We start from the raw sequence: 115,343 nt of genomic DNA on the forward strand, positions 1-115,343 counted from the left end.
ACGGGGCGTTTTTTATGGGGTTCAATCAAGCGTAGCTTTCGGTTTCGCTGCTTGCCTGAACCAGTTCCAGCGCGACGTTGTTCTGCGTGTTGATCTTGCGATACAGCGCAGCGTCGGTTTCCAGGACTTTTTCACGGGCCGGGAATATTTCTGCCAGTTTGGCAGCCCATTCGCCTTTGGCTTTGCCCGGGAAGCATTTTTCGATCAGCTCGAGCATGATCGAAACGGTCACCGAGGCACCCGGCGAAGCGCCGAGCAGGGCGGCCAGGGAGCCGTCCTTGGCTGCGACCAGTTCGGTACCGAACTGCAGAACGCCGCCTTTTTTCGGGTCTTTCTTGATGATCTGCACCCGTTGGCCGGCCACTTCCAGGCGCCAGTCTTCGGCTTTTGCTTCAGGGTAGAAGCGACGCAGGGAATCCAGACGCTGTTCCATCGATTGCATCACTTCGCTGACCAGGTATTTGGTCAGGTCCATGTTGTTCTTCGCCACGGCGAGCATCGGGCCGATGTTGCCGGCGCGAACCGACATCGGCAGGTCCATGAAGGAACCGTGCTTGAGGAACTTGGTGGTGAAGCCGGCATAAGGTCCGAACAGCAGGGACTTCTTGCCATCGACGACACGGGTGTCCAGGTGCGGCACGGACATCGGTGGCGAACCCACGGCAGCCTGGCTATAGACCTTGGCCTGGTGATGCTTGACCACTTCCGGGTTGTCGCAACGCAGCCATTGGCCACTGATCGGGAAGCCGCCGAAGCCTTTGCTTTCTTCGATGCCCGAAGCTTGCAGCAGTGGCAACGCCGCGCCGCCGGCACCGAGGAACACGAACCTGGCATCGACATCACGGGAATTGCCGCTGTTGACGTCCTTGATGCTGACGGTCCAGCCGCCGTTATTGCGCTTCAGGCCGGTCACACGCTTGCAGTACTTGACCTGGGCATCGGGTGCGCTGGTCAGGTGCTTGAGCAACTGGTTGGTCAAGGCGCCGAAGTTGACGTCGGTACCATTGATCACGCGGGTGGCGGCAAGGGTTTCGCCGGGGTCGCGCCCAGGCATCATCAATGGCATCCACTCTGCCATTGTCGCCTTGTCTTCGGTGTACTCCATGTCGGCGAAGGCGTGGTGCTTGCTCAGCACCTTGAAGCGCTCCTTGAGGAAGGAAACGCCACTTTCGCCCTGCACGAAACTCAGGTGCGGAACCGGGCTGATGAACGATTTGCACGAGCCGAACGTGCCTTTTTTGGTCAGGTACGACCAGAATTGCTTCGACACCTCGAACTGGGTGTTGATGTGCACGGCCTTCTTGATGTCGACGGTGCCATCGGCAGCCTGAGGCGTGTAGTTCAACTCGCACAGGCCAGCGTGACCGGTACCGGCGTTGTTCCACGGGTTGGAACTCTCCGCGGCTCCGGAATCCATCAGCTCGACGACTTCCAGCTTGATCGCGGGGTCGAGCTCTTTGAGCAGCACCGCAAGGGTGGCACTCATGATGCCGGCCCCAACCAGTACTACGTCGACTGCTTCGTAATGCGCCATTTAACGCGTCTCCAAAATCTGCAGCACCAAATTGACGGCATGGCTGCCAGGAGTGACGGGGCATGTCTATGTGGCCCCAGGTACCCATGGCAGGATCGCCATGTCCGAATCTTCGCAATTTTTCGCAACTTCGACGGACGCTACCTGCCGGGTCTAGTCAGAGTCCCATGAACTCATTTCAACGTGCGGCTGGCAATTCGACTTATGGTCGATACATCCGTTTGTGCAACCAAATCCGTAGCGGACAGGCTTCAGGCTCCGGTGTTCGAGGAATACTCGGTCCTGTGTCGTTGGGCTGTTGTAGACGCTAATGGTGCATGTTCAGACGCAAAACTATTCATTTGCTCGCCACACTCTTGTGAAGTTGTGAAAACCCGTTTTTTTCACGCTCTTTTGAAGACGTGAACCTCAAAAAGGGCTGTCCCAGCCTGGCACCGTGCCCGGATGATGTGCCGCCAGGGAATACACGGCAGGCAAAACGGGCAAACAGCTCAGTAACCGAGCGTAATGACAGCTCTGCAGATTCGCGAAAAGAGGGGGGCTGCCAAAGGAACAGCAAGCGCGCCAGCTTCACTCGATCTGTGTGGGCGGCTCTCTGTGGGCGGTGCGGGGTGTCAATACCAGGGTATTGACGATGCTGCGAGGCCCGATCAGGAGACGTCCTTATAATCGGGGGGAGATTGTAGCGAAGAAACGCAGGGAATTGGTCGTGTTTAATGACTTTTATTAGGCGTCTGGTCAGGTGGTTAGCAGTTGTTGCACCCGTGAACGGGATTGAGGCTGGTCGATGCGGGCACCAGCGGGCAGCGGTTGGTGCAGCCAGCAAAGGCGGATTTCTTCGATTTCGACCCAGCCATCGCCCATGGGCTGGAGGCTGCATTGCTTGAATGCCTGGCAATGGCCCTGGCTGTCGAGCAGGGCGAAGCTGCGGTGGCGCGGGCGTGGTGCGAACAGTGATACGAGAACGCGCATGGTCAATTACCTTATGGACGGCTACCGATCAAGGTGACAGCCCGTCGTGACGCGCAGGTGAATGGCGGGTGACGGATGCGTGACAGGAACCGCGCTCTGAAGGGTTTGTCAGAGATTTCAGTAATCGTTGCCTGACCCTAGTTAGCCGCAGTGGCGCACCGCTATACTGCCGGCCTGTTTGTGCCTGATTCTGGAGAGAAGAGCATGTTGCAACGCCTGTTGTTCGGTTTGATTACTGTGACCAGCCTCACGCTGGTCGGCTGCGCCCACAGTCCGCAACAACTGAGTCCGGAACCCAAGCTCACGGCGCAACTGGCGCCGGTAGGCCATGGTCAGCCGGTGGTGGTGCGTGTGGTGGACGGCCGTCCGTCGCCGACCCTGGGCACCCGTGGTGGCCTGTACCCGGAAACCAGCGCGATTACCGTGCAGGGCCAGCAGATCCTGCCGAAGTTGCAGGCTCAGGCTGAAGCCGCCGTGCGCCTGCTGGGCTTCACCCCGACAGCCAATGCGATGAATGCGCCACAACTGACCGTGACCCTGACCGAACTGAAGTATCAGTCGCCCAAAGAAGGCATGTATGTGACCGAGGCGACCATTGGCGCGACGTTCCGCTCCGATGTGCAGAATGCCAACCGTCGTTACAGCGGCCGTTATGGTTCATCCCTGGACCAGCGTTTCGGCATGGCGCCGAACCAGGAAACCAACACCAAGCTGGTCAGCGACGTATTGAGCGATGCCTTGACCCGACTGTTCAAGGACCCGACCGTCGGGCAGATTCTCGGCGAGTAATGCGAGCCCTGTAGGAGCGAGCCTGTCGAATCGTCGCACCGTCGCGATGGTCGTCAACGATTACGCGGGAAATCTGATGCCCCGCGGCGTCCTCAAGCCCATCGCGAGCAGGCTCGCTCCTACAAAGGAAACAGTTCTCAGGCCGCTTGCGAGTAAAACTCCAGCACACTCACACCCGTCAGCAAATCCGCTTCGGGCAAGTCCGCGTGTTGATGGCCGCCGAGCGCGCAGTACACCAGCCAATGGCGGTCCTGAACGTTGAAGGCGAGGCTGCCGACGAGGGTTTGTTGTTCGTCGCTGTGATTGATGAGGTAGAGGCGATCCTGGTTTTCGGCGTGCAACATGACGCAGTCCCTGTCGGTTTTGAGGGGCGACAGACTGACGTATTCAGATGACGGCCCCATGACGCAGGACAACCATTGGTCGAATGCTTGTTATTTGTCGGAAAGACAGGGCAGGCGCAGAGGCTTTCGGTAGAATCCGCGCCGCAGTCGCCGGTTCGGCGTCCGTCACACCGGTTTTGCCAGAGGTTTGTCATGTCGTTGCATTTGATGACGCTGTTTACCACCCATCCCGCCAAATTGATCAATCTGCTGGCCTTGCTCTTTGCGTGCCCTGGCGGATGGCTGCTGCACGCAGCCCGTCGCCGTGAGCTGCGCGCGATCGCCAGCCTGCAAGCGCAGAGCCAGAGCCGTCGCGTCGATGAGCCCATGCTATTGCTCGATGGTGCGACGCTGCGCATGAACCGGTTTTTCTACGCCTTCGGTTTTGCCTGCCTGGGGTTGGCGTTGCTGGTGTCGTGGATCAGCACTCGAGTCTGAACCTGATGTAACCCGGTAGTAATCAGAAAACAAAAACGGCGCCCCAAAGGCGCCGTTGTCGTCTCTGCGAATGGCCTTACAGCGGCAACCCGGCCTTCACGCGGTACTGATTGCGTACCGGCGTCGCATATTGCAGCACCAGGAACGGGCGATGCTCTTCGGGGCAAGCGTCCAGGCGCTGTTGCCATTGCTCCTGGGCCTTGGCCAGTTCGGCGGCCGGGAATATCTCGGCGGCGCTCGGCACATGCAATTGCGGGTCGGCGTCCTTCCATTGCGCATAGGCCAGGTAGTGCACCGGGAACAGGCGGTAGCCGCCGAGGATTTGCTTGTCCATTTCGACAGCCAGTTGCTTGGTGTCCTCGAACAGTTCAGTGATCGGCGCGGCAAAGTTCACATGGACCCGGCCTTTGTAACCGGTAATGCCTTTGGCGATGCTGACGTCGTCCTCGCCCGGCGCCTTGGTGTAGCTGCCGGTGGTAGCGCGAATATAAAGCTCGCGGGCCTTGGCCAGGTCGCACGGGTCGTATTCGTAGCTGATCGACACCGGCGTGAGGTTCAGCGAGCGGATGACTTCGCCGAACGGCTCGTCCTTGCGGCTCATGTGGAACATCTTGAGGATCGCCGACTCGGTACGGTCGTCGCCGTCCTTGGCCCGGCCCTCGGCCTGGGCGATCCAGATCGAGGCGCAATCGTTGCGGATAGAATGATTGATGTACGCCGAGAGCAACTGGTAGGCCGCCATCTTCTCGCGGCGGCCGGTGATCGAACGGTGCACGATGAAGCTCTTGTTCAGACGCATCAGGTCGCTGACGAAGGGCTTTTGCAGCAGGTTGTCGCCAATGGCGATGCGTGGAGTCGGCAGGCCGGCGTGGTACACGGCGTAGTTGACGAAGGCCGGGTCCATCACGATGTCGCGGTGGTTGGCGATGAACACATAGGCGCTGCCGGACTTGAACTGCTCGACGCCGGTGTACGTCACGCCGTCCGTGGCCCGCTCGATGGTGTGGTCGACATACACCTCGACTTTGTCCTGCAAGGAGGCGACCGAATTGACACCGGCGAACTCACGACGCAGCCGATGAGCTATAAGAGGTTTGAGCGCCCAGCCTAAAGCGCCAGCAAAACGCGGGAAGCGGAAGTGGGTGAGGATATCTAGAAACGCCTTGTCGCCGAGCAGCCGTGCCAGTACTGCCGGGACTTCGCTGTCGTCGTAAGGTCGGATGGCATCGAATTCGCCCATCATGCTCTCTTGTTAGAAACGGCTAGGGTAAGTAAAGGTTTTGATCGAAAACCGGCGGGACACGGTCTGAAAAAGTAGTCAGACAAAAATGGCCCTGCAAATAGACCGGCGATTATACGCACAAGTCACTTGGGAGACCGCGATGCTGGAAACCGAGCATTATCAATGTCCGTATTGTGGTGAAGATTGCGAGGCGGTTCTGGACTTGTCTGGCGGCGATCAGCAGTACATCGAGGACTGTCCGGTGTGTTGTCGGCCGATTGTGTTCACACTGCAAACCGATGGTCAGGAATGGATGCTCGACGTGCATGCCGAAGACGAGTGAGAGCCCTTTATGCAGCGCATCTATGAACCGGAAAACCTGATGGAAGGCGAGTTGCTGCAAAGCATGCTGGCCAGCGAAGGCATCGAAGCGCATCTGGTCGGTCGCGATCTGGTGGGTGGCAGCGGCGAGCTGCCAATCTTCGGCCTGCTGGGGTTGGCGGTGGAGAACGATCAGGCGCAATACGCCCGGGAGCTGATCACCGCGTACAATGCCGCGCTGCCGCTGTCCGGCGATGAACCGGAAAGCTTTCCCGGCACGCTGGTCTGTTAGGCTGGCGTTCGTTTGATCAAGAGTCGTGCTGCCCCATGTGTGGACGTTATGCCCTGTTTCGCTGGAATCCCGCCTTCGCGGCCCTGCCCGGTTTTCCCGCCGATCAGCAGGCGCAGTGGAACATTTCCCCCAATGATTCAGTGTTGATGCTGCGTGCGGGCGCGGATGGCCAGCGTGAACTGGCCCGTGCCCGTTGGGGGCTGACGCCGCCCTGGCTGACCGATCTGTCGCGCACCCCGGCCCATGCCCGCGCCGAAACCGTTGCTGAACAGCCGATGTTTCGCCAGGCCCTGCGCGAACGCCGCTGCCTGTTGCCGGCCAACGGTTTCTATGAATGGCGCGGCACCACGCGCAAGCGTCCGTACTGGTTGACGCCGGGGGAGGGCTCGTCGTTGTTTTTCGCGGCCATCTGGGAAGCGTATCCGGTGCAGGAACAGGTGTGGTTGAGTACGGCCGTGATTACCCAGCCTGCCGCCAGTCAGCGCCGACCGCTGATTCTCGATGCGGCGGGGCAGGACCTCTGGCTCGATCCGGAAACGCCGTTACATGCCTTGCAGGCGTTGCTGGCCAGCGAACCCGCGGCATTGCGCGAACGGGTGCTGGCGAACATGGTCAATGATCCGAAGCTCAATGGGCCGGAGTGTTTGACGCCGGGTTGAGTTCTTTGGCGACTGGTCCGGCCCCATCGCTGGCAAGCCACACAGTGGATTTGTGAACACCACAGGTCTGTGTGGGAGCTGGCTTGCCAGCGATGAAGGTCCTCGAATCAAACCCTGAACTGATTGATCAACCGCCGCTGTTGTTCGGCCAGTTTGGTCAGGTCCGCACTGGCCGCGCTCGATTCATCCGCGCCGCCGGCCACTTCATTGGCCACCTGGCCGATGTTGATCACGTTACGGTTGATATCGTCGGCCACCGCGCTTTGCTCCTCGGCGGCGCTGGCGATCTGGGTGTTCATGTCGTTGATCACCGACACCGCTTTTGTAATGGTTTCCAAGGCCTCTGCCGCTTTCGCCGCGTGTTGCACGCTTTCGTCGGTGCGGTTCTGGCTGTCTTCCATGACCCGCACCACGTCCCGAGTGCCTTGTTGCAGCTGTTGAATCATGGCCTGGATTTCTTCCGTGGCTTTCTGGGTCTTCTGCGCCAGATTGCGCACTTCGTCAGCCACCACCGCAAATCCTCGGCCCTGTTCACCGGCCCGTGCCGCTTCAATGGCGGCGTTCAAGGCCAGCAGGTTGGTTTGTTCGGCAATTCCGCGAATGGCCGTGAGGATCGCGTTGATGTTTTCACTGTCCTTGGCCAGGGTCTGCACGACGCCGACCGCGCGGCCGATTTCCAGTGCAAGCGCGCCAATGGAGGTCGAGGTGTCGCGGACGATTTGCATACCCTGACTGGCAGCCTGATCCGCATGACTGGCGGCCTGTGCAGCCTGGGTCGCGTTGCGTGCCACATCCTGGGCGGTGGCGGTCATCTCGTGCACCGCGGTGGCGACCTGGTCGATCTCGGCCATCTGCTTGTGCACCCCGGTGTTGGTGCGAATGGCGATGTCGGCGGTGTGTTCCGACGAATCGCTGACGCTCTGCACCGAGGCCACCACCTGAGTGATCATCGCCTGCAACTTGGCCAGGAAGGTGTTGAAGCCTTTGGCGATCGAGCCCAGTTCGTCAGCGCGGTCGCTGGTCAAGCGGCGGGTTAGGTCGCCTTCGCCCTGGGCAATATCGTCGAGCATGGCGACCATTTGCTTCAGTGGGCGGGCAATGCCGTGGCCCACCAGCCAGATCACCAGCAAGCCGATACCGGCAATCAGCAGGCCGACCATGGCCATGCCGAAGGTGTCGGATTTGCGTTGGGTGTTGAGGTCAGCCTGCAGTTTTTGCAGGTCGGCCATCACCGCGTCCAACGGCAATTGCAGCATCAGGGTCCAGCGGGCATCGGTCTGGCCAATGCCGAAGGGCAGGTACAACTCGATCCGGCCCTGGGCCTTGTCGACGGTATAGGTCACTTCGCCGCGCTTGAGATTGGCCATGTTGGCAATCTGCTTGCTGTCGAGGATGTCGCTGACCTTTTCGCCGAACTTGCTCGGGTCCTTGGTGTAGGCAACGATTCGGCCGTTGCCGCCAATCAGGGTCATTTCACCGGCACCGCTGTAGAGCTTCTGGTTGGCGCCCAGGAGCATTTCCTGGATGAAGTTCACCGAGAGGTCAGCGCCGACGATGCCCTGGAAGGCGCCGTTGAGCATGATCGGTTCGATAAAGGAAGCGAGCATGACGATTTTGTCGCCGACCTTGTAGGGCGCCGGATCGATCACACAGGATTTTTTGGTTTCTTTCGAGCACAGGTAGTACTCGCTGGCGCGCACACCGGTGGACAGGGTTTTCTGATCGTCGACGTCCACCAGTTTGTCCAGGCCGAGGCTACCGTCCTCATTGCGGAACCACCAGGGCAGGAAGCGCCCGTTGGCAGCGTCGATGCCGACCACTTTGGTGCCGACGTAGGCCGCATCATTATGGTCTAGGGCGTTGGGTTCCCAGCCAATGTAGGTGCCGAGAATCTTCGGGTTTTTGCTGACGTTTTCCTTGATCAGGCTGATCAACTGCTCGCGGCTGAGGCTCAGTGCCGGCTGTCCATCGGCTCCGGGCGTGCCGATCAAGGCGTTGACTCGCACCAGTCCGCCGGCAATCAGCAGCGGCGCTTCGAGTTCGCGTTGAATCTGGCTGACCTGGGTCTGCGCCAGGGACGTCAGGCGTTGTTCGATCACTTGCTCGAATTGCGCCTGAGTCCGCTGCTGGACCATGTCTTGCGTCCGTGCCCCGGAGAACAGTGCGTAAACGACCAGCGCTGCCACGACACTTAGAACAATGGCACCGGCAAGGGCTGCCACGGAAAACTGGATTGACTTGAATTTCATGGGGGCTCCGCACGCGAGAAGACGACTGCGGTGGTGTATCGGCAGGAGGTCGAGCGGGCATTAGAAGCCGTTGCTGAAATGACTGTTTTGGCGTGGTCGAGGTCGTAAATGAATCAGGGCGAACCCTGAAAGGCCGTGGCATGTGTCGGTTTGTGAATTTTTTCCTGCAAGGGGGAGCGCTTTGCACGAAATCGGCGTCTTACATCTGTTGTATCTGGCGTCGATACATTTGCGCGCATAGGATACGGGCATGTTTTCACGGAGTTTTTTGATGAACAAGACATTGGTGTTGTGTGGGCTGAGCGCGAGTCTGCTGCTTGCCGGGTGTCAGTCGGTCAACACGACCAACGGCGGTGCTGTAGGCGTTGAGCGCAAGCAATACATGTTCAGCATGTTGTCCACCGATGAGGTCAATCAGATGTACGCCCAGTCTTATCAAAAGACGGTAGGCGAGGCGAGCAGCAAGGGCGTGCTGGACAAGAGCAGTAACGATGCCAAGCGCATTCAAACGATCTCTGATCGGCTGATTGCCCAGGCTCCGGTGTTTCGTCCGGATTCGGCCCAGTGGAAGTGGGAAGTCAATCTGATCAAAAGCGATGAGCTCAACGCCAACTGCGGGCCAGGTGGCAAGATCATTTTCTACACGGGTCTGATGGACAGCCTGAAGCTGACCGACGACGAAATCGCCGCCATCCTCGGCCATGAAATCGCCCATGCCCTGCGCGAGCACGGTCGCGAAGCGATGTCCAAGGCCTATGGCATCGAAATGGCCAAGCAGGGCGCCGGTGCCTTGCTCGGATTGAGTCAGGACAGCCTGGCGCTGGCCGATACTGTGGCCAACTACGGCATGACCTTGCCCAACAGCCGCGCCAATGAAAACGAGGCGGACTTGATTGGCCTCGAACTGGCCGCGCGGGCCGGTTACAACCCGAATGCCGCGATCACCCTGTGGAACAAGATGAGCAAGGCTTCGGAAGGTGCTCCACCGGAGTTCATGAGCACCCACCCGGCGTCGTCGAGTCGTATTGCGTCCTTGCAGGCGGCCATCCCGAAGGTCATGCCGCTTTACGAGCAGGCCAAGAAGCCCTGATTGGATTCAGCAAAAGCTGCACGTTTTCAGCTTTTGTGGCGAGGGAGCAAGCTCCCTCGCCACAGTCCCTTCTAACGCGTCAAACCCAGCCGCTGCTCTGCATCGCCTTGTACACCGCCACGATGGCGAGGATGAAAAAGGCCGAGGCGGCGAGTCGACGGATCAGCGTCAGCGGCAATTTGTCCGCGGCAAAGTTACCCGCCAGCACCACCGGCACGTTGGCAATCAACATGCCCAGCGTGGTGCCGATGATCACCAGCCACAGCTCCGGATATTGCGCGGCGAGCATCACCGTTGCGATCTGAGTCTTGTCGCCGATTTCCGCCAGGAAGAAAGCAATCAGTGTGGTCAGGAACGGCCCGAACTTGCGGGCGGTGCTGGCTTCGTCGTCATCCATCTTGTCCGGCACCAGGGTCCACAGTGCGGTGGCGGTGAAGCTCGCCGCGAGGATCCAGTGCAGCAGCGTATCCGAGAAGAAACTCCCCACCCAGGCGCCAACCGCGCCGGCTGCTGCGTGGTTGGCCAGGGTCGCGGCGATGATCCCGGCGATGATTGGCCAGGGTTTGCGGAAGCGAGCGGCGAGAATGAGCGCGAGCAGTTGCGTCTTGTCGCCGATTTCGGCCAAGGCAACGATTGCGGTAGGTACGAGTAGTGAATCCAGCATCAGGGGTTTTCCTAAGGGGCGGGTCGACACGGCTATGACACGTACAGCCTTCCCGCCCCGGGTAAGGTGTTCGTGTCATAGGTCTTGTCAAACCCCGGCGATCCATCTGATGTGGACGCTTGGGTCGCATACGCCATGGTCTGAGGACCAAGTATGTTGACGCATGCCGGACGAGCGTGGCGCTCGTGGGAGACTACTCCCCTAGGACGGAGCGGATTCTGCCTAGGCAAAATCCATTCGGCAAGCAGAAATTTCTTATCCGCGTTTGGCCCGGTAGATTCGGAAACCCTGTCCTTCGGCCTTGATCGCACATACGCCCAGATGCTCTTCGATCAGTGGTTGATATTTCAGGAAGCTGTTCGCCACCAGGCGCAGTTCGCCACCGTTTTTCAGATGTTTGGCTGCTTTTCGCAGCAGGTTTTCGGTGGCGAAGTAATCGGTATGAACGCCGACATGGAACGGTGGATTGCTCAGAATCGCACTCAGACCCATGGGGGCGGCGTCGATGCCGTCACCGGTAATGACGTCTGCTTCCAGACCATTGGCAGCCAGGGTCAAGCGACTGCTGGCGGCGGCGAACGCGTCCACGTCCAGCAAAGTGACCTGGTTGTGCGGATAACGACGCTTTACCGCAGCCCCCAGCACGCCCGCGCCGCAACCGAAATCCAGCAAATGGCCGCTTGGCAGTTTATCCAGGTGCTCGAGCAACAGCGCGCTGCCGCGATCCAGGCGACCATGGCTGAACACGCCCGGCAGACTGATGACCTTGAGCGGGCCTTCCGCCAGCGGCAATTCGTATGCCTGGGCCAGGCTTTCCAGCGGCTTGGCCGCCGGTGCATTGGCCACGGTGACTTGCCAGAGCTGACAATGCCGCGCGCTGTCGAGTTTGCGCGGCTTGCCGAACGGATTCAGTTGCTTGGCCGCCCCCTCGATACCGCTTTTTTTCTCGCCGACCAGAAACACCTCACGACCTTCCAGGCGCGAAGCCACGGCGTTGAGGATGTAATCGGTCAGGTCCTTGGACTTGGGCAGAAAAACCACCGCGCTGTGAAACTCGCGCTGCGGGACATTCACGCCAAAATGGCTGCGCTCGGCGAAACGCGCATCCAGGGCCGCCTGGTCGCCGGCGTGCCAGCACCAGCCGTGGGCGGCCGGCAGGCGACCGAGCAAGTCGTCGGCGGGCAAACCGGCCAGCAACACCGAACCCTGGAATAACTCAGCCTGACGAAGCAGTACTTCACTGCGCGGATCCATAACTGCTCCTGTGAAAAAAAGTGCCGCAGTTTATCAACTGACGACCCGCAGCGCCTTACCGCTGAAGTACGCCAGAGCGTTTTCCGTGACTTGACCCACGATTCGCTGCCGCGCTTCGCGACTGCCCCAGGCGTTGTGCGGGGTAACGATCAGCCGCGGGATGTCGTGGGCCAGCAGTGGATTGCCATGGGTTGGCGGCTCGACGCTCAGTACGTCGGTGGCTGCGCCACCCAGGTGGCCGTTACGCAGCGCATCGGCCAGCGCTTGCTCGTCGATCAGACCGCCACGGGCGGTGTTGACCACGAATGCGCCGGGTTTCATCGAGGCCAGTTCGCGGGCGCCGATGAAATGGCGGGTGTGTTCGTTGAGCGGACAGTGCAAGGTCAGGGCGTCGATCTGCGGCAGCAGTTCTTCCAGCGGCAAGCGATCCGGACGGGCAGGGCGCCCAGGAATCTGCCCCAACAGCACGCGCATGCCAAAGGCCTCGGCCAGTCGCGCTACCGCGCCGCCGAGTTCGCCGTGACCGAGCAAACCGAGGGTTTTGCCCTCCAGTTCGACGATCGGGTAGTCCAGCAGGCAGAACTGTTTGGCCTGTTGCCAGCGACCTTCGCCGACAGCTTTCTGATAGTCCGCCAGGCGCGTGGCCAGGTTGAGCAGCAACATGAGGGTGTGTTGGGCGACCGAGGGCGTGCCGTAGCCCTGGCAATTGCACACGGTAATCCCGCGGGCGCGGGCCGCAGCGAGGTCGACATTGTTGGTGCCGGTGGCGGTGATGAGGATCAGCTTCAGCTCGGGGCTGGCGGCCATGGCGGCGGCGTCGATCATGATTTTGTTGGTGATGGCCACTGTGGCGCCCTTTAGGTGGTCGATTACCTGATCAGGGAGGGTCTGGGCGTACAGTTGCAAGTCACTGAAACAATCGCGTAACGGATTGAGATCGAGATCGCCCAGATCCAGGGACGGGTGATCGAGGAAAACGGCGCGGCGAATGTTCGTCATCAACTGTACCTTTTGTGCATTGAACTGAAGGCGTAATCTGCCGAGCCTACCAGATGAAACAATCAGTTACGCTTGTCCAAAAGGAGCCCCCATGTACTGGACAGAGTTCTTGACCGTCGCCCTTATTCACCTGCTGGCCGTGGCCAGTCCCGGCCCGGACTTTGCCGTGGTGGTGCGTGAGAGTGTGACCCACGGTCGTCGCGCAGGCACCTGGACGGCGCTTGGCGTCGGCACCGCGATTTTCCTTCACGTCGGCTATTCGCTGCTGGGCATCGGTCTGATCGTGTCCCAGTCGATCATGCTGTTCAATGCCCTGAAATGGGCCGCCGCCGCTTATCTGCTGTACATCGGCTTCAAGGCTTTGCGGGCGCAGCCAGCCAAACCGGTGGCGGATGATCTGCACAAGGAAGCCGGCGAGCGCACGGCCCGTGGCGCCTTTACTTCAGGTTTCGTGACCAATGGTCTCAACCCGAAAGCCACGCTGTTTTTCCTGTCGCTGTTCACCGTGGTAATCAATCCTCACACGCCGCTGATGGTGCAAGCCGGCTACGGGATTTACCTGGCCGCCGCGACGGCGACCTGGTTCTGCCTGGTGGCGATGCTGTTCAGCCAGCAGCGTGTGCGCGCCGGTTTCGCCCGCATGGGTCACTGGTTCGACCGCACCATGGGCGCGGTACTGATCGCAATCGGCGTGAAGCTCGCATTTACCGAGATGCACTGATCCTGCGTGGCGCCGAGTTCGCTCAGCTTGTTCAGGGTGTTCAGGTATTGCCGGGGATTTTCTCCCAGCAAACGACGGAACATCGCGCTGAACGCGCGGGCGCTGCCGTAACCCAGGTCCTGCGCCACGCTCTGCACGCTTTCCCCGGCGAGCAGGCGGGGCAGGGCTTCCATCAAGCGCAGTTGCTGGCGCCAGTCATTGAAAGTCATCTTGAGCTGTTGCTGAAACAGTCGTGCCAGAGTGCGTGAACTGGCGCCGACCTGCTGCGCCCAGTCCTCCAGCGTGTTGAGGTGATCAGGTTTTTGCAGCAGTGCCAGACAAATGCTCTGCAAGCGCCGATCCTCGGGCATGGGTATGTGCAGCGCAAGGTTTTCCAGGCTGGCCAGCTCTTGCAGCATCAGTTGCTGAATCAGAGGATTTTCAGCGTGCTGCGGGCCTTGCACTGCCCGCACGATCAGCTCGCGCAGCAGCGGCGTGACCGCCAGGACACAGCACTGCTGCAGGTTCGCCGGCGACAGTTCGGCGTCGATGAAGAGCGAGCGCATGCGCACCTCCCCGGACATGAAAATCTCATGTTCCACCCTTGGCGGAATCCACACGGCGCGGGTCGGTGGAATGATCCACGCACCCTGCGCCGTCACCACTCGCATCATCCCGCACACGGCATACAGTAACTGCGCTTCGCGATGTTGATGAAGTTCCTGGTGTGCGCCATCCACGTAATCTCGCGGATAGGCACTGACTGGCCCGTGCTGGAAATGGCTGATTAACATGTCAGATCCGATGACTTTGTTGTCAGGAATGCGCTTTTTCGCCAACTTAGCATAGGTCGCTCACTCCAACGTAAAGCGTGCCGCGATGAACCAGTCCAGAAACGTAATCCGCTACATCAATGCCGCCCATGTGATCGACCACATGTTCATGCTCATATTTCCCGCCGCGGTGCTCGGCATGACGCAGGCGTTTGCCCTCGATTTCGCGGCGCTGATCGGCTTGTCCCTGGGCGGATTCATCGCCTTTGGCGCTTGTTCCTTGCCGGCCGGCTGGCTGGGGGATCACTGGAGCCGACGGCGAATGATGCTGGTTTTTTTCTTCGGCATTGGCGCTTCAGCGATTTTTACCGGCTTGAGTCACAGCGCGCCGATGTTGGTGCTGGGTCTGACGCTGATCGGTATTTTTGCAGCGATCTACCATCCGGTGGGCACCGCGATGCTGGTGGCCTACGCACAAAACCGTGGCCGGGAGATCGGCATGAATGGCATGTGGGGCAACCTGGGCGTGGCGTTTTCAGCGCTGATCACCGGGCTGCTGGTGGCGCATTTCGGCTGGCGTGCGGCGTTCATTCTGCCGGGTGTGGTGGCGATGGTACTGGGTGTCGGGTTCGCCTTGCAGGTGCGTGAGGAGCCCGTCCCCAAGCGTCCCCACACGCCGCTCAAAGGTGCGGGCGGCCAGCGAATCTCCATGGCGTTGGTGTTCGGCGTGCTGGCATTGGCCACGGCGACCGGCGGCGTGGTGTTCAACGCGACGACGATGACTTATCCGAAACTGTTCCAGGAGCGGTTGCACGAGTTGTTCGCTTCGCCGCAAACCTTGGGTGTCGTGGTCAGCCTGGCTTACGCCTTTGGCGCCGTGGCTCAGTTGAGCATTGGCCGGGTATTGCATCGCGTCAGTCTCAAGTGGCCGTTCGTGGTGCTGACGATGTGCCAGGCGCCGCTGCTCTTCGCACTCGCCTATGGCGAAGGCTGGGGCGTGATTGCGTTGGGGGCAGCGTTCATGTTCGTGGTGTTCGGCCAAGTCACGGTCAACGATGCGATGGTTGCCAATTTCGTTGCGCCTCAATGGCAATCACGGGTCTTTGCGTTGCGTTACTGCCTGTCTTTCGGTGCCAGCGCCACCGCCATCCCTCTGATCTCTTACGTCGAACCGCTCCAGGGATTGGTCGGGCTCTATTTGATTTTGGCGGCGATTGCGGCATTGACCTTCGTCGCGGCCCTGGTCTTCCCGCGCACGCCCTCGGAGGCTTTGGCAGGACAAACGGCCTGAGCGCTGTGCATACCGACAAATGCTGGCGCAACGCTAGCATTTGTGCGGCTCTGCAAATCATTCCTTTGGCTGATTTGACTGGCGATCAAGGGCACTAAAGTGCTTACTTTCAGCCACGACCGTGCAGTCAGAAAAGGGATTCTTATGTTGCAGACTCGCGTTATCCCCCCAGCCGAAGGCGCTTACCAGTATCCGCTGCTGATCAAACGGTTGCTGATGTCCGGTGCGCGTTATGAGAAAACCCGCGAGATCGTTTACCGCGACCAGTTGCGCTACAGCTATCCGACCCTGATCGAGCGGGTCGCGCGGTTGGCCAATGTGCTGACAGAGGCCGGGGTCAAGCCCGGGGACACCGTGGCGGTGATGGATTGGGACAGCCATCGTTATCTGGAATGCATGTTTGCCATTCCAATGATCGGCGCGGTGATCCACACCATTAACGTGCGCCTGTCGCCGGAACAGATCCTCTACACCATGAACCACGCCGTGGACCGCTTCGTGCTGGTCAACAGCGAGTTCGTGGGGCTGTACAACGCGATTGCCGGGCACCTGACCACGGTCGAGAAAACCCTGTTGCTGACCGACTTGCCGGAAAAGACCGCTGACCTGCCGAACCTGGTCGGCGAGTACGAGCAGCTCCTGGCGGCCGCGAGCCCGCGGTACGACTTCCAGGATTTCGACGAAAACTCGGTCGCCACCACCTTCTACACCACCGGCACCACCGGCAATCCCAAAGGCGTGTATTTCACCCATCGACAACTGGTGCTGCACACCATGGGCGTGTCGACCATCATGGGCGCGATCGACAGCGTACGCCTGTTGGGCACCAATGACGTGTACATGCCGATCACGCCGATGTTCCATGTGCACGCCTGGGGTCTGCCCTATGTGGCGACGATGCTGGGGCTCAAACAGGTTTATCCCGGTCGCTATGACCCGGAGTACCTGGTGGAGCTGTGGCGCAAGGAAAAGGTCTCGTTCTCGCACTGCGTGCCGACCATTCTGCAGATGGTCCTCAATGCCAAGGGGGCGCAAAACACCGATTTCGGTGGCTGGAAAATCGTCATCGGCGGCAGTGCACTCAATCGTTCCCTGTACGAAGCGGCGAAGGCCAAAGGCATTCAGTTGACCGCCGCCTACGGCATGTCGGAAACCGGGCCGCTGGTCTCGTGCGCACACCTCAACGACGAATTGATGGCCGGCACCGAAGACGAGCGCACGACTTATCGGATCAAGGCTGGCGTGCCTGGGCCGCTGGTGGAGGCGGCGATCGTCGACGCTGAGGGCAATTTCTTGCCCGCCGATGGCGAGACCCAGGGCGAATTGGTGTTGCGTGCGCCCTGGCTGACCGAGGGCTATTTCAACGAGCCGCAGAAGGGCGCCGAGCTCTGGGCCGGCGGCTGGTTGCACACCGGTGACGTGGCGACCCTGGACAGCATGGGTGTGATCGACATTCGTGACCGGATCAAGGACGTGATCAAGACCGGCGGCGAGTGGGTGTCCTCCCTCGACCTCGAAGACCTGATCAGTCGCCATGCGGCGGTACGCGAAGTAGCAGTGGTCGGCATCGCCGATCCACAGTGGGGCGAGCGCCCGTTTGCCTTGCTGGTGGTCCGCGAAGGCCATGTGATCGATGCCCGGGAACTCAAGGAGCACCTCAAGCCGTTCGTGGAATTGGGGCACCTGAGCAAGTGGGCGATCCCGAGTCAGATCGCCCTTGTTACTGAAATTCCCAAGACCAGCGTCGGCAAGCTCGACAAGAAGCGAATTCGCGTCGATATCACCGAATGGCAAGCTAACAACAGTACCTTCCTTTCCACGCTTTAAGCGTCTTCTGGCGTGCCCAAAAGGGCACGCCAGCCCCACCAAGCAAGCGCTTGGCTTGTCAAATCAGATATTTCAGCCATCCTTGCCGTGCCGACGGGCGTCGGCCTGGCAAAAGGACTGTTCCAGAGTGGCTGGCAGCTGCAAATCACACTTTAGAGGGATCAAGCTGTACTACCTGCTGGCTATAGTCCGCTCAAGGATTTTTAAGAACGGAGCAAACGCACAAACCGGGGCGATGCAATTTTGGAATGACTTTGGGATGCCTTGGCTCCCCGTCATCCTCAACGTTTTTAGAAGTGCTCACTGCCATAACAATAAAATGCACATGGAGTAGCGTCGATGACATCAGTAAACCAGTTCTGGCGCCGGGCGAAACTGCCTCTGGCCGTCAGTCTTGCCTCTATGCTCGCCGGGCCAGCATTCGGCGTCAGTTTCAACGTTGGTGAAATCGAAGGTCAGTTCGACTCGTCCCTGTCCATTGGTGCCAGTTGGTCTACCGAGCAGCCGAACAAGAATCTCATCGGCGTCAACAACGGTGGCCGTGGCCTGTCCCAGACTTCCGATGACGGTCACCTGAACTTCAAGAGCGGGGAAACCTTCTCGAAGATCTTCAAAGGCATCCATGACCTGGAACTGAAATACGGCGATACCGGTGTCTTCGTCCGTGGCAAATACTGGTACGACTTTGAATTGAAGGACGAGAGTCGTCCATTCAAGGACATCAGCGACGATGGCCGCAAGGAAGGCGCCAAATCCGCTGGCGGAGAGATCCTCGACGCCTTCGTTTATCACAACTATTCCATTGCCGATGAGCCAGGTTCCGTGCGCTTGGGCAAGCAGGTGGTGAGCTGGGGTGAAAGTACTTTCATCGGCGGCGGCATCAACTCCATCAACCCGATCGACGTGTCCGCATTCCGTCGTCCGGGTGCCGAGATCAAGGAAGGCCTGATCCCGGTCAACATGTTCTACGTGTCCCAGAGCATCACCGAGAATCTGTCGACCGAAGCGTTCTATCAGCTGGAGTGGGATCAGACCGTTGTCGACAACTGCGGGACCTTCTTCTCGCAACCGGACGTGATCGCCAATGGCTGCGACAACAACCTGGCGGTTCTGCGTACTCAACAAGGCCTGAACGGAGCACTGGCGGCGGCGGGCCTTCCGGCTTCGTTGCGTAATGCCAGTATCAACACCCTGGCGGCAAACGGCGTGACCTGGGGCAACCCGGATGAAGGCGTGATCGTTCGTCGTGGTGCGGATCGTGATGCTCGTGACAGCGGTCAGTTCGGTGTGTCTTTCAAGTACATGTTCGACCCGCTGGACACCGAATTCGGCGCCTATTTCATGAACTACCACAGCCGTAACCCGATTTTCAGCGGGCAGGGTGCACCGGCCAGCGCCTACAGTGCGGCAGGCCTGGTGGGCAAGTTGGTGGGATCGGGCGTTCCACTCTCCGTGGCGCGTAACCTGGCTCCGACCTTGCTGCCGCTGCAGGTTGCGGGTAACTCCAGCTACTACGTCGAATATCCTGAAGACATTCGCCTGTATGGCTTGAGCTTTTCCACCACGTTACCTACAGGCACTGCCTGGAGTGGCGAATTCAGCTACCGGCCGAATGCTCCGGTTCAGCTCAACACCACCGACATCCTCTATTCCGGCCTGACACCGCTCAACCCTAGCGTGTCCTTACTCCAAGGGACACCTGGGCAGGATCAACAAGGCTATCGCCGCAAAGAAGTTAGCCAGATTCAGACGACGTTCACTCACTTCTTCGACCAAGTGATGGGCGCTGAGCGACTGACCCTGGTTGGCGAAATCGGTCTCACCCACGTTGGTGGTCTGGAGAGCACTTCCAAAGCACGTTACGGCCGTGATCCGAGCTATGGCCCTGGCCCGCTGCCGAATGGCCAATGCGTGGCGTTGAACACGTCTACCCTGGCAGGCGGCCCACAAAACAACGTCAGCCGTTACTGCGAAAACGATGGCTTCACCACCGCGAACTCGTGGGGCTACCGCGGCCGTGCCATCTGGGAATACAACGACGTATTCGCCGGGGTGAACCTCAAGCCGAACATCGCCTGGTCCCATGACGTGAGCGGTTACTCCCCGGGCCCTGGCGGCAACTTCGAGGAAGGCCGCAAGGCGGTCAGCCTGGGTGTCGATGCCGAGTACCAGAACACCTACACCGCGAGCCTGGCCTACACCAACTTCTTCGACGGCAAGTACACCACCGTGGATGACCGCGACTTCGTTGCGCTCAGCCTCGGCGTGAACTTCTAAGCACTGTATTTTCAGGACGAACGCACATATGAAAATAACAAAGAGTCTGTTCCGCGCCGGTGTTTTGGGGCTTTCGCTGCTGGCGACCAGTGTCATGGCAGCCGTCCCGGCAGCCGAGGCGGACAAGCTGGGCAAGAGCCTGACCCCGATGGGTGCTGAAATGGCGGGTAACGCCGACGGCTCGATCCCGGCCTGGAAACCCCTGCCGAAGAACGCCGGTACCGTCGACAGCAAAGGCTTCCTGTCCAATCCGTACGCCAGCGAAAAACCGCTGTTCACCATCACGGCGCAGAACGTCGAGCAGTACAAGGACAAGCTCTCCCCGGGCCAGTACGCAATGTTCAAGCGCTACCCGGAAACCTTCAAGATGCCGGTTTACCCGTCCCATCGTGGTGCTACCGTGCCGGATGACGTGTTCGCCGCCATCAAGCGCAACGCCACCAACACCAACCTGGTGTCCGGAGGCAACGGCCTGGAAAACTTCGAAACCGCAGTGCCTTTCCCGATTCCGAAAAGCGGCGTTGAAGTCATCTGGAACCACATCACTCGCTATCGCGGTGGCAGCGTAACCCGTCTGGTCACCCAGGCTACGCCACAGCCGAACGGCTCGTTCAGCCTGGTGTACTTTGAAGACCAGTTCGTGTTCCGCGACAAGATGAAGGACTACGATCCGAAAAACCCGGGCAACATCCTGTTCTACTTCAAGCAAAAAGTGACCGCTCCGGCACGTCTGGCCGGTGGTGTGCTGCTGGTGCACGAAACCCTCGACCAGGTTAAGGAGCCACGTTCGGCGTGGGTCTACAACGCCGGTCAGCGCCGTGTGCGTCGTGCACCGCAAGTGTCCTATGACGGGCCGGGTACTGCAGCCGACGGCCTGCGTACTTCCGACAACCTGGACATGTACAACGGTGCGCCGGATCGTTACGACTGGAAGCTCGAAGGCAAGAAAGAGATGTACATCGCCTCCGACGCCTACAAACTCGACGATCCGAACCTGAAGTACGCCGACATCATCAAGGCCGGTCACATCAATCAGGACCTGGCGCGTTACGAGCTGCGTCGCGTCTGGCATGTGGTTGCCACCTTGAAGGAAGGTCAGCGCCATATTTACGCCAAGCGTGACTTCTACATCGACGAAGACACCTGGCAAGCAGCGGTCATCGACCACTACGACGGTCGTAACCAACTGTGGCGCGTTGCCGAAGCCCATGCCGAGAACTACTACGACAAGCAAGTGCCGTGGTATGCGCTGGAAGCCTTGTACGACCTGCAATCGGGCCGTTACCTGGCGCTGGGCATGAAGAACGAAGAGAAGTCGGCCTATAACTTCGGCTTCCAGGCCACCACCAGCGACTTCACCCCGGCGGCATTGCGTCAGGATGGTGTTCGCTAACGCACAAAAAACAGAGGCCGCATCCTTTGGAAACGCCCCGACTGGTTCGGGGCGTTTTTTTGTTCGTAGACTTTTTGTAGCCATTTGTAGCAATTACCTTCATTACCTCATCGTTTACCGCTAGTCTGCGGACATCTGCAACGCCGCCATCCGTAATTCAAACAAGAGCCGGCCATGACTGATCTGTCCCCACCACCAGGTCCTGCAAGCGTTGCCGTCGCCACGCTGGCCGGGCGTTTTTTCCGTCCGCCATTGCCCGACGGCCATGTGCTGCGGCCTCGTCTTTGCGAGCGTCTGAGTGCAGGGCTAAATGGCAGGCTGTTACTGGTCAGTGCACCGGCGGGGTTCGGTAAAAGTTCGTTGGCGGTGGAGTTCTGTCAGTCGCTGCCGGCCCATTGGCAAAACCTTTGGCTCGGATTGAGTCCGCGCGACAGTGACCCGGGTCGATTCCTCGAGCGCTTGCTCGAAGGCCTTCAAGACTATTTTCCGCAGCTGGGCAGGCAGTCCCTCGGGCTGCTGAAGATGCGTCAGCGACATCAGCCGTTTGCATTCGAAGAATGGCTGGATGGCTTGCTCGATGAGCTGGCCGTACACCTTTCGACAGCGACGCCGCTGTTACTCGTGCTCGATGACTATCATCTGGCCCAGGGGCCGGTGCTTGATCGCTGCTTGCAGTTTTTCCTCAACCATTTGCCCGATGGCTTGCTGGTGATGGTCACCAGTCGCCAGCGCCCTGACTGGCATCTGGCGCGGCTGCGCTTGTCGCGGCAACTGCTCGAATTGCATGAACAAGACTTGCGCCTGACCCACGATGAAGCCTTGACCCTGCTTGACCGTCACAGCAGTACTTTGCGCGGTGAGGCGCTGGAAAGCCTGATCCAGCGCAGCGAAGGTTGGGTTGCCGGCTTGCGCTTCTGGTTGCTGGCGGCCTCGGAGGCAGGCAGTCATGGCGCATTGCCCCAGGCGTTGCATGGCGGGGAGGGGCTGATTCGCGATTACCTATTGGAAGAAGTCATCGATTGCCTGCCCGCCGAGGTTCAGTCATTCCTGTACGACACGGCGCCTCAGGAACGTTTTTGCAGTGAGCTGTGCGACGCCATTCGCGACGCTCATGACAGCGCCGAGATCCTGCGTTTTCTGGCTGCACACCAGGTTTTCCTGGTGCCGCTGGACGAACACGGCCATTGGTATCGTTATCACCATTTGTTTTCCGATCTGCTGCGCACGCGGCCTACCGCACAGGCAGTGGTGCCGGCCGCGAGCCTGCACCTGCGTGCCTGTCGCTGGTTCAATGCCCAGGGCTTGCTCGACGAAGCGGTGGAGCAGGCCTTGCGCGCCGGACATCTGGACGTGGCGGCGAACCTGGTACAAAACCTTTCCGAAGAGCAATTGCTGGCCGAGCAGAACGTCGGCATGTTGCTGCGCTGGAAAATGGACTTGCCCGACAGCCTGCTGATCAGCACGCCGCGCCTGATCGTGCTCTACAGCTGGGCGTTGGGGCTGGCCTGTCAACTGGACGCGGCCGAGGAACTGTCGAGCCATTTGAGCCGCTTCCTGCCAGCCCCGTCGGCCACTGCACAGAAATCCATGCTGGCGCAGTGGTTGGCGTTGAGCGGGATCATCGCGCGCGGGCGCGGCAACCGCGAGCTCACGCTGCTCTATTGCAGCGAGGCGCTGGAAAGCCTTCCGTGCAAACGCTACGGACAGCGTTTGATGTGCCTCTCGACCCTGTCCAACCTGGCCATCGCCGATGGCGACTTGTGGCGCGCGCGCGAGCTGAATCGGGATTCCCTTGAATTGGCGCAGCGGGTTGGCAACCCGTTGTTCGAAGCGCTGGCTCACTACGACCGCGCCCGAGTGCTGCAGGCGCGCGGAGAAATCCTTCGTTCGCTGGAGGAAGTCCGGCAAGGCCTGCAGCGTCTGCAAGGGCTATCCGTGCAACGCCTTTATGCGGTTCGCGCCCGACTGACCTTGTACGAAGGGTTTCTGCTGGCGCTGCGCCTGCAACCACAGGCGGCGAGAGGGCGATTGCAGGTCGGTTTGAACGAGGCGCGTGCCTGCCGCGACATCAGCGTGTTGATCGGCCACTGCGTGATCGCGCGGCTGGAAGGCAGCAGTGGCGAATTCGCCAAAGCCTTTGCCGAGCTCGCCGAGGCCGAACGTCTGATGCACATCTGGGACGTGCCGCCCATTTACTATCTGGCGATGATCACGCTGGTCAAATGTGAACTCTGGCTGGCCCAGGGCCGCACAGATCTGGCCGAAGCCTGGCTGGCGCGATTGAGTCAGACCTATAACGGCGAACACCCTGCCGCGCCCCCGGAGTTCCATCCGCAACTGCCGCTGCATATCGAGCTGCAACAAGCGTTGCTGGACGTCATCCAGGCCCAGCCGATGCTGGCTGAGGGGCGTTTGAATGTGCTGCTCGAACAGGGGCAGCAAAGCGGTCGGCAAATGCTCAGTGCAATGGCGCTGGCGCAAAAAACCTCGCTGCTGCTGAGCACCGGGCGCGAGCCCGAGGCACGCAAGGCCTTGGGTCAGGCGCTGGAGGCCGCCGCCGGTGGCGTACTGCAACCGTTCGACAGGTTGTTGGCCGAGCATCCGGACTGGCTGCGCGGGCAGCTTCAACTCAGCGCACCTACCACTGTTTCCCAAGACCTGGCCGAGAAACTTCCGACGCCGGTGATCCGCCCGGCGCTGGAATCCACTGCTGCGGCAGAGCAACTCAGTACGCGGGAACTGGCAGTCCTGCGGCTGATCGCCCAAGGCTGTTCGAATCAGGAAATCAGCGATCAGCTGTTTATTTCCCTGCACACGGTCAAAACCCACGCCAGCCACATCAACAGCAAGCTCGGGGTGGAACGGCGTACGCAGGCAGTGGCGAGGGCGAAGGAGTTGGGGGTGTTGGGCTAAGGGTGAAACTAAAGTTACGCAGGGCGGTAAATTGCCGGGCGCCGATTTGTGCGACCATTACCCATCCCTGTTGATTGAGCCTCCCCGATGTCCCAGCCAACCACCCTCATCCGCGAAACCTTCCCCGTCGGCCCTTTGCAGTGCAACTGCACGATCATCGGCGATCCGGTAACGAAAAAGGCCATTGTCGTCGATCCGGGTGGCAACCATGAGCTGATCCTGGCTCGGCTCGATGCACTGGGCCTGAAAGTGGTCAGCATCATCCACACCCACGCTCATCTCGATCACTTCCTGGCTTCCGGCCAGTTGAAGGAGAAAACGGGCGCCATCTTGCACCTGCACAAAGAGGATCAGTTCCTCTGGGACAACCTGGAGATGCAGTGCCAGATGTTCGGTGTGCCCTACACGCCGGTGCCGTCGCCGGACCGCTGGCTGGCCGACGATGAAGAGTTGGCCTGCGGTTGCGGCGTGGCGTTGCACACGCCCGGTCATACGCCGGGTTCCATGAGCTTCTGGTTTTCCGAGGCGAAGCTGCTGATCGCCGGCGACACCCTGTTTCGTCGCGGAGTAGGGCGCACGGATTTGTGGGGCGGCGATCAGGCAACCATCGTGCGCTCGATCAAGCAGCGTCTGTACACCCTCGACGAGGAAGCCACCGTAGTCGCCGGCCACGGTCCCGACACCCGACTCGGCGATGAAATGCGCGAGAATCCTTTTGTTCGGGCTTGAATTGTAACGGGCGGAATTTTTGTCCGGCGAGACGATCCAACGCCCGCAATGGTTCGATGCTTAAGTTCGTTGCACCACAGAATGTAAAAAAGTAGGAGCTCTACATGTTCACCACGCGTCCTTTGATTATTGTTGCTACTGCCGTGGCGCTGTTGTCTGGTTGTGCATCGCCCAACCCGTACAACGACCAGGGCCAGGCGGATAGCGGCTCCACGGGCATGAGCAAAACCGCTAAATACGGTGGTCTCGGCGCTCTGGCCGGTGCTGTGGCGGGTGCTGCCATCAACCACGATAACCGTGGCAAAGGGGCATTGATTGGCGCAGCTCTGGGCGGTGCTTCCGCTGCGGGTTATGGCTATTACGCGGACCAGCAGGAGAAAAAACTGCGGGCCAGCATGGCCAACACAGGTGTTGAAGTGCAGCGTCAAGGCGATCAGATCAAGCTGATCATGCCGGGCAACATCACGTTCGCCACTGATTCGGCGAACATCGCTCCGAGCTTCTACCAGCCGCTGAACAACCTGGCCGGCTCGCTGAAAGAGTTCAACCAGAACCAGATCGAAATTGTCGGCTACACCGACAGCACCGGCAGCCGCCAGCACAATATGGACCTGTCCCAGCGTCGCGCGCAGAGTGTGGCGACCTACCTGACTTCGCAAGGCGTCAGCGGTGCCAACCTGAGCGCCCGTGGCGCTGGTCCGGATAACCCGATCGCCAACAACGGTGACGTCAACGGCCGTGCACAGAACCGTCGTGTAGAGGTCAACCTCAAGGCGATTCCGGGTCAGCAGTATGGAAGCCAGCAGCAACCGGGCACGGTTCAGCAATACCCTTGATCGTCTGATTGAACCCCAGGCGTGAAAGAGCCGCCCGATCCTAAACAGATCGGGCGGTTTTTTTTGTCATTGATTCCGGCCCCATCGCGAGCAGGCTCGCAGACACAAATACGGCCCTTTTGTGAGAGCGAGCCTGCTCGCGATGGGGGCAGACCGGGCAAAGACGAGTTCAAAAACAAAAAAAAGCCCCCGGACAATCGCTCGTCCGAGGGTTTTGTCACGTCTGAGACCTGATTACTTCTTCAGGCCGTAATGCTCGTCGAGCATGCCCGGTGCGTTCGGGGCTTTAGGCGCGTAGTCGCGTGGAGGTTCCTGATTGCGCGGCGGCGTCAGGCGTTCCCGTGGAGCCTGCACCGCGTCGGCGTGCAGGGAGGCCAGCAAGCGTTGGCGGGTTTGCTCGTCCAGGGCCAGGCGATTGGCACCCTCGGCGAGATGATCCTGCACTTCCTGATAGCTCTGAGTCAGTTTCTTGACCAGTGTTGCAGTGCTGTTGAAGTGGGTCACCACCTCATTCTGATAATTGTCGAAACGTTCCTGAATATCGTCCAGCTGACGTTGCGTGCTGCTGGGCGCGGCATTCGGCGCCAGGCGAGCGATCAGGAATCCAATGGCGACACCCACAACCAGGGCAAGAGTCGGCAACAACCAAACTAAGAGCGAGTGTTCCACGAGTCCTTCCTCTATAAACGGCTTTGCTTTACGTTAACGGCTCGAACCTGCGCTGTATACCGCGATTCGCTCGCAATAGACAGTTGCAGACAATTTGCTAGACGAGTCGACCCGATTCGAGGTCACGGAGTTCCTTCCTTGCTGATGCGTGAAACCCCTGTAGTGATTGATGGCCCGGTCGGTCAACTGGAAGCACTTTACCTGGACAACGAGCAGCCGCGCGGCCTGGCGCTGATCTGCCATCCGAACCCGGTGCAGGGCGGCACCATGCTCAACAAAGTGGTCTCGACCCTGCAGCGCACCGCGCGCGATGCCGGTTTGATTACCCTGCGTTTCAACTACCGTGGCGTCGGTGCCAGCGAAGGCTCGCACGACATGGGCACCGGTGAGGTCGATGATGCACAGGCCGTGGCCAAGTGGTTTCGGGCCAAACACCCGGATTTGCCGCTGAACCTGTTCGGATTCTCCTTCGGCGGTTTTGTTGCGGCAAGTCTGGGCGGACGCCTGGAAGCGCAGGGTGAGCGACTCAAACACGTGTTCATGGTTGCGCCGGCGGTCATGCGCCTGGGCGATCAGCACTCGTTGCCGCAACAGGGCGAACTGACCCTTATTCAGCCGGAAACCGACGAAGTCATCGATCCGCAGCTCGTTTACCAATGGTCCGACAAGCTCGAACGTCCCCATGAGCTGCTGAAAGTGGCAGAATGCGGACACTTTTTTCATGGCAAGCTGACCGATCTCAAGGATCTGATCCTGCCGCGTCTTTCGAATTGATTGCAGTCTGACAAGCGATTACCCATGACGACTCGTACCCGTATCCTCACCGGCATCACCACCACCGGCACGCCGCACCTGGGCAACTACGCCGGCGCCATTCGCCCGGCGATCCTTGCCAGCCGTGACAGCAATGCCGATTCGTTCTACTTCCTGGCGGACTATCACGCCCTGATCAAATGCGATGACCCGCTGCGCATCCAGCGCTCGCGTCTGGAAATCGCCGCGACCTGGCTGGCCGGTGGCCTGGATGTGGACCGCGTGACCTTCTATCGCCAGTCCGACATCCCGGAAATCCCTGAGCTGACCTGGCTGCTGACCTGCGTCGCCGCCAAGGGCCTGCTCAACCGTGCCCACGCCTACAAGGCCTCGGTGGACAAGAACATCGAGACCGGCGAAGACCCGGACGCCGGTATCACCATGGGCCTGTACAGCTACCCGGTGCTGATGGCGGCGGACATCCTGATGTTCAACGCGCATAAGGTGCCGGTCGGTCGCGACCAGATCCAACACGTGGAAATGGCCCGGGATATTGGTCAGCGCTTCAACCACCTGTTCGGCCAGGGCAAAGAGTTCTTCACCATGCCCGAGGCATTGATCGAGGAAAGCGTTGCCACGCTGCCAGGCCTCGACGGTCGCAAGATGTCGAAAAGCTACGACAACACCATTCCGTTGTTCAGCAGCGCCAAAGAGATGAAGGACGCGATTTCGCGGATCGTCACCGACTCCCGCGCGCCGGGCGAAGCGAAAGATCCGGACAATTCGCACTTGTTCACCCTGTTCCAGGCGTTTGCCACGCCGGCGCAATCCGACGAGTTCCGCAGCGAACTGCTGCAGGGCCTGGGTTGGGGCGAGGCGAAGAATCGCCTGTTCCAGTTGCTGGACAATGAGTTGGGCGAGTCACGCGAGCGCTATCACCAGTTGATCGAGCGCCCGGCAGACCTGGAAGACATCCTGCAACACGGCGCGAAAAAGGCCCGTACGGTGGCGACACCTTTCCTCAATGAGCTGCGTGAAGCGGTTGGCCTGCGCTCTTTCGTTGCCCAGACCCAGGTTGCAGCGAGCACCAAGAAAAAAGCGGCGAAAGCCGCGCGCTTTGTCAGCTTTCGCGAAGACGACGGCAGTTTCCGCTTCCGTTTGCTGGCGGCCGATGGCGAGCAGTTGCTGCTCTCGCGCAACTTCGCTGACGGTAAAACCGCTGGCCACGTGACCAAGCAGCTGCAATCGGGCCAGCCACTGGATGTGCGCAATGAAGACCTGAGCTTCGGCGTCTGGCTGGAAGGCGAGTGTGTCGCCCAGAGCCCAGCCTTCGCTGACAGCGCTGCGCGCGATGCTGCAATCGAAGCATTTCGGATCGCTCTGACGCCTGTTCAGGAATAATCAGCGGCACGGCCCGACCAAGGGCTGATTGCCATTCCCACGGGCCATCGCTACAGTGACGGCCCGTTTTTGTTGCCTTGCTAACGAATTATGACGCCCCTAGAACGATATCAAGCTGATCTGAAACGCCCGGAATTCTTCCATGACGCTGCGCAGGAAACGGCTGTGCGTCATTTGCAGCGCCTGTACGACGATCTGGTCGCGGCCGAGCAGAACAAACCGGGCCTGCTGGGCAAACTGTTTGGCAAGAAGGATCAGTCCCCGGTCAAGGGCCTGTACTTCTGGGGCGGCGTGGGTCGCGGCAAGACTTACCTGGTCGACACCTTTTTCGAGGCGCTGCCGTTCAAGGAAAAGTCCCGCACTCACTTCCACCGCTTCATGAAGCGCGTGCACGAAGAGATGAAAACCCTGGGCGGCGAGAAAAACCCGCTGACCATCATCGCCAAGCGTTTTTCCAACGAAGCCCGAGTGATCTGCTTCGATGAGTTCTTCGTTTCCGACATCACCGACGCCATGATCCTTGGCACCTTGATGGAAGAGCTGTTCAAGAACGGCGTGACCCTGGTCGCGACCTCGAACATCGTGCCGGACGGTCTGTACAAGGACGGCCTGCAGCGCGCGCGTTTCCTGCCGGCCATTGCGCTGATCAAGCAGAACACCGAGATCGTCAACGTCGACAGCGGTGTCGATTACCGTCTGCGTCACCTCGAACAAGCGGAGCTGTTCCACTTTCCGCTCGACGAAGCGTCCCACGAAAGCCTGCGCAAAAGCTTCCGTGCGCTGACGCCAGAGTGCACGGCAGCGATCGAGAACGACGTGCTGATGATCGAAAACCGCGAGATCCGTGCCCTGCGCACCTGCGATGACGTGGCCTGGTTCGACTTCCGCGAACTGTGCGATGGCCCGCGTAGCCAGAACGACTACATCGAACTGGGCAAGATCTTCCACGCCGTGTTGCTTAGCGGTGTCGAACAGATGAGCGTCACCACCGACGACATCGCTCGACGGTTCATCAATATGGTCGACGAGTTCTACGACCGTAACGTGAAACTGATCATTTCTGCCGAAGTCGAGCTCAAGGATCTCTACACTGGCGGTCGCCTGAACTTTGAGTTTCAGCGTACTCTCAGTCGTCTGCTGGAAATGCAATCCCACGAATTCCTGGCCCGCGCGCACAAGCCGTAGGACGGTTCGGAAAATGAAAGAGGCCTGCAAATGCAGGCCTTTTTTTATGCCTTCTGACTCGCCACAAACCCTGTGGGAGCGAGCTCGCTTCCACATTGGATTTATGTTGAAGCCTGGAGCTAAGCCGCTTGCTGAAACTGCTGCCGATACTGGTTCGGCGACAGCTCCGTGTGCTGGCGGAACAGGCGGGCGAAAAAGCTCGCATCGTCGTAGCCGACTTCGTAGCTGATGGTCTTGATGCTCTTGCGGCTGCCGGACAGCAGGCCCTTGGCGGTTTCGATGCGCAGGCGTTGCAGGTAGTGCAGGGGCTTGTCGCCGGTGGCGGTCTGGAAGCGGCGCATGAAGTTGCGGATGCTCATGCCGTGTTCGCGGGCGACGTCTTCGAAGCGGAACTTGTCGGCAAAGTGTTCTTCGAGCCAATGCTGGATCTGCAGGATGATCACGTCTTGATGCAGCTTCTGCCCGCCGAAGCCGATGCGGCCCGGTGAGTAGCTGCGCTGGACTTCATAAAGAATGTCCCGTGCCACGGCCTGGGAGACATTGGCGCCGCAGAACCGCTCGATCAGATAGATATAGAGATCGCACGCCGATGTGGTGCCGCCGGCGCAGTACAGGTTGTCGGCGTCGGTCAGGTGTTTGTCCTGGTTGAGCTGGACCTGTGGAAAGCGTTCGGCGAAGGCGTTGAAGAAGCGCCAGTAGGTGGTTGCTTCCTTGCCATTGAGCAGTCCGGCCTCGGCCAGCCAGAACACTCCAGTGGCCTCGCCGCAAAGCACCGCGCCACGGGCGTGTTGCTGGCGCAGCCAGGGCAGTACCTGTGGATAACGTTTGCTCAGGGTATCGAAATCGTCCCAGAAGGCGGGGATGACAATGATGTCGGCATTTTCCAGACCGCCGTCTACCGGGATCTTCACATCGCTGAATGTGTTGACCGACTGGCCGTCGGGGCTGACCAGGCGTGTTTCGAACGCGGGAGTCAGGCCGTGGCCGAGCTGTTTGCCGTAGCGCAGGCTGGCGAGGTGGAAGAAATCCTTGGCTTGCATGAGGGTGGAAGCGAAAACCCGGTCGATGGCCAGGATACTGACGCGCCGCAGGGGCGTGGAGGCTTGGTTAGACATAATTCAACTTTATTTTTATAGGGGAAAGTGGTCACCAGACGGCTGGATCGTCTTATTTTTTGTCGGATGTGTCCAGTGTTCTGTATCGGAAGCGAGGCTTAGTCTCTGAAGGTTGATTCCTGCTAAATACCCAGAAAGGTGCCGCATGATTCCCAGAACCTTGTTCAGTTCCGAGCACGAACTTTTTCGCGACAGTGTACGAACCTTCCTTGAAAAAGAGGCGGTGCCGTTCCACGGACAATGGGAAAAGCAGGGCTACATCGACCGCCAACTCTGGAACAAAGCAGGGGAGGCGGGAATGTTGTGCTCGCATCTGCCTGAGGAGTACGGCGGGTTGGGCGCAGACTTTCTCTACAGTGCGGTAGTGATCGAGGAGGTGGGGCGCCTGGGGTTGACCGGCATCGGTTTTTCCCTGCATTCGGACATCGTGGCGCCGTACATCCTGCATTACGGCAGTGAGATGCTGAAGCACAAATACTTGCCGAAACTGGTCTCCGGCGAGCTGGTTACGGCCATCGCCATGACCGAACCAGGGGCCGGATCCGACCTCCAGGGCGTCAAGACCACTGCGGTGCTGGATGGCGACGAGTACGTGATCAACGGCTCGAAGACTTTTATCACCAATGGCTTTCTCGCTGACTTGGTGATTGTCGTTGCCAAGACCGATCCCAAGGCCGGCGCGAAGGGCACCAGCCTGTTTTTGGTGGAAGCCAATACGCCAGGCTTTGAAAAGGGCAAGCGCCTGGAGAAGGTCGGCATGAAAGCCCAGGACACGTCGGAATTATTTTTCCAGGACGTTCGGGTACCCAAGGAAAACCTGCTCGGCCAGGCCGGGATGGGTTTTGCGTACCTGATGCAGGAATTGCCCCAGGAGCGCCTCACCGTAGCCATCGGCGGCTTGGCTTCCGCCGAGGCTGCATTGCAATGGACGCTGGAGTACACCCGCGAACGCAAGGCGTTTGGCAAGGCGATTGCGGACTTCCAGAATACCCGCTTCAAACTGGCGGAAATGGCGACAGAAATTCAGATTGGTCGTGTCTTTGTGGATCGCTGCCTGGAATTGCATCTGCAAGGCAAGCTCGATGTGCCAACAGCCGCGATGGCCAAATACTGGGGCACAGACCTGCAATGCAAGGTCCTCGACGAGTGCGTGCAGTTGCATGGTGGTTACGGCTTTATGTGGGAATACCCGATCGCCCGGGCGTGGGCGGATGCGCGGGTGCAGCGGATCTATGCCGGGACCAATGAAATCATGAAGGAGATTATTGCCCGGTCGCTTTGATCTGAGTTGGCAGGCCAGACGCCATCGCGGGCAGCCACACTCCCACAGGCTCCAGGATTCCTGTGGGAATGTGGCATCGCCCGCGATGAGATCTAAAGGTCAATCAAGGCGCAGGATTCGGGTGATCCTTATGGATCGCTTCGATCCCTTCCAGCACTTCCTCTGACAGCTTCAGATCGAAGCTGGCAATGTTGCTCTCCAGTTGCTCCAGGGTGGTCGCGCCAATGATGTTGCTGGTCACGAACGGCTGTTGCGTCACGAACGCCAGGGCCATTTGCGCCGGGTCCAGGCCGTGTTCGCGAGCCAGCGCCACATAACGGCTGCAGGCAGCTTCCGACTGTGGGTTGAAGTAGCGGCTGAAGCGGCTGTATAGGCTCAGGCGACCTTTTGGTGGGCGCGCGCCCCCTTCGTATTTGCCCGACAGGAACCCAAACGCCAGCGGTGAATAAGCGAGCAGGCCGCACTGTTCACGAATGGCGATTTCCGCCAGGCCGACCTCGAAACTGCGATTGAGCAGGTTGTAGGGGTTCTGGATCGATACCGCGCGCGGCCAGCCACGGGCTTCGGCCAGGGCGAGGAAGCGCATGGTGCCCCAGGGTGTTTCGTTGGACAGGCCGATGTGGCGGATCTTGCCGGCCTTGACCTGCTCGTCCAGTGCTTCGAGGGTGTCTTCCAGGGGTGTCAGATTGGCTTCGATCTTGTGCTTGTAACCCAGTTGACCGAAGAAATTGGTGCTGCGCTCCGGCCAGTGCAACTGGTACAGGTCGATGTAATCGGTCTGCAGGCGCTTGAGGCTGGCGTCCACGGCTTCAGTGATGTGCTGTCGATTGTGCCGCAGCTTCTTGTCGCGGATGTAGTCGATGGTATTGCCCGGACCGGCGATCTTGCTGGCCAGGATCCAGTCGGCACGGTCGCCGCGACTTTTGAAATAATTGCCGATGTAGCGTTCGGTGGTGGCGTAGGTTTCGGCCTTGGGAGGCACCGGGTACATCTCGGCGGTGTCGATGAAGTTGATCCCGGCACTCTTGGCCCGTTCAATCTGCGCGAAGGCTTCAGCTTCGCCGTTTTGCTCGCCCCAGGTCATGGTTCCGAGGCAGATGGCACTCACGTTTAGATTGGTCCGGCCTAGCTGGCGATAGTCCATCGGGTGCTCCTTGGGCAAAACAATCATAAAAGCAGGTTGAATTATTTTTCGCAATCTGCATAATTGCGCACCTCTTTCTGCAGTGGAAGTGATGCCCCGCCGCCGAAGAATCTTGCCGTTGAACGGACGCGCCGACCCGAGCCCCCGAAAGCGTCTGTATCCGGCTGCCTTTGACTTGTCAAAGTACGCACTATTCAGTAAGATCCGCCGTCTAATTTACAGGGCGGCCCCTGAGGCTATAAAGAATGAAAACTTTTACTGCTAAACCGGAAACAGTAAAGCGCGACTGGTTTGTCGTCGACGCTGCTGGTCAGACCCTGGGTCGTCTGGCCACCGAAATCGCGAGCCGTCTGCGTGGCAAGCACAAGCCTGAGTACACTCCTCACGTTGACACCGGCGACTACATCGTCGTAATCAACGCTGAGCAGATCCGTGTTACCGGTGCTAAAACCACTGACAAAATGTACTACTCCCACTCCGGTTTCCCGGGCGGTATCAAGTCGATCAACTTTGAAAAGCTGATCGCCAAGGCCCCTGAGCGCGTGATCGAGACCGCGGTCAAAGGCATGCTGCCTAAGAACCCGCTGGGTCGCGACATGTACCGTAAGCTGAAAGTCTATGCGGGCGCTGCACACCCTCATACTGCTCAGCAGCCCCAAGAACTGAAGATTTAACGGAATAGTTCATTATGTCGGCGACTCAAAATTACGGCACTGGCCGTCGCAAGACCGCAACCGCACGCGTTTTCCTGCGTCCGGGTACTGGTAACATCTCCATCAACAACCGTTCGCTGGATAATTTCTTCGGCCGTGAAACTGCCCGCATGGTAGTTCGTCAGCCGCTGGAATTGACTGAGACTGTCGAGAAGTTCGACATCTACGTCACCGTGATCGGTGGTGGTGTAAGTGGTCAAGCTGGCGCAATCCGCCACGGCATCACTCGCGCTCTGATGGATTACGACGAGACTCTGCGCAGCGCTCTGCGTAAAGCCGGCTTCGTAACCCGCGATGCACGTGAAGTTGAACGTAAGAAAGTTGGTCTGCGTAAAGCGCGTAAGCGCCCGCAGTACTCGAAGCGTTAATTCGCTTTCACGTTCAAAAAAGAACGCCCAGTTTCCTCACGGAGCTGGGCGTTTTTTTATGTGTGCGATTTATCAAAGAATTGCGCTGTGACAACTTGCCACACGCGCAGAGCCCCTATACTACAAGGCTTGGGAGTGGTGCCCTCAGGTAATTACCTTGTCAGAATTGGGGGTTTTCATTACCATTCGGCAAAATTTTTATAAGTACATAGATTTACTTAGTAGATGCCTGATTTAACAGGCCACAAAGCTGATGGGAGAGGACTGAATGAGCAATGACGGCGTGAATGCAGGCCGGCGTCGCTTCTTGGTAGCAGCCACATCCGTGGTGGGTGCTGCAGGAGCGGTGGGGGCTGCGGTCCCGTTCGTGGGGTCATGGTTTCCCAGTGCCAAGGCGAAAGCCGCAGGTGCACCGGTGAAAGTGAATGTCAGCAAAATCGAGCCAGGCCAGCAGATGATTGCTGAGTGGCGCGGCCAGCCGGTGTTCATCGTCCGCCGTACGCAGGAAATCCTGGGGAATCTGAAGAAGATCGAGGGCCAGTTGTCTGACCCTACCTCCAAGAACTCGACTCAACCAACCTATGTTGATCCGGAAACCCGTTCGATCAAACCTGAGGTTCTGCTGCTGATCGGTATCTGCACGCACCTCGGTTGCTCGCCGACTTTCCGTCCGGAAGTCGCTCCCGCAGATCTTGGCAAAGATTGGGTAGGTGGCTATTTCTGCCCATGCCACGGCTCCCACTACGACCTGGCTGGCCGCGTCTACAAGTCGCAACCTGCGCCTTTGAACCTGCCAGTTCCCCCGCATTCCTATGAGACCGATGACATCATTGTCGTTGGCGTCGATACGGAGAAAGCGTGATGAGCAAGTTCATGGATTGGGTTGATGCGCGCTTTCCCGCGACCAAAATGTGGGAAGACCATCTCAGCAAGTACTACGCCCCGAAGAACTTCAACTTCTTCTACTTCTTTGGTTCCCTGGCGCTGCTCGTTCTGGTCAACCAGATCGTTACCGGTGTCTGGCTGACCATGAGCTACACCCCGTCGGCGGAAGAAGCGTTTGCTTCGGTCGAATACATCATGCGCGACGTTGAGTACGGCTCGATCCTGCGTCTGCTGCACTCCACCGGTGCTTCGGCGTTCTTTATCGTGGTCTATCTGCACATGTTCCGTGGCTTGCTCTACGGTTCGTATCAGAAACCGCGTGAGCTGGTGTGGGTCTTCGGCATGCTGATTTACCTGGCGCTGATGGCTGAGGCTTTCATGGGCTACCTGCTGCCGTGGGGTCAGATGTCCTACTGGGGTGCCCAGGTGATCATCTCGCTGTTCGGTGCGATCCCGGTCATCGGTAACGACCTGACCCAGTGGATCCGCGGTGACTACCTGATTTCCGGCATTACCCTGAACCGCTTCTTCGCCCTGCACGTGGTTGCCTTGCCAATCGTGATTCTCGGCCTGGTGGTGCTGCACGTTCTGGCATTGCACGAAGTCGGTTCGAACAACCCGGACGGCGTGGACATCAAGAAGCACAAGGACGAAAACGGCGTGCCGCTGGACGGTATTGCCTTCCACCCGTACTACACCGTGAAAGATATCGTCGGCGTGGTGGTGTTCCTGTTCATCTTCTGTTCGATCGTGTTCTTCTTCCCGGAAATGGGTGGCTACTTCCTCGAGAAGCCGAACTTTGAAGTGGCGAACGCCTTCAAGACTCCCGTGCACATTGCTCCGGTCTGGTACTTCACACCGTTCTACGCCATCTTGCGCGCCGTTCCGGACAAGCTCTTCGGCGTTATCGCAATGGGTGCGGCCATCGCCGTGCTGTTCGTCCTGCCGTGGCTGGACCGTAGTCCGGTCAAGTCGATGCGCTACAAGGGCTGGCTGAGCAAAATCTGGCTCTGGGTGTTCTGCATCGCGTTCGTGATCCTGGGTGTGCTGGGCGTTCTGGCTCCGACCCCTGAGCGCACGCTGCTGTCGCAGGTATGTACCATCCTGTACTTCGCCTACTTCATTCTGATGCCGTTCTACACCAGGCTCGAGAAGACCAAACCGGTTCCGGAAAGGGTGACTGGCTGATGAAAAAGCTATTTGCTGTACTTATTCTTGCGGCTATGCCGGTACTGTCCTTCGCGGCCGAACACGGTGGTCCAGAGCTGGAAAAAGTCGATATCGACGTTTCCGACAAAGCGGCCATGCAGGACGGCGCGCGTACGTTCGCCAACTATTGCATGGGTTGCCACAGCGCCAAGTTCCAGCGCTATGAGCGTGTCGCTGATGACCTGGGCATACCTCATGAGCTGATGCTCGAGAAGCTGGTGTTCACAGGCGCCAAGATCGGCGACCACATGAGCATCGGCATGCAGCCTGCTGACGCCAAGACCTGGTTCGGTGCGGCGCCGCCCGATCTGACGCTGGTTGCACGCGTTCGTGGTACTGACTGGCTTTATGGTTACCTGAAGTCGTTCTACGAAGATCCGGCGCGCCCTTGGGGTGTGAACAACAAGGTCTTCCCGAATGTCGGCATGCCTAACGTCCTGGTCGGCCTGCAAGGCCGTCAGGTTGTCGGTTGCAAACAGGTTCAAATCGTTGAAGACGGCAAGAAGCAATTTGATCCGCTGACCGGTACGCCGCTGACACATGAAGCGTGCGATCAGCTGACCATCCTGCCGAAAACGGGTGCTTTGACCGAAGAGCAGTTCGATGAGAAGGTCAAGAATCTGGTAACCTTCCTGGCTTACTCGGCTAACCCGGTTAAGCTGCAACATCAGCGCATCGGTACGTATGTATTGCTGTACCTGGCTTTCTTCTTCGTGTTCGCATACCTGCTCAAGCGCGAATACTGGAAAGATGTGCACTGATAAAGCTTTAAGCAATTGCTGTTAATCGCGCGCGCCCAAGGGCGTCTCTGAAGGTGTAACGAGCCTGGTGATCCAGGCGTTACGGGAGACACCCTATGGGCGCGCTCGTTTTTCCGCTTCCGATAATTTCTACAAGCGAGGAGGACCGCCATGGGCGTGACCAATCGGTTGGCCTGTTACTCCGACCCCGCCGACCACTATTCCCACCGAGTGCGAATCGTACTGGCAGAGAAGGGTGTAAGCGCCGAGATCATTTATGTGGAAGCTGGCCGTCAGCCGCCTAAACTGATCGAAGTGAACCCTTATGGCAGCTTGCCCACCCTGGTCGATCGTGACCTGGCGTTGTGGGAATCAACGGTGGTGATGGAATATCTGGATGAGCGTTACCCGCACCCGCCACTACTGCCGGTTTATCCGGTGGCGCGTGCCAACAGTCGTTTGCTGATTCATCGTATTCAGCGTGACTGGTGCGGTCTGGTGGATCTGATCCTGGATTCACGGACCAAAGAGGCAGCTCGAGCCGTAGCGCGTAAAGAGCTGCGCGAAAGTCTGACAGGCGTGTCGCCGTTGTTCGCCGACAAGCCGTTTTTCCTCAGTGAGGAGCAAAGCCTGGTGGATTGCTGCCTATTGCCAATACTCTGGCGATTGCCGATTCTGGGTATAGAACTGCCGCGGCCAGCCAAGCCGCTGCTTGATTACATGGAGCGCCAGTTTGCGCGTGAGGCTTTCCAGGCAAGTCTGTCTGGTGTCGAACGCGATATGCGCTAAGGCTTAAGGAGCCGCTATGAACTCCAGTCGACCTTATCTGGTCCGCGCGCTCTACGAGTGGATTGTGGATAACGATTGCACCCCGCACATGCTGGTCAACTCCGAGTATCCGTCGGTGCAGGTGCCGCAGGGTTTTGCCAGTGATGGACAAATTGTCCTGAATGTATCGCCGCAGGCCGTGCGCCATTTGCACATGGATAACGAAGCGGTCAGTTTCGAGGGGCGCTTCGGTGGCGTGCCACACACGCTATACGTGCCTATCGCATCGATCCTGGGTATTTACGCCCGGGAGAACGGCCAGGGCATGGTGTTTGATCTGGAATCGCCTATGGAAGACGAGGATGAGATCGAGCCGGATGACGACCTCCCGCCACCCGACAGCGAGCCGCCGCGTCCTAGCGGCCGACCAAGTTTGAAGGTAGTGAAATAAAAAAAGGGTGATCCGCAAGGATCACCCTTTTTTTATTTCACTACCTTCAAACGATGTAGGAGCGAGCCTGCCGGCGATGGGTGTGAACGATAACGCGGGCTGCCTGAATGAACGTATTCACCGGCGTTTTTCGCGAGCAGGCTGGCTCACAGGTCTTAATCGATGTACTCGAACAGCTTCACAATCTTCTGCACACCAGAAACGCCTTGCACCAGATTGGTTGCCTGAGCGGCTTCCTGTTTGGTCAGCAGGCCCAGCAGGTAGACGATGCCATTTTCCGTGACGACCTTGATACGTGAGCCGGGGATGTTCGGGTCAGTAAGCATCTGAGTCTTGATCTTGGAAGTCAGCCAGGTGTCGTTCTGGCGGGCAAGGAAGCCGGAGGGTGGCAGAATCTGCAGTTCGTTGTGGACTGTCTTCACCCGTTGAACAGCGGCGGCGGCTTGTTCGGCCTTGGCCTTGAGGTCTGCGCGCGGGGTTTGTCCGGCAAGCAGTACCACGCCGTTGAAGCTGGTGACGACGATATGGGAATCGTTGTCCAGGGCCGGATCGGCCTTGGCGATGTTCACACCGACCTTGGTGTCGATCAGGGAGTCATCGATCTTGCTGCCGAAGGTGCGGGTGCCGCGGTCATCTTCAATCGGTGCTTCACGGCTGGCACTTACCACCGAGGTGCAGCCGCTGATGCCGAGGCACAGGGTCAGGGCCAGTAGGCCGAGGCGATTAGGGGTCATTCTTCACTCCCGAACAGTTGGCTGTCGATCAGATCGCATAGGCAATGGATCGCCAGCAGGTGGACTTCCTGGATACGTGCGGTGACATTGGCCGGAACGCGAATCTCCACGTCCTCGGGTAGCAGCAGCGATGCCATGCCGCCGCCATCGCGACCCGTCAATGCTACGACAATCATTTCGCGATCATGTGCGGCCTGGATCGCTTGAATAATGTTTGCCGAGTTGCCGCTGGTGGAAATCGCCAGCAGCACGTCGCCCGGCTGACCAAGGGCGCGGATCTGCTTGGAGAAGATTTCGTTGTAGCTGTAATCGTTGGCGATCGAGGTGATCGTCGAGCTGTCAGTGGTCAGTGCAATGGCTGGCAGGCTTGGTCGCTCACGCTCGAAGCGGTTCAGCAGCTCGGACGAGAAGTGCTGGGCGTCGCCAGCAGAGCCGCCATTGCCGCAGGAGAGCATTTTGCCTTCGTTGAGCAGGGCGTTGACCATCACCTGGCTGGCTTGCTCGATGTGCGGTGCAAGTACGTCCATCGCCTGTTGCTTGGTGTCGATACTGGCCTGAAAAAGCTGGCGAATTCGGGATTGCATGTCCATCTGTGTGACCTTAATGAGCGCGGCTGTCCGGCACGTGAATGTGCAGCCCGCAAAGCAAAGAGCAAAAGTGTTGTCGGGTGTCCGGTTCGGAGCTTAAGCGATCAGCTGTCGAAGGCATTCTGCAACCAGTTCAACTGATCGAGTTTACTGTCGATGGCAACCACGTCGAAACGGCAAGGGGAATTGGCCCAGCGCGACTCGCACTGAAGAAAATACTGCGCGGCAAAAATCAGTTTCTGCCGTTTGCGCTCATCGATGCTATCGAGCGCGCCACCCCATTGAGTGTTTTTTCTGTAGCGAACTTCAACGAATACTACTGTATCGCCATCAAGCATGACCAGATCAAGCTCGCCGCGTTTACACAACCAGTTCTGCGCCAGCAGGCGCAGACCTTGTTGTTGGAGATGCTCGAGCGCATGGCGCTCGGCATCTTTACCGCTTTGCTGGCGTGACCTGTCAGGCATCAGCGCGGGGTGTCCGGCAGACGTTGAATCTGGCCATTGACGAACTGGGCCCATGGCAACTGTCTTACGACGCGCTGGTTCTGAGTGATGCCCAGGCTGCCCGATTGACCTTCGACACGGCTCTCCGGCAAGGCCTTGAGTTGCCCCAGGCGTGGAGCCAGGCGATAGGCATCGACGCCCATGGCGTACAGGCGCCCCAGGCTTCCGGCCGCTTGTGGCCATTGTGCGGTGACCTGGCGGCGCAGTGGATCATTGGCATCCAGCAGCCATGGGGTTTCGCAGAAACGGATGCCGTTCATGTCGTTGTACTGGTTCACATCGCCACTGGCGCTGAAAACGTGGGAAGTGGCGTAAACCGGAACATCACCCGCGTACTGGAAGTTCAGGGTCGGTTTGATTTGTTGGGCTTGTTGTGGCGTGGCAGCCAGGAAGATGAACTCGATGTCCTGGCGCCGGGAAGGCTGGGCGCTGACCTGGGAGCCAATGGTGCTTTGCAGGCTCTTGGCGCGACCTTCGCTCTGACGCAGCTGGAACATGTCGGCAATTTGCTGGGCCAGTTGCACCGGCTGGTCGACGCGTTCGGTGACGACGATGCTGCCTCCGTTAGCTTGCCAGTCCTGGCTGAAAGCCTTGAGTACGCGATCGCCCCATTCACCTTTCGGCACCATGATGGCAGCACGATGCAGGCCATCGGCGCGAGCGCGGCGCGATACTTCGCGTGCCTCGTCTTCCGCTGCAAGACCAAACTGGAACAGTTGGGCAGGACCCTGTTCACCTTCGCTGTAGTTCAGCGCCAGTGTGGTGATCGGCAGTTGTGGGCGAGTGCTGAGCTGTTTGACCAGCGGCTTTTCCAGTGGACCGACGACCAGTTGCACGCCGTCGGCCTGGGCCTTGCGATAGAACTCGTCAAGGGAGGTCAGGTGCGAGCTGTCATAGAACTCGATGGCTGGCGGCTTCTGCCCGGCTTGTTGGGCCTGGTAATGGGCAGCCATGAAACCTTCGCGCAATGCCTTTCCGACCGAAGCCAATGGACCGTCCTGTGGCAGCAGCAGGGCGATTTTGCCAAGGGGCTGACTGGCCAGCTCCTTGAGATTGGTCAATGGCAGAGGCAGCTGGATAGCGGCCGGGTGTTTCGGGTTCTGAGCGCGCCAGTTGTCGATTGCGGCCTGTTGTTGTTCCAGGGTGCCGGCCGATTTTACGGCCAGTGCCAGTGCCATCCAGCCGCCGAGGTCGTCGGTGGTGGTCGGTTGCAATTGATCGGTGGGCAACGAAGCGATCAGTGCCCAGATGGCTTCGTGGTTTTTGCGGGCTGCGTCACCGGTCAGCATCGGTGCGATAAAAACGCGTTCCCGTGCTGCGGCGAGCGTCTGCCCATCGGCTTCAAGGGCTCGGGCGTGAACGGTGCCAGTGCGTACCTGCTGTTCGGCGGGCATTTCACTCAGGCGTTGCAGGCTCGGGTGGCTCAAGGCGGTCAGCGCCGCCTTGGGCTGGTTGCGGGCCATGGCCAGCTCAGCTGCCAGGGTGTTGGCGAAGATCTGTTGTCCCGGCTTGAGTTGTTCGACCGGAACCTGTTGCAGGATCTGCGCGGACTGGCCGGCATTGCCCTGACGATAGGCCATGTCCGCCGCGCTCAGGCGAAGCAGGGCGGCGTCTTCCGGATTTTTGCTTTGGGCTGCCTTTTCAAGCAATTGCTCGATACTGGCATCCGGGGTCCGAGGAAGTTCGCCAAGGCTGGAGGAGGGCGAGCTGGCGCAAGCCGCCAGCAAGGCAGCGAGGCAGAGGGCAGTAAACAGCCGCAGGCAAGCGATCATGTAAGCGTTCCTGATACTCGATCAAATTAGCGTGGAATTGTACCCAAGCACTGGCCGGGGCGCGATGTTACTGGCGTGAATCGATCAATTTAGCTCGTAGAAATGTTGCGGCAAGGCACAAAAGGCTGAAAAAGCGAGCGTCGCTACGCGTTACAATGTCGGCTTTATCGATTGTGAGGTGTGCGCTTTGACTGCTCCAGGTGCTTTGAATTCCGCTGCTGGCTCGCTTTATGTGGTGGCGACGCCCATCGGCAACCTGGACGACATCAGTGCGCGAGCGCTGAAGATCTTGCGAGAGGTCGCGCTGATCGCCGCCGAAGACACCCGGCATTCCCAGCGCTTGATGCAGCACTTCGGTATCCCGACGCCGCTGGCGGCTTGCCATGAGCACAACGAGCGGGATGAAGGCAGCCGCTTTATTACCCGGCTGCTGGCCGGTGACGATGTGGCGCTGATTTCCGATGCGGGGACACCGCTGATTTCCGATCCAGGCTATCACCTGGTGCGTCAAGCCCGTGCGGCAGGCATTAATGTAGTGCCGGTGCCAGGTGCCTGTGCGTTGATCGCGGCACTGTCGGCGGCGGGGTTGCCATCGGATCGTTTCATTTTCGAGGGGTTTCTGCCGGCCAAGGCCGTGGGGCGGCGCGCTCGCCTTGAGCTCATTAAAGAGGAGTCGCGCACGCTGATTTTTTACGAAGCGCCGCACCGTATCCTTGAATGCCTGCAGGACATGGAACTGGTATTTGGCGGTGAGCGTCCGGCATTGTTGGCGCGGGAACTGACAAAGACCTTTGAAACACTCAAGGGCTTGCCATTGGTCGAGCTGCGTGAGTTCGTCGAGTCGGACAGCAATCAGCAGCGCGGCGAATGCGTCGTGCTGGTGGCGGGATGGACGGCTCCGGAAAGCGAGGATGCTGTCAGCAGCGAGGCGATGCGCATCCTCAATCTGTTGCTCGAAGAAATGCCGCTCAAGCGTGCTGCGGCATTGGCAGCGCAAATTACCGGCGAGCGCAAGAATGTGCTGTACCAGGTCGCGCTGGATAAACAAAAGGGCGAGTAAAACCCGACGCAATGGGGTGGCTAAAGGCTTTTAGCGCTTGTTCTTCAGGCGCTCTGCCGTTAACCTTCGCGGCGGAGAGTCGATCGGACAGTCGCTGCCCTCTATGAAAATTAGGGGGGGGAGGAAAGTCCGGGCTCCATAGGGCGAAGTGCCAGGTAATGCCTGGGAGGCGTGAGCCTACGGAAAGTGCCACAGAAAATAACCGCCTAAGCGCTTCGGCGCCGGTAAGGGTGAAAAGGTGCGGTAAGAGCGCACCGCACGTCTGGCAACAGTTCGTGGCTAGGTAAACCCCACTTGGAGCAAGACCAAATAGGGTCCCAAGGCGTGGCCCGCGCTGGGACCGGGTAGGTTGCTAAAGATGTCCAGTGATGGCCATCGTAGACGAATGACTGTTCAAGACAGAACCCGGCTTACAGATCGACTCTCCACCTTTTTTCTATCCTCTGCTTAAATCATTTAGCAGGGTGCGGGTGATGGCATTCTTGTCATGGAGTGTCGTCGGGATCCGGAGTTAGGTGATATCAATTAGCCTGCGCTGATGATGATCGCCGAAACTCGAAGCAGCATCGTTTTTCCCTCCTTTCAGAATCGTCGGCAGAAGCACTTTCGTAATACCGAAAAAATCTTACTCTTAATAAATTACTTTAACTTCTGAACGCAGCCTTCTGTGCTGATTCAAGTTGTCGGGCAGTTTCATCTGCCGGATTCTCGTTCTCCCTCCTTTTATGCTCCTAAATCTCAGTTCTGTAAGGGTTTTCCTTTAATGCGCGCCTTGACGGTGTGGTGGGCGCATTCCTATAGTGTGCGCAAGTGGCGGAAAGTGGCATGAAGTGGGTTTTTTGAGCGCAAAAAGCTAATATTTGGAGAAACGCTGACGTGTTTCGCGGAGCCAACGCTATCAGTCTCGATGCAAAGGGCCGTCTCGCCATGCCGAGCCGGTACCGTGACGAGCTCGTTTCGCGTAGTTCCGGTCAGTTAATTGTCACAATTGATGCCGTTGATCCGTGCTTGTGTGTTTACCCCCTCGACGAGTGGGAAATTATTGAAACCAAACTGCGCGCATTGCCTTCGCTTCGCGAAGAGAACCGCCGCCTGCAACGTTTACTGATTGGTAATGCCGTCGACCTCGAGCTCGATGGCAGTGGTCGTTTTCTGGTTCCGCCGCGTCTTCGTGAATATGCCAAGTTGGATAAGCGCGCGATGTTGGTAGGCCAACTGAACAAGTTCCAATTGTGGGACGAGGATGCCTGGAACGCGGTTTCTGCCGCGGACCTGGCTGCTATTCAACAACCGGGCGCCATGCCTGATGAACTGCGTGATTTGATCCTGTGACTATTGATAGCGGCTTTAACCACATCACCGTACTGCTTGACGAAGCCGTCGAGGCTCTCGCCGTACGTCCTGATGGCTGCTATCTGGACGGTACGTTCGGGCGCGGCGGGCACAGTCGGTTGATCCTCAGCCAGCTCGGTCCCGATGGCCGGTTGCTCGGGTTCGATAAAGATCCTCAAGCGATTGCCACCGGGCAGACGCTAGCGGCCGAAGACGGCCGCTTTGTCGTTGTGCAGCGCAGCTTTGCCGAGCTTGGTTCGGAGGTTGCCGATCGTGGCCTGCACGGTAAGGTCAGCGGCGTATTGCTCGACCTGGGTGTGTCTTCGCCGCAACTGGACGACCCGGAGCGTGGCTTCAGTTTCCTCAATGACGGTCCTCTGGACATGCGCATGGATCCGTCTCGCGGGATCAGCGCCGCCGAATTCGTTAATACCGCGCCGGTGGAAGAAATTGCCCGTGTGTTCAAGGAATACGGCGAAGAGCGTTTCTCCGGTCGTATGGCCCGTGCCGTGGCCGAGCGTCGCGATATCAAACCGTTCGAGCGAACGGCCGACCTGGCTGAAGTCCTCAAGGTCGCCAACCCGGCGTGGGAAAAGGGCAAAAACCCGGCAACCCGTGCTTTCCAGGGCTTGCGTATTCACGTCAACAACGAATTGGGCGATCTGGAAGCCGGCCTCGAAGCCGCTCTGGACTGCCTGGAAGTGGGCGGTCGTCTGGTCGTGATCAGCTTCCACTCGCTGGAAGATCGCATCGTCAAACTGTTCATGCGCAAACTGGTGAAAGGCGAAGCCGACAACCTGCCGCGCAACCTGCCGGTTCGGCATGTCGCTTTCGAACCGAAAATCAAAGTCCATGGCAAAGCGCAGACGGCCTCCGACGCCGAACTCAAAGCCAACCCACGCTCCCGTAGCGCTGTCATGCGCGTGGCGGAGAAGCTGCGGTGAGCAAGCTATTCGCCAAGCCACTGCCCGGCGGAAGCTTCTTCATGCTGCTGCTGTTTATCGCCGTGCTCGTGTCGGCGATCGGCGTGTCCTATAGCGCGCACTGGAATCGTCAACTGCTCAACTCGCTCTACAACGAGTTGAGCGTGCGGGACAAGGCCCAGGCCGAGTGGGGACGGTTGATTCTTGAGCAGAGCACCTGGACCGCGCACAGCCGAATCGAAGTGCTGGCGACCGAACAACTGAAGATGCACATTCCCGGTGCCGCCGAAGTGCAGATGGTGGCGCCATGATGAAACTCGAAGGTGCACTCTTCCCATGGCGGTTCCGCGTGGTCCTGGGTTTGCTCGGTATCATGGTGGCGGCGATTTGCTGGCGCATTATCGATCTGCAAGTCGTCGACCGTGACTTCCTCAAGGGGCAGGGAGACGCACGCAGCGTTCGTCATATTCCGATTCCAGCTCACCGTGGTTTGATTACCGACCGTAACGGCGAGCCTCTGGCCGTCAGTACTCCGGTGACCACCCTGTGGGCCAACGCCAAGGAAATGCAGCTGGCCAAAGAGAAGTGGCCTGCACTGGCCGCGGCCCTGGGTCAGGACCCGAAAGCCCTGGCCGAGCGCCTTGAGGCTCAAGCCAATAAAGAATTCATCTACCTGGTGCGAGGGCTGACGCCTGAGCAAGGCCAGGCTGTGCTCGATCTGAAGGTGCCGGGTGTTTACGGTATCGAAGAGTTTCGTCGCTTCTATCCGGCCGGTGAAGTGACCGCGCATATGGTCGGTTTTACCGACATCGATGACCACGGTCGGGAAGGTGTCGAGCTGGCCTATGACGAATGGCTGGCCGGCGTTCCCGGCAAGCGCCAGGTCATCAAAGATCGGCGCGGCAGGTTGATCAAGGATGTCCAGGTCACCAAAAACGCCAAGGCCGGAAAGCCCTTGGCGTTGTCCATTGACCTGCGTCTGCAATACCTGGCGAACCGTGAATTGCGCAACGCTATCATCGAGAATGGCGCGAAAGCCGGCAGCCTGGTGATCATGGATGTGAAGACCGGCGAGATTCTCGCCATGGTCAACCAGCCGACCTATAACCCGAACAACCGCCGCAACCTGCAACCGGCGATGATGCGTAACCGCGCGATGATCGACGTGTTCGAACCGGGTTCGACCATGAAGGCGATTTCCATGAGCGCGGCCATTGAAACCGGGCGCTGGAAACCGAGCGATACCGTCGAGGTTTACCCGGGCACTTTGCAGATTGGTAAATACACCATTAAGGACGTCTCCAAGACCGAAGGTCCGGTGCTGGATATGACCGGCATTCTGATCAACTCCAGTAACGTCGGCATGAGTAAGGTCGCGTTCGATATCGGCGGCGAGACGATTTTCCGGCTGGCGCAGAAAGTCGGTCTCGGCCAGGACACCGGCCTGGGTTTCCCGGGCGAGCGCGTTGGCAACCTGCCGAACTACCGCGAATGGCGCAAGGCCGAGACCGCCACGCTGTCCTACGGCTACGGTATTTCGGTAACGGCGATCCAGCTGGTTCACGCCTTCTCGGCCCTGGCCAACAACGGCCGCCTCGCGCCGCTGACCCTGATCAAGACCGACAAGGCGCCGCAAACCACCCAAGTGCTGCCTGAAGCCGTGGCGAAAACCATGCAGGGCATGCTGCAGCAAGTGATCGAGGCCCCGCGCGGCGTGTTCCGTGCGCAGGTGCCGGCGTATCACGTGGGCGGCAAGTCGGGTACTGCGCGTAAAACGTCGGTCGGTACCAAAGGCTACGCCGAGAACTCCTATCGCTCGCTGTTCGCCGGCTTCGGCCCGATGAGCGATCCGCGTTACGCCATTGTGGTGGTGATCGATGAACCGACCAAGGCCGGCTACTTCGGTGGTCTGGTATCGGCACCGGTATTCAGTCGCGTCATGTCCGGCACCTTGCGCCTGATGAACATCACCCCGGACAACCTGCCACCTACTCAACAAGCGAACGCAACGCCGGTCGTTCCACTGAAAGCCAATGGAGGGCGCGGCTGATGTCTCTTAGCCTGAACAAGATTTTCCCTCACGCTGGCCACGATCTGCTGATTCGTGAATTGGCGCTGGACAGTCGCAACGTTCGCGCGGGCGATCTGTTTCTCGCGGTACCGGGCGGCAAATTCGATGGTCGTACGCACATCGCCGACGCTCTGGCGCGCGGCGCTGCCGCCGTGGCTTATGAAGTGGAAGGCGCCACCGTGCTGCCGATCACTGAAGTGCCATTGATTCCGGTCAAAGGCCTGGCGGCGCAACTTTCGGACATCGCCGGACGCTTTTATGGCGAGCCGAGTCATCATCTGAACCTGATCGGCGTGACCGGCACCAATGGCAAGACCAGCGTGACTCAGCTGGTTGCCCAGGCGTTGGACCTGCTCGGTCAGCACTGCGGCCTGGTTGGTACCCTCGGCACCGGTTTCTACGGTGCGCTGGAAAGCGGCCTGCATACCACGCCGAATCCTATCGCCGTACAAGCCACTCTGGCGGACCTGAAAAAGGCCGGGGCCAAAGCCGTGGCGATGGAAGTTTCTTCCCATGGTCTGGATCAGGGCCGTGTTACGGCATTGGCGTTCGATGTGGCAGTGATGACCAATCTGTCCCGAGATCACCTGGATTACCACGGCACCATGCAGGCCTACGGCAAAGCGAAGGCCAAGCTGTTTGCGTGGAATGACCTGAAATGCCGGGTGGTCAACCTCGATGACGAATTCGGCCGGCAACTGGCCGCCGATAAACGCGAGTCGCGGTTGATTACCTACAGCCTCGAAGACTCCAGTGCTTATTTGTATTGCCGCGAAGCGCAGTTCGACGACGAAGGCGTGCGCGCCACGTTGGTCACGCCGCAAGGCGAGCATCATTTGCGCAGCGCCCTGCTGGGTCGTTTCAACCTGAGCAACGTGCTGGCAGCGGTGGGCGCTTTGCTCGGGCTGGATTATGCGCTGGACGAAATCCTCAAGGTGCTGCCAAAGCTGGAAGGCCCGGCCGGGCGCATGCAGCGTCTGGGTGGAGGCTCGCAGCCGTTGGTCGTGGTCGATTACGCCCATACCCCGGACGCATTGGAAAAAGTATTGCTGGCCCTGCGTCCGCATGCCAAGGGCCGGTTGCTGTGCCTGTTTGGCTGTGGCGGCGACCGTGATCGCGGCAAGCGTCCGTTGATGGCTGAAGTGGTCGAGCGCCTGGCCGACGGTGTGCTGGTGACCGATGACAACCCGCGCACGGAAGACCCTGCGCTCATTTTCGACGACATCCGCGCCGGTTTCACGGCTGTCGATAACGTGACGTTCGTTGCCGGCCGTGGCCAGGCCATTGCCCAACTGATCGCCAGCGCCTCGGCAGATGACGTGATCGTGCTGGCCGGTAAAGGTCATGAGGACTATCAGGAAATCAACGGCGAGCGTCACGCCTTCTCTGATCTGGTCGAGGCCGATCATGCCTTGACCGCGTGGGAGGTGGCCCATGCTTAAGGCCTTGAAACTGAGTGAACTGACTGGCGCGCTGAATGCTCGTCTGGTCGGCGCCGATGCCAGCTTCGACGGCGTCAGCATTGACAGTCGCGCGATCAAGCCCGGGCAACTGTTTATTGCGCTGACAGGTCCGCGCTTCGATGGTCATGACTACCTGAATGATGTCGCCGGCAAAGGCGCCGTGGCAGCGCTGGTCGAGCACGAAGTCGCCGACAGCGCGCTGCCGCAATTGGTGGTCGGAGATACCCGTCGGGCGTTGGGTCAACTGGGTGCGTTGAACCGTGCGGCCTTCACACATCCCGTCGCAGCCATCACCGGTTCCAGCGGCAAGACCACGGTCAAGGAAATGCTCGCGAGCATCCTGCGCACACGCGGTTCGGTGCTGGCAACCCGTGGCAATCTGAACAACGACCTCGGCGTACCGCTGACCTTGCTCGAACTGGCGCCGGAACACAGCGCTGCCGTGATCGAACTGGGTGCTTCGCGCCTGGGCGAAATTGCTTACACCGTCGGCATGACCAAGCCGCACGTGGCCATTCTCAACAATGCCGGGACCGCCCACGTGGGTGAGTTCGGCGGGCCGGAAAAAATCGTCGAGGCCAAGGGTGAGATTATTGAAGGGCTGGATGCCGATGGCGTCGCCGTTCTCAATCTGGACGACAAGGCTTTCGACATCTGGAAGGCTCGCGCCGCTGGTCGCAAAGTCCTGACGTTTGCCCTGAGCAACGTCAACGCGGATTTCCATGCGAGTGACCTTGGTCGTGATGCTCGCGGCTGCCCAGTGTTCAATCTGCACAGCCCCGAAGGCGTGGAACGCGTCCAGCTGAACCTGCTTGGCACCCATAACGTCGCCAATGCCATGGCCGCCGCGGCTGCCGCCCATGCCTTGGGCGTGTCGCTGTTCGGCATTGCGACGGGCCTCGGCGCGGTACAGCCGGTCAAGGGACGGACTGTCGCGCAACTGGCCAGCAATGGCATGCGCGTAATTGATGACACTTACAACGCGAACCCCACCTCCATGTGCGCGGCGGTTGATATACTGGCCGGCTTTTCCGGTCGCACCGTTCTGGTGCTCGGAGATATCGGCGAGCTGGGCGAATGGGCGGAGCAGGGGCACCGCGATGTGGGCGAATACGCCCGAGGCAAGGTTTCTGCGCTATACGCCGTCGGGCCGATGATGGTCCACGCCGTCAACGCCTTCGGCCCACAGGCCTGTCACTTCAGCACGCAGGCTGAATTGATCAACGCCCTGGGTGCCGAGCAAGACACAAACACCACCATTTTGATCAAGGGTTCGCGCAGCGCCGCGATGGAAAACATCGTTGCCGCTTTGTGCGGGACCAGTCTGGAGAAACATTAATGCTGCTGCTGCTAGCGGAGTATCTGCAACAGTTCTACAAAGGCTTCGCGGTCTTTCAGTACCTGACCCTGCGCGGGATTCTCGGTGTACTGACCGCGTTGGTTTTGTCGCTGTGCTATGGCCCGTGGATGATCCGCACCCTGCAGAACCGTCAGATCGGTCAGTCCGTTCGCAACGATGGTCCGCAATCGCACCTGTCAAAATCCGGCACCCCGACCATGGGCGGCGCGCTGATTCTTTCGTCCATCGCCGTCAGTACCCTGCTGTGGGCTGACCTCACCAACCGTTATGTCTGGGTTGTGTTGCTGGTGACGTTGCTGTTCGGTGCCATTGGCTGGGTCGACGACTACCGCAAGGTGATCGAGAAAAACTCTCGCGGCCTCCCTAGCCGCTGGAAGTATTTCTGGCAGTCGGTATTCGGCCTGGGCGCGGCGATCTTCCTTTATATGACTGCCGCCACTCCGGTGGAAACCACCCTGATACTGCCAATGCTCAAGGACTACAGTATCCCGCTGGGGGCTGGTTTCATCGTGCTGACCTACTTCGTGATCGTCGGTTCGAGTAACGCGGTCAACCTGACCGATGGCCTCGACGGCCTGGCGATCATGCCGACGGTGATGGTGGGCGGTGGCCTGGGCATCTTCTGCTACCTGTCGGGTAACGTGAAGTTCGCCGAGTACCTGCTGATTCCCTACGTACCGGGCGCGGGCGAGTTGATCGTGTTCTGCGGCGCGTTGATCGGTGCGGGCCTGGGTTTCCTCTGGTTCAACACCTATCCGGCCCAAGTCTTTATGGGCGACGTCGGCGCGCTGGCCCTGGGCGCTGCTCTGGGCACCATCGCCGTGATCGTCCGTCAGGAGATCGTCCTGTTCATCATGGGCGGCGTTTTCGTGATGGAGACCCTATCGGTCGTGATCCAGGTTGCTTCCTTTAAAATGACCGGTCGCCGCGTATTCCGCATGGCGCCGATTCACCACCACTTTGAACTCAAGGGCTGGCCCGAGCCGCGCGTGATCGTCCGTTTCTGGATCATCACCGTAATTCTCGTCCTGATCGGCCTTGCCACCCTGAAGCTGAGGTAGAACGAGTGTCTCTGATCGCTTCTGACCACTTCCGCATCGTTGTCGGCCTCGGCAAGAGCGGCATGTCCCTGGTTCGCTTCCTGGCGAACCGGGGCGTGGCCTTTGCAGTGGCCGATACGCGGGAAAACCCACCGGAACTGGCCACGCTCAAGCGTGACTATCCGCACGTGGAAGTGCGTTGTGGCGAGCTGGACGTGGAATTCCTGTGCCGTGCAGACGAACTCTACGTGAGCCCTGGCCTGGCGCTGGCGACCCCGGCCCTGCAGGCCGCCGCCGCCCGTGGCGTAAAACTGTCCGGCGACATCGAGCTGTTCGCGCGTAACGCGAAGGCGCCCATCGTCGCCATCAGCGGCTCCAACGCGAAAAGTACCGTGACCACCCTGGTCGGCGAGATGGCCGCAGCGGCCGGCAAGCGTGTCGCCGTCGGCGGCAACCTCGGCACACCGGCGCTGGACCTGCTCAGCGATGACATCGAGCTGTACGTGATGGAGCTGTCGAGCTTCCAGCTGGAAACCACCGATCACCTCGGCGCTGAAGTGGCCACCGTGCTCAACGTCAGCGAAGACCACATGGATCGCTACAGCGGTCTGCCGGCGTATCACCTGGCCAAGCACCGGATCTTCCGCGGTGCCAGACAATTCGTGGTCAACCGTCAGGACGCCTTGAGCCGTCCCCTGATGGGTGAGGGGCAGCCGTGCTGGACTTTCGGTCTGAGCAAGCCCGATTTCAAGGCCTTCGGTATCCGTGAGGAAGACGGCGAGAAGTACCTGGCTTTCGAATTCCAGAACCTGATGCCGGTGCGCGAGCTGAAAATTCGCGGCGCCCATAACCAGTCCAACGCCTTGGCGGCCTTGGCGCTGGGGCACGCCGTCGGCCTGCCGTTCGACGCCATGCTGTCGAGCCTGCGCACTTTCGCCGGCCTTGAGCATCGCTGCCAGTGGGTCCGCGATCTCGACGGCGTGAGTTATTACAACGATTCCAAGGCCACCAACGTCGGCGCTGCACTGGCCGCGATTGAAGGTCTGGGCGCGGACATCGACGGTAAACTCGTGCTGATCGCCGGTGGCGATGGCAAGGGTGCCGAGTTCAAGGACCTGCGTGATCCAGTGGCGTCCAATTGCCGCGCCGTGATCCTCATGGGCCGCGACTCCGACAAGATCGCCCAGGCCATCGGCGACGCCGTGCCACTGATTCGAGTCAACTCGCTGATCGAAGCGGTCGAGCAATGCCGTGCTGTCGCCCAACCGGGCGATGCCGTGCTGCTGTCTCCGGCCTGCGCCAGTTTTGACATGTTCAAGAACTACGAAGACCGTGGTCACCAGTTCGTCCGCGCCGTGGAGGAACTGGCATGAGCATGAGAAACATCATCAAGCCTTATCCATCGCCGATCATCACCGGGCGTGGCATCGACCTCGATTTTCCGATGCTCGCCGGCTGCCTGGGCTTGCTCGGTCTGGGGTTGATCATGATTGCCTCGGCGTCGACCGAAGTCGCGGCGGCGCAATCGGGCAGTGCCCTGTATTACATGATTCGTCACCTGATCTACGTCGTGCTGGGTCTTGGCGCCTGCGTCATCACCATGATGATTCCGATCGCGACCTGGCAGCGCCTGGGCTGGCTGATGCTGCTGGGGGCGTTCGGTTTGCTGGTGATGGTGATCGTCCCGGGCATCGGTCGTGAAGTGAACGGTTCTATGCGCTGGATCGGCTTCAGCTTCTTCAACGTTCAGCCTTCCGAGATCGCCAAGGTGTTTGTGGTGATCTACCTCGCCGGTTACCTGGTGCGTCGCCAGAAAGAAGTGCGCGAAAGCTGGATGGGTTTCTTCAAGCCGTTCATCGTGCTGCTGCCGATGGCGGGACTGTTGCTGATGGAGCCGGACTTCGGTGCCACCGTCGTGATGATGGGCGCTGCGGCGGCGATGCTGTTCCTCGGCGGTGTCGGGCTGTTCCGTTTTTCCCTGATGGTCGTGCTGGCCGTGGGGGCGGTGGTGCTGTTGATCAAGATGCAGCCGTATCGGATGGCGCGTCTGACCAACTTTGCCGACCCGTGGGCCGACCAGTTCGGTGCCGGTTATCAGTTGTCCCAGGCATTGATCGCTTTTGGTCGTGGTGAATGGTTGGGCGTCGGCCTGGGCAACAGCGTGCAGAAACAGTTCTACCTGCCGGAAGCCCACACCGACTTCGTGTTCTCGGTCCTGGCCGAAGAACTGGGTGCCGTGGGTTCGTTGTGCACCGTGGCACTGTTCGTATTCGTCTGTATTCGCGGCATGTACATCGGCTTGTGGGCCGAAAAGGCCAAACAGTTTTTTGCTGCTTACGTGGCCTATGGTCTGTCGTTCCTGTGGATCGGTCAGTTCCTGATCAACATCGGCGTGAACGTCGGCCTGCTGCCGACCAAAGGCCTGACGCTGCCGTTCCTCAGTTATGGCGGCAGTTCGTTGGTGATTTGCTGTGCCTGTCTTGGCTTGTTGCTGCGCATCGAGTGGGAGAGTCGAACCCACCTGGGCAGCGAGGAGATGGAGTTCCATGAGAGCGACTTCGCCGAGGAGCCGAACCATGGGCGCTAATGTCTTGATCATGGCCGGCGGCACCGGTGGCCACGTGTTCCCGGCGCTGGCCTGTGCGCATGAGTTCCAGTCCCGGGGTTACACCGTGCACTGGCTTGGCACGCCGCGTGGCATTGAAAACGATCTGGTCCCGGCGGCCGGCATTGAGCTGCATCGCATCAATGCCAGCGGTCTGCGTGGCAAGGGCAAGCTGTCGCTGCTCAAGGCGCCATTCATGTTGCTCAAGTCGGTGTGGCAGGCGCGGGCGATCATTCGTCGGTTGCGACCCGTCTGTGTCGTCGGTTTTGGCGGTTATGTGACCGGTCCTGGTGGTGTTGCAGCCAAACTGGCCGGCGTGCCGGTGATCGTTCACGAGCAGAACGCCGTTGCCGGTACCGCCAATCGGTTGCTGATGCCGTTGGCCGCCCGGGTCTGTGAAGCCTTCCCTGACACCTTTACCCTGTCGGGCAGCCGTCGGACCACTGGTAACCCGGTGCGCACCGAGCTGTTCCTCGAAACACCGCGACCGGCCCTGGCCGGTCGCAAGGCGCGTTTGCTGATCCTGGGCGGAAGCCTGGGCGCAGAGCCGTTGAACAAGTTGCTGCCTGAAGCCTTGTCGCAAGTCGCCGTCGACTTGCGTCCGGAAGTGTTCCATCAGGCCGGCAAAAACCACGATGAAGTGACTGCGGAGCGCTATCGCGCGGCTGGCGTCGAGGCGCAAGTGCAGCCCTTTATCAAAGACATGGCCCAAGCCTATGGCTGGGCCGACCTGGTGGTATGTCGCGCAGGTGCGCTGACCATCAGTGAACTGGCCGCCGCCGGTCTGCCCTCGATGCTGGTGCCCTTGCCCCACGCGATCGACGATCACCAGACCCGCAACGCCGAATATTTGGCCCGGGAAGGTGCTGCCTTCCTGATGCCGCAAAGAACGACCGGCGCAGCGGATCTTGCCGCGCGCCTGACAGAGGTCCTGATGCAACCACAACGACTCAACGATATGGCTACCGCGGCCCGCCGCCTGGCCAAACCCGATGCCACCCGTAGCGTGGTCGATACCTGCCTGGAGGTGGCCCATGGTTGAGAATCAGAAAGCCATGCCACAACCGGAAATGCGCCGCATCCGTCGAATCCACTTCGTCGGGATCGGCGGCGTGGGCATGTGCGGGATCGCCGAAGTGTTGTTGAACCTGGGCTATGAAGTGTCCGGTTCCGACCTGAAAGCATCCCCAGTCACTGAGCGCCTGGAATCGTTTGGCGCGCATATTTTCATCGGCCATCGCGCCGAAAACGCGGCTGCCGCCGATGTGTTGGTGGTGTCGAGCGCGGTGAACACGTCCAACCCGGAAGTCGCCACCGCGCTGGAGCGCCGGATTCCGGTGGTGCCTCGGGCGGAAATGCTGGCCGAGCTGATGCGCTATCGCCACGGCATCGCCGTCGCCGGTACCCACGGCAAGACCACCACCACCAGCCTGATTGCTTCGGTGTTCGCGGCCGGTGGTCTGGACCCGACGTTCGTGATCGGCGGTCGTCTGAATGCCGCGGGCACCAATGCCCAGCTCGGTACCAGTCGTTACCTGATTGCCGAAGCCGACGAGAGTGACGCGAGCTTCTTGCACTTGCAGCCGCTGGTGGCCGTGGTTACCAACATCGACGCCGACCACATGGCGACCTACGACGGTGATTTCAACAAACTGAAGAAAACCTTCGTCGAGTTCCTTCACAACCTGCCGTTCTATGGTTTGGCGGTGGTGTGCCTGGACGATCCGGTGGTGCGTGAAATCCTGCCGCTGGTCAAACGTCCGGCCGTCACCTACGGCTTTGGCGATGACTGCGACGTGCGCGCGATCAATGTGCGCCAGCAAGGCATGCAGACCTTCTTTACCGTGCTGCGTCCCGATCGCGAGCCGCTGGACGTCTCGGTCAACATGCCGGGTAACCACAACGTGCTGAATGCACTGGCCACCATCTGCATCGCCACTGACGAAGGCGTCAGCGATGAAGCCATCGTCCAGGGCCTGTCCGGGTTCCAGGGCGTTGGTCGACGCTTCCAGGTCTACGGCGAACTGCCGGTAGAGGGCGGCAATGTGATGCTGGTGGACGATTACGGTCACCACCCGACCGAAGTCGCGGCAGTCATCAAGGCGGTACGCGGTGGCTGGCCGGAGCGTCGCCTGGTGATGGTTTACCAGCCGCACCGCTACAGCCGCACGCGTGACCTGTACGACGATTTCGTCAATGTACTGGCCGACGCCAACGTGCTGCTGCTGATGGAAGTCTATCCGGCCGGCGAAGAGCCGATCCCGGGCGCCGACAGCCGCAAGCTATGCAACAGCATCCGCCAGCGCGGACAGCTTGACCCGATCTACATCGATCGCGGCGTCGACCTCGCGCCTATCGTCAAGCCGCTGCTGCGCGCCGGCGACATCCTGCTGTGCCAGGGCGCCGGTGATATCGGTGGCCTTGCACCAAAACTGTTGAAGAGTGAGTTGTTTGCTGGCGCCGTCGCGGCGTCGGTCGAGGGGAAGTTGAAATGACTGCTGCGTACGCCAACCTCGTCTCCACTGTTGCGCCGAAAGACTTCGGCCGGGTCGCCGTACTGTTCGGTGGCAAGAGTGCCGAGCGCGAAGTGTCCCTGAAGTCGGGCAACGCGGTTCTCGATGCGCTGCAAAGCGCGGGTGTGGACGCGTTCGGGCTTGACGTGGGCGATGACCTTCTGCAGCGGCTGATGAGCGAAAAAATCGACCGTGCCTTCATCATCCTCCACGGTCGTGGCGGTGAGGACGGCAGCATGCAAGGCCTGCTCGAATGCCTGGGCATTCCGTACACCGGCAGTGGCATTCTCGCTTCGGCACTGGCCATGGACAAACTGCGCACCAAGCAGGTCTGGCACAGCCTGGGCATTCCGACGCCGCGTCACGCGGTACTGAGCAGCGAGGCCGATTGTATTTCGGCAGCGACGGAACTGGGCTTCCCTTTGATCGTCAAACCGGCCCATGAAGGTTCAAGTATCGGGATGGCCAAAGTGACTTCCGCGTCCGAATTGATTGACGCCTGGAAAGCGGCCAGTACCTACGATTCGCAAGTGTTGGTCGAGCAATGGATTCAAGGTCCGGAGTTCACCATCGCCACCCTGCGTGACCAGGTGTTGCCACCGATTGCCCTGGGCACGACGCACAGTTTCTACGACTACGACGCCAAGTACATCGCCAACGATACCCAGTACCGCATTCCGTGCGGGCTGGACAGCGCCAAGGAAAAGGAACTCATGGACCTCACGGCGAAAGCCTGTGAGGCGCTGGGGATCGCCGGTTGGGGCAGGGCGGACGTGATGCAGGACGCCGAAGGGCAGTTCTGGTTCCTGGAGGTCAACACGGCACCGGGCATGACCGATCACAGTTTGGTTCCGATGGCGGCCCGTGCCGCCGGTCTGGATTTCCAGCAACTGGTTCTGGCCATCCTGGCTGAGAGCGTTGTCGGCAACACGGCCGGCAACCCAGAGTCGACGCGAGGTTAAGACCATGCAAGGCGCACAGCTAAGACATCAGCCTCCCGCTCCCGGCCGCAAGCCGGTGCCGCGGGGTGCCAGCCGAATGGTGGCCAAAGAGCCGATGTCCGTGCGCCTGCCGAAGGCCAATTTTGGTTTTCTCAAAGCCTTGTTCTGGCCGGTGCTGCTGGTCGCATTGGGGTTCGGGACTTACGAAGGCGCGCAGCGTTTGTTGCCGTACGCCGACCGGCCGATCACCAAGATCAACGTGCAGGGCGACTTGAGTTACATCAGCCAGCAAGCCGTGCAGCAGCGGATCGCCCCTTACGTGGCGTCGAGCTTCTTCACCATCGACCTGGCGAGCATGCGCACCGAGCTGGAACAAATGCCATGGATTGCCCACGCCGAAGTGCGTCGGGTGTGGCCGGATCAAGTGGTGATCCGCCTGGAGGAACAACTGCCGGTAGCCCGCTGGGGCGATGAGTCGCTGTTGAACAACCAGGGCCAGGCGTTCACCCCGCGTGAGCTGGCTAACTACGAACACTTGCCTCAGCTGTTCGGCCCACAACGGGCTCAACAGCAAGTGATGCAGCAATACCAGGTGTTGAGCCAGATGCTCAGGCCGCTGGGCTTTTCGATTGCACGCCTGGAGCTGCGTGAACGTGGCAGCTGGTTCCTGACCACTGGCCCCGGCAGTGCGGGTCCCGGTATCGAACTGCTGCTGGGACGCGGCAACCTGGTGGAAAAGATGCGCCGCTTCATTGCCATCTATGACAAGACGCTCAAAGAACAGATTACGAACATTGCGCGCATCGATCTGCGCTACGCCAACGGCCTCGCTGTTGGCTGGCGGGAACCTGTAGCGCCCACGACAGCCCAACCCGCTGTCGCGAAGAATTAAGAAGAGGCAGGACCCATGGCAAACGTGCAAAGCGGCAAAATGATCGTCGGTCTCGATATCGGCACCTCCAAGGTGGTGGCGCTGGTGGGCGAGGTTTCTGACGACGGCACGCTGGAAATCGTCGGGATCGGTACCCATCCGTCCCGTGGCCTGAAGAAAGGCGTGGTGGTGAACATCGAGTCCACCGTGCAGTCGATCCAGCGCGCGATCGAAGAAGCACAACTGATGGCGGGTTGCCGCATTCACTCGGCATTCGTCGGTGTGGCGGGCAATCACATCCGCAGCCTGAACTCCCACGGCATCGTGGCGATTCGTGATCGCGAAGTGAGCTCTGCCGACCTTGAGCGCGTACTCGACGCTGCCCAGGCCGTGGCGATCCCGGCTGATCAGCGCGTGCTGCACACCCTGCCGCAGGATTACGTGATTGATAACCAGGAAGGCGTCCGCGAGCCATTGGGCATGTCCGGCGTACGTCTGGAGGCCAAGGTTCATGTGGTCACCTGCGCCGTCAACGCCGCACAGAACATTGAAAAGTGCGTTCGCCGCTGCGGTCTGGAAATCGACGACATCATTCTCGAGCAACTGGCTTCGGCCTACTCGGTACTGACCGACGACGAGAAAGAACTGGGCGTATGCCTGGTCGACATCGGCGGCGGCACCACCGACATCGCCATCTTTACCGAAGGCGCAATCCGGCACACCGCGGTGATCCCGATTGCCGGCGATCAGGTGACCAACGACATCGCCATGGCGTTGCGCACCCCGACCCAGTACGCCGAAGAAATCAAGATTCGCTATGCCTGCGCCCTGGCCAAACTGGCTGGCGCCGGTGAAACCATCAAGGTGCCAAGCGTTGGCGACCGTCCACCTCGCGAGCTGTCCCGTCAGGCCCTGGCCGAAGTGGTCGAGCCGCGTTATGACGAACTGTTCACGCTGATCCAGGCCGAACTGCGCCGCAGTGGCTACGAAGACCTGATCCCGGCCGGCATCGTGCTGACCGGTGGTACGTCGAAAATGGAAGGCGCCACCGAACTGGCCGAGGAAATTTTCCACATGCCAGTGCGACTGGGCGTGCCGCATGGCGTGAAAGGCCTCGATGACGTGGTCCGCAACCCGATCTATTCCACCGGCGTTGGCCTGTTGATGTACGGCCTGCAGAAGCAATCCGACGGCATTTCGTTCTCGGGCATCGGCAGCCGCGACAGCTACAGCAACGAAGAGCCGAAAGGCGCCTTGCTCGATCGCATCAAGAGCTGGGTCCAGGGCAATTTCTAAGATTTACCGCAGCACCGTTACACCGTTGTAGATACAGGCAGTAGGCGAAAAACTAGAGAACGTAAAGGAGAGGGAAAATGTTCGAACTCGTAGACAACATCCCCGCAAGCCCGGTTATTAAAGTTATCGGTGTTGGCGGTGGCGGCGGCAACGCCGTGAATCACATGGTCAAGAGCAACATTGAAGGCGTTGAGTTCATCTGCGCCAACACTGATGCCCAGGCGCTGAAAAGCATCGGCGCACGGACCATCCTTCAACTGGGTACCGGCGTGACCAAAGGTCTGGGCGCTGGCGCCAACCCGGAAGTAGGTCGTCAGGCCGCTCTCGAAGATCGTGAGCGCATTGCCGAAGTCCTGCAGGGCACCAACATGGTGTTCATCACCACTGGCATGGGCGGTGGTACCGGTACCGGTGCTGCGCCGATCATTGCTGAAGTGGCCAAGGAAATGGGGATCCTCACCGTTGCGGTGGTGACCCGTCCGTTCCCGTTCGAAGGTCGCAAGCGCATGCAGATCGCCGACGAAGGCATCCGTCTGCTTTCCGAAAGCGTCGACTCGTTGATCACCATTCCCAACGAGAAGCTGCTGACCATCCTCGGTAAAGACGCCAGCCTGCTGTCGGCTTTCGCCAAGGCTGACGATGTACTGGCCGGTGCCGTTCGCGGTATCTCCGACATCATCAAGCGTCCGGGCATGATCAACGTCGACTTCGCCGACGTACGTACCGTGATGAGCGAAATGGGCATGGCGATGATGGGCACTGGCTGCGCCAGCGGTCCGAACCGTGCGCGTGAAGCGACTGAAGCCGCCATTCGCAACCCGTTGCTCGAAGACGTGAACCTGCAAGGTGCACGCGGCATCCTGGTGAACATCACTGCCGGTCCTGACCTGTCCCTGGGTGAGTACTCCGACGTGGGTAGCATCATCGAAGCCTTCGCTTCCGAGCACGCAATGGTCAAGGTCGGTACCGTTATCGATCCGGACATGCGCGACGAGTTGCACGTGACTGTGGTTGCCACCGGTCTGGGCGCAAAAATCGAGAAGCCTGTGAAGGTTATCGACAATACCGTTCACACCTCGATGGCTTCGCAGCCGCAACAACAAGCCCCTGCTCGTCAGGAAGCTCCAGCGGTGAACTACCGTGACCTGGACCGTCCGACCGTCATGCGCAACCAGGCTCAGGCCGGTGCTGCGACTGCCGCGAAGATGAATCCGCAAGATGATCTGGATTACCTGGATATCCCGGCATTCCTGCGTCGTCAGGCCGATTGATGAAATGTATCAGGGCTATGAAGGTGATTGGTGTTCAGCAAAGGCGTGGTCTGCTATCATCGCCAGCCTTTGTTGATACCAGTTCGCAATTTGCGCTGAAGCGGCCCAAGCCATGATTAAACAACGCACACTGAAAAATATTATCCGTGCCACAGGTGTAGGTCTGCACTCTGGTGAGAAGGTCTATCTGACCCTCAAGCCTGCGCCTGTCGATACCGGCATCGTGTTTGTTCGTGCCGACCTGGACCCTGCGGTGCAGATCCCGGCCCGCGCGGAAAACGTTGGTGAAACCACAATGTCGACCACGTTGGTCAACGGTGACACCAAAGTGGATACGGTGGAGCACTTGCTCTCGGCCATGGCTGGCCTGGGCATCGATAACGCCTACGTCGAGCTCTCCGCGTCCGAAGTTCCAATCATGGATGGTAGCGCTGGACCCTTCGTATTTCTGATTCAATCGGCTGGCCTGGAAGAACAGGACGCCGCCAAGAAGTTCATCCGTATCCTGCGGGAAGTGACAGTGGAAGACGGCGACAAGCGCGCCACATTCGTCCCTTTCGAAGGTTTCAAGGTGAGCTTCGAGATCGATTTTGATCACCCGGTTTTCCGTGACCGCACACAAAGTGCAAGCGTGGATTTTTCCAGCACTTCGTTCGTAAAAGAAGTCAGCCGCGCCCGTACCTTTGGTTTCATGAGTGACATCGAGTACCTGCGCAAGCACAACCTCGCACTCGGCGGCAGCGTTGAAAACGCTATTGTGGTCGACGCGGATGGAGTACTGAACGAAGACGGCCTTCGCTATGAAGACGAATTCGTGAAGCACAAGATCCTCGATGCAATTGGTGACCTCTACCTGCTGGGCAATAGCCTGATTGGTGAGTTCAAGGGCTTCAAGTCCGGACATGCATTGAACAACCAGCTGCTGCGCAAGTTGATTGAGCAGACAGATGCTTGGGAAGTCGTGACTTTCGAAGACGCCAGCACTGCACCGATCTCTTACATGCGCCCTGTAGCGGCCGTGTAAGAAAAAAACCTCTCTAGTTTTTTAAAGGCTACCTTCGGGTAGCCTTTTTTTATGCCTCGAATTGCGTTGGTGTCTGAGCGGGCCTCATCGCGGGCAGTCGGCACGACGAAGACTCAGGCAACCACCACACGATTGCGCCCCCCTTCCTTGGCCTGGTACAGCGCCTTGTCTGCCGCAAACAACAGCAGTTCCAGGCTGTTGTCGCTCGCGGTTGTCCAGGTGCTGATGCCGATGCTCACCGTCATTGGCGCATCGTCATCGCCCACCAAGGGCAATTGTTCGACCTGCGCTCGAATGCGCTCGGCGATCTGCCGCGCGCCTTCGTTGTCGGTTTCGGCCAGGATCACCGAAAACTCCTCACCACCATAACGGGCCACCAGGTCGGTCGGGCGATGCACATTGGCGCTTATGACGGCGGCCAGCGAACGCAAGGCCTCGTCACCGCCGAGGTGTCCATGGCGGTCGTTGAAGGACTTGAAGTGATCGGCATCGATCATCAGCACCGACATGGGCTTGCCGGAACGCTGTGCGCGAAACCATTCATGGCGCAGGGTCTGGTCGAGCGTCCGGCGATTGGCCACGCCGGTCAAGGCATCGGTGGCGGCCAGTTGCGCCAACTCCTGCTCGGCGAACTGACGCAGGCGCAATTCGCGGCAGAGTAACCAGGTCAGCCACAGCAAACCGATGCACAGGACGCCAGTGGCACCGCTGATAACGATGGCCGTTCGCCTCCAGGTGGCGAACACCTGATCGCTGGACAGAGCGACAATCACGGTCAATGGCAGGTTGCCGACCCGACTGAAGGTGTACAGGCGTTGCTCGTTGTCGACGCTTGAAACACCGTCGAAACTGCCGCTGCCTTCACGCAGCATCCGCACGACATTGGGACGACCGGCGAAGCTTTTGCCGATGGAGTTGTCCTCCAGGTATGGCTTCTGGGCCAAAAGAACGCCATCGTCATTGATGATGGCCAGTGTGTTATCGGTGCCGATGTCCAGGCTGCTGAACAACTGATCGAAGTAAGCCAGGCGCATCGACGCCACCGCGACCCCCAGAAACTCACCCGTGGACGAGGAAATGCGCCGGCTGAAGCTGATTTGCCATTCATCGCTGTACGCGCAGTCGCAACGAGGCTTGTACGGCTGGCTGATGAACATGCCGGTGTCCCGGTTGTAGGCATGGGCGAGGAAGTAGTCGCGATCGGCGAAGTTACCCGGCTTGGGGTCGATCAACGAAGAGTCGGCGAGCACGCCGCCGTGCTTGTCGAGCAACAGGATGTCGCCCTTGTAGCGTGCGGTGGTGGAGCGGTCGAAGAGCACCAGGTGACGGATCTGCGCCGAAACCTGTTTGAGATCGTCTCGTTGCGCGGCGGCGATCAGACCCTGCAAGGTCAGGTCGTAGAGTTCAACCGTGCGCAATACGTCGGCGTCGATCAATTGCGCGACAGTGGTCGCGCCGCGTGCTGCTGCCTGTTGGGCATTGGCGCGTTCGCGGATCAGCAGGAAGGTCACGATGCCGAGAATCGCGATGACCGTCAGGCTGCTGCCAAGGATTACCAGTAGCTCAGGCCGTCCGGCACTGCCTGAATGATGTGGGGGGCGGCGTTCAGTCATGAGGCTGATATCTGCTGGAATGACTGATTAAGCGTAGTCCCATAACCCAGGCAGCCTGAAAAAATGCCGACACCTGTAGGAGCGAGCCTGCTCGCGAACAATCCAGCAACGCCGCAGTAAATCTAGTTTTACGCGTTTTTGTTCACGACCCTCGCGAGCAGGCTCGCTCCCACAAGGGGAGGGCAGTCATCGTTGCAGCCAATGCAATAAAAAAAGCCGCTGATAGCAGCGGCTTTGAAGACAACTTTTCAAAGGGAAGAGCCGATGAAAAGCGTCGAGGGAAACAGGAGTGATGCGTGGCAATCAGCTGTCTTTCAGGGCCTGCTGCTCGCTCTGGGTGCTCGATGCCTGAGGGGACTGGGCTTCCTGGGCTTTCGCGGTCATCTCGCTCTGACGTTCTTCAAACGCGGCGGCGCGTGCGGAATTCTGTGCGACGAATGCGTGCGACTCTTCAGCCATGGCGAATGGAGACACGAACAAAGAGGACAAAACGAAAGCGCTGGCAATACCCATACTGTTGGACATCTTTAAAACCTTCTTGCTTGGCAAGTGCTGTTTGGTGCGGGCAAAGATAAGGATGTTGGGCGCCGGGAAACAGACCTGATTCAAGAAAGGACTATTGCGGAAAAAGCAAAGATTGCAGCGAGTGGCAGTGCTGGCGGGTGCGTCAGACAGGCAGGTGAATCCCGAAGGTATTCATTCCATGGTCGCTGCGCACGAACACGTCGCCGCCATGCATCAGGGCAATCGCCTTGACGATCGCCAATCCCAACCCATGGTTGTTACCGCTGTTGCTGCGCGAAGCATCGACGCGGTAGAAGCGCTCGAACAAACGCGGCAAGTGCTCGCTGGCAATGGGCGAACCGGGGTTGGCCACGCCAATGCTGACCTGATGCTCTTCGGCCTCGATCCGTACCTGAATGACCTGCCCGGGTTCGGTGTGTTGTACGGCGTTACTCAGCAGGTTGATCAGCGCCCGGCGCAGATGCGCGATCTCGATCCGAACCTGAGCATCGCCGCTGACCTGCACCTGAACCTGGGCATCCTCGAGAATGAAATCCAGGTATTCGAGGGTCGTCGCCACTTCGTCAGCCAACGAGGTAGAGGTCAGTTTGGTCGCCTTACTGCCCTGGTCGGCGCTGGCGAGGAACAGCATGTCGTTGATGATCGAACGCAGTCGTTCCAGTTCTTCAAGATTCGATTGCAGCACCTCGAAATAATGCTCGGCCGAACGTCCGCGGGTCAGGGCGACCTGGGTCTGGCCGATCAGGTTGGTCAGGGGCGAGCGCAGTTCGTGAGCGACATCGGCATTGAACGACTCAAGGCGCGAGTAGGCCTGCTCGACCCGTTCCAGCGTGGAGTTGAACGAGTTGACGAACTGATTCAACTCCGGCGGCAACGACGACATTTGCAGACGCCCCGAGCGCAAGGGCGGAGCCAGACGCTGGGCTTCCTGAGACAGCTTGATCAAGGGTTTGAGGCCAATGCGCGCCACCCAATAACCCAGCGCCGACGCCAGCAGCACCCCGATAATCGCCAGGCTGATCAGGGCAATCAACAAGTGGTGTTGAGTCTGGAAAAAGGTCTCGGTGTCGATGCCGATCATGAAGCGCAGCGGCGGGCGCTGATCCTTGGCCGGGAATTCACTGACCAGTACTTTCAGTGGATAACGCTGATCCGGCAGTTGCAGGTCGCGCATGCCCAGCGGCCCTTGGGCGAAGGCGCGGATCTGCGGGGTGAGGTTGCCGTATTCGTACTGGGGATCGCCGCTGGTGATCCAGAAGCTGATGCGCTTGTCCTCTTCGCCGAGCAGCTTGAGCTTGTTGTTGATCTTCACCCAATGCTCGGGCGTGCCATAGCGGCCGACGGTGGATTCGAGCACGCTGTAGCGCGCATCCAGTTCGGCTTCAGGCAACAGTCCCAGGCCTTTATCCACCTGCTGATACAGCGCCCAGCCAATCAGGAGGAATACCAATAACGCCACCAGCGTGAACATGCCGCTCAGGCGCAGGGCGATCGAGTTACTGGACACCACGGCTCTCCAGCACATAACCCATGCCGCGAATGGTGTGCAGCAGTTTCTCTTCGAACGGCCCGTCGAGCTTGGCCCGCAAGCGTTTGATCGCGACTTCGACGACGTTGGCGTCGCTGTCGAAATTGATGTCCCAGACCATCTCGGCAATGGCCGTTTTCGAGAGGATTTCACCTTGCCGGCGGGCCAGTACGCTGAGCAACGAGAACTCCTTGGCGGTCAGGTCCAGGCGCGTACCGGCGCGGGTGGCCTTGCGGCTGATCAAATCTATCCACAGGTCGGCGATGCTCACTTGCACCGGTTCATGGCCGCCGCTGCGCCGGGTCAACGCTTGCAGACGCGCCACCAGCTCAAGGAAGGAAAACGGCTTGCCGAGGTAATCATCGGCACCGTCGCGCAGGCCCTTGATCCGGTCTTCGACACGCTCACGGGCAGTGAGCATGATCACCGGGGTTTGCTTGCGCGCACGCAGGGCGCGCAGTACGCCGAAGCCGTCCAGGCCCGGCAACATCACGTCGAGGACGATCACCGCGTAGTCGCTTTCCAGCGCCAGGTGCAGGCCTTCCACACCATCGCGCGCCAGGTCCACGGTGTAACCCTGTTCCGTCAGGCCGCGGTGCAGATAATCCGCGGTTTTTTCCTCGTCTTCGATAATCAGAACGCGCATGACCCCGCCTCAGTCTGTGGTTGCCAGCGCCGGTACGGGCGTAGGTTTGGGCTTATGAAATAACCGCTCAAGCCACAAGTATATGACCGGAGTGGTGAACAGCGTCAGCGCCTGGCTAACCAGCAAACCGCCAACGACCGCGATCCCCAGGGGCTGGCGCAACTCGGCGCCGGTGCCGTAGCCGAGCATCAGCGGCAGGGCGCCGAGCAGGGCGGCGAGGGTGGTCATGATGATCGGCCGGAACCGCGTGAGGCAGGCCTGGAAGATCGCTTCTTCCGGTGACAAGCCACCTTTGCGCTGCGCTTCGAGGGCGAAGTCGATCATCAGGATGCCGTTCTTCTTCACGATACCGATCAGCAGCACCAGTCCGATCAGCGCCATGATCGAAAAGTCCTGACCGCAAATCCACAGCATGATCACCGCGCCCAGGCCCGCCGAGGGCAGGGTCGAGATGATCGTCAGTGGATGCACGAAGCTTTCATAGAGCACACCGAGAATGATGTACACCGCCACCAGCGCCGCCAGGATCAGCCACGGCTGGCTGGCCAGCGAACTCTGGAAGGCCTGGGCCGCGCCCTGGAAATTGCCACTGATGGCTGCCGGCATGCCGATGTCGAGCTTGGCCTGGTTGAGGATGATCACCGCATCGCCCAACGCCACACCGGGTGCCAGGTTGAACGACAGGTTGGCCGCCGGGAACATCCCGTCATGGGCGATGGACAGCGGGCCGATGGTCGGCGCATCGAATTTCGCCAACGCCGACAACGGCACCATCTCGCCGCTCAGCGGGGAGCGCAGGTAGAAATAGTTGAGGCTTTCCGCCTTGCCGCGTTGCTGGGTGTCCAGTTCCAGGATCACGTTGTACTGGTTGATCTGGGTCTGGAATTCGTTGATCTGCCGCTGGCCAAAGGCGTCGTACAGCGCTTCGTCGACATCGCTGGCAGTCAGGCCGAAACGTGCCGCCGCGCTGCGGTCGATCGTGATGTGGGTGATGCTGCCACCCAGTTGCAGGTCATTGGACACATCGCGAAATGCCGGGTTGCTGCGAAGTTTTTCCGTCAGGCGCTGGGTCCAGGTGCTCAGCACCGCGCCGTCATTGCTCTTGAGTACGTATTGGTACTGGGCGCGGCTCGGGCCGGAGCTGAGGTTGATGTCCTGGCCGGCGCGCAGGTACAGCACGATGCCCGGTACTTTCATCAGTTGCGGGCGAATCCGGTCGATGAACTGACTGGCCGAAACGTCACGATCACTGCGTTTTTTCAGGGAAATCCAGAAGCGGCCGTTGGCGATGGTCTGGTTGCTGCCCGACACCCCGACCGAGTGGGAAAAGGCTTCGACCGCCGGGTCTGCCGCGACGATTTCAGCCATCGCCAGGTGCTTTTTCACCATGTCGCTGTAGGAAATATCCGCAGCCGCCTCGGTGGTGCCGAGGACGAATCCGGTGTCCTGCACCGGGAAGAAGCCTTTGGGGATAAAGATGTACCCGGCAATCGCCAGTCCGAGGGACAGGCCGAACACCCCGATCATCAACTTCTGATGCGCCAGGGCGTGGCGCAGGCCTTTTTCATAGAGGGCCAGCAAGCGTTCGCCGAAGGTCAGTTTGCTGTGGGCATGATGCACGGGCGCCCGCATGAACAGCGCAGCCAGTGTCGGGGCCAATGTCAGCGATACCACCACCGAAATCATGATGGTCGAGGTGGCGGTCAACGCGAACTCCTTGAACAACCGTCCGACCACGCCGCCCATGAACAGCAGCGGAATGAACGCCGCCACCAGCGAGAAACTGATCGAAACCACGGTAAAACCGATCTCGCCGGCGCCTTTGATCGCCGCTTCGCGCATGCCGTCGCCGGCTTCCAGGTGTCGGTGAATGTTCTCCACCACCACAATCGCATCGTCGACCACAAACCCCACGGCGACCACGATCGCCACCAGTGTCAGGTTGTTCAGGCTGAAGCCCATGATGTACATCAGGGCGAAACTGGCTGTCAGCGAAACCCCGAGCACCGCCGACACAATCATGGTTGCCGACCATTGGCGCAAGAACAGCGCCATCACCGCGACCACCAGCAGGATGGCGATCAGCAGGGTGACTTCCACTTCATGCAGCGAGGCGCGAATGGTCTGGGTGCGGTCGACCAGCACTTTGACCTGTACCGACGCCGGCAGCATGGCTTCGAGGGTGGGCAATGCGGCCTGGATGCGGTCCACGGTCTCGACGATATTGGCACCCGGCTGCCGGGATATGACCAGGTTCACCCCAGGCCGGTCACCGGCCCAGGCCTGGACGTAAGCATCTTCCGAACCGTTGACGACTTTGGCCACATCCTTCAAGTGAACCGGGGCACCGTCCTTGTAGGAAACGATGAGCTGGCTGTATTCCTCGGGGTGGAACAATTGGTCGTTGGTGGACAGCGTCGAAATACTCGACTCGCCGTACAGGGCCCCTTTGGCCAGGTTGAGGCTGGTTTTCTGGATCGCCAGGCGGATGTCGGCCAGCGTCAGGCCGATGGCGGCGAGCTTGTCGGCAGACGCCTGGACGCGAATCGCCGGGCGTTGCTGACCGGTGATGTTGATTTGGCCTACGCCATCGATCTGGCTGATCTGACGCGAGAGCAGGGTTTCCACCAGGTCGCTGAGTTCAGTGCCGGGCATCTGGGTCGAATTGACGCTGAGGATCAGAACCGGGCTGTCGGCGGGGTTGACCTTGCGCCAGGTCGGCAGGGTCGGCATGTCCTTGGGCAGTTTGCCGGCGGCGGTGTTGATCGCGGCCTGGACCTCTTGAGCGGCGGTATCGATGCTTTTATTGAGGGTGAATTGCAGGGTCAGGATGGTCGAGCCCAGGGCGCTGCTCGAGGTCATCTGGGTTACGCCGGGGATGGCGCTGAACTGCACTTCAAGCGGCGTGGCCACTGACGACGCCATGGTTTCCGGACTGGCGCCCGGCAATTGCGCCGCCACCTGGATGGTCGGGAACTCCGCTTCCGGCAGCGGCGCGATCGGCAGCCGAGGGAAGGCGATCACGCCGAGCATGACCAGGGCAAACGTCAGCAGGATGGTCGCGACCGGATGATCGATGCACCAGGCCGAAACCGAACCATGGCCCTTCATGGTTTCGACTCCGACTGGACCACTTGCGGCGGGTCGGTCAGGACCTGCACGGTCGAACCGGGTTTGAGCCGCGACTGGCCGTCGCTGACCAGCAGATCGCCCGGTTTGACCCCTTGGATGATGTCCTGGCCGCTGCCTTGGGAAATCATCTGTACGCTAACGGTTTCGACCTTGTCGCCGTTCACCCGGTAAACGAAATGCTGGTCAAGGCCACGCTGTACGACGGTGGGCGGAACCACCAGAGCATCTTTATCCAGCGCTGTCTGAATTTTTACCGTCACCAGCAGGCCCGGCCAGAGCTTCTGCGCGGGGTTGCTGAATTCAGCCTTGGCGCGAATGGTCCCGGTGTTGGCGTTGATCTGGTTGTCGATCAGGGTCAGATGGCCTTCACCCAGCAGGTTGCCGGTTTCGCCATCGGTGTCGGCGCCGATATAGGCCTTCACTTGGGCGCGCTCCGGATCGCCGATCAAGCCTTGCAGGGTCGGCAGCATTTGCTGTGGCAGGGAGAACTCCACGGCGATCGGATCGATCTGGGTCACGGTGAACAGCCCTTGGGCGTCGGCCATGCGCAGGAAATTGCCTTCGTCCACCGTACGAATACCGACGCGGCCGGTGACCGGGGAGCGAATCTGTGTGTAGGACAGTTGCACCTGTGCCGCATCAATCGAGGCCTGGTTGCCCTGGGCGGTGGCCTTGAGCTGGTTGACCAGCGCTTGTTGCTGGTCGTAGGTCTGTTTCGAGACGCCATCGTCGACGCTCAGCAGTTTGTAGCGCTTGAGGTTGACCAGCGCCACTTGCAGTTGCGCCTGGCTTTCACCCAGTTGCGCCTTGGCCTGATCGAGGCTGGCGCGGATCGAGCGGTCGTCAATGGTGGCCAGCAGGTCGCCCTTGTTCACCAGTTGGCCTTCCTTGACCAGTAATTTGGTGAGTATGCCGTCGATTTGCGGGCGGACCACCACGCTGTGCAGGGACAGGACCGAGCCGATACCGCTGGCGTAGCGGGGGACGTCTTTTTGGACGACGCTGACCACGCGTACGGGGATGGCGGTGGGGGCGGTGAGTCTGGTTTTGGCGGGTTGAGTGGCATACCACAGGCCCAGCGCTGCCAGGACGATCAGGAGGGCGACGAGCAGGGCGGGTTTTTGCTGGATTCGCATGCGAGTGGGACGCCAGGGCTGGGTAGTCGGTAGGTTGATTGCTTCCTTTATAAACCTGTTTGGCGGTCAGGAAGGTGACTGCTAACTGACGGCGCTGTCAGTTTGGTTTGACCTTGGCGGCCTTTGGGCCGACCAGGTTTTGGGTTGGTTGGGTACATATCCGTTGCTGCGGTGAGGGCGGCTGGCGGTTTCGCCCTTACGGCGAGGCACTTTTTTCAAACGCCGGAGTGCCGGCCCAGCAAAAAGTACCCAAAAAGGCTCGCCCCGAGCGTCCGGCCCCTCGCTGGGGCTCGGGGTTCCTTCGCTGCGGTATCCATCCGGGGACACTGCCCTCCGGTCGGCTTCGCTTCGACCTACATGCAGCGTGTTCGACTACGTCGAACGGCGCTGCGCGCCACTCCCCGGATGAACACCTCCACTCAGCCTCCCGAAGGGGCGGGTGAATCAAGATCAAGAGCTGCAGGCGAGCTAACGCTCGGCCTGATGAGTGGTGAGGAGCGATGGGTGTGCGCCGTTTTGCTTTTCTGTGGGAGCTGGCTTGTCGGGGCGCCGCATCGCAGCGATGGCGGCCTGACAGCCGACCAATCACCCGCCGGTGTGATCAATCCACTGTAGGAGCGAGCCTGCTCGCGATGAACGTCCGGGCAACGCGGGCATTCAGACAGCCCGCGTCATCGTTGACGTCCATCGTCGGAACGCCGCCCGGAGCAAGCTCGCTCCTGCAAGTAGTGTTGGTCGAACGCGGAATAGGGTTACGCAGCCCATTGCCCGGTGGGAGCATTGTGTGTCCCTGGCAGGCTCAGTTCGCCATTCGCGCTCCGGCCAGGCTTCCGCTCAATTCATAAGCCGCCAGTTCCGCCTGATGCGCGGCCAACAACTCCGGCAGCGATCCACGCAAATACTCGACCCAAGTCTTGATCTTCGCATCCAGGTATTGCCGCGACGGGTAGATGGCGTACAGGTTCAGTTCCTGGGAGCGGTATTTGGGCATCACGCGTACCAGGGTGCCGTTGCGCAGGCCGTCGATCGCGGCGTACAGCGGCAGCACGCCGACGCCCATGCCGCTGGTGATCGCGCTTTTCATGGCGTCGGCGGAGTTCACCAGAAAGGGCGAGCTGTTGATGGTGACCATTTCCTGGCCGTCCGGGCCGTCGAAGGCCCATTTTTCCAAGGGGATCACCGGGCTCACCAGGCGCAGGCAGGCGTGGTTGAGCAGGTCGCTGGGCTTTTGCGCGCAACCGTTGGCTTTGACGTAGGCCGGGGAGGCACAAACGATGCTGTAAGTAATTCCCAGGCGTTGCGAGACGAACCCCGAGTCCGGCAGTTCGCTGGCCAGCACGATGGAGACGTCGTAGCCCTCGTCGAGCAGGTCCGGCACGCGGTTGGCCATGGTCAGGTCGAAGGTCACGTCCGGGTGGGTCTTGCGGTAGCCGGCGATGGCGTCGATCACGAAGTGCTGACCGATGCCGGTCATGGTGTGCACCTTCAGCTGTCCGGCCGGGCGCGCATGAGCGTCGCTGGCCTCGGCTTCGGCTTCTTCGACGTAGGCCAGGATCTGTTCGCAGCGCAGCAGGTAGCGCTTGCCGGCTTCGGTCAGGGCGATGCGGCGGGTCGTGCGGTTGAGCAGACGGGTTTGCAGGTGGGCTTCCAGGTTGGAGACCGCGCGCGAGACGTTGGCCGTGGTGGTATCCAGCTGTACGGCGGCGGCGGTGAAGCTGCCAGCCTCGGCCACGTAACTGAAGGCGCGCATGTTTTGCAATGTGTCCATGGGGTGCTCTCGGGTTCGATGGCAAATTGTGACACGAAGTTTCAAAGACTGAGACCCCGACCAAGGGATTATCGCGTTAACGGTAACAAAGATTCACAGGAATCCCGGCTTATCGCCATTCCGGCCGCCCCCTAGAATTGCGCATCCCGCAAATAATCCCCCACCTCAGGATATCGCAGCAGTGCCGCGTCGCATCAGCAGAGCGCTTCAACCGCTCAGTGTTTTGGCTTTAACCCTGGCAATCAGCGGCTGCATCGGAACCGGAGGTATTGCCCCGCAGGGCAAGGCGCTGGAGGCCAATGCACTGGTCACCGATGAAGCCATCCAAAGCGCCGCTCAGGATGCGCATTGGCCGACCGCCCAGTGGTGGCAGGCTTATGGCGACCCGCAACTGGACCGCTGGATCGACCTCGCCGTGCAAGGCAGCCCGACCATGGCCATGGCCGCCGCCCGGGTGCGTCAGGCCAAATCCCTGGCTGGGGTCGCAGAATCTGCCGAATCGCTGCAGATCAATGGCGAGTCGACCCTCAAGCGCCACAACTGGCCGACCGATCAGTTCTATGGCCCGGGTGAGCTGGCCAACACCACCACCTGGGACAACAACGCGGCACTGGGTTTCAGCTACGCCCTTGACCTCTGGGGTCGTGAAAGCAATGCCACCGAGCGCGCCGTGGACATGGCCCACATGACCGTCGCCGAAGCGCGCCAGGCCCAGCTCGAACTGCAGAACAACATCGTGCGCGTCTACATCGAACTCTCGCTGCATTACGCACAGCGGGATATCGTCGAAGCCACCTTGAAGCAGCAACAGCAGATCCTCGAACTGGCGCAAAAGCGCTTGAACGGCGGGATCGGCACCCATTTCGAAGTCAGCCAGGCCGAAACGCCGCTGCCGGAAACCCATCGTCAGATCGACGCGCTGGACGAAGAGATCGCCCTGAGCCGCAATCAACTGGCCGCCCTTGCCGGCAAGGGGCCGGGCGAGGGCGCGCGGTTGCAGCGCCCGACCCTGTCGTTGGGCGCCGCCTTGAAATTGCCGTCGGCGTTGCCGGCGCAGTTGCTCGGTCAGCGCCCGGACGTGGTCGCCAGTCGCTGGCAAGTCGCGGCACAGGCCCGTGGTATCGACGTTGCCCATGCCGGTTTCTATCCCAACGTCGACCTGGTCGGCAGCCTCGGCTACATGGCGACTGGCGGTGGCGCGCTGGAGTTTTTGACCGGCAAGAAACTCAACTACAGCGTCGGCCCGGCGATTTCCTTGCCGATCTTTGACGGCGGGCGACTGCGCGCGGAGCTGGGTGAAGCGTCGGCCGGTTATGACATGGCGGTGGCCAGGTACAACCAGACCCTGGTCAATGCCCTGAAGAACATCTCCGACCAGTTGATCCGCCGCGAGTCCATGGACAAGCAGCAGGCTTTCGCTGCCGAATCGGTGGCGACCGCGCAGAAAACCTATGACATCGCGATGATCGCCTATCAGCGCGGGCTCACCGATTACCTCAACGTGCTCAATGCCCAGACCCTGTTGTTCAAACAGCAGCAAGTGCAGCAGCAGGTGCAGGCGGCGCGACTGAGCGCCCATGCCGAGCTGGTGACAGCGCTCGGCGGCGGGTTGGGGGCCGGTAACGATGTGCCCAAGGACAGTCAGACAGCCGCGCCGAAAACGCCGAGACTGCTGAGGTGACCCGGATGCATCAGGCCAGGCCATCTTTGTGGCGAGGGAGCTTGCTCCCGCTTGAGTGCGCAGCACTCACAACATCAGCAATGACTGCCAGCGTTTTGGGGCTGCTTCGCAGCCCGGCGCGAGCAAGCTCGCTCGCCACAGGGCGTCAATTGTTTCCAGACTTTCCCAAGTGAGCAGGACTCCATGACTTCTTTGCCCGCACCTCTGCGCTGGCTGTATTCCCTGGAATGGCGCCGGGGGTTCTTTGACTGGGCACGCAGCGACGGCGTGACCTGGGTGTACATTTTCAAGGTGTTGATCGCCGCATTCCTGACCCTGTGGCTGGCCATGCGCCTGGAGCTGCCGCAGCCACGCACCGCGATGATCACGGTGTTCATCGTCATGCAGCCGCAGAGCGGTCATGTATTCGCCAAGAGTTTCTATCGGTTCCTCGGCACCCTGGCCGGGTCGTCGGTGATGGTCGCGTTGATCGCCCTGTTCGCGCAGAACACCGAGTTGTTCCTCGGTTCGCTGGCAATCTGGGTCGGTATCTGCACGGCCGGGGCGGCCCGTTGCCGCAACTTCCGCGCCTACGGTTTCGTACTGGCCGGTTACACCGCGGCAATGGTCGGCTTGCCTGCGCTGGCGCATCCGGAAGGTGCGTTCATGGCGGCGGTCTGGCGAGTGCTGGAAATCTCCCTGGGGATTCTCTGCTCGACCCTGGTCAGCGCCGCGATCCTGCCGCAATCGGCCAGTGCCGCCATGCGCAACGCCTTGTATCAGCGTTTCGGTGTGTTCTCCTTGTTCGTCACCGACGGGTTGCGTGGGCGCAGCCAGCGCGAGGCATTCGAGGCCGGCAACGTGCGCTTCATCGCCGAGGCCGTGGGCCTGGAGGGGCTGCGCAGCGTCACCGTGTTCGAAGACCCGCATATGCGTCGGCGCAACGGTCGGCTCAGTCGCTTGAACAGCGAGTTCATGGGCATCACCACCCGCTTCAACGCCTTGCACCAGTTGCTGGAACGTCTGCGCAGCAGTGCCGCGGACCAAGTGGTGGCCGCAATCAAACCGGGGTTGCAGGACCTCGCCGAGTTGCTCGACGGCTTTAGCGGTCGCGCCCTGACCAACGCCGATGCGGCGCGTCTGGTGACAGCCCTGAGCGCTTACAAGGAAGGCTTGCCGGCACGGGTGCGCAGCCTGCGGGCTATTTTCCAGGAGAGTCAGCCGAGCGACGCCGAGCAACTGGATTTCCACACGGCGTACGAGCTGCTCTATCGCTTTGTCGATGACCTGCACAGTTACGCACAGACCCACGCATCACTGGCCGATCACAGCCACGAACGGGAGCGTTGGGACGAGCCGTTCACGCCGCAGACCAGTTGGCTGGTGTCAGCGGCCTCGGGCATTCGCGCCGCGTTCATCCTGGTGGTACTGGGCAGCTATTGGGTCGCCACGGCGTGGCCGAGCGGGGCGACCATGACGTTGATCGCCGCCGCCACCGTCGGCCTCTCCGCCGCCACTCCGAACCCCAAGCGCATGTCGTTCCAAATGGCTTGCGGCACCTTCCTCGGGGCACTGATCGGCTTCGTCGAGATGTTCTTCATTTTCCCGTGGATCGATGGTTTCCCGTTGCTCTGTGTGATGCTCGCACCGGTGATCGTGCTGGGTTCGTTCCTCGCCTCGCGGCCGCAGTACGCCGGGGTCGGGCTGGGGCTGCTGATCTTTTTCAGTACCGGTTCGGTGCCGGACAATCTCACGGTCTACAACCCGTACAGCTTCATCAACGACTACATCGCCATGGTGCTGGGCATGCTGGTGTGCGCGGCGGCGGGGGCGATCATTCTGCCGCCCAACAGCCGTTGGCTGTGGCGGCGACTGGAGCAGGATCTGCGTGGTCAGGTGGTGTACGCCATCAGTGGCAAACTCAAGGGCCTGGCGTCGAGTTTTGAAAGCCGCACCCGTGACCTGGTGCATCAGGCCTATGGCTTCGCGGCGGGGCAGCCGCAGGTCCAGCGAAACCTGCTGCGCTGGATGTTCGTGGTGCTGGAAGTGGGGCACGCGATCATTGAGCTGCGCAAGGAGCAGGCGATCCTGCCGGTGCATCCCGCCTATGCCGAATCCCAGCCGTGGCGCCAGTCGATCCGCGTGATGGGCCGAGCGCTGGTGCGGCTGTTCCTGCAACCCGGCCAGAGCAATCAGGAGCGTGCATTGATCGCGGTCGACCATGCCATCAGCCGCGTGCAAGCCACCGACGAACCATTCGCTCCGCACTTCGATACCTCGGCGCTGCGCCGGGTCAAGAGCTACCTGCACTTCATCCGCACTTCGCTGCTGGACCCGCAATCACCGCTCGCCGGCTACACCCATGCCATCGCCACTGCCAAGCCCCAAGGACTTGAACATGCCTCGTGAAATCGCCTTCCACGGCGTGTACATGCCGACCATGACACTGATGTTTTTGATCGCGGCGGCGTTGGCCTGGGCGCTGGACCGCTTCCTGTCCGGGTTCGACCTGTACCGCTTCTTCTGGCACCCGGCGCTGCTGCGCCTGAGTCTGTTTACCTGTCTGTTCGGCGCCCTGGCGCTGACTGTCTACCGTTGAGAACACCCTGATGAAAAAGCTATTCAGCCTGCTCGCAACCCTGCTGGTACTGGCCCTGGCGATATGGATCGGCCGGACCCTCTGGGTGCACTACATGGAGACACCATGGACCCGCGACGGGCGGGTACGCGCCGACATCATCAACGTCGCCGCCGATGTCACTGGCGAAGTGGTGGACGTGCCGGTGCGTGACAACCAGTTGGTGAAGAAGGGTGACCTGCTGATGCAGATCGACCCCGAGCACTATCGCCTGGCGGTCAAACAGGCACAGTCGCTGGTGGCGTCGCGCAAGGCCACGTGGGAGATGCGCAAGGTCAACGCCCATCGCCGGGCCGACATGGACAACCTGGTGATCTCCAAAGAAAACCGCGATGACGCCAGTAACCTCGCCGACTCGGCCCTGGCCGACTACCAGCAGGCCCAGGCGCAACTGGAAGCCGCCGAACTGAACCTCAAACGCACCGAAGTCCGCGCCGCCGTGGACGGTTACGTGACCAACCTCAATGTGCATCGCGGCGACTACGCGCGCATTGGTGAAGCGAAAATGGCCGTGGTCGACATGAATTCCTTCTGGGTCTACGGCTTTTTCGAAGAAACCAAACTGCCCCATGTGCGCGTGGGCGATCAGGCCGACATGCAGCTGATGAGCGGCGAAGTGCTCAAGGGCCATGTGGAAAGCATCTCGCGCGGCATCTACGACCGCGACAACCCGGAAAGCCGTGAGTTGATCGCCGACGTGAACCCGACGTTCAACTGGGTGCGCCTGGCACAACGGGTGCCGGTGCGGATTCACATCGACGAAGTGCCGGAAGGCGTGCTGTTGGCGGCGGGGATTACGTGTACGGTGGTGGTGAAGCCTGCGGCTGGTGAGTAGCTCCTGGACAAGCATGACATTGTGGCGAGGGAGCAAGCTCCCTCGCCACAACAATTTCAGACTTGGCTAAACGTCTCGTGCAAATGTCGCCACAGCACCTTGCCGTCCGCCTGTTTCTCGAACACCACGGTCGAGCGCCGATCCGAATGCAGCCCCGTCGCATCGGTCTGCTGCTCGCGGTAACTGACGGTGGCGCCACCGTCATGCAGCGCAATGCCGCGCAATTCGCTCAACTCGATACGAAAACCCAGCTTCTTGCCGCCGGCCAGCATGAACAACTCGTTCAGCGCGGCAAAATCCAGCACGCGGCCTAATGGCGAAACCATGGAAAATTGCGGCGAAAAACGTGTCAGCAACTGTTCGAGTTCGCGCACATCGCGTTCTTCGGCCAGCCATTGTTCGATGGCAACGTGGGCCTGGATCACTTCGTCGAAGTATTCGGTGTAGTCGGTCATGGTGTTTCCTCAAAATCTGCCTGGCCGCGAAGAACGATAACCCGGTCTCAGAGCTGCCCGCGCAATCCGAACCGCTTCATCAAGCCTGACTCCAGCAGGCCCTTGGGCAACAATCCGGCCATCAACGGCAATGCCCGGCTGCCGTTGCCCAGGCGTAACAGCCGTGGCGGCTTGCCTTGCTGCACAGCCTTGAGCACGCCAGCGGCGAATTCGCTGGCGGGTGTCGGTTTGTCCTGGGAGGCCCTGGCCCTGGCCCGGATACCTTCGCGCAACGGAAACCACGGCGACTGATCGCTGATCAATTGTTCGGCCTCATGGCCGGCGTTCTTGGCAAAACTCGACGCGATGGCCCCCGGCTGAACCTCCATGACCCGCACGCCAAATGGCGCCAGTTCCATGCGCAAGGCATCGCTCAAGGCATGCACCGCCGCTTTCGACGCGCAGTAGGCGCCGGCGAAGGGCGTCACCAGCACGCCAGAGACGCTGCCGATGTTCACCACCAGTCCTCGGGCCCGGCGCAACACCGGGAACAGTGCGCGGGTCACGCCGACAATGGCGAACACATTGGTTTCGAACTGGCGTTGCATCGCGGGCACGCCGCCATCGAGCAGCGGGCCCATGGCGCCATAACCGGCGTTGTTGATCAGCACGTCGAGGCCACCATGTTGCTGGTTGATGCGCTCGCTCAACTGTTCAAGCGCCTGGCCATCGTTGACGTCCAATTGCACGGCGCTGAAGCCGGCGGCGGTCAGGGCTGCCACGTCTTCGGGTTTGCGGGCGCTGGCCCAGACTGTGTAGCCGGCGGCTTTGAATACATCAGCCAGGGCGCGGCCGATGCCGCTTGAACATCCGGTAATCAACGCAACGGGCATGGCGCGGTCCTTGTGCAAAAAAAAGGGGGGAGGGCTCAGTCGGAGAAATTACCCTGCAAACGCTCGGCGCGAAACTCCAGGGTTTCCGGGCGGTAGCCAGGACGCAATGGTGGCAGCGGCAGACAGTCTTCCCAGTTGCCACCGGCCTGCAATTCGCCGGGGCCACGATAGCGCGGGGCGGTGTACTGGTTGTCAGCGAGATTGACCGTGTCGCCTGGCGCGTAGGCAGCGACACGCCAGCGCAGTTCGGTCAGCGGTACGTCGTTGCCGTTTTTCAGGGTCAATTGCAGCGGCCGGTCGGCAGGGCAGTGTTTCGGCGCGTAGCTGATGCGCAATTCAAGACGTTCCAGTTGCTTGAGTTCGCGGTGGTCCATCCAGATCACCCACGTGGCGACGATGCCCAGGCCCACGGCGGCGGCCATGGAAACGGGCAGGGCTTTGGCCGGATAGCGCAGTAGCAGGATCAGCCAGGTGATGACCAGCAGGACACCGATGAACATGACGCGCAAACCTCGGAAGCAGAGAGGAGCATCCTACCTAAGCGTAGGTGAGGTTGGCGATGGGCGGGATTTCGGCGGTGGATTGACTGGCCTCATCGCGGGCAAGCCCGCGATGAGGCCAGTCGGGACAACATACAATCCAGGCAAAAAAAGCCCCCGTCCAACCCGCTGCGGATAGGGAACGCAGCAAGCTGGACGGGGGCTTGTTTTTTTACAGGTCAATCACTGCGCGATGGTTTTCACCGACACGCCACGTTCGATCGGGGTGGAGCGACCGTAGATGTCGTCGTACCGCTCGATGTCGTCTTCGCCCAGATAACTGCCCGATTGCACTTCGATGATCTCCAGTGGAATCTTGCCCGGGTTGCGCAAACGGTGAACCGAGGCAATCGGAATGTAGGTCGACTGGTTCTCGGTGAGCAGGAACACGTTCTCGTCGCAGGTCACTTCAGCCGTGCCGCTGACCACGATCCAGTGCTCGGCGCGGTGGTGGTGCATTTGCAGCGACAGGCACGCGCCCGGCTTGACCGAGATGTGCTTGACCTGGAAGCGCCCGCCCATGTCCACCGAGTCGTAGGAGCCCCACGGACGATAGACCTCGCAGTGGTTCTGGGTTTCGCTGCGGCCCTGTTCGTTGAGGGTGTTGACCATTTGTTTCACGCCTTGGACCTTGTCCTTGTGGGCGATCATCATGGCGTCCTTGGTTTCGACGACCACGATGTTTTCCAGGCCGATCACCGACACCAGTTTGCCGTTGCCGTGGATCATGCAGTTACGGCTGTCCTGGATGACCACGTCGCCTTTGGTGACGTTGCCATTGGCGTCTTTTTCGTTCACTTCCCACAACGACGACCAGCAGCCGACATCGCTCCAGCCGGCGGTCAGCGGCACGACGCAGGCGCGCCGGGTTTTTTCCATCACCGAGTAGTCGATGGAATTGTCCGGGCAGCAGGCGAAAGTCGCTTCGTCGATGCTCACGGTATCGGCATCCTGCGCGCTGCGCTCCAGGGTCAGCAGGCAGGTGTCGTAGATGTCCGGATCGTGCTTTTTCAGCTCTTCGAGGAAACGGCTGGCGCGGAACAGGAACATGCCGCTGTTCCAGAAATAACCGCCGGACTGGACGAACTCGGTGGCGCGTTTCACGTCGGGTTTTTCGACGAAGTGCGAGACGCGGCTGACGCCTTCGGGCAACAGCGAATCGTTGGTCGACTTGATGTAGCCATAGCCGGTTTCCGGTTTGGTGGCCGGTACACCGAACAGCACCATCTCGCCGTTTTCGGCGGCGACCGTGGCCAGCGCCAGGGCGCGTTGCAAGGCTTTCTGGTCTTCCAGTACGTGGTCGGCCGGCAGCACCAGCATCAGCTCGTCGCGACCCTCATTGACCAGCATCATCGCGGTCAGGGCCACGGCCGGCGCAGTGTTGCGACCGAACGGCTCCATCAGGATGCGCTGGGTTTCCAGTTTGCGGGCGGTCAGTTGCTCGTTGACGATGAAACGGTGGTCCTTGTTGCAGACCACGATCGGCGTGTCCATACCTTCGAACACCAGGCGCTCCAGGGTTTGCTGGAACAGCGTGTGCTCGCCGGTCAGGGCCAGGAACTGTTTCGGGAATTGCTTACGGGAAAGCGGCCAAAGACGTGAGCCACTACCACCTGACAAGATCACCGGAATCATGTTGTTACTCCTTGAAAATCGTTTGGTTAGAGCTACGAACGCTGTGTCGTTTCACTCTTGTTCTTGTTCCGTGTCCCGGCTGACAGCTCGGTCCCTTTTAGGAGCGAGCCTTGCTCGCGATGGACGTCAACGAAAACGCGTGCTGTCTGGATGAATGCGTTGTCCTTGAGTTCATTGCGAGCAGGCTCGCTCCTGCAGGGTTCCTGGTCAGCCGGAAAAATGAATTAGCGCGTCGAAACCGGGCGTTTCACCCAGACCGGCGACAGGCTGCTGCCATTGCCGGTGACGTACAGCACCGCGGCCTCACCGCGTTCCAGGGCGACCGGTTTTACGTCGCCGACTTTCTTGTCCCCATCGTATAGCGCCAGGCTGACTTTCACCGGGTTGATTTCACGTTCGCCACGGCCCTTGGCAGCCACGTTCGGCACCACGTCGGTCTTGCCGTCGGCGGTTTTCAGGGTCAGCGCCTTGTCGCTGAGGTTCTGCACCCGTACCAGGGATTTCTGTTTGTTCTTGAACGGTGGTTCCTCGATCAACTGCGGTGCGCCACTGGCGTTGTTGACCAGGGTGTAATAGTGATCGCCGGCCAGTTTCACCGGCAGGCTCTGGCTGCCGACCTTGGCGCTGTAGTCACCGCCCGGCATGAAGCTGAAGTCACTGCTGGACAGGGGCGCGACGTCGCTCAGGTTGGTGCTGCCGACGGTGGCGCTGACTTCGGCGTTGCTGGCGTTGTAGATCCGCACAAAGGTCGAGCCTTTCGGTGCGGTCGGGCCATACAGCGCCGCGTCGCCACCGGCGAAGGCCTGCATCGAAAGCACACTCATACCAGCAACGAGTGCGAAGGTCTTGGCGAGACGACGAGGAGTAGTCGTGAAAGTCATGGAAGTACCTCTCTCTTTCAGTTTTGCGCCCGGTCGGGCGTCTCGGATTTAGTGTTGATTGCTACGTTTTGTTGGCGCGCGCCGGCTTGTTTAAGCTCTGCGACCCACTGCGGGTCGGCGTCGCCGATTTCGTTGTTCACAGGCAGATATCGTTCCGGAAACTCCCAGATCAGCACTTGTGGCGGGCTGTTCTTGAAAGCATCGCTTTTCAGGTAGCTGAGCATTGGCAGGATCGGGCCGTGGCCGTCTTCGGCGTAATTGACCACGTCGCTGTGCAGCGCTTGTTTCAGCGCGCCGACGAAGTTCCAGTTGGGGTTGGCGCTGTAGCTGGTGCCGATCAGCGCCACGGGTACTTCGGTGTTGGCGAACAGGGCGTCGTCACCGGCTGGCTGGTCGCCGGCCGCCACGGTGTTGCGTTTCTGCAAAGGCTCTTGCGCCGGCATCAGGTTCTCGAACAGTGGGTCCAGTGGCAGGAACAGACGCAGGTCGCCCTTGTGCGTGACTTTCTCCGCCGGCTGGGTGACGAAGTTCTGCGGTTCGCCGCTCAGCGGGAACTTGTCGGCAATGGTCTTGGCCACGCGGTTGGCCGCGATTTCCGCGCCTTCCGGCGTCCAGTGGGTGTCAGTGCGCAGGAACACTTGCTGACCGTTCTGTTTGGCTTTCAGCAGCGGGCCGAGCAGGTCAGGCGCAGGGATCCGGTCGGCCGCCAGGCGCTGGTGGAAGTCCTGGTAGAGATTGGCGTGGATGCTCGCCGGTTTCACCTCGCCGAGGTGTTCCGGGTACAGCCGCACCTTGGCCGGCACCACTGCCATCACCAGTTGCACGCCTTTGGCTTTCAAGGTCTGGCGCACGCCTTCGACCAGCGCGTAGTTGCCTTGCAGGTTCAGCTCTTCGTTGACGATCGGGTGGAACTCTTCATCGCTGTACAGCCACTGGTCGCGACCGAGCACAACGCCCGGACGACCTTCGTTGAACAGCTTGAAGTCCAGCGCCGCCCAGAGGTTGGTGCCCAGGCGCTTGATCGGAAACTCGTCGTCGTAGTGCGTCTCTACCGCTTTGGTCCAGCGACCGTTCAGCACCGTGGCGTCGGCGTTGGTGCTGAAACCGAAGAAGCTGCGCGTGGACCACAGGCCCAGGGCCAACAGGGTCACCAGGAACAGGGCGATGTAGAAGATGCGTAATGAGCGGGTCATGGTCAGATCCCTCAGAACTGGAAATAAAGGAACGGCGAGAAGCTTTGTGCCGAGAGTTTGAGAATCGATGCGATGAACAGCAGCAGCACCAGCGCGCGCATCACATAACGCGACCAGTCAGCGGTCCAGTAGGCCGGTTGCACCTGGGCGTCGACGCCGACGGTGTAGCCAGGCTGATGGATGCTCGCCGGGTTATCCCCAGGCGCGGCCTTGATCAGGCCCGGTTCGGCGGCGGCCGGGCCGTCGCTGTCGACGTTCACCGCAGGCCTGGTCTTGACCGGTGGCTGGTTGGTGTAGAAGTCGCGTAGGCCGAAGAACGCCAGGGTCACATAGGCCACGATCAGCGTTGCCACTTGCAGGCCGGTGAGGCTGGCCTGGTTGAGTTCCGACAGCGACCAGTCGCCGAAGCTGAACATCGCGCCGTACATGCGGCCGGCGACGTGCAGGTTTTCCGCACGGAAGATCACCCAGCCCATCACCACCAGCAGGAAAGTCAGCGCCCAGCGGATCGGGTTGAAACGGCGTGGCGAAGTGTTGAGGCCGATGGCTTTTTCAATCGCCAGCCACGTGCCGTGCCACGCACCCCAGACGATGTAGGTGATGTTCGCGCCGTGCCACAGACCACCGAGCAGCATGGTCAGGAACAGGTTGCGATAGGTCATCAACGTGCCTTTGCGGTTGCCGCCCAGGGTGATGTACAGGTAGTCGCGCAGCCAGGTCGACAGGCTGATGTGCCAGCGCCGCCAGAACTCGGTGATCGACTGGCTGACGTAAGGCTGCTTGAAGTTTTCCATGAAGCGGAAACCCATCATCAAGCCCAGGCCGATGGCCATGTCGCTGTAGCCGGAGAAGTCGAAATACAGTTGCGCGGTGTAGGCCAGCGCGCCGAGCCAGGCATCACCCGTGGTCGGGTTTTGCAGGGCGAAGCAATGGTCGGCCACCACCGCGAGGGTGTCGGCGATGAAGACCTTCTTGATGAATCCCTGCATGAACCGCGTGCAGCCCTCGGAGAACTTGTCGAGGGTGTGGGTGCGGTTGTTGAACTGGTCGGCCAGGTCACGGAAACGCAACACGGGGCCGGCGATCAGGTGCGGGAAGATCGCCACGAAGGCCGCGAAGTCGATCAGGTTGCGGGTCGCCGGGGTGTCGCCACGGTAGACGTCGATGATGTAGCTGATGGACTCGAAGATGTAGAACGAGATCCCGATCGGCAAGAGCACGTGGGTCAGGATGAACGGCTCCAGGCCCACCGACGTCATCATCGCGTTGATGCTATCGACGCCGAAGTTGGCGTACTTGAAGTAGCCGAGGATGCACAGGTCGACGGCCACGCCGAGCAGCAGCCAGCGCTGCGCCGGTTGGGTCCGCACGCCGGCGGCACCGACCCTCAGGCCGATCCAGTAGTTCCACAGCGTGACCGCGGCGAACAGCGCGAGGAAGTCCACCCGCCACCAGGCGTAGAACACGTAGCTGGCGATCAGCAGCAGCAAGTTGCGATAGCGTTGCCCGCTCAGGTAGTACAAGCCGAGAAAGATCGGCAAGAACAAAAACAGGAACACGTTGGACGAAAAAACCATCCCGATCTCTCCTTGTTTAACCACAGTCAAGGGCCGCAGCCCCCCCAAACCCCCCCACCAAAAACCGGGGGGCGTAACACACAAAAACTCAAACTCGACACCGACCCTGTGGGAGCGGGCTTGCCCGCTCCCACAGGGTTTTGGGTTGGCCTAAGAGCCTTTGCCCTTCTCGTTGGCCGGGTCATAGACCCTGGTCAGGTCGCCGCCCAGACGGAAGGTCTTGAACGGTTGCATGCCGTGCTTCTTCTCCAGCACGTCGGGCGTGCAGGTGTAGAGGGTGCAGAACGGTTCGAGCCAGGCGAATTTCATGTCCTCTTTCAAGTCGGTCATGTCCTGTTCCTTGCCGTTCTTTTTCTCGAACGCGTCGGGGTCTTTCACTCCGGCGAGGACGCGATCAGCCAGGCGTTTGAGCGCGCCGTTGTTTTCCTGGCGCAAGTCCACACCGTTGACCTGGGCGAAACTGGCAATCATCGCCAGCGGTGGCAGGGCGTAGTTGTGATAGGCCAGGGCGCGTTGCTGGCGCTTGAGTTCGTTGGGCAGGAAGCCGTCGGCGTCGACCTGGTTGGCGCCGACCTTGTATTCCTTGACCGCCCAATCGAACAGGTCGCGGCGGTTGGTGGCGATGGAGGTGGCCATCACCGACCAGGCGGCCCAGTACGAGTGGTTATTGGTTTGGTCCAGCGGCAGGTTGTCCCAGTCGCTGACCACCTGATCGGCCATCCTGCTGAACCAGGCTTCGATCAGCTGCGACTCCTGCTGATGGTTGGCCAGCGGATGGGAGTCGGAAAACTTCAGGCGAATGTACGCGGACGCCATGCTGCCCAGCGCCCATTTGCGCATCGACTTGCCGGTATGGTTGAAGTCCTTGGACATCAACGCATCGGCCTTGGCCCAGGCCGTCAGCCAACTGAGTGTGCATTCGAGCTGTTCCGGACGACCGTCACGCATGAACTGCATGACCCGTTTGCTGGTACCGCGCTCCAGTTTGGTGATGTCGGCGGTGCTGTCGCGAAAAGCTTTTTCCGATTGCACGTTCAACGTGGCGCGGGCCTTGTCCGAACCTTCGTACTTGCTGCGAAATTGCAGGGCGCCGGTATAAGGCGTCGGCATCGCTTCGCAGCCTTCGCCCTTGTCGCCGGTCTTGAGTTTTTCGATCGGCGCGAAGTAACCCTGTGGCGGGCGCAATGGCGCGGCCGCCTGGGTTGCGCCGGCGAACATCGCCAGGCTCAAAAGCGTGGGGGCCAACAGATTTTTCAATATCGGATTTCGCATGGCAGACCTCATTGCCCGGCCTGAGCGGTACGTTGCTCAGCGCTCGGGAATACGTTGCGTTTGCAGATTTTCGCTTCGACTTTCTGTGGCGCGGCACCCGCTTCAGGGCCCTGGACTTCGACGGCCAGCAAGTTCTGCGAGGCCCAGTCTTCGTCCGTGCGCAACTCAAAGGCGAAACGCCCGTCGGTCTCGGAGGTTTCCGGTTTGTCGATCTTGATGTCCTCGTGGCGCCCGTTCATGTACCAGAGGGTGGCTTGCAGGGTTTTCACCGACGTGTCGGCGAAGCGGATGTCGACCTGATGACTGCTGTTTTGCAGGTTCAGGTTTTTGCTGTTGACCATCAGTTCGTTCTTGCCCGGCTTCAGGGTGGTGCTGCCGGACATCTGTGCTTCCTTGCCTTCGCAACCGTTGTCCAGCAGCGCCATCATCTGGCGGTAGATGGTTTCCTGGTCGAGGCGATACAGCGGCGAGAATTCCCAGATGAGAATCTTCGGCGGGTTCTTCTGAAACTCTTCGCTGCCCAGGTACTGCAGCATCGAGCCTTCCAGGCCGCCGCCGGGGAACGCTACGTTGAGAATGTCGGCGCCGATGGCCTCTTCGAGGAAACCGGCGAAGTTGTAGTTCTTGCCACTGTGACTGGTGCCGACCAGGGTGATTTGCGGATTGCCGGAATCGCCGAACAGATCGCCATCGCCCGCTTCGCCTTTGGGTTCGGTGGTGAATTGATCCATGTACTGGATCGCGTAGCTGGTGCCACAGAGTTGACCGGCCATGTTGTGCAATGTTCCGGTCTTGCCCATGCGACCCGACTTATGGGTCTCGAACTCACGCTTGGGAATGCCGGCGAACTCGGGCATTTGCTTGATTTTCTCGGCGACGATTTTCGCCGTGCGCTGGGCACCGTAAGGCGTCCAGTGCTGGTCGCCGCGGAAGTAGAAGTCGTGGGCGGGCAGGGTGTCGGGCAACGATTCGTTGGTCAGTGGCGACAGGTCCGGCACCACGTAGCCCATGGCGGCGAAACGGCCGAGCATGGTTTTGTAGTTTCTCAGTGCCTTGTCGAAATCGAAGCTGGCTTTTTCCGCCGGGTTCAATTTGTTGCGGTTCACCAGGCCACGGGTCGGCTGGTAGACCACCACCAGTTCCACGCCTTTGCTCTTGAACGCATCGTGCAGTTGCTTCAGGCGTTTGTAGCCGGCGGGCGTGGTGTCGAATTCGGTGCGCAGGTCTTCCTGGGTCCGGAACAACCAGTCGCCCTGAGCCTGTACCAGCGTGGTGAAGTTCTGCTGATAGCGCGTGGTGTAGTTCTTTGCGTCGTGGGCGGCCGGGCACAGGCTGCAGCATGGTTCGGCGGTGTAAGTGGGCGCCTTGACTTCGTCGGCACGGGCACCGCTGGCGGCCGCCAGAATCCCGAGTGTCAGGCCCGACAGGCTGAGTAATTTGATCAAGTGTGGGTGCATAAAATTATCCTCAGTCCTGCATTTCGGTCTGGCGTTCGACAGGGTCGATCAGCACGGCTTTCTGCTGGCGCACCAGCAGGTCGAGAATTTCATCCTGGCGTTCGCCGAGAATCCCCGAGAAGCTGATGCCGCTGGATTTGGTCGGTGCGAGCATGGACACCCGGTACAGCTCGACGCTCAGCGGCGAGTCGATGGACAGCGGGCCGCTGCCATTGCCCGCCAGTTCACCGCCGACCACGATCAGCGACACCTGGGCGTCGAACGGATCGAGCTTGATGTCGCGGTCGGTGTTGGTCAGGTCCTTGATGTGGCCGTAGACGCCGGTCAGGCCGTTGGCCATGGCGACGTTTTCGTAGAGGCGGATGTTCACGCTGTTACGAATGCGGATGCCGTGGCGCCGGTTGCTGATCACCTTGTTGCCCCACAACAGGTTGTCGGCACTCTCGTAGAGGGTGATGCCGTCGGTGTGGTTCTGGTAGATCTCGTTGTGGGCGATCAGGTTGTTCACGCTGTTACGGTCGATCACCAGCCCCGAGAGGTGGTTGTCGTAGCTGCGGTTGTTGAAGATGAAACTGTCGTTGACCTCACGGGAAATAATGATCCCGTGCTTCTTCCTGGTCCCGTGCACCGTGTTGTCGGCAATGATCAGGCCGTGGGAGCGGTCGTGCGGGTCGATGCCGTAGACGATGTTGTCTTTGTAGGTGTTGCCCTTGACCACGAAGTCGCGGGTTTCGTAGCAGTAGAAGCCGTACCACATGTCCGAGAACTCGGAACCGACGATCCAGCCGGTCGGCTCGGGACGCTTGAGCACCTTGGCCATGTTCGGCGTGTATTGGGAAATACTCACGCCGTAGGACTTACTGTTGGCGTAACCGAAACTGGCGATCTTGCTGTTGGCGATGTAGGTCTCGGTGCCGCCCCAGGACAGCAGGAATGGCCGGAATTCCTTCGGCGAAGTGAATGTCGCCGGGCCGTTGTCCTTTTCGCGCCAGCCGGTGATTTTGGTATCACGCACGAACAACTGGCCGTCGTTGACCAGGAACGAGCCGGCTTCTTGCGACAGACGCAGCTCCTGGGTCTGCTTGTCGATTTCCAGGATGCCGTGGCGACCGACCACGATCGGCAACCGGGCGAGGAACACGCCCGGCGAGGTTTCGATGACGTACTTGGGCAGCTTTTTCGCCACGTCCTTGAGGTTCATGTAGCCGTCGTCGACAAAGATCGCTTGCGGGATGCCGTGCTGACGCACCACCCATTCGGCCATTTTGTTGTCGCCGCCGATGAAGTCCTTCAGGGCGTCTTCCTGCATCATCCGGCGTACGCTGATCTTGCCGGCTTTGCTGCGCACGATTTTCGCGGCGATGGATTCGGCGGTGTAGCCGGAGATGTCCGGCAGTTTCGGCGTGGCCAGTTCCAGCGGCGCGGTCGGTGCGCTGCTGACGGTGTAGGTCTTGGCCTGTTGCAGTTCCTTGGCCAGGGTGGCCGGCTTGCCTGGTTGAGGGGCCGCCGGTTCGACTTTGGCCGGCTCCACATTGGCGAAGGCAGCCGCACTGGCCAGCAGCATCGCGCCAGCCAGCAAGGTCAACGAACCTTTCTTGGCATTGTTCATGTCGGGGACTCCCTTCGCGGTGTGCATCAGAAGCGCCAGATCACGTCGATGAACGCGCGGTGCATGTACGAATCAACCTGGCTGCCGTAGGCATCGCCCGGCTTGAACACGCCGCCACGGAAGCGCACCAGGGCCGAAGGCTCGTCGATCTTCTGGCTCAGCGCCGCTGGCAACAGGCCCTGTTTGAAGTACTTGGTGACCACCAGGTCCATTTCCTGACCCATGTCTTTCTCGCCATCGTTCAGCGGCAGCGAGGTGCTGGAGAGCACGGCGCCGGTGACGTCGTCGGTGGTGTTCTGCACCGCATCGATGCCGTTGCTGCCGACCGGCTTGTTGCCGTCGACACGCCAGAACTTGTGGTAGATCAGGCTGGCGTCGTACTCATCGTTGAGCATCCACGAACCAAACAAGGTGGCGGTTTGCAGGTTGTTCATTTCGCCACGGAAGGCTTCGCCGAAACGGTGGACCCGTGAGCGTGTGCCGGTGTAGTTCGAGCGGTTGCTTTCCAGACCGTTCTGTTCGTAATCGGCGCTGGCCCGGGCGTAGGCCGCACCGACTTGCCATTGCGGATCGAGGCGCAGGCGCACGCCCAGGTCGGTGGCCCAGCCGTTGACATCGCCGCTTTGCTTGGCTTGCGCGGGCACAGTGCCATCGGCGTTCAGCGGGTTGACCGTATCGCGGTCGCCGCTCATGCCGGTGACGCTGCCCCAGTAATTGACGGTGTTGGTGTTGCGCCAGTTATAGGCATCACTGTTGGCCTGGAGGCCGATCCAGCTGATGTCGCCGTTCTGTTTTTTGTCCAGCGAGTCGCTGGGCACACCCGGTTGCGGATAGTCGAGCTTACCGTCGTCGTGGGTGTGATGACCGCGAATGCCGACCCATTGCCCTGGCGTCCACTGGTACTCGGCCTCGGCGTAAGCGTGCAGGCGATCCTTGTCCTTGGGCGCCAGCTCTTTCAAATCGGTGCGGTACTCGCTGAAGCGTTCGGCGACACCTGCATTGGCGCGCAACAGGGTGGTGTCGAAGGTCCAGTTCAGGGCTTCGATGTTGGTGTCGCGCCATTGTCCGTCGTCGTTGTGCAGGCGCTGGCGACCGAATTTGAGGATCTCGCCGGGGTAGGGCGTGAAGCCGCTGTAGCCGACCCAGAACTCGCGCATCGCCAGGTAGTTCTTCTTGGTCTGACGATCATTGTTGCTGGTGTTCTCGGTGCCTTCGGACTGTTGCAGGGTGTCGGTTTCGATGATGTCCGTGGCCGTCACGGCCTGACCCATGGCGTAGGCGCTCCACGCGCCGCTTTCGCCATAGACCCAGGGACGCAGGTCGAGACCGACACCGTTGACGTCGCCGCCGGGCCGGGTGCCGAGGTCGCGGTCGTCTTCGGACTGGCCGGTGATCTTCACTTCGAGGCCGAAGTTCTTGGTTTCGGTGATGGCCGCCAGTGTCGGGCAGGACCAGATCAGCGCGAATGTCAGGCCAATACCGGCCTTCATGAATGGATTGAGCTTCATAGGGATTCCTCGCCGTCCTCTTCTTGCAGGGCGTGCAGTTGCAGCGTGTTCTGGCTCAAGGCACCACGAGTCGCCTGTTCCTGTTTCAACAGTCGTTGGGCCTCGGCAAGCTGCGCGGGCGGCAGTTGGGCTTCGAGTGTTTGCGCAAGCTCGGTGGCTTGCGGGGTGTTCTGGACCTTGGCCAATTGGCTGAAGACATAGGCATTGAGCGGGTCAGGCTTGGTGCCCTTGCCCTGGGAAAACAATTGAGCGATGGCGAAGTCGGCGCTGTTCTGGCCGTTGCGCGCCGCAGTCAGCAGATGGTCGAGGGCCTTCTGTGGATAAACCTTGCCCAGGTAGCCCCGGCGATAGATCTGGCCGAGGTAATAATCGGCGGCGACTTCGCGGCCGACGGCTTTCTGGAAGTGTTCTTCGGCGACCTTGGCGTCAGCCGGGACCATCTTGCCTTCGTAGTAGAGCTTGCCCAGCAGCAGTTCAGCGCGTGGCTGGTCGGCGGCGCGACCGTTGTCCAGGTACTTCATCATCTGGTCGACATCGCCCAGCTCGGGGAAGTCGTAGAGCAACTGCGCGAGGGTGACCCACGACGCCGGGTAGCCTGGAGCAATGGGTTCGAGCAGCGACTGCGCGGTTTTTTCGTCAGGCGTGCCAAGGGTCGAATCAGCGAGCACACGGGCCACACTGTCAACCCGTTGCGCCGAAACCGCGCCGCGAGCGTGGGCGGCTTGCAGCTGCTTGATCAGTTCGGCTTGCTGCTCAGGCTTGGCCTGTTTCTGATAGACCGTGGCCAGCTCGACGTAGCAGATGTCGGTGGTGTTCAACGCGGCTTTGCAGATCGTTGCCACTTCGTCCAGGTGCTGGTCGTAAGTGCCCTGGGTGCGGTAGAGCAGCACCTGCGCCAGACCCGCTTCCGGTTTGCCTTCGGCGCGCCATTGGCTGATTTGCTGCTGGGCATTCACGTTGGGGAAGCTGTGCGGGTATTGCAGGTACAGCATGGCCAACGGGATCAACGTGTTGCCTTCGCCATTGGCGCCGGCTTTTTTCAGCAGGCTTTCGGCTTCGTGATGCTCGGCTTCGGTGGCGCCGGGTTTGGCCACCAGCAGGCGACCGAGGCGTGCCTGGGCCCGTGGCGAAACATCGGCGGCGGCGCGATAGGTCGCCTCGGCCTGTTTGATCTGATCGGGGTCGCGGCTGTCGACCTGAATGTCAGCCAGCCCGACTTGCGCCTCGCTGTAGCCCAGGTCCGCCAGCGCGCGGTAGTTTTGCGCCGCAGTGGTGGTGTCGCCACGCTTGAGGGCTTCGTTGGCCAGGCGCTGGTCGGGCAGGCCGGCACAGCCAGCCAGGCTGACTGCCAGAGCAATGGCGCACAGTGAGCCCATGTGGGAGGGAGCCTGCTCGCGAAGCAGGCGCCCCGGTGCATCAGACAAACCGCGTCGATTCTTTCGCGAGCAGGCTCGCTCCCACAGGGTCGGCGGTGTGTTCAAGATAGTCGTCACAGGCATGTCCTCCGCTTAAAGACCAGCGGCCATGGCTTTGTCGATCAGCCAGTTCAGGTTCGGGCCACGGTCGCTGCTCACTTCCACCGGGCGGCCGGCGAAGGTGGTGTCCAGGGCTTCGTCCGGCTGGATCAGGACGCGAATGTCGGACGACAGGTCGGCGCTTTTCAGGCTGGTGCTGCTGACGATCTTGCCGGTGCGGGATTTGTCTTCGCCGGCGATCTGGAAGCGCACCGCAGTGCCTGGCAGCACGTCGCTGAACTGGCGATAGGAGAAGCGCGCTTCAACGTTGGCTTCGCTGTTGCGTGGCACCAGTTGGAAGATCACGTCGCCTTTGCTGGCGTACTGACCGTTGGCGACCATTTGTTGAGCCAGGGTGCAATCGCACGGCGAAGTCAGGGTGCCGGTCATTTGCTTGCCGAACAGCTCTTCGACCTTGGCCGGTGTCAGTTGATCGTCTTCCAGATGGCCCTTGAGCACGTCGAGCATGCTGGTGCTGAAGGTCGCCAGCGGGGCGCCTTTGGCGGCCACGCCATCGGGTTTCAACAGACTCTGCACGGTACCGTCGCGGGGCATGGTGATGCTCACGCCGGGCACGCTGACCAGACCGGCCTGAGCGTGGCTGACGAAGTACATGCCATACACCGACTTGAAGATGAAGCCGAACGCTGCCAGGCCAACCACGAAAATCCCCAGGCTGAAGGTCACGGCTTTCATGCGCCCGAACGCGGACATGCCGTGGCCGCCGTCCTTGACCTTGCGTGCCTTGGTGAAGTTGTCACGCTGCAGCGTCGCCAGCACTTCGCCGATGCTGACGATGTCGCCGGCCAGGTGCGAGGTGATCAGGTGGCGCAGGGTCGAGATGTCTTGTTGTTCAAGGTTCTGGAACTGGCAACCGGCACGACCGGTCTGGCGATCGAAGGAGCGAACCTGCAACTCGACGTCCATGGCCAGGCCGAGGTTGTCGATCACGAATTGCAGGCGGGCCTTGTACACATCGCCGGCCTTGAGCGGCAGCTGGCCGGCGTTGAAGGCCAGGCCACCGGCGGAGAGGTCGAGCACTCGCGCTTCGACCGGCGTGCGGTCGGGACCGAAGAAGCGCAACTTGGCCGGGATTTTCACTCGGGCGTGTTGGCGCTGGGCTTCGGATTCATGCACTACGTTGGCGTTGACGGCGGTATTCATAGGGGCGGTTTCCTTGTTAATTCAGGCGAGTTCGGTCAGACCATCAACAGCAGCACGGCGACGAAAATGCTGCCGGCAGAGAAGGTCATGGTCCGAGACGACCAGGTGTTGAACCAACGTTGAAAGCTGGCGAGATCTCGGGTCAGAGAAGTGGGCTGGCGAGTCCAGGACTGTTGGTCGAGGCGGAAGAACACGTAGATCTTCACCAACGCACCGACGATCTGGTTGTAATAGAGAATCGCCGGGTAGGCCGGCCCGATCCGGTGACCGGAGCAGGACAGCAGCAGGGTCAGGATCAGGCGGGTAATGCCGATCCACAGCAGGTAAACCAGGATGAACGCGGTGCCGTATTTGAAGCTGGCGATCATGGCGACGGTCAGGCCGAGCAACGAGGTCCACATCGACACGCGCTGGTCGAACAGCACCACCGAGGTGAACAGGCCGAGGCGCTTGATCCCCAGGCCCAGGGCGCGGGAATTCTGCCGCAGGTTGTTGCCGTACCAGCGGAACATCAGTTTGCGACTGGCCTTGATGAAGCTCTTTTCCGGCGGGTGTTCAACGGTGTGGATCGCCGCGTCGGGCACGTAGAAGGTGTCGTAGCCCAGGCGCATGAGGCTGAACCAGCTCGACTTGTCGTCACCGGTGAGGAACTTGAAACGACCCAGGCGCCAGTGTTGCAGCGAGTCGCTTTCCACGTCGGCGATGAAGTCCGGGTTTGTCACGACGCTGGCGCGGAATACCGACATGCGCCCGGTCATGGTCAACACGCGCTTGGACAGGGCCATCGAGCACATGTTGATGTGACGCTGGGCGAAGCGCAGCTTGTGCCATTCGCTCATGATGTAGCCGCCGCGCACTTCGCAGAACTCGTTGGTGGTCAGGCCGCCGACGTTGCCGAACAGCTGGAACCACGGCACGGTCTTGAGCACCACACCCTCGGCGAGCACGGTGTCGCCATCGATCACGGCCACCACCGCACGGTCATCCGGCAGGTGACGGGAGATGGCACGGAAACCGTAGGCCAGGCCGTCACGCTTGCCGGTGCCGGGAATGCGCACGAAGTCGAGCTTGACCCGGGCCGGTGGATTCATCCGGTTCCACAGGCTTTTCACCAGCAGCTCATCGGACATTTCCACGATGGAACAAACCACGGTGGTCGGCAGGCCGCAGTCGATGGCTTCGCGGATCACCGAGCTGTAGACCTGCGCGGTGGTCAGGGCGTCGATGCGGAAACTGGTGACCATCAGAAAGACATGGGACGGGTCCGCCGCTTTACCAAGCTTGCGCACTTTGCGCCGCAGGTGCGGATAGACCACGTAGAGAAACAGCATGCCGCGCAGAAAATGCGTGGCCCCCATCGAGTAGCGCCAGATGCCGACGATACCGATCAGGAAAATGAAGTCCTTCGACTCGGAGTCGAACGTGGATACAGGCAACGCCAGGGCGATGCCCATCAATAAACTTAGATAAAACAGCCAACCGGCGGCCTGGAGTAGGCCGTGCTTTAGCCTGTGCATAATCGGAATCCTAAAGTCAGTTGAAAGCTTCAAGCCTCAAGCAGCAAGCGAGGAGCGCTTAACTTGCCGCTTGAAGCTTTTCGCTTATTGCTGCTTTACCAGCAGATCCCTTCGGTGCGGCCGCTGACGCTGGTGGCCTTGGACATGAAGCCGACCAGGTCGATCACCTGCTTGCCGTGCGGGACGTCCTGCACCAGGGTGCGGAATTTCTCGTCACGGTTACCGAGGATGATCACGTCGGAGTTGTTGATCACGTCGTCAAAGTCGGCGTTGAGCAAGGACGAAACGTGAGGGATCTTCGACTCGATGTAATCCTTGTTCGCGCCATGGACACGGGCGTATTCGACGTTGCTGTCGTAGATGCTCAGGTCGTAGCCCTTGCCGATCAGCATTTCCGCCAGGTCAACCAGTGGGCTCTCGCGCAGGTCGTCGGTGCCGGCCTTGAAGCTCAGGCCCAGTAGCGCGACTTTGCGTTTGTCGTGGCTGGATACGATGTCGAAGGCGTTCTGCACCTGGGACTCGTTACTGCGCATCAGCGAGTTGAGCAGCGGGGCTTCCACATCGAGGGAGCCGGCGCGGTAGGTCAGGGCGCGAACGTCTTTCGGCAGGCAGGAACCGCCGAAAGCGAAGCCTGGGCGCATGTAGTACTGGGACAGGTTCAGGGTCTTGTCCTGGCAGACCACGTCCATCACTTCGCGACCGTCGACGCCGACCGCCTTGGCGATGTTGCCGATCTCGTTGGCGAAGGTCACTTTAGTGGCGTGCCAGACGTTGCAGGTGTACTTGATCATCTCGGCGACGGCGATGTCCTTGCGGATGATCGGTGCATCGAGCTCTTCGTACAGCGATTGCAGAACGTCACCCGAGGCCTTGTCGAACTCACCGATGACGGTCATTGGCGGCTGGTCGTAGTCGGCGATGGCGGTGCTTTCGCGCAGGAACTCAGGGTTCACGGCGACACCGAAATCGACACCGGCTTTCTTGCCCGAGCAGTCTTCGAGGATCGGGATGACCACGTTGGCCACGGTGCCAGGCAGCACGGTGCTGCGTACGACGATGGTGTGGCGGGTGCTCTTGTCACGCAGGACAAAACCGATTTCGCGGCACACGGCCTCGATGTAGTTCAGTTCCAGATCGCCGTTTTTCTTGCTCGGCGTGCCGACGCAGATCATTGACAGGTCGGTGTCGCGAATCGCCTCGGCAAAGTTGGTCGTGCCGCGCAGACGGCCCGTCTGGATACCTTGCGCCAGAAGTTCGCCCAGGCCCGGTTCAACGATCGGCGATTTGCCGGCATTGATCATATCGATCTTGTCTTTGGCAACATCGACGCCGACGACGTCATGGCCCCGTGCAGACAGGCAACCGGCACACACTGCGCCGACGTAACCCAAACCAAATATGCTGATGCGCATCGCAATTACCTCTCTATTATCAAGCCTGTATTCATCAGGCCATTAGATGGCCGTAGTTAATGGTGTTTCAGCGGTCATAGTGCACTCGCAAGTGCGGATTGCAGGCGCAACAATGCCGCGTACTGGCATATAAGTTACGAGTGTCTAAATAAGTGCACTCAAGGTGTGCGTAACCAGGCCTTATTATTGTGACGTGCCCTGTTATGCAGCCGACCCCCTGTTGTCAGAGGATGACTGTGCAATCGTCTTGCGCGCTCAAAGCCAGGCTGGAAGCCTGTAAATCAAGCGGTTGGGTGCTCCATCGAGCACGCTTATAGGGGCGCTGCCATGGCCTTGTAGGGGATAGTCATAAACCGTTATCTCCTGTCCGTTGTGTGTTGCTCAAATCAGGGATTATTCAGCACAAGTTGATGTGACAACTTTGCTACATGGATCTCTGCTCTGCGTAAGTTATCTCGTACAAGCACTGTGAGAATCGTTACCGGTGGTATGAGCGGTGCATTCGGACATAGTTCCGATCCGCTGATCACGAAATCTGAAATTTCTTGAAATATTGAGAAAGATGGCACTGCTTTCATATTGATAGCACTTGCCGTTTCGCCCTTTATATATAGGCGATTTATTGGAGGGGATAGTTTTTTGCCACTACTGATAAAAATTTTCAGTGCCACTACTGAAAAAAATCGTAAAAGTCGAGTGAAACTAAAGTTATAAATTTGAATGATGTATTTTTGGCGCCATAAAAATGGCGAAAAAGGCGGGGGAAGTGGGGTGATCTATGGGGGGGCGCATGACGAATTTGAGCGTCATGCGCCAAGCGGTGCTTCAGTCTGGAGCGTGATCGCGCAGGAACACCAGGTTGTCCGGTTTCGACTGCTCGGCGCTGTAACGATAGCCTTGCACGTCGAACTGTTTGAGGGCGGCCGGGTCGTTGATGCGTTCTTCAATCACGAAGCGACTCATCATGCCGCGCGCCTTTTTCGCGTAGAAGCTGATGATTTTGTACTGGCCGTTCTTCAGGTCCTTGAACTCGGTATTGATGATGCGCGCGTTCAGGGCATTGCGTTTGACCGCCGAGAAATACTCGTTCGAGGCCAGATTCAGCAGCACGTCATCACCCTGGTCGGCCAGGGCTTCATTCAACCATTCGCTGATCCGCGTGCCCCAAAAGGCATACAGATCCTTGCCCCGGGCGTTGGCCAGTTTGGTGCCCATTTCCAGGCGGTACGGTTGCATCAGGTCCAGTGGGCGCAGCAAGCCGTACAGGCCGGAGAGCATGCGCAGGTGTTGTTGGGCGTAATCGAAATCGGCTTCGCTGAAGGTTTGTGCATTGAGGCCGGTATAAACGTCGCCCTTGAACGCCAGCAAGGCCTGTTTGGCGTTTTCAGGGGTGAACGCGGGCGTCCAGCTGCCGAAACGCGCGGCGTTGAGCCCGCCGATCTTGTCGGAGACGTGCATCAGCTCGCTGATTTGCGCCGGTGTCAGCTCGCGCAATTGCAGGATCAGCTCCTGGGAATGGTCCAGGTATTGCGGTTGGGTAAAGCGCTGGGTCGCCGGCGGTGTTTCGTAATCGAGGGTCTTGGCGGGTGAAATCACCATCAGCATGAAGTCGTCTCCTTTAATCGTGGTGGCGATTCTAGGGGGTTGTCCTGGTTGACTCCAGCTATCAAGGTCATAGGTGATCGGTGGTTTGCCAGGATGGGTTCCCTCGCCACAATGAGTTCGGCTTGGCTGCGGGTGTTGGGACGGGATCAGCTATAGTGCCGCGCGGGTTTTGTTATGGAGACATCTCATTGCGCTTTGTTTTTCTATTTTCGGCCTGGCTCCTGAGCTTCGGGGTCCTGGCGGCGCCGGGTGAAGTGGCGACCCTTGATCGCAGCACCTGGCCTGAGCAACTCGGCAATCCGACGCTGTTCGACGTCGCCTCACGCGCTGAAATCCTGATGTTTGCCCATGTGCTGCTGACCAGCGAAGCCCTGGACGAACCGGCGCTCGCCCAGCGCCTGGGCTTGCGTACGGTCAACATGGCGTCGGTCAATCACGTGCGCCAGCGCCTGTGGCAGCGCCTGTTGAGCAACTACAACTTCGCCCAGCAGAGCTGCGACCAGGATGCGTCTTTCTGTTTTCTGGTCGAGGACTTGCCTACCCTGCGCGAACAAGCCGCCAAGTTTCAGATCGGTGAGGACAGCTACTACATCAAGTGGGCCGAACCGAGTCGCCTGTTCCATGCCCAGTACCTGGACGAGCAATTGCGCAAGGCCGCGCTGTTTCCGCAAACCAGCAGCGAAGTCGATCGTTTTGGCGACTTTGAGCGCAATGGCGACGAGATGCACGACCGGCTGTTTCTGCTGACCTTCGACAGCGGCGCCAACGCCATGCCGGACAACACGACCTGGGTCACCGAGTACCTGCGCAAGTCGAACTTGAGCGGTACGTTCTTCGTGCTGGGCAAGGATATTCAGGCGCGTCTGGCGGAGCGTTCGGTGGCGAGCCTGCAGTCGACCTACTCCATGCAGTGCGTCGGCGTCCAGGGCTGGGAGTTCCGCTCCCACAGCCATTGGCAGGACTGGCAGGATTCGATACGGCGTAGCGTCGAACTGGTCAAAAACAAGCTGCCGGAGAACTACGTGCCGTTGTTTCGTCCGCCCGACGGTCAGCGCCGTTCCGATGCCGAAGGCTTCTTCAAGTCTCAGGGGGTGCGGGTGGCGTTGTGGGACATCGATGCCCAGGACGGCGCCGGCAAACTCAAGGCCACCCAGAGCGCGCAGCGGGTGCTGACCCTGATGCTGCTGTGGCGCCATGGGGTGATCAATTTCAATGTGAAACAGGATGGGGTGAAAACGGCGCTGCCCTGGCTGATTACGCAAACGGCGCAAAGCGGGATCGGTTGGGAGGACTGCCAGAGCGGTTTCCAATGACAAAGCCGACGCGGCTTCGCTGGAAACGGGAAATGCCCGTAAACATTGGGTGAAGGGCGATTTTGGGAGGGATTTCGATGCAGGCGGACTTCCGACTTTAAACGGGTGATGGCAGTCCGCCAAGTGCTATTGGTCATTCTGAAAAATAAACTTCAAAAAAGCGTCAAAGTGCTTTTTTCTGTCATGTGTTTTGGAGTATTACGAAGACAGACCGCCGAAACCTGCAACACAGGTGGCGTCTTCCAAGACCCGTTTGTTTGCAGTCACTTGGATCTCCGCAGGTGAGATTCGGCGGCCACTTCGAGGCGCAGCACCGCCAAGGTATTGCGTCGACTGGCTCCCACAAAGGTGACCGAGTATGGATGATCACGGACGTAGCTCTTCTTCCAACCAGCCAATCCTTTATGTACTCGATACCAATGTATTGATTCACGATCCAAACGCGCTCCTCAATTTCGAAGAACACCACGTTGCCATCCCGATGACCGTGCTTGAAGAGCTCGACAAGCTCAAGAGCGGGCATCACAGCGTTGCTGCCGAATGTCGCCAGGCCATTCGCCTGATCGACAAGACCCTGGGCGATGCCTCTCCCGAGGACGTCGAGCAGGGCGTGCCGATCCAGCGGGGCAAGAGCGGTCCGAAGGGCTTGCTGTCAATTCTGATGAGCAAGCGTGCCGAGCCGAACATCATTCTGCCCGAGCACCTCAACGACAACATCATCATCAACCAACTGATCGACCTGCACGCGCGCGATCCGAAACTGCCCGTGGTGCTGGTCACCAAAGACATCAACATGCGCCTCAAGGCCCGTGCTTGCGGGATCGCGGCCGAGGACTACAGCACCGACCAACTGGTCGACGACGTATCGCTGCTGCCAAACGGTTATCACAACATGACCGGCTCCTTCTGGGACCGTGTGAGCAAAGTCGAAACCCGTCAGGACCATGGCCGCACCTGGCACCAGGTGCAACTGATCGACAACCTGCCGGCCGTGCATATCAATGAGTTCATCATCGATGAGCAGGGCTTTGTCGGCTGGATCAAGGAGATCGAAGAAGACAAGCTGCTGATACTGGACCTGCATCAGGAACCACTGTTGCATCAGGAAGCCTGGGGTCTGAAGCCACGGGACATCTATCAGAGCCTGGCGCTTTATGCCTTGCTTGATCCGGACATCCACCTGGTCAACCTGTCCGGTGCGGCCGGCTCCGGTAAAACCATCCTGGCACTGGCGGCAGCCATCGAGCAGACCATGGTCAGCAAGCGCTACCGCCGGATCATTGCCACCCGCAGCGTGCAGGGCCTGGACCAGGAGATCGGCTTCCTGCCCGGTACCGAAGCGGAAAAAATGGAGCCATGGCTGGGCGCTATCACCGACAACCTCGAAGCCTTGCACATGGATGACGAAAGCACCCATGGCAGCGTCGATTACATCCTCAGCAAAGTGCCGTTGCAGTTCAAATCCCTCAACTACATCCGGGGCCGCAGCTTCCAGCAGAGCCTGATCCTGATCGACGAATGCCAGAACCTCACACCGCACCAGATGAAGACCATCATCACCCGTGCCGGTGCCGGCTCCAAAGTGGTGTGCCTGGGTAACCTGGCACAGATCGACACCCCATACCTGTCCGCGACCAGCTCCGGGCTGACCTACCTGACAGAACGCTTCAAGGATTTCCCGAACGGGGTGCACATCACCCTGCAAGGGGTGCCACGTTCGATTCTGGCCGAATACGCCGAATCGCATCTGTAACCTTTCAGCCAAAACCGGGCGGCCTCAAAAGCCGCCCGGTTTTTTATGCCCGGCACAATCTCCCTGTAGGAGCGAGCAAGCTCGCTCCTACAAGGGGAGGGTGGTGGGCCGATAATCGTGCGTGCGGAATTCTGACCCGCAGGTTTACAATCGACGCTCCTGATCAGGAGTAACCCCGTGCTGACTCATCTCGATTCCCAAGGTCGCGCCAACATGGTCGACGTCACCGAAAAAGCCGTGACGTTCCGTGAGGCGACGGCCCAAGCGCTGGTGCGCATGCTGCCCGAAACCCTGCAGATGATCGTCAGCGGCGGTCACCCCAAGGGTGATGTCTTCGCCGTGGCGCGCATCGCCGGCATTCAAGCGGCGAAGAAAACCAGCGACCTGATTCCCCTGTGCCACCCGCTGATGCTGACCGGCGTGAAAGTCGAGCTCAGTGCCGAGGGCGAGGACAGCGTGCGTATCGTCGCTCGCTGCAAACTGTCCGGGCAGACCGGCGTCGAGATGGAAGCCCTGACCGCCGCCAGTGTGGCAGCGCTGACCATCTACGACATGTGCAAGGCCGTCGATCGCGGCATGATCATCGAAAGCGTGCGCCTGCTGGAAAAGGTCGGCGGCAAGAGCGGACATTTCCAGGCGGATCAGCCATGAATATCACGGTGAAATTTTTTGCCCGTTATCGCGAAGCGATTGGCGTGGATGCGCTGAAGGTCCAGGGCGATTTCGCCACTGTCGACGATGTGCGGGCGCTGCTGGCTCAGCGCGATGGCGCCGAAGTGCTAACCGAGCAGAACCTGATGTGCGCGCGCAACGAAGACCTCTGCCAGCTCGACGAGCCGGTGAGCGAGGGCGATGAAGTGGCGTTTTTTCCGACCGTGACCGGGGGCTGAGCCATGGCGATTCGCGTGCAGTCCACGGCGTTCGATCCGGGCGCCGAAGTCAACGCCATGCACGATGCCAATGTCGGCGTTGGCGCGGTGGTGAGTTTTGTCGGCTACGTGCGCGACTTTAATGACGGGCTCGACGTAGCCGGAATGTTCCTCGAGCACTATCCGGGCATGACCGAAAAAGCCCTCGGCAAGATTGCCAGCGAAGCCGGGCAGCGCTGGCCGCTGCTCAAGCTGGAAGTGCTGCATCGCATTGGCGCCCTGGAACCGGGCGAGCCCATCGTCTTTGTCGGCGCCGCCAGTGCGCACCGCCAGGCGGCGTTCGACGCCTGCGCCTTTGTCATGGACTACCTGAAAACCCGCGCACCGTTCTGGAAGAAAGAAAACACCAGCGACGGCCCGCGATGGGTGGAAGGGCGTGACAGTGATCATGCGGCGGCGGATCGCTGGAAGCATTAATTCCTGCGCTGTTCTTTCGACCGTTATCGCGGGCAAGCCCGCTCCCACAGGTTCGATGGCGTACATACATTCGTGTACGACTCGAACACTGTGGGAGCGGGCTTGCCCGCGATGAGGCCATCCGCATCACCCAATAATCTCCTGACTCCCCTCCCGACCACCGGCCGATACGGACTGCATTTGTCTGATTGACGGATAATACGTAAAAGTCCAATATGGAATTATAAGTACAAAAAAGGCTTTCCCTGTTTCAGCTCTTTCTTCTGTCTTGCCAAACCAACAACAACCCGCGAGAGAACGAACATGAAGAAGTTTCCCCTCATCACCGGTCTGGCCCTGAGCCTGTTGGCGTGCAGTAGCCTGTTTGCCGCCGAGAAAACCTTGCGCATCGGTATCGAGGCTGCTTACCCGCCGTTCGCTTCCAAAACCGATCAAGGCGAAATCGTCGGCTTCGACTACGACATCGGTAATGCCTTGTGCGCACAGATGAAGGTCAAGTGTGTGTGGGTTGAAGGCGAGTTCGACGGTCTGATTCCTTCCCTGAAAGTGAAGAAAATCGACATGGCGCTGTCGTCCATGACCATCAACGACGACCGCAAGAAGTCGGTGGATTTCACCCACAAGTACTACTTCACGTCATCGCGTCTGGTGATGAAGGAAGGCGCAGTGGTGGATGACCAGTACGCCAGCCTCAAAGGCAAGACGGTCGGCGTGCAGCGTGCCACTACCACGGACCGTTATGCCACCGAGGTGTTCGAGCCCAAAGGCATCATCGTCAAGCGTTACGGCAACAACGAAGAAATCTACATGGACCTGGCGGCCGGTCGCCTCGACGCCATTTTTGCCGACACCATTCCGCTCAATGACTTCCTGTCGATGCCGCGCGGTAAAGGCTACGCATTTGTCGGGCCTGAGTTGAAAGACCCGAAATACGTCGGCGAGGGCGCCGGGATTGCCGTGCGCAAGGGTAATGCCGAGTTGGTCAGCGAACTGAACACCGCCATCGATGGCATTCGCGCCAATGGCGAGTATCAGAAGATTTCCGAGAAGTACTTCAAGTCGGATATTTACGGCGACTGATAGTCCGCTATCGCTGGCAAGCCAGCTCCCACATTGTCTGCGCCGTGCACAATTATGTGATCACCGCAGAACCTGTGGGAGCTGGCCAGCGATGAGGCCGGAACCGCCAATGCAGATCTCTAGCCCTTCAATTCCTTCAAATGCTTGTACACCGTCGCCCGTCCCATGTTCAGCACATTGGCCACGTAGTTCGAAGCGCTTTTGCCTTTGAAGGCCCCTTCGGCGTGCAGCGCCAGCACCAGCTCGCGTTTGTGGTCGCGGGTCAGCAGGTTCAGGCTCAGTTGCCGCTCGCGCAGCCAGTTATGCAGGAAAGTATTGATGCGCTCCTGCCAGTCGTCGCGAAACAGTGAGTCCGGTTGAGGAATCAGTTTGTTCGGCGACAGAAACAGGTCCAGCGCCGCCTTGGCATTTTCAAACAGCGAAATATTCAGGTTGATGCACAGGACCGCCAGCGGATGACCTTCGCGGTCGCGCAGGACGGTGCTCAAGCTGCGAATTTTCTGACCATCCCAATTGAGCTTTTCATACGGCCCGATATTTCGTTCGCTGACATCGTCGCTGAGCATGTCTTCGAGCGCCGAGTCGTCGCCGATCTCCCGTTTCGACAGGTTGTTGGCGATGTAATCGACCTTTTGCGTACGCAAGTCGTGCAGCACCACTTCGGCGTGGGGAAAGAACAGCGTGGCGATGGCGTCGGCAATCGCCCGGAAGTTATCCAGGGACGCGTCGTTCAGGGCCGGGTCTTTTTCGGGGGCGTTCATACGTGGGGCTCCGGGCAGCTTCAGCGCCCCGAAAAACGGGGCTCTGAAAGTGTGCCGCAATCGTGTCGGCGCGTCACCTGAGGACGAAAATCAACCCAGGCGGGCAGGGGAGAGCATGTCGGCGTTCAAGCCGAAGCGCGTGAGTTGCTCGGGCAGGGCCTCGCCGCGCACCAGGGCGGCGCTGGCCTGGCCCATGGCGGGCGAAGTCTGGATGCCATAGCCGCCCTGTGCCGCCACCCAGAACAGGCCTGGCACCTGCGGGTCGAAACCAGATAGCAGGTCGCCATCACTGACGAAGCTGCGCAGGCCGGCCCAGGTACGGGTCGGACGGCGGATGGTCAGGGTCGTGGCCTCTTCGATCTGGTAAATGCCCATGGCGATGTCCAGCTCTTCAGGCTGCACGTCGTGGGGTTCTACCGGGTCGGTGTTGGCCGGCGAGCCGAGGAACATCCCGGCATCGGGTTTCATGTAGAAGGATTCGTCGAGGCTGACCAGCATCGGCCAGTGATGAATGTCCACGCCTTCGGGACCGGCAAAGATGAACGCCGCGCGCCGCTTGGGTTGCAGGCCCAGCGGTTTGGCGCCGGCCAGTTCGCCGATCTTGTCCGCCCAGGCGCCGGCGGCGTTGATGATGATCGGTGCGCTGAAGGTTTCAGTTTGGGTCTGTACGTGCCATACGCCTGCGGCATCGCGGCTCAGGCCCAGTACTTCGCAGTCTGTATGGACTTGGCCTGTGTTGCGGCGGATACCGCGCAGATAGCCCTGATGCAGCGCGTCGGTGTCGATGTCGCTGGCGGTCGGGTCGTAGATAGCACCGTGGACTTTTTCCTGGCGCAGGATCGGCAGGCGGGCGCAGGCCTCCTCGGCGCTGAGCAATTGCATCTCGGGCACCGTGGCCTTGGCGCTCAGGTATTGATTGTTCAGCTCGGCCGGGTCGCCGGTGAAGTCCACGGTCATCTCGCCGCGCGGGGTCAGCAGCGGATGCTCGCAGAAGCCGGCGGGTGGGGTGTCGAAAAACTCGCGGCTGGCCTGGGTCAATGCGCGAACCTGCGGCGTGCCATAAGCGGCGGTGTACAGCGCGGCCGAGCGACCGGTGGAGTGATAGGCCGGATGGGATTCGCGTTCGAGCACGACCACGCGCCCGTGCTGGGACAGCCAGAAACCGGTGGAAGCGCCGGCAATCCCGCCGCCGATGATGATGAAGTCTGCGTGGCTCATGAACGTCTCCTGATGGGGCGTAAATGCCAATGTTTTGAATGCTCTATGTGGGAGCGAGCCTGCTCGCGATGGCATGTCAGACGACTCAGTGGTGCCTGATCCACCTTCGCGAGCAAGCTCGCTCCTACAAGGGGTTATGTGTTGTCAGGGCAGCAGGCGGTAGATGGCATTGGCCAGCGCGATGTCTTCCAGGCCCAGGCCGATGGAGCGGAAGTACACATGACGATCGTAGTCGGGGCGCTGCACCTTGCCGCTCAGCAGATCGGCCAGGTCGCCGACCAGCGCATTTTTATCCCAGCCGTGTTGCTCGCCGGCGATCAGCATCTCACCCGCCGAGCCCGGAGTGGTCAGACGGTAGTCGCAGAACACCTGCATGTCATTGAGGCTCTGCGGCGGTACTTCGTGGGCGCGTGGGGCGTTGGTGCTGATGGAGGTGATCAGCGCCGCTTTGCTCAGGCGGGACGGGTCGATCACCGGGCCGGCGGACGAGGTGCACAGCATGATCACGTCGGCATCGGCAATGGCGGCTTCACGGCTGTCGACGATGGTCAGGCGTGGGTCGAGGCTTGTGATCTGCGCCAGATCCTGCGGGCTGGCCTCGTTGAGGCCCGGGGCATACAGGCTGATGGACTGCCAGTCGCGCAGGCCTTTGACGTAGTGCACGTGCGCCTGAGCGACTTTGCCGCCGCCGATGATCGCCAGGCGCGTGGCTTGTGGCGGTGCGAGGGCATCGATGGCGACGGCGGTGGTCGCGGCCGTCCGTGCGATGGTCAGTTCACCGGCGTCGCACAGCATCAGTGGCTGGCCGGTTTTCATCGACATCAGCAAGGTCCAGGCGGTCACCAGCGGGCCTTGTTCGCGCACGATGTACGGCGACGTCTTGACCCCGTACACGCCTTCTTCGGCCAGCACGCCCAGGTAGTTGATGAAGTCGCCGGCGCCCTGGGGAAACTCCACCAGTTGCTGCGCAGGTTGCACGGCCTGGCCGGCGGCGAGGTCGCGGAACAGCTTGCGCATGATTTGCGGTACGTCGACCTGGGCCAGCCATTCACGGGCCTGCGGTTGGGTGATCACGTGGGGGCTGTGGGTCATGGTGGCTCCGGGCAGTGAAATAAACTAATTTGTCTATTATGGACATTTAAATATCGTGATCAAGCGCCCGATGAAAAAAAGCCGGGCAAAAAAAAGCGCAGTCCGTTGCCGGCTGCGCCTTTTTCTGCAAGTCGTCCGTTACGGGCGCTTGCGCTCAACCGCACGCAGCAGATGCGTCGGTGGTGTTTCACAGCTGATCTTGCGACCCAGCTTCTCTTCGATGGACGGTAGCTGGTAGGAGTCGTCTTCACCGGCAAAGCTGATGGACACGCCGTCTGCGCCAGCGCGACCGGTACGGCCGATGCGGTGCACGTAGTCGTCCGGAACCTCCGGCAGGGTGAAGTTGATCACGTGGCTGATGCCGTCGATGTGGATGCCGCGCCCGGCCACGTCAGTGGCCACCAGCACACGGATCTTGCCTTCGCGGAAACCTTCCAGGGTCTTGATGCGCTTGTGCTGCGGCACGTCGCCGGACAGCTGCGCCGCATTGATGCCATCACGCACCAGGCGTTCTTCGATACGCCGCACTTCATCCTTGCGGTTGGCGAACACGATCACTCGCTCCCAGCCGTTATCGTTGACCAGGTTGTAGAGCAGTTTGTATTTGTCGGCAGCGGCCACCGCGTAGATGTGCTGCTCGACGTTTTCGTTGGCCACGTTGGTGATTTCGATTTCGACGATGGCCGGGTCGGTGGTCCATTGCTTGGCGAGGTTCATCACGTCTTCGGTGAAGGTCGCGGAGAACAGCAACGTCTGACGCTCGCTCTTGGGCGGGGTCTGGCGAATGATCTGACGCACTTGCGGGATGAAGCCCATGTCGAGCATGCGGTCCGCTTCGTCCAGCACCATGACTTCGACCATGTCCAGGTGCACGTCGCCGCGCTGGTTGAAGTCCAGCAGGCGGCCCGGCGTGGCAACGAGGATGTCGCAGTGGCGAGCCTCGAGGTGCTTGAGCTGCTTGTCGAAGTCCATGCCGCCGACGAAGGTCATGACATTGAGGCCGGTGTATTTGGTCAGGTCGGCGGCGTCCTTGGCGATCTGCACCACCAATTCACGGGTTGGCGCAATGATCAGTGCCCGTGGCTCACCCATGTAGCGCTCTTTCGGCGGCGGGGTTTGCAGCAGCTGGGTGATGATCGAGATCAGGAACGCGGCGGTCTTGCCCGTGCCGGTCTGGGCGCGGCCGATGGCGTCTTTGCCCGCGAGGGTGAAGCCCAGCACCTGGGCCTGGATCGGCGTGCAGTACGGGAAGCCCAGGTCCTGGATGGCGTGCATCAGTTCCGGGGCAAGTTTGAAATCGTGGAAGCGGGTTTTGCCTTCCTGCGGCTCGACGACGAAATCTTCGAGTTTCCACGGGATCACCGGGGCTTTTGGTTTCGGTTCGCGGCGCGGTTTGGCGGGTTTTGGCGTTTCGCTGCGCGGTTGTTCGGTGACAGTGGTTGCTGCAGGCTGCTCGGCCGCTGCGGGCTTGGGCTCGTGTTTCGGTGCCGCGGCGGTGGCGGCCCGACCAGACTGATGACCGTCGGCGCGGTGGCTGGGCGTGTGAGACGGAGCGCTGGGGACTGGCGCGAGTTGCTCAGTCTCGCTTTTACCGAACATTTTCTTGAGTGCTTTGAGCACGGTCATCTCATCAATTGGTTAAGGAATATACGCCGGCCAGTGTAATGCAAGAATCGGGCGCGGCGTAGTGGGATGGATCAAAGGGTGTTTTTAAACGTCATGTTTAACGCAGACGCTCGGCGAGCCAGACGCCTATGTCGCGGATTTCCTCGGGTAACACTTCGTGCCCCATTGGGTATTCCTGCCATGTCACGGTGACACCACGCTGTTTCAAATGCTCGTAGGCAGTCCGGCCCATCGAGTTTTGCACCACATCGTCGTACTGACCGTGCAGCGACAGCACCGGGATGCGCTGCTGGCTGGCGGACAGTTCCAGGGTGTCGCTGAAAGTCGGTGCATAAGTAGAGAGGGCCAGTACGCCCCCCAGTGTGCCCTGCCATTTAAGGAACGCGGTGTGTAGTACCACGGCGCCACCCTGGGAAAAACCTGCCAGAAAAATCCGCGAGGCGTCTATTCCGGCGGCTCGCTGTACTTCGATCAGATTCATGACCCGCTGTGCCGACGCTTCCAGTTGCTCGCGATTGATTGCTCGCGCCGGGCTCATGGCCAATATGTCGTACCAGCTCGGCATCTCGTAGCCACCATTGATAGTGACAGCACAGGTGGGCGCCTGGGGCAGGACGAAGCGGGTGGTCAGCAAGGTTTCCTGCAGCGCTTCGGCGACGGGCAGGAAGTCGTAGCGATCGGCGCCAAGGCCGTGCAGCCAGATGACGCAGGCGTCTGCGGGCTTGACGGGTTCTAGAATCAAGGGCTCGGTCATGGCTGCTCCAATGTTGTGCATGCGCTCTCATTAAGTGCGAGGTCTGAGTGCGCGTCTGGTTGATCTGTTAATAAGATGTCGCAAGGCTGCAAGTTTTGCTCTTGACCTGTGCCTGAAACGATTTTGCAAGCGGTGTGGTACGGGGTTTGCTATGGGGAAGCGGTGCAACCCATCTCACGCTTGGCGGTAACACTATCAGTGTACTGCTGACCATGGGATAGCAAAAAATCCGGTGATGGATGTTCGCCAGTGGCCGTTACGGGCTTCGCGAACGTGAAAGGGCTACAGCCCGTTCGGCCGATTGGTGAGAAGTGAGTTGTCCATGATGTGGATTTTCTCCTACTAGACTCATAGCTACGGTCCTACGTCGGTTGACCCTAAAAAAAGCCAACACGGGTCAACAACGCCTCAAAAGGGTGCGATTGGACTCACGCTCCGACACAACAAGAGCAAAACTGGAGGTTTGAATGAAGATGTTGAAATCCACCCTGGCAGTCGTGACTGCAGCGGCAGTACTCGGCGTCAGTGGGTTCGCTCAGGCGGGCGCGACCCTGGATGCAGTGCAGAAGAAAGGTTTCGTACAGTGCGGCGTCAGTGACGGCTTGCCTGGCTTCTCGGTTCCAGACTCCACCGGCAAGATCGTCGGTATCGATGCCGACTACTGCCGTGCCGTGGCCGCTGCGGTCTTCGGCGATGCGACCAAGGTCAAGTTCAGTCAGTTGAACGCCAAGGAACGCTTCACTGCGTTGCAGTCCGGCGAAATCGACATCCTGTCGCGCAACACCACCATGACCAGCTCCCGTGACGCGGGCATGGGTCTGAAATTCCCGGGCTTCATCACTTACTACGACGGCATCGGCTTCCTGGTAAACAACAAGCTGGGCGTGAAAAGCGCTAAAGAGCTGGACGGCGCGACCATCTGCATCCAGGCCGGTACCACCACCGAGCTCAACGTCTCCGACTACTTCCGCGGCAACAACCTCAAATACACCCCGATCACTTTCGACACCTCCGACGAAAGCGCCAAGTCGCTGGAATCCGGTCGTTGCGACGTGCTGACTTCCGACAAGTCCCAGCTGTTCGCCCAGCGCAGCAAGCTGGCTTCGCCGAAGGACTACGTGGTTCTGCCGGAAACCATTTCCAAGGAGCCACTGGGCCCGGTCGTGCGTAACGGCGACGACGAGTGGCTGGCCATCGTGCGCTGGACTGGCTACGCCATGCTCAACGCTGAAGAAGCAGGCATCACTTCGAAGAACGTCGAAGCTGAAGCCAAGTCCACCAAGAACCCGGACGTTGCCCGTCTGCTGGGTACCGACGGTGAATACGGCAAAGACCTGAAAGTGAAAAAAGACTGGGTCGTCCAGATCGTCAAGCAAGTCGGTAACTACGGCGAAGTGTTCGAGAGAAACCTCGGCAAGAGCACTCCGCTGGAAATCGACCGCGGGCTGAACGCCTTGTGGAACGCTGGCGGCATTCAATACGCACCACCAGTGCGCTGATGGTTCTATCACCCGGTGGGCCAACCACCGGGTGATGTTCTGTTCCATTATTTGCGGGGCACTTCATGCAAAATTCAATCGGCGCACCGAAGCAGAGGCTCAGTCTCAGCGATCCGAAAGTGCGTGCGTGGCTATTCCAGATCATCACCATTGTCGCGGTGGTCTCGATGGGCTGGTATCTGTTCGATAACACGCAGACCAACCTTCAGCACCGGGGCATTACCTCGGGCTTCAGCTTTCTGGAGCGCAGTGCCGGTTTCGGCATCGCTCAACACCTGATCGACTACACCGAAGCGGACACGTACGCCCGGGTGTTTGTCATCGGCCTGCTCAACACCCTGTTGGTGACCTTCATCGGCGTGATCCTGGCGACGATCCTCGGTTTCATCGTCGGTGTGGCACGGCTGTCGAAGAACTGGATCATCGCCAAGCTGGCGACGGTCTACGTGGAAGTTTTCCGTAACATTCCGCCGCTGCTGCAGATCCTGTTCTGGTATTTCGCGGTGTTCCTGACCATGCCGGGGCCGCGCAACAGCCATAACTTCGGCGACACCTTTTTCGTCAGCGCCCGTGGCCTGAACATGCCGGCCGCGAAGATGGCGGACGGTTTCTGGCCGTTCGTGGTCAGCGTGATCGTGGCTATCGTCGCCATCGTGCTGATGAGCCGCTGGGCCAACAAACGCTTCGAAGAAACCGGCGTACCGTTCCACAAATTCTGGACCGGTCTGGCGTTGTTCCTGGTGATTCCGGCGCTGTGCGCGCTGATCTTCGGCGCACCGCTGCATTGGGAAATGCCGAAGCTGCAAGGCTTCAACTTCGTCGGTGGCTGGGTGCTGATCCCGGAACTGCTGGCCTTGACCCTGGCCCTGACGGTGTACACCGCGGCGTTCATCGCCGAGATCGTGCGCTCGGGCATCAAATCGGTCAGCCACGGCCAGACCGAAGCGGCGCATTCGCTCGGCCTGCGCAACGGTCCGACTCTGCGCAAGGTGATCATCCCGCAGGCCCTGCGCGTGATCATTCCGCCGCTCACCAGCCAATACCTGAACCTGGCGAAGAACTCCTCGCTGGCGGCCGGTATCGGTTACCCGGAAATGGTCTCGCTGTTTGCCGGTACGGTGCTGAACCAGACCGGGCAGGCGATCGAAGTGATTGCGATCACCATGAGCGTGTACCTGGCGATCAGTATCAGCATTTCCCTGCTGATGAACTGGTACAACAAGCGCATTGCGCTGATCGAGCGGTAAGGAAAAGCGCATGAGTACTCATACCTTCAAACCCGACATGCCACCTCCGAGCAGCAGCATCGGTGTGGTGGCGTGGATGCGCGCGAACATGTTCTCCAGCTGGCTCAACACCCTGCTGACCCTGTTTGCGTTCTACCTGATCTACCTGGTGGTGCCGCCGATCCTGCATTGGGCGATCCTCGACGCCAACTGGGTCGGTACCACCCGCGCCGACTGCACCAAATCCGGCGCCTGCTGGGTGTTCATCCAGCAACGCTTCGGCCAGTTCATGTACGGCTACTACCCGCCGGAACTGCGCTGGCGCGTGGACCTGACCGTGTGGCTGGCGGTTATCGGTGTGGCACCGCTGTTCATCTCGCGCTTTCACCATAAAGCGGTGTACGGGCTGAGCTTCCTGGTGCTGTACCCGATCACTGCCTACTTCCTGTTGCATGGCGGCCTCTTCGGCCTGACCAACGTGGCGACCAGCCAATGGGGCGGCTTGATGCTGACCCTGGTGATCGCCACCGTCGGTATCGCCGGTGCATTGCCGCTGGGGATTATCCTGGCCCTGGGCCGTCGTTCGAACATGCCGGCGATTCGTGTGGTCTGCGTGACCTTCATCGAGTTCTGGCGCGGCGTGCCGTTGATCACGGTGCTGTTCATGTCCTCGGTGATGCTGCCGTTGTTCCTGCCCGAAGGCATGAACTTCGACAAACTGCTGCGGGCCCTGATCGGCGTGATCCTGTTCCAGTCGGCCTACGTGGCTGAAGTGGTGCGTGGCGGTCTGCAAGCGATTCCCAAGGGGCAGTACGAAGCCGCCGCGGCGATGGGCCTGGGTTACTGGCGCAGCATGGGCCTGGTGATTCTGCCGCAAGCCCTGAAGCTGGTGATCCCCGGCATCGTCAACACCTTCATTGCGCTGTTCAAGGACACCAGCCTGGTGATCATCATCGGCCTGTTCGACTTGCTCAACAGCGTCAAACAAGCCGCCGCCGACCCGAAATGGCTGGGCATGGCCACCGAAGGCTATGTGTTCGCTGCCCTGGTGTTCTGGATTTTCTGTTTTGGTATGTCCCGCTACTCCATGCATTTGGAACGTAAGCTCGACACTGGCCACAAGCGTTAGGAGTTCTTTTATGAGCGAAGCAATCAAACAGCCTGTGAGCCCTGAAGGCATTATTCAGATGCAGGGCGTGAACAAGTGGTACGGCCAGTTTCACGTACTCAAGGACATCAACCTCAACGTCAAACAGGGCGAGCGTATCGTGCTGTGCGGCCCGTCGGGTTCCGGCAAGTCCACCACCATCCGCTGCCTCAACCGTCTGGAAGAGCACCAGCAAGGCCGCATCGTGGTCGATGGTGTGGAGTTGACCAACGACCTCAAGCAGATCGAAGCGATCCGTCGTGAAGTCGGCATGGTGTTCCAGCATTTCAACCTGTTCCCGCACCTGACCATTTTGCAGAACTGCACCCTGGCGCCGATGTGGGTGCGCAAGATGCCCAAGCGCAAGGCCGAGGAAATCGCCATGCACTACCTGGAGCGCGTACGCATTCCGGAGCAGGCGCATAAATTCCCGGGGCAACTGTCCGGCGGTCAGCAGCAGCGTGTGGCGATTGCCCGCGCGCTGTGCATGAAACCGAAAATCATGTTGTTCGACGAACCGACTTCGGCACTCGACCCCGAGATGGTGAAAGAGGTGCTGGACACCATGATCGGCCTGGCCGAAGACGGCATGACCATGCTCTGCGTCACCCACGAAATGGGCTTCGCCCGTACCGTGGCCAACCGCGTGATCTTCATGGACAAGGGCGAAATCGTCGAACAGGCTGCGCCGAACGACTTCTTCGACAACCCGCAGAACGACCGTACCAAGCTGTTCCTGAGCCAGATCCTGCATTGATCGACGCTCGCCAGTGAAATAAACCCGGACATGTTCCGGGTTTTTTTTACCCAAAGAAAACCGCGACCCTGTAGGAGCGAGCCTGCTCGCGATGACCGAGAGAGCGCCGCGGGACGTCAGGCGTTTATCGTTAACGTTGACGTCCATCGCGAGCAAGCTCGCTCCTACAGGTGGTTGCCGTTCTGAAACAAGCTGACTAACATGTCAGAAAATTCATCCTATGATTGGATGACAGGGCGAATCCAATGTCTGAAATTTCTCCATTAGTTAAACGATCCCTGGTCGATCAGGCCCTGGATCAGTTGCGCCTGCGCATCAATGAGGGAATCTGGGTGGTGGGCCAGCGCTTGCCTACCGAGCCGGAGTTGTCCGCCGAGCTGGGCATCAGCCGCAACACCGTGCGTGAAGCCATGCGGGTGCTGGCGTTTTCCGGTCTGATTGAAATCCGTCAGGGTGACGGCAGTTACCTGCGGGCGGTGGTCGACCCGCTGGACACGCTGAAGGCGCTGTCCCGTTGCTCCCTTGAGCAGGCCCGGGAAACCCGGCACATCCTCGAAGTCGAGGCCATCGGCCTGGCGGCCTTGCGTCGTACCGATGAAGACCTGCTGGCCTTGCGTGAGGCGCTGGCGGCCAGCGGCAGTCACTATCACGGCGATCTCGATACTTACATCGCCTGCGATCTGGTGTTCCACCGCCGTCTGGTGGACGCCGCACACAACCCGACCCTCAGCGAGCTGTATCGCTACTTCTCCAGTGTGGTCGGTGCGCAGTTGCGTCAGACCCTGAACATCGTCCCGCGCCGACAGGAAGTGTTCGACCTGCACATCGCGCTGCTCGACGCGGTCGAGCAACGCGACCCGGAGCGGGCCAAAGCCTTGTCGAGGCAGTTGATCAATGAACCTTGAAAGCGAGAACACCATGACCAGCGATTCAGGCAGCACCGCTCAACCCAAACGCACGGCTGAGCTGGAAGAGCTGCTGATCGACGCCGAAGCCGATGATGAACAAGTCCAGCAAACCCATCCGGTCTTGCGCCGGCCATGGCTATTGCTGCTGGGCCTGATTCTGGTCGCGCTGAACCTGCGCCCGGCACTGTCGAGCATGGCGCCGATGCTCAGCGAAGTCTCGAAATCCCTGGGGCTGTCGGCGTCCCAGGCGGGCTTGCTGACGACCTTGCCGGTCCTCTGCCTGGGGCTGTTCGCGCCGCTGGCGCCGCTGCTGGCGCGACGTTTTGGCGCCGAGCGGGTGGTGCTGGGCATTCTCCTGACCCTGGCCGGCGGGATCGTTCTGCGCAGTTCCTTTGGCGAGATCGGCCTGTTCGCCGGCAGCGTACTGGCGGGTGCCAGCATTGGTGTGATCGGCGTGCTGTTGCCGGGCATCGTCAAGCGTGACTTCGCCAAACAGGCCGGGACCATGACCGGCGTCTACACCATGGCCCTGTGCCTGGGCGCTGCCATGGCCGCTGGTTCCACCGTGCCGCTGAGCGAGCATTTCGACAGGAGCTGGGCACTGGGCCTCGGTTTCTGGGTGATCCCGGCGCTGGTTGCCGCGCTGTTCTGGTTGCCACAAGTCGGCCAGAAACACGGCGCGCACAACGTTGCCTACCGCGTTCGCGGATTGCTGCGTGACCCGCTGGCCTGGCAAGTGACCTTGTACATGGGCTTGCAATCGTCCCTGGCCTACATCGTGTTCGGCTGGTTGCCGTCGATCCTGATCGGCCGTGGCCTGACGCCGACCCAGGCCGGCCTGGTGCTGTCGGGTTCAGTGATCGTGCAATTGGTCAGCTCGCTGGCCGCGCCCTGGCTGGCCACGCGCGGCCAGGATCAACGCATGGCCATCGTGATCGTCATGGCCTTGACCCTTGGCGGCTTGTTCGGCTGCCTGTATGCGCCGCTCGATGGCTTGTGGGGCTGGGCGATCGTGCTGGGGCTGGGGCAGGGCGCCACGTTCAGCCTGGCATTGACCCTGATCGTGCTGCGCTCGCGGGATTCCCATGTGGCGGCGAACCTGTCGAGCATGGCCCAGGGATTTGGCTACACCCTGGCCTCCATGGGGCCGTTCGCGGTGGGCATCGTGCATGACTGGACCGGCGGCTGGTCTGCGGTGGGCTGGATCTTCGGGGTGATTGGCCTGGGCGCGATCATCGCTGGCCTTGGGGCCGGTCGTGCGCTGTACGTGCAGGTCGTCAGCGAAAAAATCTGATCGGGCACTGAATCACTCCCTCTGACGCCTGGAGTGATTCAGCGTCAGGGGCTTACAAGTAGGTCAATTCAAATGTCGCGGAACCGTCCATTTTGATTTCGTCAGTCAAGGTCAGGCTGTTGGCTGGAGCGATGTAAGTCACGACCTCAAGATCCATCGTGAGGTTTTCTACGGCGCTCGGGATGTATCTGCCGCCCGGTGCGCTGGTACCTGCCGATGTG

Annotated in this window: 102 protein-coding genes, 1 other RNA gene, 2 pseudogenes and 1 riboswitch (1 of these 106 cut by a window edge); of the genes and pseudogenes, 59 read left to right on the forward strand and 46 right to left on the reverse strand. The window is 60.1% G+C overall.

Features of this window, described 5'->3' with window-relative positions:
* Positions 1-25: 25 nt before the first annotated feature.
* On the reverse strand, positions 26-1,534 hold the full coding sequence (gene mqo, locus F7R06_RS23595; protein WP_090325096.1) for a malate dehydrogenase (quinone): 1,509 nt from the start codon (positions 1,532-1,534) through the stop codon (positions 26-28).
* A 738-nt stretch (positions 1,535-2,272) separates the two neighbouring features.
* On the reverse strand, positions 2,273-2,506 hold the full coding sequence (locus F7R06_RS23600) for a hypothetical protein (protein ID WP_090325094.1): 234 nt from the start codon (positions 2,504-2,506) through the stop codon (positions 2,273-2,275).
* Positions 2,507-2,710: 204 nt separating this feature from the next.
* Between F7R06_RS23600 and F7R06_RS23605 the strand changes: the two genes are divergently transcribed.
* Positions 2,711-3,295 carry a YajG family lipoprotein gene (locus F7R06_RS23605; protein ID WP_090325093.1) on the forward strand — a complete coding sequence of 195 codons (585 nt, stop codon included), beginning with the start codon at positions 2,711-2,713 and terminating at the stop codon, positions 3,293-3,295.
* Positions 3,296-3,432: 137 nt separating this feature from the next.
* Here F7R06_RS23605 and F7R06_RS23610 read toward each other — a convergent pair whose 3' ends face one another.
* Entirely contained in the window at positions 3,433-3,639 is a 207-nt protein-coding gene (locus F7R06_RS23610; RefSeq protein WP_090325091.1) for a hypothetical protein, read from the reverse strand.
* Positions 3,640-3,831: 192 nt separating this feature from the next.
* On the opposite strand from F7R06_RS23610, the gene F7R06_RS23615 reads away from it, so the two are divergent.
* Positions 3,832-4,116, forward strand: coding sequence for a hypothetical protein (locus F7R06_RS23615; protein ID WP_090325090.1), 285 nt, complete (start codon positions 3,832-3,834; stop codon positions 4,114-4,116).
* A 76-nt stretch (positions 4,117-4,192) separates the two neighbouring features.
* Here the strand turns inward: F7R06_RS23615 and F7R06_RS23620 are convergent, their stop codons facing one another.
* Positions 4,193-5,356 carry a 1-acyl-sn-glycerol-3-phosphate acyltransferase gene (locus F7R06_RS23620; RefSeq protein WP_174552487.1) on the reverse strand — a complete coding sequence of 388 codons (1,164 nt, stop codon included), beginning with the start codon at positions 5,354-5,356 and terminating at the stop codon, positions 4,193-4,195.
* A 142-nt stretch (positions 5,357-5,498) separates the two neighbouring features.
* Between F7R06_RS23620 and F7R06_RS23625 the strand changes: the two genes are divergently transcribed.
* Genes F7R06_RS23625 through F7R06_RS23635 form a run of 3 tightly spaced genes read left to right on the forward strand, consistent with a single transcriptional unit; the run spans position 5,499 to position 6,610 of the window.
* Positions 5,499-5,681 carry a CPXCG motif-containing cysteine-rich protein gene (locus tag F7R06_RS23625; protein WP_090325087.1) on the forward strand — a complete coding sequence of 61 codons (183 nt, stop codon included), beginning with the start codon at positions 5,499-5,501 and terminating at the stop codon, positions 5,679-5,681.
* Positions 5,682-5,690: 9 nt separating this feature from the next.
* Entirely contained in the window at positions 5,691-5,951 is a 261-nt protein-coding gene (locus F7R06_RS23630) for a putative signal transducing protein (protein WP_090325085.1), read from the forward strand.
* A gap of 35 nt (positions 5,952-5,986) precedes the next feature.
* Positions 5,987-6,610: an SOS response-associated peptidase gene (locus tag F7R06_RS23635; protein WP_090325083.1), complete on the forward strand. Its 624-nt coding sequence runs from the start codon at positions 5,987-5,989 to the stop codon at positions 6,608-6,610.
* Between the two features lie 107 nt (positions 6,611-6,717).
* Here the strand turns inward: F7R06_RS23635 and F7R06_RS31580 are convergent, their stop codons facing one another.
* Positions 6,718-7,560 (reverse strand): methyl-accepting chemotaxis protein, encoded by an 843-nt coding sequence (locus tag F7R06_RS31580; RefSeq protein WP_425524304.1) that lies wholly within the window; start codon positions 7,558-7,560, stop codon positions 6,718-6,720.
* A gap of 12 nt (positions 7,561-7,572) precedes the next feature.
* Positions 7,573-8,859, reverse strand: a pseudogene (locus F7R06_RS31585) (methyl-accepting chemotaxis protein); the annotation flags it as partial.
* A 271-nt stretch (positions 8,860-9,130) separates the two neighbouring features.
* On the opposite strand from F7R06_RS31585, the gene F7R06_RS23645 reads away from it, so the two are divergent.
* Positions 9,131-9,949, forward strand: a complete 819-nt coding sequence (locus F7R06_RS23645; protein ID WP_090325079.1) for a M48 family metallopeptidase — start codon at positions 9,131-9,133, stop codon at positions 9,947-9,949.
* A gap of 79 nt (positions 9,950-10,028) precedes the next feature.
* On the opposite strand, the gene F7R06_RS23650 is transcribed toward F7R06_RS23645, so the two are convergent.
* The 3 genes from F7R06_RS23650 to F7R06_RS23660 all read right to left on the reverse strand — a co-directional run bounded on the left by F7R06_RS23650 (position 10,029) and on the right by F7R06_RS23660 (position 12,866).
* Positions 10,029-10,613: a TMEM165/GDT1 family protein gene (locus tag F7R06_RS23650; protein WP_090325078.1), complete on the reverse strand. Its 585-nt coding sequence runs from the start codon at positions 10,611-10,613 to the stop codon at positions 10,029-10,031.
* An 89-nt stretch (positions 10,614-10,702) separates the two neighbouring features.
* Positions 10,703-10,828: riboswitch (yybP-ykoY riboswitch) on the reverse strand.
* A gap of 40 nt (positions 10,829-10,868) precedes the next feature.
* Positions 10,869-11,867: a methyltransferase gene (locus tag F7R06_RS23655; RefSeq protein WP_090325076.1), complete on the reverse strand. Its 999-nt coding sequence runs from the start codon at positions 11,865-11,867 to the stop codon at positions 10,869-10,871.
* 33 nt (positions 11,868-11,900) lie between these two features.
* Positions 11,901-12,866, reverse strand: a complete 966-nt coding sequence (locus F7R06_RS23660) for a 2-hydroxyacid dehydrogenase (protein WP_090325075.1) — start codon at positions 12,864-12,866, stop codon at positions 11,901-11,903.
* 91 nt (positions 12,867-12,957) lie between these two features.
* Here F7R06_RS23660 and F7R06_RS23665 point away from each other — a divergent pair, with 91 nt between their 5' ends.
* Complete coding sequence (locus tag F7R06_RS23665; protein WP_090325073.1) at positions 12,958-13,587, forward strand: LysE family translocator; 630 nt, start codon at positions 12,958-12,960, stop codon at positions 13,585-13,587.
* Positions 13,588-13,598: 11 nt separating this feature from the next.
* Here the strand turns inward: F7R06_RS23665 and F7R06_RS23670 are convergent.
* Positions 13,599-14,360 (reverse strand): annotated as a pseudogene (locus F7R06_RS23670) (AraC family transcriptional regulator); the annotation flags it as partial.
* Positions 14,361-14,445: 85 nt separating this feature from the next.
* Here F7R06_RS23670 and F7R06_RS23675 point away from each other — a divergent pair.
* The 7 genes from F7R06_RS23675 to F7R06_RS23705 all read left to right on the forward strand — a co-directional run bounded on the left by F7R06_RS23675 (position 14,446) and on the right by F7R06_RS23705 (position 25,605).
* The gene (locus tag F7R06_RS23675; protein WP_090325072.1) at positions 14,446-15,630 is read left to right on the forward strand and encodes an MFS transporter; all 1,185 of its coding nucleotides are present in this window, start codon (positions 14,446-14,448) and stop codon (positions 15,628-15,630) included.
* A 144-nt stretch (positions 15,631-15,774) separates the two neighbouring features.
* Positions 15,775-17,457: a fatty acid--CoA ligase gene (locus F7R06_RS23680; protein WP_090325071.1), complete on the forward strand. Its 1,683-nt coding sequence runs from the start codon at positions 15,775-15,777 to the stop codon at positions 17,455-17,457.
* A 339-nt stretch (positions 17,458-17,796) separates the two neighbouring features.
* On the forward strand, positions 17,797-19,734 hold the full coding sequence (locus tag F7R06_RS23685; protein ID WP_090325069.1) for a DUF1302 domain-containing protein: 1,938 nt from the start codon (positions 17,797-17,799) through the stop codon (positions 19,732-19,734).
* A 28-nt stretch (positions 19,735-19,762) separates the two neighbouring features.
* Positions 19,763-21,127: a DUF1329 domain-containing protein gene (locus tag F7R06_RS23690; protein WP_090325068.1), complete on the forward strand. Its 1,365-nt coding sequence runs from the start codon at positions 19,763-19,765 to the stop codon at positions 21,125-21,127.
* A gap of 174 nt (positions 21,128-21,301) precedes the next feature.
* On the forward strand, positions 21,302-24,040 hold the full coding sequence (locus F7R06_RS23695) for a winged helix-turn-helix domain-containing protein (RefSeq protein ID WP_090325066.1): 2,739 nt from the start codon (positions 21,302-21,304) through the stop codon (positions 24,038-24,040).
* A gap of 87 nt (positions 24,041-24,127) precedes the next feature.
* Positions 24,128-24,769: an MBL fold metallo-hydrolase gene (locus tag F7R06_RS23700; protein WP_090325064.1), complete on the forward strand. Its 642-nt coding sequence runs from the start codon at positions 24,128-24,130 to the stop codon at positions 24,767-24,769.
* A gap of 104 nt (positions 24,770-24,873) precedes the next feature.
* Complete coding sequence (locus F7R06_RS23705) at positions 24,874-25,605, forward strand: YiaD family glycine zipper/OmpA-like lipoprotein (RefSeq protein ID WP_090325063.1); 732 nt, start codon at positions 24,874-24,876, stop codon at positions 25,603-25,605.
* A gap of 234 nt (positions 25,606-25,839) precedes the next feature.
* On the opposite strand, the gene F7R06_RS23710 is transcribed toward F7R06_RS23705, so the two are convergent.
* A complete protein-coding gene (locus F7R06_RS23710; RefSeq protein WP_090325061.1) occupies positions 25,840-26,274 on the reverse strand; it encodes a Z-ring associated ZapG family protein in 435 nt (144 codons plus the stop codon).
* 144 nt (positions 26,275-26,418) lie between these two features.
* Between F7R06_RS23710 and F7R06_RS23715 the strand changes: the two genes are divergently transcribed.
* From F7R06_RS23715 to zapE, 3 genes are all read left to right on the forward strand, one after another.
* Entirely contained in the window at positions 26,419-27,048 is a 630-nt protein-coding gene (locus F7R06_RS23715) for an alpha/beta hydrolase (protein WP_090327537.1), read from the forward strand.
* 24 nt (positions 27,049-27,072) lie between these two features.
* Positions 27,073-28,428: a tryptophan--tRNA ligase gene (locus tag F7R06_RS23720; protein WP_090325059.1), complete on the forward strand. Its 1,356-nt coding sequence runs from the start codon at positions 27,073-27,075 to the stop codon at positions 28,426-28,428.
* A 90-nt stretch (positions 28,429-28,518) separates the two neighbouring features.
* Positions 28,519-29,613, forward strand: coding sequence for a cell division protein ZapE (gene zapE / locus F7R06_RS23725; RefSeq protein ID WP_090325058.1), 1,095 nt, complete (start codon positions 28,519-28,521; stop codon positions 29,611-29,613).
* A gap of 119 nt (positions 29,614-29,732) precedes the next feature.
* On the opposite strand, the gene F7R06_RS23730 is transcribed toward zapE, so the two are convergent.
* The gene (locus tag F7R06_RS23730) at positions 29,733-30,653 is read right to left on the reverse strand and encodes a GlxA family transcriptional regulator (RefSeq protein ID WP_174552506.1); all 921 of its coding nucleotides are present in this window, start codon (positions 30,651-30,653) and stop codon (positions 29,733-29,735) included.
* A gap of 220 nt (positions 30,654-30,873) precedes the next feature.
* Between F7R06_RS23730 and F7R06_RS23735 the strand changes: the two genes are divergently transcribed.
* Positions 30,874-32,010, forward strand: a complete 1,137-nt coding sequence (locus F7R06_RS23735) for an acyl-CoA dehydrogenase family protein (RefSeq protein WP_047533029.1) — start codon at positions 30,874-30,876, stop codon at positions 32,008-32,010.
* Positions 32,011-32,113: 103 nt separating this feature from the next.
* Here the strand turns inward: F7R06_RS23735 and F7R06_RS23740 are convergent, their stop codons facing one another.
* Positions 32,114-33,154 carry an NADP(H)-dependent aldo-keto reductase gene (locus F7R06_RS23740; RefSeq protein ID WP_090325056.1) on the reverse strand — a complete coding sequence of 347 codons (1,041 nt, stop codon included), beginning with the start codon at positions 33,152-33,154 and terminating at the stop codon, positions 32,114-32,116.
* Positions 33,155-33,399: 245 nt separating this feature from the next.
* On the opposite strand from F7R06_RS23740, the gene rplM reads away from it, so the two are divergent.
* From rplM to F7R06_RS23775, 7 genes are all read left to right on the forward strand, one after another.
* On the forward strand, positions 33,400-33,828 hold the full coding sequence (gene rplM / locus F7R06_RS23745; RefSeq protein WP_003228062.1) for a 50S ribosomal protein L13: 429 nt from the start codon (positions 33,400-33,402) through the stop codon (positions 33,826-33,828).
* Positions 33,829-33,842: 14 nt separating this feature from the next.
* On the forward strand, positions 33,843-34,235 hold the full coding sequence (gene rpsI / locus F7R06_RS23750; RefSeq protein ID WP_003228056.1) for a 30S ribosomal protein S9: 393 nt from the start codon (positions 33,843-33,845) through the stop codon (positions 34,233-34,235).
* 268 nt (positions 34,236-34,503) lie between these two features.
* Positions 34,504-35,097: a ubiquinol-cytochrome c reductase iron-sulfur subunit gene (gene petA, locus F7R06_RS23755; protein ID WP_034149537.1), complete on the forward strand. Its 594-nt coding sequence runs from the start codon at positions 34,504-34,506 to the stop codon at positions 35,095-35,097.
* A complete protein-coding gene (locus tag F7R06_RS23760) occupies positions 35,097-36,308 on the forward strand; it encodes a cytochrome b (RefSeq protein WP_090325055.1) in 1,212 nt (403 codons plus the stop codon). The genes petA and F7R06_RS23760 overlap by 1 nt, the downstream gene beginning before the upstream one ends.
* The gene (locus F7R06_RS23765; protein WP_090325053.1) at positions 36,308-37,090 is read left to right on the forward strand and encodes a cytochrome c1; all 783 of its coding nucleotides are present in this window, start codon (positions 36,308-36,310) and stop codon (positions 37,088-37,090) included. Before F7R06_RS23760 ends, F7R06_RS23765 begins: the two co-directional genes overlap by 1 nt.
* A 150-nt stretch (positions 37,091-37,240) precedes the next feature.
* Positions 37,241-37,858 carry a glutathione S-transferase N-terminal domain-containing protein gene (locus tag F7R06_RS23770; RefSeq protein WP_007972581.1) on the forward strand — a complete coding sequence of 206 codons (618 nt, stop codon included), beginning with the start codon at positions 37,241-37,243 and terminating at the stop codon, positions 37,856-37,858.
* 16 nt (positions 37,859-37,874) lie between these two features.
* Positions 37,875-38,288 (forward strand): ClpXP protease specificity-enhancing factor, encoded by a 414-nt coding sequence (locus F7R06_RS23775; protein ID WP_090325051.1) that lies wholly within the window; start codon positions 37,875-37,877, stop codon positions 38,286-38,288.
* 155 nt (positions 38,289-38,443) lie between these two features.
* Here the strand turns inward: F7R06_RS23775 and F7R06_RS23780 are convergent, their stop codons facing one another.
* The 4 genes from F7R06_RS23780 to F7R06_RS23795 form a co-directional block, all read right to left on the reverse strand.
* Complete coding sequence (locus F7R06_RS23780) at positions 38,444-39,022, reverse strand: BON domain-containing protein (protein ID WP_090325050.1); 579 nt, start codon at positions 39,020-39,022, stop codon at positions 38,444-38,446.
* Positions 39,019-39,612: a phosphoheptose isomerase gene (locus tag F7R06_RS23785; protein WP_007904374.1), complete on the reverse strand. Its 594-nt coding sequence runs from the start codon at positions 39,610-39,612 to the stop codon at positions 39,019-39,021. The genes F7R06_RS23780 and F7R06_RS23785 overlap by 4 nt, the downstream gene beginning before the upstream one ends.
* A 101-nt stretch (positions 39,613-39,713) precedes the next feature.
* Positions 39,714-40,076, reverse strand: coding sequence for a YraN family protein (locus tag F7R06_RS23790; protein WP_090325049.1), 363 nt, complete (start codon positions 40,074-40,076; stop codon positions 39,714-39,716).
* Positions 40,076-41,887 (reverse strand): penicillin-binding protein activator, encoded by a 1,812-nt coding sequence (locus tag F7R06_RS23795; RefSeq protein WP_090325047.1) that lies wholly within the window; start codon positions 41,885-41,887, stop codon positions 40,076-40,078. Before F7R06_RS23795 ends, F7R06_RS23790 begins: the two co-directional genes overlap by 1 nt.
* Positions 41,888-42,074: 187 nt before the next feature.
* Here F7R06_RS23795 and rsmI point away from each other — a divergent pair, with 187 nt between their 5' ends.
* The 18 genes from rsmI to lpxC all read left to right on the forward strand — a co-directional run bounded on the left by rsmI (position 42,075) and on the right by lpxC (position 61,657).
* Positions 42,075-42,947, forward strand: a complete 873-nt coding sequence (gene rsmI, locus F7R06_RS23800) for a 16S rRNA (cytidine(1402)-2'-O)-methyltransferase (protein ID WP_090325045.1) — start codon at positions 42,075-42,077, stop codon at positions 42,945-42,947.
* A gap of 75 nt (positions 42,948-43,022) precedes the next feature.
* Positions 43,023-43,376: RNase P RNA component class A (gene rnpB / locus F7R06_RS23805), an RNA gene on the forward strand.
* A 447-nt stretch (positions 43,377-43,823) separates the two neighbouring features.
* Positions 43,824-44,279 carry a division/cell wall cluster transcriptional repressor MraZ gene (mraZ, locus tag F7R06_RS23810; RefSeq protein ID WP_003205355.1) on the forward strand — a complete coding sequence of 152 codons (456 nt, stop codon included), beginning with the start codon at positions 43,824-43,826 and terminating at the stop codon, positions 44,277-44,279.
* A complete protein-coding gene (gene rsmH, locus F7R06_RS23815) occupies positions 44,276-45,223 on the forward strand; it encodes a 16S rRNA (cytosine(1402)-N(4))-methyltransferase RsmH (RefSeq protein WP_162493938.1) in 948 nt (315 codons plus the stop codon). Before mraZ ends, rsmH begins: the two co-directional genes overlap by 4 nt.
* Positions 45,220-45,513: a cell division protein FtsL gene (gene ftsL / locus F7R06_RS23820; RefSeq protein WP_090325044.1), complete on the forward strand. Its 294-nt coding sequence runs from the start codon at positions 45,220-45,222 to the stop codon at positions 45,511-45,513. The genes rsmH and ftsL overlap by 4 nt, the downstream gene beginning before the upstream one ends.
* A complete protein-coding gene (locus tag F7R06_RS23825; protein ID WP_174552505.1) occupies positions 45,513-47,252 on the forward strand; it encodes a peptidoglycan D,D-transpeptidase FtsI family protein in 1,740 nt (579 codons plus the stop codon). Before ftsL ends, F7R06_RS23825 begins: the two co-directional genes overlap by 1 nt.
* On the forward strand, positions 47,252-48,715 hold the full coding sequence (locus F7R06_RS23830) for a UDP-N-acetylmuramoyl-L-alanyl-D-glutamate--2,6-diaminopimelate ligase (RefSeq protein ID WP_090325041.1): 1,464 nt from the start codon (positions 47,252-47,254) through the stop codon (positions 48,713-48,715). Before F7R06_RS23825 ends, F7R06_RS23830 begins: the two co-directional genes overlap by 1 nt.
* The gene (locus F7R06_RS23835; protein ID WP_090325039.1) at positions 48,708-50,075 is read left to right on the forward strand and encodes a UDP-N-acetylmuramoyl-tripeptide--D-alanyl-D-alanine ligase; all 1,368 of its coding nucleotides are present in this window, start codon (positions 48,708-48,710) and stop codon (positions 50,073-50,075) included. The genes F7R06_RS23830 and F7R06_RS23835 overlap by 8 nt, the downstream gene beginning before the upstream one ends.
* Positions 50,075-51,157: a phospho-N-acetylmuramoyl-pentapeptide-transferase gene (gene mraY, locus F7R06_RS23840; RefSeq protein WP_090325038.1), complete on the forward strand. Its 1,083-nt coding sequence runs from the start codon at positions 50,075-50,077 to the stop codon at positions 51,155-51,157. The genes F7R06_RS23835 and mraY overlap by 1 nt, the downstream gene beginning before the upstream one ends.
* A 5-nt stretch (positions 51,158-51,162) precedes the next feature.
* The gene (murD, locus tag F7R06_RS23845; RefSeq protein WP_090325036.1) at positions 51,163-52,509 is read left to right on the forward strand and encodes a UDP-N-acetylmuramoyl-L-alanine--D-glutamate ligase; all 1,347 of its coding nucleotides are present in this window, start codon (positions 51,163-51,165) and stop codon (positions 52,507-52,509) included.
* Positions 52,506-53,723, forward strand: a complete 1,218-nt coding sequence (gene ftsW / locus F7R06_RS23850; protein WP_090325034.1) for a putative lipid II flippase FtsW — start codon at positions 52,506-52,508, stop codon at positions 53,721-53,723. The genes murD and ftsW overlap by 4 nt, the downstream gene beginning before the upstream one ends.
* Positions 53,713-54,783, forward strand: a complete 1,071-nt coding sequence (murG, locus tag F7R06_RS23855) for an undecaprenyldiphospho-muramoylpentapeptide beta-N-acetylglucosaminyltransferase (protein ID WP_090325032.1) — start codon at positions 53,713-53,715, stop codon at positions 54,781-54,783. The genes ftsW and murG overlap by 11 nt, the downstream gene beginning before the upstream one ends.
* The gene (gene murC / locus F7R06_RS23860; protein WP_090325031.1) at positions 54,776-56,236 is read left to right on the forward strand and encodes a UDP-N-acetylmuramate--L-alanine ligase; all 1,461 of its coding nucleotides are present in this window, start codon (positions 54,776-54,778) and stop codon (positions 56,234-56,236) included. The genes murG and murC overlap by 8 nt, the downstream gene beginning before the upstream one ends.
* A complete protein-coding gene (locus tag F7R06_RS23865) occupies positions 56,233-57,216 on the forward strand; it encodes a D-alanine--D-alanine ligase (protein ID WP_090325029.1) in 984 nt (327 codons plus the stop codon). Before murC ends, F7R06_RS23865 begins: the two co-directional genes overlap by 4 nt.
* Positions 57,217-57,220: 4 nt before the next feature.
* Entirely contained in the window at positions 57,221-58,087 is an 867-nt protein-coding gene (locus F7R06_RS23870; RefSeq protein ID WP_090325028.1) for a cell division protein FtsQ/DivIB, read from the forward strand.
* Positions 58,088-58,102: 15 nt separating this feature from the next.
* Entirely contained in the window at positions 58,103-59,362 is a 1,260-nt protein-coding gene (ftsA, locus tag F7R06_RS23875) for a cell division protein FtsA (protein WP_090325026.1), read from the forward strand.
* A gap of 77 nt (positions 59,363-59,439) precedes the next feature.
* Positions 59,440-60,633: a cell division protein FtsZ gene (ftsZ, locus tag F7R06_RS23880; protein ID WP_047532942.1), complete on the forward strand. Its 1,194-nt coding sequence runs from the start codon at positions 59,440-59,442 to the stop codon at positions 60,631-60,633.
* 112 nt (positions 60,634-60,745) lie between these two features.
* Positions 60,746-61,657, forward strand: a complete 912-nt coding sequence (gene lpxC, locus F7R06_RS23885; protein WP_034149517.1) for a UDP-3-O-acyl-N-acetylglucosamine deacetylase — start codon at positions 60,746-60,748, stop codon at positions 61,655-61,657.
* Positions 61,658-61,770: 113 nt separating this feature from the next.
* Here the strand turns inward: lpxC and F7R06_RS23890 are convergent, their stop codons facing one another.
* The 7 genes from F7R06_RS23890 to F7R06_RS23925 form a co-directional block, all read right to left on the reverse strand.
* Positions 61,771-63,270 carry a sensor domain-containing diguanylate cyclase gene (locus F7R06_RS23890; protein ID WP_090325024.1) on the reverse strand — a complete coding sequence of 500 codons (1,500 nt, stop codon included), beginning with the start codon at positions 63,268-63,270 and terminating at the stop codon, positions 61,771-61,773.
* Between the two features lie 303 nt (positions 63,271-63,573).
* Positions 63,574-63,795 (reverse strand): hypothetical protein, encoded by a 222-nt coding sequence (locus F7R06_RS23895; RefSeq protein WP_090325022.1) that lies wholly within the window; start codon positions 63,793-63,795, stop codon positions 63,574-63,576.
* Positions 63,796-63,937: 142 nt separating this feature from the next.
* Positions 63,938-65,302, reverse strand: coding sequence for a heavy metal sensor histidine kinase (locus F7R06_RS23900; RefSeq protein WP_090325021.1), 1,365 nt, complete (start codon positions 65,300-65,302; stop codon positions 63,938-63,940).
* The gene (locus F7R06_RS23905; RefSeq protein ID WP_033056445.1) at positions 65,292-65,969 is read right to left on the reverse strand and encodes a heavy metal response regulator transcription factor; all 678 of its coding nucleotides are present in this window, start codon (positions 65,967-65,969) and stop codon (positions 65,292-65,294) included. Before F7R06_RS23905 ends, F7R06_RS23900 begins: the two co-directional genes overlap by 11 nt.
* Positions 65,970-65,978: 9 nt before the next feature.
* A complete protein-coding gene (locus F7R06_RS23910) occupies positions 65,979-69,080 on the reverse strand; it encodes a multidrug efflux RND transporter permease subunit (RefSeq protein WP_090325019.1) in 3,102 nt (1,033 codons plus the stop codon).
* A complete protein-coding gene (locus F7R06_RS23915; RefSeq protein WP_090325018.1) occupies positions 69,077-70,237 on the reverse strand; it encodes an efflux RND transporter periplasmic adaptor subunit in 1,161 nt (386 codons plus the stop codon). Before F7R06_RS23915 ends, F7R06_RS23910 begins: the two co-directional genes overlap by 4 nt.
* Positions 70,238-71,036: 799 nt before the next feature.
* Positions 71,037-72,005, reverse strand: coding sequence for a LysR family transcriptional regulator (locus tag F7R06_RS23925; RefSeq protein WP_090325016.1), 969 nt, complete (start codon positions 72,003-72,005; stop codon positions 71,037-71,039).
* Between the two features lie 181 nt (positions 72,006-72,186).
* Between F7R06_RS23925 and F7R06_RS23930 the strand changes: the two genes are divergently transcribed.
* The 4 genes from F7R06_RS23930 to F7R06_RS23945 all read left to right on the forward strand — a co-directional run bounded on the left by F7R06_RS23930 (position 72,187) and on the right by F7R06_RS23945 (position 77,138).
* Positions 72,187-73,686, forward strand: coding sequence for an efflux transporter outer membrane subunit (locus tag F7R06_RS23930; protein ID WP_090325015.1), 1,500 nt, complete (start codon positions 72,187-72,189; stop codon positions 73,684-73,686).
* A 183-nt stretch (positions 73,687-73,869) separates the two neighbouring features.
* Positions 73,870-76,074 (forward strand): FUSC family protein, encoded by a 2,205-nt coding sequence (locus tag F7R06_RS23935; RefSeq protein WP_090325013.1) that lies wholly within the window; start codon positions 73,870-73,872, stop codon positions 76,072-76,074.
* Positions 76,064-76,264 carry a DUF1656 domain-containing protein gene (locus tag F7R06_RS23940; protein WP_047532914.1) on the forward strand — a complete coding sequence of 67 codons (201 nt, stop codon included), beginning with the start codon at positions 76,064-76,066 and terminating at the stop codon, positions 76,262-76,264. Before F7R06_RS23935 ends, F7R06_RS23940 begins: the two co-directional genes overlap by 11 nt.
* Positions 76,265-76,274: 10 nt before the next feature.
* The gene (locus F7R06_RS23945) at positions 76,275-77,138 is read left to right on the forward strand and encodes an efflux RND transporter periplasmic adaptor subunit (protein WP_090325011.1); all 864 of its coding nucleotides are present in this window, start codon (positions 76,275-76,277) and stop codon (positions 77,136-77,138) included.
* A gap of 56 nt (positions 77,139-77,194) precedes the next feature.
* Here the strand turns inward: F7R06_RS23945 and F7R06_RS23950 are convergent, their stop codons facing one another.
* From F7R06_RS23950 to yaaA, 16 genes are all read right to left on the reverse strand, one after another.
* Positions 77,195-77,593, reverse strand: coding sequence for a DUF4440 domain-containing protein (locus F7R06_RS23950; protein WP_090325010.1), 399 nt, complete (start codon positions 77,591-77,593; stop codon positions 77,195-77,197).
* 47 nt (positions 77,594-77,640) lie between these two features.
* The gene (locus F7R06_RS23955; protein WP_090325008.1) at positions 77,641-78,465 is read right to left on the reverse strand and encodes an SDR family oxidoreductase; all 825 of its coding nucleotides are present in this window, start codon (positions 78,463-78,465) and stop codon (positions 77,641-77,643) included.
* 35 nt (positions 78,466-78,500) lie between these two features.
* On the reverse strand, positions 78,501-78,965 hold the full coding sequence (locus F7R06_RS23960; protein WP_090325006.1) for a multidrug transporter: 465 nt from the start codon (positions 78,963-78,965) through the stop codon (positions 78,501-78,503).
* 222 nt (positions 78,966-79,187) lie between these two features.
* Positions 79,188-80,639: a mannose-1-phosphate guanylyltransferase/mannose-6-phosphate isomerase gene (locus F7R06_RS23965; RefSeq protein WP_090325005.1), complete on the reverse strand. Its 1,452-nt coding sequence runs from the start codon at positions 80,637-80,639 to the stop codon at positions 79,188-79,190.
* Positions 80,640-80,863: 224 nt separating this feature from the next.
* Positions 80,864-81,520: an alginate O-acetyltransferase AlgF gene (locus F7R06_RS23970; protein WP_090325003.1), complete on the reverse strand. Its 657-nt coding sequence runs from the start codon at positions 81,518-81,520 to the stop codon at positions 80,864-80,866.
* A 17-nt stretch (positions 81,521-81,537) separates the two neighbouring features.
* Complete coding sequence (locus tag F7R06_RS23975) at positions 81,538-82,713, reverse strand: alginate O-acetyltransferase (RefSeq protein ID WP_090325002.1); 1,176 nt, start codon at positions 82,711-82,713, stop codon at positions 81,538-81,540.
* 11 nt (positions 82,714-82,724) lie between these two features.
* Entirely contained in the window at positions 82,725-84,290 is a 1,566-nt protein-coding gene (locus F7R06_RS23980) for an MBOAT family O-acyltransferase (protein ID WP_090325000.1), read from the reverse strand.
* Between the two features lie 150 nt (positions 84,291-84,440).
* Complete coding sequence (locus F7R06_RS23985) at positions 84,441-85,562, reverse strand: mannuronate-specific alginate lyase (RefSeq protein WP_090324998.1); 1,122 nt, start codon at positions 85,560-85,562, stop codon at positions 84,441-84,443.
* Positions 85,563-85,570: 8 nt separating this feature from the next.
* Positions 85,571-87,019 (reverse strand): alginate O-acetyltransferase, encoded by a 1,449-nt coding sequence (locus tag F7R06_RS23990; RefSeq protein ID WP_090324997.1) that lies wholly within the window; start codon positions 87,017-87,019, stop codon positions 85,571-85,573.
* 10 nt (positions 87,020-87,029) lie between these two features.
* Positions 87,030-88,628: a mannuronan 5-epimerase AlgG gene (gene algG, locus F7R06_RS23995; RefSeq protein WP_090324995.1), complete on the reverse strand. Its 1,599-nt coding sequence runs from the start codon at positions 88,626-88,628 to the stop codon at positions 87,030-87,032.
* 26 nt (positions 88,629-88,654) lie between these two features.
* Positions 88,655-90,136 (reverse strand): alginate export family protein, encoded by a 1,482-nt coding sequence (locus tag F7R06_RS24000; RefSeq protein ID WP_090324994.1) that lies wholly within the window; start codon positions 90,134-90,136, stop codon positions 88,655-88,657.
* The gene (gene algK, locus F7R06_RS24005) at positions 90,133-91,635 is read right to left on the reverse strand and encodes an alginate biosynthesis TPR repeat lipoprotein AlgK (protein WP_090324992.1); all 1,503 of its coding nucleotides are present in this window, start codon (positions 91,633-91,635) and stop codon (positions 90,133-90,135) included. The genes F7R06_RS24000 and algK overlap by 4 nt, the downstream gene beginning before the upstream one ends.
* A 9-nt stretch (positions 91,636-91,644) precedes the next feature.
* A complete protein-coding gene (locus F7R06_RS24010; RefSeq protein WP_090324991.1) occupies positions 91,645-92,814 on the reverse strand; it encodes an alginate biosynthesis protein Alg44 in 1,170 nt (389 codons plus the stop codon).
* Positions 92,815-92,849: 35 nt separating this feature from the next.
* A complete protein-coding gene (gene alg8, locus F7R06_RS24015) occupies positions 92,850-94,331 on the reverse strand; it encodes a mannuronan synthase (protein ID WP_090324989.1) in 1,482 nt (493 codons plus the stop codon).
* Positions 94,332-94,426: 95 nt separating this feature from the next.
* On the reverse strand, positions 94,427-95,743 hold the full coding sequence (locus F7R06_RS24020; RefSeq protein ID WP_090324988.1) for a nucleotide sugar dehydrogenase: 1,317 nt from the start codon (positions 95,741-95,743) through the stop codon (positions 94,427-94,429).
* Between the two features lie 825 nt (positions 95,744-96,568).
* The gene (gene yaaA / locus F7R06_RS24025; RefSeq protein ID WP_090324986.1) at positions 96,569-97,348 is read right to left on the reverse strand and encodes a peroxide stress protein YaaA; all 780 of its coding nucleotides are present in this window, start codon (positions 97,346-97,348) and stop codon (positions 96,569-96,571) included.
* A gap of 188 nt (positions 97,349-97,536) precedes the next feature.
* Here yaaA and F7R06_RS24030 point away from each other — a divergent pair, with 188 nt between their 5' ends.
* From F7R06_RS24030 to F7R06_RS24055, 6 genes are all read left to right on the forward strand, one after another.
* Positions 97,537-98,661 (forward strand): polysaccharide deacetylase family protein, encoded by a 1,125-nt coding sequence (locus tag F7R06_RS24030; protein WP_090324985.1) that lies wholly within the window; start codon positions 97,537-97,539, stop codon positions 98,659-98,661.
* Positions 98,662-99,019: 358 nt separating this feature from the next.
* Positions 99,020-100,414 (forward strand): PhoH family protein, encoded by a 1,395-nt coding sequence (locus F7R06_RS24035; protein ID WP_056854495.1) that lies wholly within the window; start codon positions 99,020-99,022, stop codon positions 100,412-100,414.
* 177 nt (positions 100,415-100,591) lie between these two features.
* Positions 100,592-101,065, forward strand: coding sequence for a cyclic pyranopterin monophosphate synthase MoaC (moaC, locus tag F7R06_RS24040; protein WP_090324983.1), 474 nt, complete (start codon positions 100,592-100,594; stop codon positions 101,063-101,065).
* Positions 101,062-101,304, forward strand: coding sequence for a molybdopterin converting factor subunit 1 (gene moaD, locus F7R06_RS24045; protein ID WP_090324982.1), 243 nt, complete (start codon positions 101,062-101,064; stop codon positions 101,302-101,304). Before moaC ends, moaD begins: the two co-directional genes overlap by 4 nt.
* Before the next feature lie 3 nt (positions 101,305-101,307).
* Positions 101,308-101,760: a molybdopterin synthase catalytic subunit MoaE gene (gene moaE, locus F7R06_RS24050; RefSeq protein WP_090324980.1), complete on the forward strand. Its 453-nt coding sequence runs from the start codon at positions 101,308-101,310 to the stop codon at positions 101,758-101,760.
* A gap of 303 nt (positions 101,761-102,063) precedes the next feature.
* Positions 102,064-102,840, forward strand: a complete 777-nt coding sequence (locus tag F7R06_RS24055; protein WP_090324979.1) for an ABC transporter substrate-binding protein — start codon at positions 102,064-102,066, stop codon at positions 102,838-102,840.
* A gap of 119 nt (positions 102,841-102,959) precedes the next feature.
* On the opposite strand, the gene F7R06_RS24060 is transcribed toward F7R06_RS24055, so the two are convergent.
* The 5 genes from F7R06_RS24060 to F7R06_RS24080 form a co-directional block, all read right to left on the reverse strand.
* On the reverse strand, positions 102,960-103,601 hold the full coding sequence (locus F7R06_RS24060) for a helix-turn-helix transcriptional regulator (RefSeq protein ID WP_090324977.1): 642 nt from the start codon (positions 103,599-103,601) through the stop codon (positions 102,960-102,962).
* A gap of 90 nt (positions 103,602-103,691) precedes the next feature.
* Complete coding sequence (locus tag F7R06_RS24065) at positions 103,692-104,819, reverse strand: NAD(P)/FAD-dependent oxidoreductase (RefSeq protein ID WP_090324975.1); 1,128 nt, start codon at positions 104,817-104,819, stop codon at positions 103,692-103,694.
* A gap of 144 nt (positions 104,820-104,963) precedes the next feature.
* Positions 104,964-105,911: an ornithine cyclodeaminase family protein gene (locus tag F7R06_RS24070; protein WP_090324974.1), complete on the reverse strand. Its 948-nt coding sequence runs from the start codon at positions 105,909-105,911 to the stop codon at positions 104,964-104,966.
* A 138-nt stretch (positions 105,912-106,049) separates the two neighbouring features.
* The gene (gene rhlB, locus F7R06_RS24075) at positions 106,050-107,537 is read right to left on the reverse strand and encodes an ATP-dependent RNA helicase RhlB (RefSeq protein WP_090324972.1); all 1,488 of its coding nucleotides are present in this window, start codon (positions 107,535-107,537) and stop codon (positions 106,050-106,052) included.
* A gap of 97 nt (positions 107,538-107,634) precedes the next feature.
* Positions 107,635-108,291, reverse strand: coding sequence for an alpha/beta hydrolase (locus tag F7R06_RS24080; protein WP_090327532.1), 657 nt, complete (start codon positions 108,289-108,291; stop codon positions 107,635-107,637).
* A 467-nt stretch (positions 108,292-108,758) separates the two neighbouring features.
* Here F7R06_RS24080 and F7R06_RS24085 point away from each other — a divergent pair, with 467 nt between their 5' ends.
* The 6 genes from F7R06_RS24085 (at position 108,759) to F7R06_RS24110 (ending at position 115,122) form a co-directional block, all read left to right on the forward strand.
* Positions 108,759-109,790 (forward strand): amino acid ABC transporter substrate-binding protein, encoded by a 1,032-nt coding sequence (locus F7R06_RS24085; protein WP_090324971.1) that lies wholly within the window; start codon positions 108,759-108,761, stop codon positions 109,788-109,790.
* Between the two features lie 65 nt (positions 109,791-109,855).
* The gene (locus F7R06_RS24090; RefSeq protein ID WP_090324969.1) at positions 109,856-111,037 is read left to right on the forward strand and encodes an amino acid ABC transporter permease; all 1,182 of its coding nucleotides are present in this window, start codon (positions 109,856-109,858) and stop codon (positions 111,035-111,037) included.
* Positions 111,038-111,047: 10 nt separating this feature from the next.
* Complete coding sequence (locus tag F7R06_RS24095; protein WP_090324968.1) at positions 111,048-112,145, forward strand: amino acid ABC transporter permease; 1,098 nt, start codon at positions 111,048-111,050, stop codon at positions 112,143-112,145.
* Between the two features lie 10 nt (positions 112,146-112,155).
* Positions 112,156-112,920, forward strand: coding sequence for an amino acid ABC transporter ATP-binding protein (locus F7R06_RS24100; RefSeq protein ID WP_003171943.1), 765 nt, complete (start codon positions 112,156-112,158; stop codon positions 112,918-112,920).
* Between the two features lie 245 nt (positions 112,921-113,165).
* Positions 113,166-113,825: a FadR/GntR family transcriptional regulator gene (locus F7R06_RS24105; RefSeq protein WP_090324966.1), complete on the forward strand. Its 660-nt coding sequence runs from the start codon at positions 113,166-113,168 to the stop codon at positions 113,823-113,825.
* Complete coding sequence (locus F7R06_RS24110) at positions 113,815-115,122, forward strand: CynX/NimT family MFS transporter (RefSeq protein WP_090324965.1); 1,308 nt, start codon at positions 113,815-113,817, stop codon at positions 115,120-115,122. Before F7R06_RS24105 ends, F7R06_RS24110 begins: the two co-directional genes overlap by 11 nt.
* A gap of 52 nt (positions 115,123-115,174) precedes the next feature.
* Here F7R06_RS24110 and F7R06_RS24115 read toward each other — a convergent pair whose 3' ends face one another.
* Positions 115,175-115,343: the final stretch of a DUF1120 domain-containing protein gene (locus F7R06_RS24115; RefSeq protein WP_090324963.1), read on the reverse strand. Its footprint extends 467 nt past the window's final position; the window shows 169 of its 636 coding nt (coding positions 468-636); its start codon lies off the right edge, out of view; the stop codon is at positions 115,175-115,177.

Origin of the sequence: Pseudomonas moorei (assembly GCF_008801475.1) — a bacterium.
Classification (GTDB): Bacteria; Pseudomonadota; Gammaproteobacteria; order Pseudomonadales; family Pseudomonadaceae; genus Aquipseudomonas; species Aquipseudomonas moorei.

Coding starts and splice junctions, on each gene's coding strand:
- F7R06_RS23685 (WP_090325069.1), top strand. CDS start 17,797: ATGACATCAGTAAACCAGTTCTGGCGCCGGGCGAAACTGCCTCTGGCC.
- alg8 (WP_090324989.1), bottom strand. CDS start 94,331: ATGCACAGGCTAAAGCACGGCCTACTCCAGGCCGCCGGTTGGCTGTTT.
- rplM (WP_003228062.1), top strand. CDS start 33,400: ATGAAAACTTTTACTGCTAAACCGGAAACAGTAAAGCGCGACTGGTTT.
- F7R06_RS23965 (WP_090325005.1), bottom strand. CDS start 80,639: ATGATTCCGGTGATCTTGTCAGGTGGTAGTGGCTCACGTCTTTGGCCG.
- F7R06_RS23910 (WP_090325019.1), bottom strand. CDS start 69,080: ATGAAGGGCCATGGTTCGGTTTCGGCCTGGTGCATCGATCATCCGGTC.
- rhlB (WP_090324972.1), bottom strand. CDS start 107,537: ATGACCGTGCTCAAAGCACTCAAGAAAATGTTCGGTAAAAGCGAGACT.
- F7R06_RS24020 (WP_090324988.1), bottom strand. CDS start 95,743: ATGCGCATCAGCATATTTGGTTTGGGTTACGTCGGCGCAGTGTGTGCC.
- ftsW (WP_090325034.1), top strand. CDS start 52,506: ATGAGCATGAGAAACATCATCAAGCCTTATCCATCGCCGATCATCACC.
- F7R06_RS24060 (WP_090324977.1), bottom strand. CDS start 103,601: ATGAACGCCCCCGAAAAAGACCCGGCCCTGAACGACGCGTCCCTGGAT.
- F7R06_RS23600 (WP_090325094.1), bottom strand. CDS start 2,506: ATGCGCGTTCTCGTATCACTGTTCGCACCACGCCCGCGCCACCGCAGC.
- F7R06_RS23925 (WP_090325016.1), bottom strand. CDS start 72,005: ATGGACACATTGCAAAACATGCGCGCCTTCAGTTACGTGGCCGAGGCT.
- F7R06_RS23975 (WP_090325002.1), bottom strand. CDS start 82,713: ATGACCCGCTCATTACGCATCTTCTACATCGCCCTGTTCCTGGTGACC.
- F7R06_RS31580 (WP_425524304.1), bottom strand. CDS start 7,560: ATGATCACTCAGGTGGTGGCCTCGGTGCAGAGCGTCAGCGATTCGTCG.
- F7R06_RS23890 (WP_090325024.1), bottom strand. CDS start 63,270: ATGACTGAACGCCGCCCCCCACATCATTCAGGCAGTGCCGGACGGCCT.
- yaaA (WP_090324986.1), bottom strand. CDS start 97,348: ATGCTGATGGTGATTTCACCCGCCAAGACCCTCGATTACGAAACACCG.
- F7R06_RS23865 (WP_090325029.1), top strand. CDS start 56,233: ATGACTGCTGCGTACGCCAACCTCGTCTCCACTGTTGCGCCGAAAGAC.
- F7R06_RS23740 (WP_090325056.1), bottom strand. CDS start 33,154: ATGGACTATCGCCAGCTAGGCCGGACCAATCTAAACGTGAGTGCCATC.
- F7R06_RS23785 (WP_007904374.1), bottom strand. CDS start 39,612: ATGGACATGCAATCCCGAATTCGCCAGCTTTTTCAGGCCAGTATCGAC.
- moaD (WP_090324982.1), top strand. CDS start 101,062: ATGAATATCACGGTGAAATTTTTTGCCCGTTATCGCGAAGCGATTGGC.
- F7R06_RS24085 (WP_090324971.1), top strand. CDS start 108,759: ATGAAGATGTTGAAATCCACCCTGGCAGTCGTGACTGCAGCGGCAGTA.
- F7R06_RS23905 (WP_033056445.1), bottom strand. CDS start 65,969: ATGCGCGTTCTGATTATCGAAGACGAGGAAAAAACCGCGGATTATCTG.
- algK (WP_090324992.1), bottom strand. CDS start 91,635: ATGCCTGTGACGACTATCTTGAACACACCGCCGACCCTGTGGGAGCGA.
- F7R06_RS23700 (WP_090325064.1), top strand. CDS start 24,128: ATGTCCCAGCCAACCACCCTCATCCGCGAAACCTTCCCCGTCGGCCCT.
- lpxC (WP_034149517.1), top strand. CDS start 60,746: ATGATTAAACAACGCACACTGAAAAATATTATCCGTGCCACAGGTGTA.
- murG (WP_090325032.1), top strand. CDS start 53,713: ATGGGCGCTAATGTCTTGATCATGGCCGGCGGCACCGGTGGCCACGTG.
- F7R06_RS24100 (WP_003171943.1), top strand. CDS start 112,156: ATGAGCGAAGCAATCAAACAGCCTGTGAGCCCTGAAGGCATTATTCAG.
- F7R06_RS23765 (WP_090325053.1), top strand. CDS start 36,308: ATGAAAAAGCTATTTGCTGTACTTATTCTTGCGGCTATGCCGGTACTG.
- F7R06_RS23935 (WP_090325013.1), top strand. CDS start 73,870: ATGACTTCTTTGCCCGCACCTCTGCGCTGGCTGTATTCCCTGGAATGG.
- F7R06_RS23970 (WP_090325003.1), bottom strand. CDS start 81,520: ATGACTTTCACGACTACTCCTCGTCGTCTCGCCAAGACCTTCGCACTC.
- F7R06_RS23790 (WP_090325049.1), bottom strand. CDS start 40,076: ATGCCTGACAGGTCACGCCAGCAAAGCGGTAAAGATGCCGAGCGCCAT.
- F7R06_RS23835 (WP_090325039.1), top strand. CDS start 48,708: ATGCTTAAGGCCTTGAAACTGAGTGAACTGACTGGCGCGCTGAATGCT.
- F7R06_RS23950 (WP_090325010.1), bottom strand. CDS start 77,593: ATGACCGACTACACCGAATACTTCGACGAAGTGATCCAGGCCCACGTT.
- murC (WP_090325031.1), top strand. CDS start 54,776: ATGGTTGAGAATCAGAAAGCCATGCCACAACCGGAAATGCGCCGCATC.
- F7R06_RS23620 (WP_174552487.1), bottom strand. CDS start 5,356: ATGGGCGAATTCGATGCCATCCGACCTTACGACGACAGCGAAGTCCCG.
- F7R06_RS23955 (WP_090325008.1), bottom strand. CDS start 78,465: ATGCCCGTTGCGTTGATTACCGGATGTTCAAGCGGCATCGGCCGCGCC.
- rpsI (WP_003228056.1), top strand. CDS start 33,843: ATGTCGGCGACTCAAAATTACGGCACTGGCCGTCGCAAGACCGCAACC.
- F7R06_RS24065 (WP_090324975.1), bottom strand. CDS start 104,819: ATGAGCCACGCAGACTTCATCATCATCGGCGGCGGGATTGCCGGCGCT.
- F7R06_RS23985 (WP_090324998.1), bottom strand. CDS start 85,562: ATGCGAAATCCGATATTGAAAAATCTGTTGGCCCCCACGCTTTTGAGC.
- F7R06_RS24055 (WP_090324979.1), top strand. CDS start 102,064: ATGAAGAAGTTTCCCCTCATCACCGGTCTGGCCCTGAGCCTGTTGGCG.
- F7R06_RS23625 (WP_090325087.1), top strand. CDS start 5,499: ATGCTGGAAACCGAGCATTATCAATGTCCGTATTGTGGTGAAGATTGC.
- F7R06_RS24105 (WP_090324966.1), top strand. CDS start 113,166: ATGTCTGAAATTTCTCCATTAGTTAAACGATCCCTGGTCGATCAGGCC.
- F7R06_RS24070 (WP_090324974.1), bottom strand. CDS start 105,911: ATGACCCACAGCCCCCACGTGATCACCCAACCGCAGGCCCGTGAATGG.
- zapE (WP_090325058.1), top strand. CDS start 28,519: ATGACGCCCCTAGAACGATATCAAGCTGATCTGAAACGCCCGGAATTC.
- F7R06_RS24080 (WP_090327532.1), bottom strand. CDS start 108,291: ATGACCGAGCCCTTGATTCTAGAACCCGTCAAGCCCGCAGACGCCTGC.
- F7R06_RS23770 (WP_007972581.1), top strand. CDS start 37,241: ATGGGCGTGACCAATCGGTTGGCCTGTTACTCCGACCCCGCCGACCAC.
- F7R06_RS23635 (WP_090325083.1), top strand. CDS start 5,987: ATGTGTGGACGTTATGCCCTGTTTCGCTGGAATCCCGCCTTCGCGGCC.
- F7R06_RS24000 (WP_090324994.1), bottom strand. CDS start 90,136: ATGAAGCTCAATCCATTCATGAAGGCCGGTATTGGCCTGACATTCGCG.
- F7R06_RS23665 (WP_090325073.1), top strand. CDS start 12,958: ATGTACTGGACAGAGTTCTTGACCGTCGCCCTTATTCACCTGCTGGCC.
- F7R06_RS23825 (WP_174552505.1), top strand. CDS start 45,513: ATGAAACTCGAAGGTGCACTCTTCCCATGGCGGTTCCGCGTGGTCCTG.
- ftsA (WP_090325026.1), top strand. CDS start 58,103: ATGGCAAACGTGCAAAGCGGCAAAATGATCGTCGGTCTCGATATCGGC.
- F7R06_RS23940 (WP_047532914.1), top strand. CDS start 76,064: ATGCCTCGTGAAATCGCCTTCCACGGCGTGTACATGCCGACCATGACA.
- F7R06_RS23730 (WP_174552506.1), bottom strand. CDS start 30,653: ATGCAAGCCAAGGATTTCTTCCACCTCGCCAGCCTGCGCTACGGCAAA.
- F7R06_RS24035 (WP_056854495.1), top strand. CDS start 99,020: ATGGATGATCACGGACGTAGCTCTTCTTCCAACCAGCCAATCCTTTAT.
- F7R06_RS23675 (WP_090325072.1), top strand. CDS start 14,446: ATGAACCAGTCCAGAAACGTAATCCGCTACATCAATGCCGCCCATGTG.
- F7R06_RS23760 (WP_090325055.1), top strand. CDS start 35,097: ATGAGCAAGTTCATGGATTGGGTTGATGCGCGCTTTCCCGCGACCAAA.
- F7R06_RS23610 (WP_090325091.1), bottom strand. CDS start 3,639: ATGTTGCACGCCGAAAACCAGGATCGCCTCTACCTCATCAATCACAGC.
- F7R06_RS23830 (WP_090325041.1), top strand. CDS start 47,252: ATGTCTCTTAGCCTGAACAAGATTTTCCCTCACGCTGGCCACGATCTG.
- F7R06_RS23690 (WP_090325068.1), top strand. CDS start 19,763: ATGAAAATAACAAAGAGTCTGTTCCGCGCCGGTGTTTTGGGGCTTTCG.
- F7R06_RS24010 (WP_090324991.1), bottom strand. CDS start 92,814: ATGAATACCGCCGTCAACGCCAACGTAGTGCATGAATCCGAAGCCCAG.
- F7R06_RS23720 (WP_090325059.1), top strand. CDS start 27,073: ATGACGACTCGTACCCGTATCCTCACCGGCATCACCACCACCGGCACG.
- F7R06_RS23630 (WP_090325085.1), top strand. CDS start 5,691: ATGCAGCGCATCTATGAACCGGAAAACCTGATGGAAGGCGAGTTGCTG.
- F7R06_RS23705 (WP_090325063.1), top strand. CDS start 24,874: ATGTTCACCACGCGTCCTTTGATTATTGTTGCTACTGCCGTGGCGCTG.
- F7R06_RS23960 (WP_090325006.1), bottom strand. CDS start 78,965: ATGTTCATCGGTGTCCTGCTGGTCATCACCTGGCTGATCCTGCTACTG.
- petA (WP_034149537.1), top strand. CDS start 34,504: ATGAGCAATGACGGCGTGAATGCAGGCCGGCGTCGCTTCTTGGTAGCA.
- F7R06_RS23735 (WP_047533029.1), top strand. CDS start 30,874: ATGATTCCCAGAACCTTGTTCAGTTCCGAGCACGAACTTTTTCGCGAC.
- F7R06_RS23615 (WP_090325090.1), top strand. CDS start 3,832: ATGTCGTTGCATTTGATGACGCTGTTTACCACCCATCCCGCCAAATTG.
- moaE (WP_090324980.1), top strand. CDS start 101,308: ATGGCGATTCGCGTGCAGTCCACGGCGTTCGATCCGGGCGCCGAAGTC.
- F7R06_RS23895 (WP_090325022.1), bottom strand. CDS start 63,795: ATGTCCAACAGTATGGGTATTGCCAGCGCTTTCGTTTTGTCCTCTTTG.
- F7R06_RS23915 (WP_090325018.1), bottom strand. CDS start 70,237: ATGCGAATCCAGCAAAAACCCGCCCTGCTCGTCGCCCTCCTGATCGTC.
- F7R06_RS23990 (WP_090324997.1), bottom strand. CDS start 87,019: ATGCACCCACACTTGATCAAATTACTCAGCCTGTCGGGCCTGACACTC.
- F7R06_RS23870 (WP_090325028.1), top strand. CDS start 57,221: ATGCAAGGCGCACAGCTAAGACATCAGCCTCCCGCTCCCGGCCGCAAG.
- algG (WP_090324995.1), bottom strand. CDS start 88,628: ATGAACAATGCCAAGAAAGGTTCGTTGACCTTGCTGGCTGGCGCGATG.
- F7R06_RS23605 (WP_090325093.1), top strand. CDS start 2,711: ATGTTGCAACGCCTGTTGTTCGGTTTGATTACTGTGACCAGCCTCACG.
- F7R06_RS23680 (WP_090325071.1), top strand. CDS start 15,775: ATGTTGCAGACTCGCGTTATCCCCCCAGCCGAAGGCGCTTACCAGTAT.
- F7R06_RS23655 (WP_090325076.1), bottom strand. CDS start 11,867: ATGGATCCGCGCAGTGAAGTACTGCTTCGTCAGGCTGAGTTATTCCAG.
- F7R06_RS24110 (WP_090324965.1), top strand. CDS start 113,815: ATGAACCTTGAAAGCGAGAACACCATGACCAGCGATTCAGGCAGCACC.
- mqo (WP_090325096.1), bottom strand. CDS start 1,534: ATGGCGCATTACGAAGCAGTCGACGTAGTACTGGTTGGGGCCGGCATC.
- F7R06_RS23795 (WP_090325047.1), bottom strand. CDS start 41,887: ATGATCGCTTGCCTGCGGCTGTTTACTGCCCTCTGCCTCGCTGCCTTG.
- F7R06_RS23715 (WP_090327537.1), top strand. CDS start 26,419: ATGCGTGAAACCCCTGTAGTGATTGATGGCCCGGTCGGTCAACTGGAA.
- F7R06_RS23650 (WP_090325078.1), bottom strand. CDS start 10,613: ATGCTGGATTCACTACTCGTACCTACCGCAATCGTTGCCTTGGCCGAA.
- F7R06_RS24090 (WP_090324969.1), top strand. CDS start 109,856: ATGCAAAATTCAATCGGCGCACCGAAGCAGAGGCTCAGTCTCAGCGAT.
- F7R06_RS24095 (WP_090324968.1), top strand. CDS start 111,048: ATGAGTACTCATACCTTCAAACCCGACATGCCACCTCCGAGCAGCAGC.
- F7R06_RS23695 (WP_090325066.1), top strand. CDS start 21,302: ATGACTGATCTGTCCCCACCACCAGGTCCTGCAAGCGTTGCCGTCGCC.
- mraY (WP_090325038.1), top strand. CDS start 50,075: ATGCTGCTGCTGCTAGCGGAGTATCTGCAACAGTTCTACAAAGGCTTC.
- F7R06_RS23945 (WP_090325011.1), top strand. CDS start 76,275: ATGAAAAAGCTATTCAGCCTGCTCGCAACCCTGCTGGTACTGGCCCTG.
- F7R06_RS23660 (WP_090325075.1), bottom strand. CDS start 12,866: ATGACGAACATTCGCCGCGCCGTTTTCCTCGATCACCCGTCCCTGGAT.
- ftsZ (WP_047532942.1), top strand. CDS start 59,440: ATGTTCGAACTCGTAGACAACATCCCCGCAAGCCCGGTTATTAAAGTT.
- F7R06_RS23645 (WP_090325079.1), top strand. CDS start 9,131: ATGAACAAGACATTGGTGTTGTGTGGGCTGAGCGCGAGTCTGCTGCTT.
- F7R06_RS23780 (WP_090325050.1), bottom strand. CDS start 39,022: ATGACCCCTAATCGCCTCGGCCTACTGGCCCTGACCCTGTGCCTCGGC.
- F7R06_RS23980 (WP_090325000.1), bottom strand. CDS start 84,290: ATGGTTTTTTCGTCCAACGTGTTCCTGTTTTTGTTCTTGCCGATCTTT.
- F7R06_RS23775 (WP_090325051.1), top strand. CDS start 37,875: ATGAACTCCAGTCGACCTTATCTGGTCCGCGCGCTCTACGAGTGGATT.